This is a genomic window from Altererythrobacter sp. B11, assembly GCF_003569745.1.
Lineage (GTDB): Bacteria > Pseudomonadota > Alphaproteobacteria > Sphingomonadales > Sphingomonadaceae > Croceibacterium_C.
Genome location: NZ_AP018498.1, coordinates 677441 through 788559 on the forward strand (window position 1 = coordinate 677441; position 111119 = coordinate 788559).

A 111119-nucleotide genomic window follows, 5' to 3' on the forward strand; every position below is an offset into this window, starting at 1 on the left:
GCCCGGCTCTTCCCACGGGTGCGACAATATTCGGGGGACCAGCTGAGCGCGAGCGTGTAGCCGCTGATCGGCCTGGCGCGCGCGGGCCCATCCTGCGCCACGCGCGGAACCGGTACAGGCCCCTGCGGAACGTGGCATTGATAGGCCTGCGCATGCGCCACCGCCGGCGCTATCGCCAGCGCGGCGGCCAGCAGGCAGCGGCGCAGGCTCAGTCGAAAACCTCCGGATCCTGCGCCTCTCCCTTCAACCAGAGAATGGCGTCGGCGCGGAACAGGAAGACGAGCGCGGCCACTTCAAGCAGGTAGGTGAGCAGGCCCAGCGCCCTCGTGACGGTAAAATCCGCCGCGAAGATGCCCGGCAGGCTGAACAGGCCGATCGCCACGAAGAAGGTGAGCACCCATTTCGCGATATTGGATGCGCGCCGGGCGATGAAGAACCACAGCAGCAGGTAGATCGCAAAGCCGAAGGCGAAGGTGGCGATGACGAAGCCGGAGCCGAGGCCCAGCTCCTCCATGCCCGGTTGCCGCGCCAGCAGATCCACTGTGTCGCCATAGCCGATGAGGAAGCTCGCCGCACTGATCGCCAGCGACAGCAGGAACAGTCGTTCGAACATCAGGATGGATTGCGGTCGCATCAACAGGCCCCCTCTTTGTGCAGGGCGCATCCTGCATCCCACGGGGGCGGCTGGCAATCCTCACCAGCCAATCAGAGCGGCGTGAAATCCAGCCCTATATCCGCCGCCGGAGCGCTTTGCGTCAGGCGGCCGACGGACACATAGTCCACGCCGCTGGCGGCGATGGCGCCGATCGTCTCCAGCGTGACCCCGCCGGAGGCTTCGGTGGCGGCGCGGCCGCCGATCACTTCCACCGCGGCCCGCAGCTGCGCAGGGTCCATGTTGTCGAGCAGGATGTGGTTTGCCCCCGCCGCCAGCGCCGGTTCGATCTGCTCGATCCGGTCGACCTCGCAGATGATCCGCGACACCCCGGCCTCGCGTGCGCGGCGCACCGCCTCGCCTACGCTGCCGGCCACGAGGATGTGATTGTCCTTGATCATCGCTGCATCCCACAGCCCCATGCGGTGGTTCTGCGCGCCGCCCATGCGGGTGGCATATTTTTCCAGATGGCGCAGGCCGGGGATGGTCTTGCGCGTATCCAGCAGCGTGCAGCGTGCTTCACCCATCGCGCGGACATAGTCCCGGGTCAGCGTGGCGATGCCGGTCAGGTGCTGCACGATGTTGAGCGCGCTGCGCTCCGCCGTCAGCAGTGCGCGGGCATTGCCGGTGAGCCGCATCAGCGCAGTCCCGGGGCGCACGTCCTCACCCTCTTCCGCCAGAATCGCGATCTCCATGGCGGGATCGAGCAGGCGGAAGAACTCCGCCGCGATCGGCAGGCCGGCCACCACCGCGGCAACGCGGCTGTCCATCACGCCGGAGAAACGCGCCTCGGCCGGGATCACGCTTTCGGCGGTGACGTCATGCCCGCCGCCGGGAAGGCCGGTGCCGAGATCCTCGTCCAGCGTGGCGCGCAGGAACTGCGCGAGGTCGAACCCCTCAAGCGTGAAGGCGGTCATCCGGTCATCCTCCTGGCCCGAAGCGAATGCCCGGGCGGGCCGATGGCCCGCCTCGGCGCCTAGAGCCCCGCTCGCCCGGGTCAAGCCCGGCGCAGTCTCAATGCACGAAGCGGGCGACCACATCCCGATAGGAGCGGCTGACCTTCACCTCGGCGCCCGAATCGAGCACCAGGAAGCATTCGCCATTGGTATGCGGCTTCACCTGGCGCACCTGATCGAGATTGACGATGGTGGAGCGGTGGACGCGCTGAAACACGCGCGGATCGAGCCGGCGCTCGAGATCCTTCATCGTTTCGCGCAGGATCAGCGAATTGTCGCCGGTGTAGATGCACATGTAATCGCCGGCCGCCTCGATATGTTCGATCGTGGCGACATCGACACGGAAGATCTGGCCGCGATCCTTGACGTTGATCATCCGTTCGTAGCGGCTGGCGCCCTCTTCCTCGCCCGGCATGTTCTCCATCGCCTCGGGCGCCACTTCGGCCAGCACGTCCTTGAGCTTCTCGGCCTCTTCGGCGGAGCGTTTCTCGGTCAGGCGGGTGCGCACGCGGTCAAGCGTGTCGGCCAGCTTGCCCTCGTCCACCGGCTTCATCAGGTAATTGATCGCATTCGCCTCGAAGGCGCGGATCGCGTGTTCCTGATAGGCGGTGACGAAGACGAACAGCGGCGGATCGATCTCCATCACCCCGCTGACGACCGAAAAGCCGTCGAAGCCCGGCATCTGGATGTCGAGGAACACCAGATCGGGCTTTTCCGTCTTGATCGCGCGGATCGCCTCGCGCCCGTTGGCGCAGGTGCCGATGATCTCCACGTCCGGGAAGGCCTGGAGCCTCAGCTGAAGGCCCTGGATGGCCAGCTTCTCGTCATCAACGATGAGTGTGCGGATTGTCATGCAGTGGTTCCGATCGCGCTGTTCGCGCCTTGGGGTGCGTGGGGGGGATTGTGAGAGGGTTGGGCTGCTGCGGTGAATGGCGGCGGGGGCGGTGCCGAATCATCGTCCGCCTCCCCGCGCTCATACGGAATCTCGATGATCACGGTGAAACCGCCATCGGCCGGTGTCTGGATTTCGAAGCGGTGTTCCTCACCATAGGCTTGCTGCAGCCGATCGCGAATATTCGCGAGGCCAACGCCGGTGGAAACGGAACGATCCGGGAAAAGTTTCGCCTCGCCGCTGCGCCGATCAAGCGCCTGCTGCTGCAGGCCCGGGCCGGTGTCGGACACAGTCATCCGCAGGCGATTGGCGATCAGTTGCGCCGACAGGCTGATGCGCGCGCCTTCCTCCTGCGGGGAGACGGCATATTTGATCGCATTCTCCACCAGCGGTTGCAGCAGCAGTGAAGGAATGCAGGCATCTGCGGCGGCCGGATCCACCTTGAACACGGTGCGCAGCCGTTCCTCGAACCGCATCCGCTCGATATCGAGATAGAGCTTCAGCGTCTCCACTTCCTGCGCGACCGTCACCTTGCCGCCCGGCTGGGTGACGAGCGTGTGGCGCAGGAAGCTGGAAAGGCGGGTGAGCATCGCATTGGCCGGTTCGGTCTGCTTGAGAAGCACCAGCGTGCTGATGGAGTTCAAGGTGTTGAACAGGAAATGCGGGTTCAGCTGGTAGCGCAGCATGGCGAGCTGAGCGATCGTGGCCTGCGCCTCCAGCCGTTCCAGCCGGTCCGCCTGCTCTTCCACCTGGAGGAAATAGTTGATCGCGTAATAGAGCGCCGACCATGCGCCGAGCAACGTGAGGTCGATGTTGAAATAGATCAGGAAGCGCTGGGCCAGCGTTGCCTCGCGATCGGCATAGACCAGCCCGGCGAGCCAGCCGTCGATTAGCGCGTAGATGGTTACGAACAGGGCCAGCACCACCGCCGTGGTGCCCCAGGTGATCAAGGGCTGACGGTTGAACAGGGCGCGATAGATCACCGCCAGGATCAGGCTCAGCGAAAAGCCCGTGACGGTGGAAATCAGCACCAGGATCAGGAAGTTGCTGGCCTGCGCATTGGCGACGCCGGACATGGCCCGCAGCAGCGCGGCGCCGCCCCAGCCGATGAACTGCAGGTTCCAGAAGGCGCGGTTCTTGTCCTTGAAGAAGGGCGTGGGGCGGAAGGGCAGCATGCCTGCCGCGCCCCCGGGCCGCGCTTCCCGCGGCCGTGCGGAGCGCCTGCGCTGCGTCAGCCGCGACAAGGAGAGCCGCGTCGTCAGGACTCGCGCGCCTCCGCGATCGCCGCGCCGATGCGCTGCTTGCCCACCGCGCCGTTCAGCGCCTGGTCGCCGATGATCCAGCCGGGCGTGCCGGAGATGCCCAGTTCGTTAGCGAGCGCGGCATTGGTGCGCAGATGCGTGTCGAACGCGCCGCTGGCGATGGCCGCATTGGCCTTGGCGAGATCCAGCCCCGCCTCCTTTGCCGCCGCTTCGATGGCATCCGCGCTCGGTGGGCCGAGGCGGAACATGGCGTCGTGGAAGGCGGCATATTTGCCCTGTTGCGCAGCGGCCAGCGCCATGCGCGCGGCATCCACGCTTTCCGGCCGCAGGATCGGGAATTCCCGCACCACCACCCGCAGATCGGGATTGGCGGCGATCAGATCGGCCACGTCGCCCAGGCTTTGCCGGCAATAGGTGCAGGCATAATCGGTGAATTCGACCAGCGTCACCTTACCGTCCGGATTGCCCATCACGGCGCCGGGGAAGGGCGTCTCCAGCTCAGCCCGCAGGGGGGCGATGCGCGCCTGCTGGTCGCGCCGCTGCAATTCCTCCATCGCCTGGGGCAGCACTTCGGGATTGGCCAGCAGGTAATCCCGCGTGGCCTTGCCGCCGAAGCCGGCGGCATCCCACAGGGCGGCGCCGGCGAAGCCGGCACCAAGCGACAGGAGGAGAGTGAGAACCCAACGCATCGGCAAGGCCTACTTCCGGTCCTTCTGGCGTTCAAGCTGCGCCCGCGCCTGCAGCTCCACATCCTGCGCGCGAATCCAATCGGGCGAGCCTTCGGGCAGGCCACGCTCGGCCGCCTGTGCGCTGCGCAGCGCCTCGGCCGGATTGCCTGTCATCACCTGCTGTTCGGCGCTCGCCAGCCGGGCGCGGGGCATGTCGCCATTGGCGGCATAGACAACGCCCAGCTGATACCAGGCGAATGGTATCTCGCGGTCGCGCCCCACCGCGGCGCGCAGCACCTGCTCCGCTTCCGGATAATTGGCGGAATCTTCCGTGGCGATCAGTGCGTGGCCGAAGGTGGAAGCGATCAGCGGGGTGAAATGGGTCAGTTCGCTCGCCCGCCGCAGCGGCGCCAGCGCGTCCCCCGGCCTGCCCGATTCGAGCAGCACCTGCCCCTGCAGTTCGAGGAAATAGGGATTGTCCGGTTCCTCGGCGATCAGCGCTTCGGTCTCGGCCAGTGCCTTATCCATCCGCGCTTCCTTGTGATAGGCGTAGGCGCGAGCGTAGCGCGCAGGCACGCCGGTCATCGTCTCGGGATAGGCATTCAGCGTCTGCGCCGGCGTGGCGAGATAGCCATAGAGCTTGGCCTTGATCGCCAGGAAGCGGCGCTGCTGGTCGGCATCGGGCGGGGTGTTCCACGCCGGATCCTTCTCATACACCCCCTCCAGCCGCGAAATACGGTCCCCCGTCAGCGGGTGGGTGCGGGCGAAGCCGGCTTCGTCGCTCTGGCTGTAGCCGTAGCGGAATTCCTGATTCTGCAGCTTCTTGAAGAAGGCGAGCGAGCCCTTGCCGGTGATGCCCGCCTTGGAAAGATACTCGGCGCCCGCGGCATCGGCGCTGGCTTCCTGAGTGCGGCTGAACTGCAGGAAGCTGCCGATGGCGGCCTGCTGGCCCAGCGCCATGGCGCCCATGCCGGCTTCCGGCGCGCCGGCCAGTGCCGCCGCCAGCCCCACCAACATGGAAAGCGCGCTGATCTTGGTCGCCTTGCCGGCTCCCTGCGAATAGCCGATGATGTGGCCGCCGGTGATATGCCCCAGCTCGTGCGCCAGCACGCCCTGCACTTCATTGGCGCTTTCCGCCGCATTGATGAGGCCGGAATGGACATAGATCCGCTGCCCGCCCGCAACGAAGGCGTTGATCGATGGATCGTTGAGCAGCACCACGTCCACCGCGCCGGGCTGGAGCCCCGCGGCCGCGGCCAGCGGATCGATCATCTGCTGCAGCAGCGCCTCGGTTTCGGCGTCGCGCAGCACATCCTGCGCCGCAGCCGGCTGCGCCAGGGCGAAGGCGGACAATGCCAGAAGGGCCAGCAGGCGGGACAGCGGACGAAGGAGGGCGCGCATAGCCGCAGGGCTAGCGCATTTGCGCCTGAACGGGAACTGAAGTGGCGACAGCGTCCGCGCGCGGCGGGTTTCGGGCGGTCAGCCGAGCAGGCGGCGCGCGGCGCGCTCCACCAGCCCGTCATCCTCCGGCACTTCGCCCAGCACGACCACTTCGCCGTCCTGCTCGCGGCGGATCATCACCAGGCCGAATTCGCTGCCTTCCACCGGAATGGCGGCGAGGCCGGTGGGTTCGATCCGGCGCAGCTTGCTTTCCAGCGCCTTGCGCCGCGTGTTCGGCTTCGCCTCCCGGCCTTGTTCCTCGCGCCGCAGGCGGCGCTCTTCCTTGACCACACCCTTGAGGCCCCCTTCCGCATCGCGGAGGAAGCCGGCGAGCGTGCCGCGCGGCAGGTCCAGCCGGCGGGCGTGATTCAGCGCAGCGGCGTATTCGGCCAGCCGCGTCTTGTCGTAATCGGCGCCGAACACCAGCTTCGCCACCGGCGTCATCGGCGCGCGATCCTGCATGGCGAGGCCCGCGTCGGCCAGCAGTTCGGCGAATTCCTCCGCCTCCCCATCGGCCGCGAGGGAGAAATCATAGGCGTGGCCGATCGCGGCATAGAGCGCCGCACGGGTGCGATCCTCGCAGCTGAGCGCAATGCTCGCCATCTCGCGTGCGGCGGCCAGCCAGTCGCTGAGGCTGGCTTCGTCCGGCACAGCGGAGGACGCCACATCGGCGAAGGAATCGGGCGTGAGCTCCAGCGGTTCGTCTGCCGCGTCCCAACCCAGGGCCACGGCGAGTTCGTGCGGCGGTTCCGCCGTCGGATCGCCCACGCGGCTTGTATCGGGGCCGAAGGTCGGACGCGGCAGCCCGTCGTCGCCATCGGTGAGGGCGGGCGCTGCCTCCTCGCTGGGCAGTGCGGCCGGCCCGTCGGCCCAGTCGGTCAGCGGATCGCGCTTGCCACGCGGCGGCTCCAGCGCCTGGTCGATCTCCAGCAAGAGCTCGTCCGACCCCTGCTGGTCGGCCAGCTCCTTCCAGTTGATCACGCCGTAGATGAAATCGATCGTGTCGTCGTCGCTGGAATAGGGCAGCAGGATGCCGCGATACAGGATCGTCTGCCCCCGCTGGTTCACGAATTCCGCTTCGAAGCCGATCGGCGCCTGATTGGCGATGATCTGCATGTAATGATCGGTGATGCGGCTGAGCAGCGAACGGCCCGGCACATCCTGCAGCCGGTGCAGCGTTTCGCTCGCCACGCCGCACTCCGCGGCCAGCTGCCCGCCGAGATAGGCGATGCCCGGATTGTCCACCCCGGTGGAGAAATCCAGCAGCACGCTGTTGGGCGCGAAATCGGGCAGCGCCGCGGGGTCGAGATCCTCGATGGCGGGGAAATTGCGATCGCGCAGCAGGCTGGCCCAATGATTATAGGCGCGCACCTGCATGCGCCGTTCGTCCTGCCCGATCGCGGCAGGCGGCGGGGCGCTGACAATCTCGTCCTCGGCAAGCGCGTGGTCAGGCTCGTCACCTGCCAGATCATCGAATTTACCGCGCAACGTATCCATGAGGAGCGCCCCTGTAGTCATTCGCATGGCGGCCTTTGTGGCTGCTCGTGGTAAATTAACCGTAAAGTGTTCTCGAAAGGAGAGGGTCTCCGCCTCTTTACGATGACGCCAACCCGCGCTGACGTCAGAAGATGTAGCGCATGCGGATCGCCTGATGGACGGAGCGCGACCCGACCTCGAAGGCGGCATCGCTGAAGCGCGGCGGCCCCATGCGCAGCCGTGCGTCCCGGGAAAAGCCGAAGCCTTCGCGCGGCAGGGTGCCGAGCAGCCGGTCCGCCTTGCCATTGCCGTTCTCGTCATGCAGCACGGCGATCGCATATTCGCCGGGGACCACTGCCGGGAACACGATGGTCAGCGGCTCCCCGCTCGCCACGCTTGCGCTGTAGGCGCCGCTATCGTCGCTGCAGTCGGGAAAATGGCCCGCCAAGGACGTCATGCAGGCGCGCACGATCCCCTTGTCCGATCGCAGCCCGGTCACCTGCACCTCCACCCGCACGCGCAGCTGCTGCGCCGGTGGGGAGGCGGAGACCAGCAGCGGCGCTGCCAGCACCGCGCTCAGCGGGGCGCGGAGAGGCCGCGGTCGGTGCCGCACAGGCGATCCCAGAAACGGAAATAGAGGCCGTAATTGCATCGGTACTCGTCATGGTGGCGTTGATGGTGGCTCGCGGTGATCAGCCAGCCGCCGATCCGCGAATGGACGAGGGCGCGGGGAAACAGCTCCCAGCCCATGTGATTGGTCACGCCCATCACGGTCATGATGGTCAGCACCAGGCCGAGCATGGCGACATGGATGGGAACGATGAACACCAGCGCGGGGATGACGATGGCCCCGCTCAGCGCCTCGATCGGGTGGAAGCTCATTGCGGCCCATGCCGTGGGCGGGCGGCTGGCGTGGTGGACCGCATGGGCCACCCGAAACCAGCGCGGCTGGTGCAGCAGGCGGTGGGTCCAGTAGAACCAGCTGTCATGCGCGAACAAATACAGGAACAGCGACAGCGGCAGATACCATAGCGGATAATCGTGCCAGCCGCCGTAGATCCGCGTCCAGCCATGCTCCTGCCATCCCCAGGCGACCACGCCGGCGGGCACGCCATAGATGGCGGCGGAGGCAAGGGACCAGCCGATTTCCCGCCGGATCTGCGCATTCAGGCCGCGATAGAGCCCCGGCCGCACGCGGGCGGTGGCCAGCGCAAAGGCTCCGCTCGCCAGCAGATAGCGGAAGGCCACGATCGCGGTCATCGCGAGGGCGGAGAGAAGGATCGCCGCAAACATTGCGCGGCGGCTTATGCCCTGCGGCGGGCGGAATATACAGGGGCGTTCAGCCGCCGGCCGGCCAGCTGGAACATTCCGGGTCGTTCGCCACCAGCTGGCGGCGCAGCGCTGCGCGTGCCAGGCGCTCTACTTCCACCTTTCGCCGCGCCGCGGCCAGCGGATGGCTGGGGGCGGGCCGCACGATTTCGGCATCATAGCCATCGGCCACGATCACGCCGCAGCAATCGGGGCGGAAATCCTCCCCTTCCAGGCAGGCGCGGTCCAGCTCCGGCGGGAGGCCCCAATAGAAGCGGTCGCAGAAATCGAGATAATCCGGCCATTTGCCGTCGCCCAGCAGGTCCGATCGCGCCGTCTTGATCTCCACGATCACGATGCGGCCCTTTGGATCGATCCCCATCAGATCGGCCCTCCGGCCATTGCGCAGCGGCATTTCGGTGAGGCACCAGATGTCGTTGCGCGCGAACAGGCGGCAGATGCCGCGTGCCACGGCCGCGGCGCGGCGCTCCGCTTCGTCGGCAGGCACCTCTGCGATGCCGGCGCGGGCAGTGAGAATGGATGAATCGGCCATCACTCCTTGCTGGAACGAAAAAGGAACAGGGTCAAGATCATACCGCCCTTGCGCGAAACGCTTGCCAGCGGCGCCGGGCGGATTCATTTCACGGCAGCAAAGATGAAGGAGCACCGCATGTCCCGTAAAGCCATCGCCATCGCCCTCGCGGCGCTGTCGGTCACGATCCTGTCCGCCTGCAACACCGTGCAGGGCGTTGGGCGGGATATCGAATCGGTCGGCAAGGCGGGCGAGGACGCCCTCTGATCCAGCCCGCCTGACTGGCTTGCTCGCGTCAGTCGCTGCCGTGTTCCGCGCTCCGCCGCTCGGGCGGCAGCAGGGCCAGCAGCGCTGCGCGGGCGGCCAGGAATTCGTCCCACAGGGCGCCAGCGGCGGGCGCCGGGTCCACGCCGCGGGCGCTGATCGCCAACAGGGCGGCGATGCCGGGTTCCATCATCGCGCCAATATCGGCGATACCGCGTTCCGCGCGGACCCGCCGCCATGCTTCGCCGCGCCGGTGCAGGGCGGCAAAGCGGTCGGATTGGTCGCAGCCGGATACCGCCTCCGCCCCGGCGAGTGCGGCCACGACATTGGCGGCTTCGCACAGCGCCGCCCATTGCGCGCCGATCGCGGCCACAGGCGGCGCGATATTGGCGGGATGTTCGTTGCGCGGCGGATTGGCGTTCATCCGCACGAGCCTAGCGCCCGCCGCTTGCGATTCGGTTAGCGCCCGGCTTGCGGAACCACGCTACTCCTGCGGAAGATCGGCGAAGGGATCATCCTCCCCGTCCAGCCCCAGGTCGATATTTGCGGCCCCTTCCTCACCCGAAACCAGCCGGTTGTTCTCCGCGCAGACATATTCGCGGATTTCCCAGCCGGGCTTCTTCTTGAAGGTCAGGTTCTGGATGTAGGGCTCGGCGAGAACCTCGGGATCGGTGATCGTCAGCTGGAAGCGCATGGTTGCGGGATCTTCCAGCCAGATCCGCTCGTGAATGCGCATCTGGTCCGAATGGCTGACGCCCGGGGCGATGCTGACCTGCGGGCTGAAGCCGATCGTGTCGACCACCAGCGTGTCACCCTCCCAGTGACCCACGGAACTGCCATTGAACAGGAAGTCCGGGTCTTCCGGCAGGGGGCGGCCGTCGGTGTAGATGCGCCGTGCCTGGCTGTAGGTTTCGGTGAAAATCGTCACGCGGCCGGGGGTGAAGAGGAATTCGATCGGATAGGGCTGGCGCAGGATTCCCGGCATGCCGGGCGGCAGGCAATGGGCCTGCGCATATTGCGACACGCCTTCCTTCTCCTGCTTCGCCTTGAACGCGGCGAGCGCGGCCTTGGCGGACTCAGTCAACACCGGCTCTGCCTGCCGCGGTGCGCCGGGGGTGAACAGCACCGGGCTCCACACACCGCTGAAATCCGGCAGCTTCTCCAGCTCGGCATAGCCGTGTTGCGGCTTTTCCGCGCTTTGCTGCGCGGTGGCGCACACCGGCACTACCAGTGCGGCGGCGCCCGCTAGCAGCGGCGCCCAAATCGGCCAACCCTTCATCACACCCCTCCGTCATTATCGTTGCCGCCAGATTGCTGCGCGGCCCCGGACCGAGTCAAGAGGTGGGTTGATCAAGTCAAACAAATGCTGGCAAATGGTGCCGGTGACCCTGAGCGAAGATGGGCACAGGTGTGGGAGACGATACATGGCAGGTAGGATCGGGCTGGCGCTGGTGGCATTCGCGGGTGTGCTGATGGCGGCCACGCCGGGGGCGGCGCATCATTCCACCGCCATGTTCGAATGGGGCAAGCCGATCGAGATGAAGGGCCTGACGGTGGAGCGGTGGGAATGGACCAATCCGCACACCTTCCTTTACGCCCGCGATGCCGAGGGCAACCGCTGGGCCTTCGAGGGGATGAGCCCGAATCACCTGTCGCGCGCCGGATGGTCCAAGCGCACGCTGGCACCGGGCGAGAAGATCGACCTCAGCTATTACAAGCTGCGCGACGGGCGGCGCGGAGGCTTCAACGTTACCGTGACCAAGGCGGATGGAGCGACGCTGAAACAATTACCCAGCCGCGATTAAGCGGGCTGTCCTCGCACGGGAGTTCTTTTGCTGCGCAGCAGCAACAATTTGTTACACGCCCGGCGAGAACGCGAAACACTCGGCCCTCTATCTCGGTCTCCCCTCAATAAGTGGAGAACACACGTGCTCGCAGCAACGCTCATCCTTTCGCTGGGATCGCTCGGCGCCGCGCCGGCGGATGCCGAAGCGGCCTATCGCCGCGGTTGCCATCCCTATGCCAGCAAGACCCTGGCCTGCAGCCTGCAGAAGCAGGACAAGACCGCCGTCGCAGTCGCCAAGGCCGATACCGTCTGCCATCCGGATCCCACGAAGTCGCAGATTTGCGACGCCCGCGCTCGCAAGGCTGCGGCAAGGGAAGAGCGCCTGGCCATCGAGGATGAACAGCGCAGCGCACGCGAGGAGTGATCCCTTCCCCCCGTCGCAAATCCGCCCCCGCGCACCGCGCGGGCGGCGGTGTGCCCGCGGCCCGGGCATATCGGAGATTGCAGCCATGCATGGTGGTGCCTAAGTAGATGGCCACAAGCCGCGTCATTCCCCGGACATTCCTTGCACCCATGACCGCACAGACGATTCTCGTGGTAGAGGACGATCCGCAGCTGCGCCTGCTCATCGTCCGCTCGCTCAAGGAGCATGGCTACAACGTGCGCGCGGCCGCCACGGGTGCGGAAATGCTGGTGCACCTGGAAAACGGGCACACCGATCTGATCGTGCTCGACATCATGCTGCCCGGCACCAACGGGATCGAACTGCTGCGCCGGCTGCGCGCCCACAGCGATCTGCCGGTGATCTTCATCAGCGCCCGTGCGGACGAGGCCGACCGTGTGATCGGCCTCGAGCTCGGGGCAGACGATTATCTCGCCAAGCCCTTCGGTACGCGCGAGCTCATCGCGCGCATCGCCGCCGTGCTGCGCCGCCACGCCAATGGCGCCTCCAGTTCCTCCGAACGGCGGGACGAGGCGCATTTCGGCGACTGGCGGCTGTCCTTCTCGCGCCGCGAGTTGCGATCCCCCACCGATGCGCTGGTGGAGCTGACCACGGCAGAGTTCGATCTGCTTACCGTCTTCCTGCAGGAGCCGCAGCGGGCGATCAGCCGCGAAAGGCTGATCGAAATGTCGCGCTCGCGCGTTGGCGATTCCTCCGATCGTAGCGTCGACGTGCTGGTCAGCCGCTTGCGCCGCAAGCTGAGCCACGATGGCCAGGATGCACCGATCGCCACAGTGCGCGGCGTCGGATACATGTTCCGTGCAGATGTCGAGCTGAGGTGAGACGGATCGTCTCGATCGGCCTGCTCGGCCGCCTGCTGGCGATCCTCGTCTTCGTTGTCGCGCTGGATTTCATCGTCAACGCCATCGTGTTCGAGCGTGCCAATGAATTCTCGCTCGAGGGCGAGGACGCCTCGCGCATTTCCGACCAGCTGGTGGTCGCCTACCGCATTCTGGACCAAGCGGCGCGGGCGGAGCGCCGCGCAGTGGCGGAAGAGCTCGTCACCGAGCGGTTCTCGATCACCTGGGCCCCGCAGGCGCAGCGCCGCGCACCGAGCCTGGAGCTCGACCGGCTGCGGCGGCAGATCCTGGCCCGCGAGCCCGATCTTAAGCAGACCAGCCTGCGGCTGCATCTGGAATCGCTTGCTTCGAAAGGCGACATCGGGGGCAGCATGATCCTGTCGGACCAGTCGGTCGCCTCCTTCAAGGCGGATGTAAACGAGGCCTGGACCTTCAACGCCCAGCGCGGCCTTATCCTGATCCTTCCCAATATACTGCTGATGATCCTGGGAGCGCTGCTGGTGCGCGCGACGCTGCAGCCGCTGCGCAAGCTGATCGTCGCCACGCGCTCCGTCGGAAATGACGAACCGCAACCGATCCCCGCTTCCGGCTCCCCGGAGGTGCGGCAGCTGATCAGCGCCTTCAACGACATGCAGGATCGCATCCACCAGCTGATTCGCAACCGGCAGCTTACCGTTTCGGCAATCGCCCATGATCTGCGCACGCCGCTCACCCGTCTGCAGATGCGCCTGGAGCATGACACGGCCGAGGCCGACGATCGCGAGGCGATGGCTGCCGATATCGTCGAGATGCGCATGCTGTTGCAGTCGTTGCAGGCCTTCAACGAAGGGCTGGATCACAAGGAGCCGATCGAGCGGCTGGACATCGCCTCGCTCGCGGAAACGCTGATCGACGATTCGAAGGATCGCGGGTACGATGCGGCCTATGCCGGCCCCGCGCATCTCGAAATCCGCGGCCGCCGCCTGCCGTTGCGGCGCGTGCTTTCCAACCTGATCGAGAACGCGCTGCATTACGCTGGCAATGTCCGCCTTCGTCTGAGCCTTGCCGATGGCATGGTGGAGATCGTGGTGGAGGATGACGGGCCGGGAATCGACGAGGCGAACCTGGTTGAAGTGCTCCAGCCCTTTGTCCGGCTGGATGAAGCGCGCAGCCGCAACACGCCCGGCATGGGGCTGGGCCTTGCCATCGTGGACCGCATCGTGCGCGCTGAGGGCGGGAGCTTCGCGCTCTCCAACCGGGCGGAAGGCGGCCTGCGCGCGGTGATCCGCCTCCCATTGGACCCGGTTGCATAACGTCCTGCCCGTCTTCGCGGGTGCAGCAACAAAACCTTACAATGCGGAACGACGGCAGAGAAAATGCCGACGTACCTCTGTGGGCAATCGCAGCCGCATCCCCCCTTGCGGCGCCACAAAAGGATTGCCCCCGTGAACGAATTGATCGGACGCGTTTTCAGCTTCGAAAAGACCGTGTTCCCGAGCAGCAAGGATCTCTACGGATCGCTCGCTCGCGATGGTCAGAGCCCCAAGGCCCTGATGATCTCCTGCGCCGATTCGCGCGTCGTGCCGGAAGAGATCATGCAGGCGCGGCCGGGCGACCTGTTCGTGTGCCGCAATGCCGGCAACATCGTGCCCACCTTTGCCACCATGAATGGCGGCGTGTCCTCTACCGTCGAATATGCGGTGGCCGCGCTGAAAGTGCGCGACATCATCGTGTGCGGCCATTCGGACTGCGGGGCCATGAAGGCGCTCGCTCAGCCGGAGCTGCTCGCCAACATGCCCAATGTTGCGGCCTGGCTGCGCCACGGCGCGGCGGCGGAGCATGTCGTGAGCACCTGCACGCCGGACCTGCAGGGAACCGACCGGATCCGCGCCATCAGCCTCGAAAACGTGATCGCCCAGCTGGCGCATCTGCGCACCCACCCGTCCGTCGCCACGGCGCTCGCCGCCGGCGAAATGTCGCTGCACGGCTGGTTTGTGGACATCCACGCCGGCCAGGTGCTGGGGCTGGATGGCGAGACCGGTGAGTTCGTGCCCCTGCGCGAGAACGAGCCGCTGCCCGTGGCTGTGCCCGCCCATGCGCGCTATCCGCAGCGCCTGCGCCAGGAAGTGGCTGCATGAGCACGGCCATCGCTCCTGCCAAGGAAGGCATCTTCCAACATTTCTCGCGGGATTTCACGGCTTCGATCGTGGTGTTCCTCGTGGCGATGCCATTGTGCATGGGCATCGCCATCGCCTCTGGCGTGCCGGCCGAGAAAGGCCTCATAACCGGCATCATCGGAGGCATCGTCGTCGGGCTGTTTGCCGGATCCCCCCTCCAGGTAAGCGGCCCGGCGGCGGGTCTTGCTGTCATCGTGTTCGAATTTGTGACCGAGAACGGGCTCACCGCGCTCGGTCCGATGCTCGTGCTCGCGGGCGCACTGCAACTGGTCGCCGGCTGGATGAAGCTCGGCGCGTTCTTCCGTTCGATCTCGCCGGCAGTCGTTCACGGCATGCTGGCGGGCATCGGTGCGCTGATCGTAATCAGCCAGTTCCACATCCTGTTCGATGCGCAGCCGCTTTCCAGCGGTGTCGACAACCTTGCCGCAATGCCCGCGCGTCTGCTCGGCCTCTCGCCCTTCAACCTGCAGGCGACCGAGCTGGCGCTGATCGTCGGCCTCGTAACCATTGGCGTCATGCTGGTGTGGGAGAAGTTCCGCCCGGCGGGCTTCGGCCTGCTGCCGGGGGCCTTGCTCGGCGTGATGGCCGCGACGATCGTCGCCTATGCCTTCCAGCTGAATATCGCCCGGGTGGATGTGCCGGAATCGATCGTGGCCGCGGTGGAAGCGCCGGGCGACGGCTTCTTCGCCATGCTCGGCCAGCCGGCGATCATCATCGCCGCGCTTGCGGTGGCCTTCATCGCCAGCGCCGAGACATTGCTTTCGGCCGCTGCGGTGGATCGGATGCATGATGGCGTCCGCACGGATTACGACAAGGAACTGCGCGCGCAGGGCGTGGGCAATTTCCTGTGCGGCCTTGCCGGGGCCTTGCCGATGACCGGCGTGATCGTGCGCAGCTCGGCCAATGTGCAGGCGGGCGCCAAGACGCGCCTGTCCACGATCATCCACGGGCTCTGGATTCTCGGCTTCGTCTCGCTGCTGCCCTGGCTGCTGCAGGAGATCCCGATGGCGGCGCTTGGCGGTGTTCTCGTGGTCACCGGCTGGCGTCTCGTCAGCCTCACCCATGTGCGCCACCTCTACGCGTCCTACGGCATCCTTCCGGCGGTGATCTGGACGGCGACCTTCGTGCTTGTGGTGGCGGTCGACCTGCTCACCGGCGTGCTGGTCGGGCTCGCGCTCACCTTGTTCGAACTGCTGCCCCATCGCCGCAGCCTGAAGCTCAGGATCAAGGAAGACGAGCTGGGCGACGAGCGCAAGGTGAGCCTGGAAGGCAGCGCCACCTTCATCAGCCTGACCGGGCTCACCCGGCGGCTCGAAACCATTCCTCTCATTCAATCCGTTACGCTCGACCTGGCGAAGGTACGCGGCTTCGATCACACATCCGCAGAACAAATGCGGGAATGGATCGCGCGGCGCCGCAAGCTGGGAAGCACAGTGGAACTGGTTGGCCCGAGGCATCTGGTGGACCGGCTTACCTGAGCCGGTTCAGCAACCTGGCCGGGCGTGGCCCTCCACGCCCGGCCCTTTATTCCGCTTTCGTGCCCGTATGCGGATGCGCGCGGACCGCCTACTTTCCGTTGCCGTTCGCCGTTTCGGAATAGACGCCCTTCAGCACCGTCTCGAAATGCAGCGCGACCAGATGGTCGCAATGGCAGGATTTGCGGCGCAACTTCTCGGGCTCGTCGATCAGGATCGCTCCGCGCCGCGTGGTGATGAGCCCTTCCGCTTTCATCCGTTGAACCACCCGGCTGATATAGGTGCGTCCCACCCCCAGCAGAGAAGCGAGCTGGTCCTGCGTCATGGCGATTTCGCTGCGGCCGGTGCGGTTCATGGCCGCCACCAGCCATTTCGCGGCGCGCTGTTCGATCGTGTGCACGGCATTGCAGGCCACCGACTGGAAGATCTGCGCCAGCAGGCAATCGGCATAACGCGAAAGAAGATAGCGCAGGCGGATGCTCTCGCGCGCAACCTCTTCCAAATTCTGCACCGAAATGCGGTAGAAGCTCCCGCCGTGCATTACGCAGGAACGGGCAAAGGCAGGCACCCCGCCATGGCTCACGATCCCGCCCACGGCGCCTTCGCTTCCCACCAGCGCGGTCTGGACAGCGGCGCCATCGGCCATCAGGACATGGAAAGTGGTGATCGCTGATCCACGGGGGAAATAGGCGAAGCGCACGTCGTCACCGGGCTCGTAAAGGATATGGCCGGTCTTGAAGTCGACGGATTCGAGCGAGCGGGAGAGCAGATCCATGTCGGGGGGATGCAGCGCGCCGAGCAAATCGCTGCCATGGATTTCCGCCATACGTACTCCAATACGCAGAAATGTATACTTGTGCGCTTACGTGCCAGCGCCAGATGTGTAACTGTGTTCATATCGAGAACGTTCCCGCTTGACGCGGGCCTGCTGCTGGTATGTCGTCGCCGCCGGAGATCGTTTCCTCCGCTTCGGAGCGGGCTAATCAAGTTTGCGCTCCGCACGCCGGGAGTGTCTGACGGAAGCGATTACCGGCGTGGGTCGCGGAGTGACTTTGAATCCTGAAGATTTGCGCCCCTTCCTGCGGGGCGCCACACAGACACTGCATACCGAAACCGACGCGCTCTATTCGCGGTTCGAGGTCGGCGAAGGCGACGGCTATGCCCGCCTGCTGCTGGCGCATCTGCTGGCGGCACGGCAGTATCTGCCGTTGGTCTCCGAATTCTGCCTCAATGTGCTGGAAGCGCCCTTGCCTGATTACGTGTCCGCTCTGGAGGGGGATCTGGCCGATGCGCAGGTTTCGCCGCACGCTTCCCGGCTCGGGTGCGACCAGGCTCTTCCGGCGGGAAAGGCTGCTGCGGCGGGATTTGCATACGCCGTGCTTGGCTCCCGCATTGGCATCGCGAGCCTGATGAAGCTCTATCGCCGCACGCTGCCGGCGGATCACCCGGCGCAGCACTCGCGCTTCCTCGGCGATCGCGCCGGGCTGGCGGCCTGGTCGGCCTTCCTGGCCTGGTCGGGCGATCGCGCATTCGACGAGGATGAACGCGAAGAGGCGCATCGCGGGGCGGTGGCGGCTTTTGCCCTGTTCACCGAAGCGGCCGATGCCGCCGCACAGGCCAAGATCGCGGTCCCGGCCGGAGCCGCGGCATGAACGCGGAGCCGGTCACCCTCGACAATTGCGCCAGCGAGCCGATTCACCTGATCGGGCGGATCCAGAGCTTCGGCTTTCTCATCGCGCTGTCGCCGCAGTGGATCATCACCCATGTCTCGCGCAATGTGGCCGAGGAGGTCGGGCGCGAGGCGGAGGCGCTGCTGGAACTACCTGCCGCCGAGGTGCTGGCGGAGGATGCGATACACGCGCTGCGGGCGCGGCTGCAGATGCGCGGAACGCCGCAATCGGTGGAACGGATCTTCGGCCTCAAGCTGTTCGGCGACGATCGGCGCTTCGATGTCGCCCTCCACATCTCCGGCCGGGACGTGGTGCTCGAAGCGGAGCCGGCGGTGGCCGACGAGGCGGGACTGTACGAGACGCATGTCCGCCCCATGGCCGAGCGGACGAAGCGCGCCGGCTCGACCGAAGAACTCTGCGCCGTCGCGGCCCGGCAACTGCGCGGGCTGACCGGGTTCGACCGGGTGATGGTCTATCGCTTCTCCCCCGATGGATCGGGCGAAGTGGTGGCCGAAAGCCGCGGCAGCGGGATCGACACTTTCCTGGGCCTGCATTTCCCCGCCAATGACATACCCGCACAGGCGCGGCGGCTCTATTCGACCAATCTGCTGCGGATCATCACCGATGTGGATGATCCCACGGTGGAGATCGTCACGCGCGGCGGAAGCGACGCCGCCCCGCTGGACCTTGGCATGAGCACGCTTCGGGCCGTCTCGCCGATCCATATCGAATATCTGCGCAACATGGGGGTGGCGGCCTCGCTGTCCGTTTCGATCATGCGCGACGGGCAGCTGTGGGGGCTGTTCGCCTGTCACCATTATGCGCCCCTGCGCCTGTCCTACCCGATGCGCACGGCGGTGGAGCTGTTCGGCGAACTGTTCGCCTATATGGTGGACCAGTCCGAAAACACGCGCGCGCGCGAGCAGCGGGCGCGGGCGCGCCAGCTGCACGATACGCTGATGGCGCGGCTTGCCGAAGGGCGCAGCCTGCTGACCGATTTCGGCCGCGTGTCCGAGACCGTGGGCGAGGTGATCGCGCATGACGGGATGGTCGGCTGGATCGACGGGCAGTTCGTCTCGTCCGGGGAAGTGCCGGCCAAGGCGGAGTTCCTCGAACTCGCCGGCTTCCTCGACCGGGTAGCGGCAGGCAATCTATGGTCGACGGAAAACCTTTCGCAGGATTTCCCCCCCGCGGCGAATTTCGCTGCGCCGCTGGCCGGCGTGCTCGCAATCCCCGTGTCGCGCGCGCCGCGAGATTACATTGTGCTGTTCCGCAGCGAACTCTCCCGTTCGGTGCGGTGGGCGGGCAACCCCGAGAAGTCGGTCAAGCTCGGCCCCAATGGCCCCAGGCTCACCCCGCGGGAGAGCTTTGCCGAATGGCAGCAGGTCGTCACCGGCCGGTCTCAGCCGTGGGACGAGGAAGAGATGCTCTGCGCAGAGCAATTGCGTGCCACGCTGATGGAAGTGATCCTGCGCCTGACCGATGCTGCCCATCGCGAGCGGCGCGAACACGGGCGGCGGCAGGAAATCCTGATCGCGGAGCTAAACCATCGTGTCCGCAACATCCTCAATCTGATCCGCAGCCTGGTCAACCAGACGGGCTCCGCGGCGGCGACGATTCCGGAATATGCCGATGTGCTCGGCAGCAGGATCTATGCGCTCGCGCGCGCGCATGACCAGCTTACGCGCTCGCACTGGCGCGCCAGTTCGCTGCGGGAACTGATCGGCCTGGAGGCGCGCGCCTATCTCGGGGAGGCGGGACGGATCACGCTGGAAGGCAGCGACCCGATCGTGGAGGCTACCGCGCTCACCACGCTCTCGCTCGTCTTCCACGAACTCATTACCAACAGCGCGAAATATGGCGCGCTGTCCGTGCCGGAGGGGCAAGTCGTGCTCCGCCTCCTGCGCAGCGAAGGCGGGGCGCTCCGCATCGAATGGCAGGAAAGCGGCGGCCCGGCCGTATCGCCCCCCGTGCGCCGCGGCTTCGGTTCGGCGATCATCGAACTCTCCATCCCGCATGAACTTGGCGGCAAGGCGGAGATCACTTACGCGTCCATGGGCGTGGAGGCTTCGTTCTCCATTCCCGCCCAACACATACACCGTTTCGACGATTTTCAGGACAGGACAATGCCCATGGGCTCCGTTGACGCTGGCGGGGATCGCGCATCCCTGGAACTTCCCGAGCATGTGCTGGTGGTGGAAGACAACATCCTTATCGCCATGGAGGCCGAGGCGCTGCTGGGCGATCTCGGCGCCCGCAACATCCATATCGCCGCCAATGTGCAGGATGCCCTCGCGCTAATCGAGGCCCAGCCCATCGGCCTCGTGCTGCTGGACGTCAACCTGGGCAGCGAGAACAGCGTGCCCGTAGCGGAACGCCTGCGCGCGATGGGCGTGCCCTTCGTGCTGTCCACCGGCTATGGCGACGCCGTGGGGCAGAACGAAACCTTCGCGGATGCGCTGGTGCTGACCAAGCCCTATTCGAGCGACGACCTGCGGATCGGGCTGGGCAAGGTGCTGGCCTAGCCGTCTCGATCCCGCCGCACTGCCCGGTTGTAACGGCTGTAACCCCGCGCGATTACCGTAATTAACTTGTGGCCCCCGGGCCTGTTTCGCCAGCCCCTGCCCGACACGCCGCGTTCCGACGGCGAGGGAAGGAATGGGGAATATCATGCGGATCATGGGGTGGCTCCCGATGGGAGCCTCGGCGCTGGCGCTTGCTGTCATGGCTACGGCGCCTGCGCAGGCAGATGACGGTGCCGCCGCGGGCGAAGCTGCGGTGGACACGCCGATCATCGTCACTGGCGAGCGGGAGCAGGAGCTCGAACTCGTCACCGAAACGGGCAGTCGCCTGGGCCTGAGCGGGCTGGAGACCCCGGCAACCGTCAGCATCGTGGACGGGGACGATATTCGCGCCCGCGGCGATCTTTCGGTAATCGCTGCCGTCACCCGCGCCACGGGCGTGACCAATGCCGGCAGTCCCGGAAACGGCGGGACGGCGCTCGCCATGCGGGGCTTTTCGGGGCAGGGCTCGGTGCTGCAGCTTTACAATGGCATTCGCCTGTTTCCCGTCGCCGGCACGATCACCTTCCCGTCCGATCCGTGGAACGTGGAACGGATCGAAGTGCTGAGCGGCCCGGCCTCGGTGCTCTACGGGCAGGGGGCGCTGGGCGGCGCGATCAATGTGATTGCCAAGGCGCCCAATCCCGATCGCTTCGAATTCCAGGGCGAGGCTACCTATGGCTCGCAGGATACCTGGCACGTCGCCGGCGGGCTAGGCGGCCCGATCTCCGACATGCTCAGCTTCCGCGTCGACGCCAGCTATCGCGAGTCAGACGGCTATGTGGACCGGGGGGAGTCGGATAGTCTCGCCCTTTCGGCTGCGCTGCGCTTCCAGCCCAGCGAGGATTTCACCCTCACGCTGCGCGACGATTACGGCAAGTTCCATCCATCCCGCTATTTCGGCACGCCGCTGATCGATTCGCGGCTGGATGATTCCATCCGCCGGAGGAACTACAATGTCGGCGATTCCGCCATCCGCTACCGCGACAACCGGCTGGCGCTGGATGCCGAATGGGCCATTTCCGATGCGCTGGAGCTGCGCAACACGACCTATTACCTCACCACCAACCGGCTGTGGCGGAACCTGGAAACCTATTGCTGGATCGGCCCCGACGGGGAATGCCCCAATGGCATCGGTTACGGGACACCTGGCAACATCTATCGCGCCGACAATTACGGCATCGTCCACGATCAGAAGCAATATGGCGATCAGGTGACCTTGCGGCTGCAGTCCCCGCTGGGCGGCGCCATGGCGAATACGCTGCTGGTTGGCGCTGACATCAGCCGGGTGAAGCTGACCTATTCGCACGATTTCGGTTCCGACTATCAAGAAGACGAAGTCGATCCCTTCACCTTCGATCCCGGCCTGTTCCTGGACACGCAGGGCATCGCGCCGCGTTATCGAACCCGCACCGATACGATCGCCCTGTTCGCGGAGGATCGGCTGGCGATTACCGATCAGCTCTCGCTGGTGGGCGGTATCCGCTACGAGCACAACAAGGTCGGTCGGTGGGACTTCGTCTATGACGACGCGGACGAGACTATCGTTGGCGAAACGCCGGCGCTGAACGGCGGGACCGAGGCGTATAAGGTGCTGGAACATACCACCTGGCGCGTGGGTGCGGTGTATGAGCTGAATCCCAATGTCTCGCTTTATGCGCAATATGCGACGGCGGTGGACCCGCTCGGCACGCTGACGACCTATTCCACCAGCGGCAGCCAGTTCCAGCTGACCAATGCCGATGGGCGGCAGGTGGAAGCGGGCTTGAAGGCGCTGTTCCTGGATGGCGCCGGCTCCTTCACCTTTGCGGCATACCGGCTGGTGAAGCAGAACCTGTTCACCCAGACGCGGACCAACGGCGCTATCGACCAGATTGGCCAACGGTCCTCGCAAGGGCTGGAAGCGAGCCTCTCGCTCGATCTGCCGAGCGGCTTTGCCATCACCGCCAACGGCACGGTGCTGGATGCCAACTTTGACGAGTTCGAGGGCTTCGAGGACAATACGCCACCCGGCGTGCCGGAACAGGCGGCCAATCTCCAGCTATCCTGGACCGGGCTCGGCGGGCTGCAGCTACGCGGTGACTTGCGCTATGTCGGGCGCCGCTTTACCGACAACGCCAATGATTTCCGCGTCCCCGCCTATACGGTGGTGGATCTGAGCGCCACCTATGCGCTGACGCGCAATGTCGGGCTGGATCTGCGCGTGTTCAATCTGTTCGACAAGGATTATGCCGAATCCACCAATGGCGACGAACAGTGGATTCTTGGCCGGCCGCGATCGGTGGATGTGGCCATCCGGGCGAGCTTCTGACCGCGCATGGCGCACCGCCTGAAACGCTGGCTTTACCTCACCCATCGCTGGGTGGGGATCGCCACCTGCCTGCTGATCGCCATGTGGTTCGCCTCCGGCCTCGTGATGCTCTACGTGCCGTTTCCCGATCTCACGGCGGAGGAATGGCTCGAAGGGCAGCAGCCGATCGACTGGCAGGCGGTGGCCGTGGGGCCGGCGCAAGCGGCGCAGGCAGCCGGCGGTGGCGCCATGCGCTCGCAGGCGCTGGAGATGCAGGGCGATGTGCCGGTGTGGCGCATGGCCTATTGGGATCGCGACCCGACTACCCTTTCGGCTGTGGACGGCGCCCCTGTCACCCATGTGGGGCAGGAGGAGGCGAAACATATTGCCACGCTCTTCGGCGGCGCGGCGGTGGAGCGCGCAGTGCTGATCCGCACCGACCAGTGGACGGTACCCGGCGGCTATGATCCGCAGCGGCCGCTGTGGCGCGTGGAGCTGGCGGGGGAGGGCGGCCGCATCCTCTATGTCTCCGCGCGGACGGGAGACGTCGTGCTCGATACCAGCGCGCGGGAGCGCTTCTGGAACTGGCTCGGTTCCGTGCCGCACTGGCTCTATCCGCGTGCCCTGCGCGAAATGCCGGAGGCGTGGCGGCAGGTGGTCATGTGGGTTTCGGGGCCGTGCCTGATTGGCGCCGTCACCGGCCTGTGGATCGGCGTGCTGCGCATGCGGCTGGGGCGGCGGCGTTTCAGCGGCGGGCGGATCACGCCTTATCGGGGCTGGATGAAGTGGCACCATGTCGCCGGGCTTGGTGGCGGGCTGTTCCTGCTTACCTGGCTGTTCAGCGGCTGGCTGTCGGTTGATCCGGGGCGCTTCTTTGCCAGCGGCGGTGTGAGCGGGGATGCGCGGCAGGCCTATGCCGGCACGCTGGCGCCACCTGCCGTGGACCTGCGGCGGCTGGCCGGGGCGGCTGAGGGCGCACGGCGGGTGCAATTCGCCGCCGCCGCCGGTCAGCCCTTCATCCGCATCGAGGCGCCGGGCGCGGCGGAGCGCTATCTCGCGCCCTCCACGCTCGCTCCCTTCGTGGCGGACAAGGCCGCCGTGGACACGGCGCTCTCGCAGCTGGTGCCGGGCGCACGGCCCGTGGCGCGGGAATGGCTCGCCCGGTCCGATTCCTACTGGTATTCGGTCGATGGCCCGGTTCCGCTCCCGGTTGAGCGCGTGAAGTTCGACGATCCCGCCGCCACCTGGGTGCATGTGGACCCGGCTACGGGGGAATTGCTGCGCGCCATGGATGCGCGGGGCCGGGCTTATCGCTGGCTCTACACCGGCCTTCATCGCTGGGACATGGGGCCGCTGATGGACAATCCGCTGGCCCGCCAGCTCACGATCTGGCTGCTCTCGCTGGCAGGCCTGGTGATTTCGGTGACATCGGTGTGGATCGCCTGGCTGCGCCTGTTCGGCGGGCGCGGCGCCAAGGGTGCCCGGCGCCGGGCCTAGCCGGGCGCGGCGTTCAGGCCGGGGGAACCGGCATGTTGTCGATAAGCCGCGTCCCGCCGATCCGCGCCGCCACCAGCAGGCGCATGGGGCCGTCCTGCAGCGCGCCTAGCGGCACGAGCATGTCCGCGTCGGCCAGTTCCGCATAGTCTACGCTGGCGAACCCTCCCTCCAGCAGCGCGCGCTTCAGCGACGCGAGAGCGGCAGGCACCGGCTCGCCCGCGCGGATCGTGGCGATGGTCGCTTCCATGGCGCGCGGGAGGGCGGCGGCGCGGGCGCGATCCTCTGCAGAAAGGTAGGCGTTGCGGCTGCTCATCGCGAGGCCATCGCTTTCGCGCACCGTCGGCACACCGTGTATGCGCGTGGCATGCGGGCGGGTGAAGTCGAGATCGCGCGCCATGCGGCGGATCACCGCCAGCTGCTGCCAGTCCTTCTCCCCGAAGAAGGCGAGATCGGGGCGCACCTGATTGAACAGCTTGGCGACGACGGTGGCGACTCCCGCAAAATGGCCCGGGCGGAAGGCGCCGCACAACCCGTCGCTCACCCCTGCCACGCTGACGGAGGTGGCGAAGCCTGCCGGATAGACCTCCTCCACCGCAGGCGCCCACAACAGGTCCACACCCTCCGCCGCCAGCTTGCGGGCATCCGCTTCCAGCTGGCGGGGATAGGCGTCGAGATCCTCATTGGCGCCGAACTGGGTGGGATTGACGAAGATGGATACGGCGACACTGGCCGCCTGCCGTCGCGCTTCGCGCACCAGTGTCAGATGCCCGTCATGCAGCGCGCCCATGGTGGGGACGAGGGCGAGATCGCCCGCTTTTCTCAAGCCATCCACAGCTTCGCGCAGGGCAGGGAGGGTGTTCACGGTTTGCATGGGGCCGGGGCTCCGATAAAGCGTCATGATGCGGCAGGGGAGCCGCAGTACCACGGCACCTAGCCGCACCATGAAGCCAGAGAAAGAGCGCCGCCCGTGTCATCGCCCGCCGCACCGCATCGTATCGTCTTCGCCAATGAAAAGGGCGGCACCGGCAAGTCCACCACTGCCGTGCATGTGGCGGTGGCGCTGGCCAGCCAAGGCGCCAAAGTGGCGGCGATCGACCTCGATCCCCGCCAGCGCACGCTCTACCGCTATCTGGAAAATCGCACCGAGACGGAGCAGCGCCGCGGTGTCGAGCTGCCGGGTGCCACCTTCGACGTGTTCGAACAGGGCAGCGAGGAAGCGCTGGAGGAGCGCATCGCCAGCCTGGCCGAAGGGGCCGATTTCCTAATTTTCGACACGCCGGGCCGCGACGATCCGCTCGCCCGCTATGTCGCGACCCAGGCGGACACGCTGGTCACCCCGATGAACGACAGCTTCGTCGATTTTGACCTGATCGGGCAGGTGGACGCGGAAACGTTCAAGGTCCGCCGGCTCAGCTTCTATGCGGAACTGATCTGGGAAGCGCGCAAGAGCCGCGCGATGAAGCAGCTGCGCGAACAGCGCCGCGAGATGGATTGGGTGGTGGTGCGCAACCGCGTGCAGCATGTCGATGCGCGCAACCAGCGGCGCGTTGACCAGGCGCTGACGGAGCTTTCCCGGCGCGTCGGCTTCCGCGTGGCGCACGGCCTGTCGGAACGCGTGATCTACCGCGAACTGTTCCCCTCCGGCCTCACCCTGCTCGACCGGGGCCAGCTGGGCGAGCTCGGCACCAGCCATCTGGTGGCGCGGCAGGAATTGCGCGCGCTGGTGGCCAATCTCAATCTGCCGATGCCGGGCAAGCCCGCTGCCGGCCGCCAGCCGGCGGCCGCCTGACGGCATGGGCAAGCTGCTGGTCCTCGCGCTGGTAGCGGTCATCGCGTGGAAGATGATCATCGGCCGCTGGCCGTGGCAGCCCCGCATTTCGGCCGGCAAGCAGGCCCTGTTCAACGCCCGCAAGCTGCTGGGCGTGAGCTCCGGCGCCACGCGGCAGGAAATCCTCTCCGCCCACAGGCAGCTGGTCGCCGCGGTCCACCCCGATCGCGGCGGCAGCAACACGCAAATCCACGAGGCGAATGCCGCGCGCGACCTATTGCTCGCGGAATTGCCACATGATGCTGTTAAATAAGGTTTGAAGCGGGCTACAAGCAGGTCGGAAAGCACATACGGCCTGCCGGAAAACAATCAGGAGCCTTCATGACCCACCAGTTCCATCCCACAGTCCTGCGCGAATACGATATCCGTGGCATCATCGGCGAAACGCTGGGTGTAGACGATGCCCGCGCGATCGGCCGCAGCTTCGGCACTCTCCTGCGCCGTGCCGGCGGGAAGCTGGTCGCGGTGGGCTATGACGGGCGCGTCAGTTCCCCGCTGCTCGAGCATGCGCTGGTGGAGGGCCTGAACGCGAGCGGCTGCGACGTGCGGCGGATCGGCCTCGGCCCTACGCCGATGCTCTATTATGCCGAGGCGTCAGCGGATGAGGTCGATGGCGGCATTCAGATAACCGGCAGCCATAACCCCGCCAATTACAATGGCTTCAAGATGGTGTTTCAGGGGCGTCCGTTCTTCGGGAAGGACATTCTGAAAATCGGTGAAATGGCCGCCGCCGGCGATTGGGACGATGGCACCGGCACGGTCGAGCAGCTCGAGGTGATGGATGCCTATATCGAGCGGCTGCTGCAGGCCATCAGCGGCCTCGCGCCGGACAGCCTCGCCAGCCTCAAGGTGGGCTGGGATGCGGGCAATGGCGCTGCCGGCCCCGCGCTGGAACAGCTCGCCGCGCAGCTGCCGGGGGAGCACCACCTCCTCTATACCGAGGTCGACGGGAATTTTCCGAACCATCATCCTGACCCCACAGTCCCCGAAAACCTTGAAGATCTCGTCAAGCTTGTCGCGGAAAAGCAGCTCGATTTCGGAATCGCCTTCGACGGTGATGGTGACCGGATCGGCGCAATCGACGGGCAGGGCAGGGTGATCTGGGGCGATCAGCTGCTGATGATCTATGCCGAAGACCTGCTGTCGCGGCAGCCGGGCGCCATGATCATCGCCGATGTGAAGGCCAGCCGCGCCCTGTATGACCGGGTGGCCGAACTCGGCGGCGAACCGCTGATGTGGAAGACCGGGCACAGCCTGATCAAATCCAAAATGAAAGAAACGGGTTCGCCGCTCGCCGGCGAGATGAGCGGCCACGTATTCTTCGCCGATGAGTATTACGGTTATGACGATGCGCTCTATGCCGGGATGCGGTTGATCGCCGCCAGCGTCCGGCTGGGCAAGTCAGTCACCGAATTGCGCAGCGCCATGCCCGAAATGGTCAATACGCCGGAAATGCGCTTCCAGGTGGATGAGAGCCGGAAGTTCGCCGCGATCGACGAAGTGAAACAGCGGCTGCAGGGCACCGATGCGCAGGTGAACGACACCGATGGGGTTCGGGTGACCACCGATGACGGCTGGTGGCTGCTGCGTGCGTCCAACACGCAGGACGTGCTCGTCGCCCGCGCGGAGAGCTTCACCCACGAGGGGCTCGATCGCCTGATGGCGCAGATCGACGAGCAGCTGTCGCTTTCCGGCCTCGAGCGCGGGCCGCAGGCCGGCCACTAACCCGGCCTGCGCACGGCGTCAGCTCGGGTGCCCGCCCCCCGGTTGACGCCGCGCGGCTTCGCGGGCGTCAGGCTCGGAGGCACGGCTCCAGCCGATCCGGCGGAGCAATTTGCTGGCCGTGGCAGTTTCCGCCTGCCCGCGTTAAAAAACTCTGCTGCCGTTCGCGAAGTGTCGGCTGCCCCCGGCGGGCGATTTCGCTACCGCTTCGCCGACTTGATATTGGAGCCGAACACGCGGTCCCAGAAGATCGCCGAAATGGCGAAATTGCTGTCTTCGTCCAGATAGTGGTGCTGCATGTGATGCCGCTTCAGCGCCATGCCGATGCGGCTGCGCATGGGCCACTGGTGGCAGGCGAAATGCAGCGTGTCATACATGACATAGCCCGACATGAAGCCCAGGAAGACCCAGGTGCCCCCCGTTCCCATAAGCGCCAGCAGCACCAGCCATACCAGGCCACCCACGGCGACGCTGACGGGCAGCGGCATCAGGCCGCGCAGCGCATCTCCCGGCTGGTCGTGGTGGTTGCCATGCATCAGGAACACGAGCCAGCGCAGCACCGTGACATCGCTGTCCAGATGGAACAGGTAGCGGTGCATCGCATATTCGAACAGCGTCCACACTATCAGCCCAAGGGCGATCCAGCCCACTGTTTGGAAGGGCGCTTCCTGCGGAGGCGACCAGGTCCAGCCGGCAAAGGCGATGAGCGGCAGCAGGATAGCCCAGCTCAGCGCGAAGACGCGGGGGGAGATAAGCGTAAGCCGCTCCAGGCGCTCATTTTTGAACAACCTGACGCGCTGCGGACGGGATACGGGGGCGGGCATCGGCTACTATGCTGGACAATAGCTGCGATTAAGTGTCAAGACTAAAGGCCTCCAAACAGTGTTAACTCGCGACGAGAGGTTCGCGAATTGTGACGCCACACCTATGACGGAGTCGTTTACGCACAACCGTATTTTGGTGACTGGCGCATCCGGCGGCCTAGGTGGTGCGCTTGCGCAACACTATGCACGCAAAAATGTTACGCTCAGCCTGTGGGGGCGTGATCGGGCGCGGCTGGAGGCTGTGGCCGAGCGCTGCCGGTCCGTAGGTGCCCAGGTCGACATCCGTATGCTGGATTTGACCGATCTGCCCGCCGCGCTGGCCGCGCTGGAGGATGAGGACGCCAAGCAGCCGTTCGACTTGGCACTGCTCGTCGCTGGACGAGGGGACGTGAAGAGAGCGGATGAGCAGGTGGAGGACGCCGAAATCGTGGCACGACTGGCGGCCATCAATTTTGCGGCGCCGGCGGCAATGGCGGCATTGCTGGGCAGACGCATGGCGGCACGACGCCACGGCCGGATCGTGCTGATCGGCTCCGCGGCGGCCTTTCACTCCCTCCCCTTCGCGGCGGCCTATTCCGGGAGCAAGGCGGGCCTCGCTCGTTTCGCCGATGCGCTGCGGCTTGGCCTTCGTGAACATGGGGTACAGGTCACATTGGTGTCGCCCGGCTTCATCGACACCGCCACAGGGCGCAAGGTTCCCGGTCCCAAGCCGATGCTGATGGCGCCGGATGCTGTTGCCGCGCGGATCGCGCGCGCCGTCGCGGCGGGCACGGCGCATATCGTGCTGCCATGGCCATTCGTGGCGCTTCGCTGGCTCGACCGCCTGCTCCCGGCGCTGCTGCGCGATCGGTTGCTTCTGGCGCTTAGCCCGCCCTGACGGGTCGGCCGGCCGTCTCGGTTAGGGATCGAGGCGGCCCAGTGCCGCGGCCAAGATGGCATGATGCAGTTCGGCCGGGGTCAGGTCCGCGCGCCTGTTCGCTCCCGTTGCGATCTGGCCTGCCTCATCCAGGCGCAGCATCACATAAGGCGTGTGCCGCTCGCCCCCTGGCGCGGTGGCGCCCGGTATGCTGGGCCGGTGATCGCCGAAGAAGACCAGCAGCGCCGGGCGACGCAGCACCCTCAGACCGTCCAGCAGAGTGGCGAGCATGGCATCGCTGTTGCGCACCAGCCGCAGATAGCCCGGCACCAGCCCCGGCTCTCCGCCGGCCCCGGAGGCTGCCCAAGGGCCATGGTTCTCAATGGTGACGGCATAGAGCAGCGTGGGCTGCTGCGCCTCGGCCGCGCGGGCGAGGATCGTGTCGGCCATGGCTGCGTCGGTGACGTAGCGCCCCTCGCCGGGCTGCGGGGGGGCGAAGCAAGCCTCCCCTACCAGTTCGGCAAAGCCGCCCGCCGGCATGATCCGGTGCCGTCCGTAGAAGCGCATGTCATGCGGGTGGAGGAACAGGCTGCGCCAATTCGCGCCATGCAGCCGCGCCGGCAGGGCGTAGGAGCCTTCGCGCGTGGCGGTCAGATAGGGATCGAAGCGGCGGAAGCCGAGCGCCGGCTCACCACGCCCGAACAGCACCCCGTATTCGGTGCGCATCGTGTAGGCGCCGAAGCCGCTGACCGCCAGATCGCCCCATTGCCAGGCGGCGCCGCGGGCGAACTGCAGGGCGGGCAGGGCGAGCGCGGGATCGCCGAACAGCTCCGCCGGATCGGCAAAGCTCTCGCACTGGATGATGACAACGATCTCCGGCGCGCCCTCCGGCTCCTGTCCCTTTACCGGCGCGGCGGGCGGTGGATCGGGGCTTTCGCGCCAGCGCAGCCAGTAAAGCAGCAAGGTGGGGTAGAGCCCGAGCGCGCGCGTATCGGCCTCCGCATCGGGTTCGGTGGCGATGCGGCGCAAGGACGGAGCACGGAGCGAGAGGAACAGTGCGGCGAGGCTGGCCGCGCAGAGTGCTGCCCCGGCCAGCTGCGGCGCAGGATCGCCGTCGGAAAGCCATACCAGCACCGCCAGCAGTACCAGTGCCAGCATCGCCGCCACCGCCCGCTTCCAGGCGGCGACGGCGGAGAGATAAAACTGTGGATGGCGAAAAACCGCGCCCACCAGCGCGAGGTCGGAGAACAGCAGCGGCTCGCCCAGCATGGCGTATTTGGCATTGGATGCCACGAGCAGCAGGGCCTGCACGGCCAGTGCCAGCGCCAGCGCCACATGCAGGCTGCCCGAAGCCGCCAGGAACAGGCCGAAGATTGCGCTGGTCATGCAACCGAGCAGCCACAAGCCAGCGGCGCGGCGCAGTCCCCTTGGTCGCGCTAACAGGTCGAGCGCCACCGCAGCGCACAGCAATCCCGCGAATGTCAGTCCTGCTGCCGCCACTGTCCCAGTCTAATCGCGTCTCTCCGGGCAATCCGGAAAAGTGCGTGGTCTGATAGCGACACAGGCGGGCGTGGGAAAGTGCGCGCGGCCGGCGCGAGGCGGCAATCAAGGTCAATCAGCCCCGTCTCCGTCGGACCTTCTGAGGGGAGTGGCGCTCTTGCTGCGCACGGCCGGGGCGACTAACGCCTTACGTCCATGCGGAGAGCCGCCGGTCCGCCGGCAGATCTACCAGAAGCAAAACAGAGCAGTTTTTTACCGGATGCATGATCTTCCCGCCGCTGCCGCGAACAGTTCCTCCTCGTCGCGCCCGGGCACACAGCGCAGCGTGCTGCTCCTCCAGGGTTTGATGGGGCCGTTGTTCCGGCGGCTCGGCCAGGAACTGACCCGCACCGGCCACACCGTCCACAAGGTCAATTTCAACGGTGGCGATCGCATCTACTGGCGCCTGCCCAACGGCATTGAATATCGCGAGACGCTGGAGGAGTGGCCCGACCGCTTCGGGGAAATTTTGCGCGACAAGCAGGTGACGGACGTCGTGCTGTTCGGCGATTGCCGTCCCCATCACATGCCGGCGATCCGCATCTGCCGCGAACAGGATGTGCCGGTGCATGTGCTGGAAGAAGGCTACATCCGGCCCGACTGGGTGACGCTGGAACTGGGCGGCGTGAACGGGCATTCGTCCCTGCCGCGCGACCCGGAATGGTATCGCCAGACGGCGGCGGTGCTGCCGCCGGTGCCGCCGCACGCGCAGGTCCCTTCCTCCTTCCGGCGCCGGGCAATGGAAGGGATCATCTACAATTTCGCCGATGTGCTGACGCGCTGGCACTACCCGGGATGGAGCAACCACCGTCCCTGGCACCCGGTGGTGGAAGGCATCGGCTGGTGGCGCAAGCTTTCGCGGAAGAAAGAGCGGGAGGCGAACGCCGCGCAGTTGTTGGCACGGCTCGGCAGCGCGCCGGAACCCTATTTCCTGTTCCCGCTGCAGCTCGATTCCGATGCGCAGATACGGCTTCATTCCCCCTTCGCGGGCATTGCCGATGCGATGCGGCTGGTGATCGAATCCTTCGCGCGGCACGCGCCCGCCGATGCACGGCTTGTCCTCAAGGAGCATCCGCTCGACAACGGCGTGCGGGACTGGCAGCAGATCAGCGCCGACCTCGCCGATCTGTTCGGTGTGCGGGACAGGCTGGACTATCTTGTCGGCGGGGACATTGTCCCGATCGCGCGCGGGGCGCGCGGCGTCGTGACCATCAACAGCACCAGCGGCACGCTCGCGCTTGCGGAAGGTGTGCCTGTGGTGGCGCTGGGTCATGCGGTGTACGATATTCCGGATATCACCTTCCAGGGCGGGCTAGACGCCTTCTGGCGCAATCCGGTCGCGCCGGACCGGGAGACATTCGCCGCCTTTCGCCGGGTGCTGATCGAACGGTGCCTGATTCCCGGTGGCTTCTTCTCGGAAGAGGCGCTGGCCAAAGTGGTTCGCCACGCCGTCGCGCGGCTGGAAGGCCGCCCGATGCTTCCCGAATGAGGTTCCCCGCGCAGCGATCACGGACGGGTGGAACCCAGCGCGGTGGTTGCCGCACGGCCCGATGATCTGCGACCGCCCCCTCTTTTCCGGCGGCGGCACCTCTGCATGATGTATTTCGAGCATATGCTTCTCGCCCTTGCCGTCCAGGCGGCGGTGGGGCTGCTCACCCGCAATTGGTGGGCCGGCGCGGCGCTGGCTTCGGCCTATTTCATCGGACGGGAGGTGGCGCAGGCCGAATACCGCTGGATCGAGCTGTATGGCCATGGCCTGCGCGCCAACATGCCGTGGTGGGGGCCGTTCGACCTGCGCGTCTGGACCAAGCTGGACCAGTGGCTGGACTGGATCGGCCCGGTGCTGGCTACCTGCGGCACAGCCCGGTTCATGAGTCGAAACTAGCCCGTCTTATTCACCGGGTGCGGCCTGAAGGGTTGGCGGGAGTGGCATAAGCCTCTGATCTGTTTTAGGAACTGGGTGTCTACGCCGGCCCTGTCGCAGGGCAGAAAATGTCACAGGCCACACCCGCCATGAACGATGATATCGCAAGCCCATTCCGATTCCCAGCGGTGCATCGCAAGAAAGTCGCCGCAGCCTTCGACGGTGGCCGCCTCACTTCGGATGGCGGGGTTTTGCTGCTGGCACAGGCCGAACGCGCGATGGGGATTTGCCGGCGGCTTGCGGGCTGCATTGCCGACCGGCGCTCTCCTGCGCGGGTGATCCATCGCCTCGACGACATCCTGCGCGCCCGCGTGTTCGCGATCGCGTGCGGCTACGAGGATGCCGATGACCTTGACGCCCTGCGTGACGATCCAGGCTTCCGCCTGGCGCTGGGCAAGTTGCCGGGATCGGGCGCGGGTCTCGCCAGCCAACCGACGATGAGCCGCTGGGAGAATGCGCCGACCACACGCGAGTTGGCCAGGATGATGGCCGAGATGATCGGCATATACTGCGCCAGCTATCCCGTGCCGCCCAAGGCGGTGACGCTCGATATCGACGACACCTGCGATGTCGTCCACGGCTATCAGCAACTCTCGTTCTGGAATGGCCACCATGGCGAGCGCTGCTTCCTCCCGGTCCACGTCTATGACACCGCTACTGGCCGCCCGGTCGCCATGCTGCTGCGCACCGGCAAGACACCGTCGGGTGCCGAAGCGGCGGGTCACATCCGACGCCTCGTGCGCCACATCCGCCGGCACTGGCCCAATACCCACATCACCATCCGCGGCGACGGGCACTATGGCCGGCCCGAGGTCATGGCCTTCTGCGAGGCCCACGGCATCGACTACGTGCTCGGCCTGCCAACCAACGCCGCGCTGCGCACCGATCCGGTCATTGTCGCGGTCGCCGATGCCTGCGCGGTCAGGCGGGCTCAGCGCCAATGCCCGGTCCTGCGTAACTATGCCGAGACCCGCTACGGCGCAAAGACCTGGCAGTGCCAGCGCCGCGTCGTCGCCCGGATCGAGGCCAGCACGCTGGGCATGGACATCCGCTATGTCGTCACCTCGTTGGCAACAGGATCGGCCGAGCACATCTACGACACGCTCTACTGCGCGCGTGGTCAGGCCGAGAACCTGATCAAGCGCCACAAGTCCCAGCTCGCCAGCGACCGAACCTCGTGCCGCTCGGCCAATGCCAACCAGATGCGCCTCATCCTGCACACCGCCTCCTACTGGCTGATGTGGCGTATCCAGCAGGAAATCCCCAAAGCAGCGGCACTGGCTGCAGCCGAGTTCGCAACCCTGCGCATCCGGCTGCTCAAGGTCGCTGCCCGCGTCATCGAGAACGCCTCGCGCATCCGCTTGCGGCTAGCGTCAGCCTGCCCCGATGCCAGCGTGTTCAGAGCCATCGCCATCGGTCTCCGGCCTGCACCAACATAGCCAGCGCGGCAGTGCCGCTGACCCCCGCCCCGTCCATCAACCTCGAAAAGCCCATTGATCCTGCCGCGGTGAAAAATGCCGACGATGGCGCACGTCCAGGCCACGCCGCCAATGTCAGATCACCGCCGAACGAGCCCGGAGCGGCGGCCTCATGAATAAGACAGGCTAGCCGCCCGGGGTCGCCGCTACGTTCGCCTCCAGACGTGAGCAGCAGTATATATTCACAAGTGCTCCGGCGTTCGCCGCTCCCGCCCCCGCCCCCCGCCCCCCGCCCCCCGCTGCGCCGGTTGCCGCCGTTGAAAATGGCCGGTCAACCCGCGGGCGGGGCAGCACCGGTCTGCGCTTCAACGACACGGAGCGTCAGTTCCTCGCATTTGGCGAGCAGGATCGTGGGCAGAGAATAAAAGAAGAAGGCCGAATAAATGGCGTGTCGCACGGGATCTTGGAGGAAGGGCTCTGCTGCAAATCAGCCCATCTGTTGCCACCCTGCCACGGGTAAGTGCGCCTTCCTGGAGCATCCCTGAAACTGCTGGCAATAGTCCTGCCGTTCCAATAGCGCTTGTCCTTCACACTGCCTGCGGGCGGTAAACCAAAAGATTATCAGGGCGGTATGAAAAGAGAGATCTTCGAAACCACGCGATATTCCGCTTCTGCCCTGCAGACGCTCGCGATCGAGATGGAAGCGCTCGAAGCGCTTAAAGCGGCGCTGCAGATGCCGGAAATCAGCCGCGCAGTGGACCGCGCGATCCAGCTGCTGAGTGCCACCACAGGTCGTGTGATCGTAACAGGCATGGGCAAGAGCGGTCATATCGCACGCAAGATTGCCGCCACGATGCGATCCACCGGGACGTCGGCGCTTTACCTTCATCCTGGTGAGGCAAGTCACGGGGATCTGGGCGTAATCACCCAGCAGGACGTCGTTCTCGCCCTCACTTGGTCCGGCGAGACTGCGGAGCTAAGCGACATCCTGCATTACTGCCGCCACTACGGCGTGAAGCTGATCGTCGCCACGGCCTATCCGGACAGCATGGCGGGCCGCGCGGCCGATATCTGCCTTCCGATTCCCGTGGTGCGGGAAGCCTGTCCGAACGAGCTGGCGCCGACATCCTCCACGACGCTCCAGCTGGTGCTGGGCGACGCGCTGGCGGTGGCGCTGATCGAAGCGCGGGGCTTCACCTCGTCCGATTTCCGGATGTTCCATCCCGGCGGCAAGCTGGGGGCGCAGCTGAGCACCGTGGGTGCGCTGATGGGCACCGGCGACGCTGTCCCCCGGGTTCGCGGCGATGCTTCGCTGACCAGCGCCACGATCGAAATGAGCCGCAAGCGCTACGGCTGCACGGCCGTGGTAGACGAGTCCGATCGGCTAATCGGTGCCTTTACCGACGGCGATTTGCGGCGCTGCATCGCGACCTATGATCTGAACGATAGCATCGGCCTGCATATGTCACCCAATCCGCTGGCGGTGAACCCCGACACCCGCGCAAGCGACGCGCTGCGCATTCTGAACGAGAATGCCGTGTCGGTGCTGTTCGTGGAAGAAGGGGGCAAGCTGGTCGGGATAGTACACATCCACGACATCGTGCGCGCCGGGGTGGTGTGATCCGGGGCATCAGGCGTGACTGACGCTGCTCCAGCCCTGATCGTCGTCCCCGCCCGCTACGGCTCGACACGTCTTCCCGGAAAGCCTCTGCTGCCGATCAACGGCCGCACCTTGCTCGAACGGGTGACGGCGGTCGCCCGTGCTGCGGCGGAGGTTGCCGGCGCCTGCGAAGTGGTGGTGGCGACCGACGACGATCGCATCGCCGCCCATGCGCGCGCGATCGGCGCCGAGGTCGCGATGACCCCGGCGGAACTCGATTCCGGCTCCTCCCGCGCCTGCGCGGCGGCGCTGGATCGGCGCCACCGGCCGGACCTGGTCATCAACCTGCAAGGCGATGCGCCCTTCGTACCCCCTGCCGTGGTGGCGGCCTTGATCGCGGAGCTGCGCCGCGGCGCGGCCGATGTGGCAACCCCCGTCTTCCCGCTGGATTGGGCGCGGCTGGATCGCCTGCGCGAGCACAAGCGCGGCAACCCCTTCAGCGGCACCACCTGCATTCGCGGTGCTGACGGCCGGGCGTTGTGGTTCTCAAAGACCATTATCCCCGCCCTGCGCGACGAGGCGAAGCTGCGCGCCCGCGATCCCATCTCCCCGGTGTGGCAACATCTAGGCCTCTATGGCTATCGCATGGCAGCGCTCGAATGGTTCGCGGCGGCATCGGCCGGCACCTATGAGGTGCTGGAGGGGCTGGAGCAGCTGCGCTTTCTGGAAGGCGGCAAGACGATCGCGACCATTGCAGTGGATCCGCCAGCCCATGCGCTTTCCGGCATCGACACACCAGGCGACCTTGCCCTGGCGGAGGAAGTGATTGCCCGGCTAGGCGATCCGTTCCCGGGCTGATACCGCAGCCCGATGTTCATCATCGCGCGTCACGGCAATACGTTCGAGGCCGGGGAACGCCCCCGGCGGATCGGCGCGCGCACGGATCTGCCACTGACCGCGTCCGGCCATGTGCAGGCCGATGCACTGGGGGCGCATTTCGCCGCTCAGAACTGGCACTTTGCGCGCGTCCTCGCCGCGCCGCTGGCACGCACCCGCCAGACGGCGGAGGGCATTCTTGCGCATCTTCCGAATGCGCCCGCCATCGAAAGCTGCGATTGGCTGCGCGAGATCGACCACGGCCCGGATGAGAACCGCACGGAAGAGGAGGTCGTGGCCCGCATCGGCGCCGCGGCGCTGGCGGCTTGGGATGCGCGGGCCGAACCGCCGCCCGGCTGGTTGGTGGATGCCGAGTTGCGGCTCGCCGGCTGGCGGGAGCTGTTCGCGCAGGATAGAGGGCCGGCGCTCCTAGTCACCAGCAATGGCGCGGCCCGTTTTGCCCTGCTCGCTACATCGCTTGCTCCCGCAGATGGCGATCTCAAGCTGCCCACCGGCGGCTATGGCGTGATCCGCCGGGGCGAAGAGGGGGCGCTGGAAGTGCCGGTGTGGGGCCGCCGCCCGTGACAGCGGCCGAGGCTTTGCCTCCACCCCTGTTGCGCGCCCCCCCCTTTCCCTGGGCGGATGCCGCCGTGTCTCGCCCCGCCTCCGGAGGAGAGGCAGAGGCGGACTGCACCGCCGCATTCGACCTGATCCGCGCGGCGCAGGTGGGGGGGCGATTCTGGGCTGCTCCGGCGCGGCTTGTTGAGCCGGTCGGTGCGGTGCTGCTGCCGGGCGCCCCTGAGGATATACCGACGCTGCTTGGCCGGCTTGATCCGGCCGAGCGCCGGCGGGCGCTGTGGATCGCGCCGCCCGCCTCCGCTTCCGCCGCGCGGCGCTGGTCCAGCATTCTCGCGCGCCTCACCGCTGCGGAGGGCGGCGCGTGGCGTGGCGATGTGGACCCATGGTCCGTGCTAGGGGAGGCGGAGCGGGTGGTTGCCCATGGCAGCGACGAATGGGTGGCGCTCGGCCGCATTGCCGGCCTGCCGGTCGAGGTGCTGTCCCCGGGCCGTTTCGGCGCCCCGGGAGAGGACGGCTCCACGCTCGATCAACATGTGGCGCGCGCGCTCGCAGAGACTGCATGGCGTGATCCCTTCACCGATCGCGAATCCACGATTGAGGTCGCGGTGGAGCTGCTTGCGACCTGGCGCAGGATGCTGGAGGCCAACCGTCCGCTTGCCGCGGCCAGCGGCATGGCGTGGTGGAAGCGGACGGAAATCCGCCACCTGCTGTGGCATCCGCAGCGGAAGCTGCACCTCGTGCGCGGCGCCGGCCATGCGGTGCGCGTTGCAGCGCGCGGGGGCGGTGCGCTCGCGATCTGGCCCTCGCGCGTGTCTCCGGCACTGCTCCGGCAGGCGCGCGAGCAGGGGGTGCCGCTGGTGCGGGTGGAGGACGGCTTCGTCCGCTCGGTAGGGCTGGGCGTCGATCTGGTGCCGCCATCCTCGGTGGTGGTGGATTCCTCGGGCATTCATTTCGATCCCTCTGGCCCAAGCGATCTCGAGACTATTCTTGAAGGGACGGAGTTCAGCCCGGCCCTGCGGGATCGTGCGGCCGCCCTGCGAGATGCGATCGTGGCGGGCGGCATCAGCAAATATTCCGCAGGCGGTGCCGCGCCCCTGCCGCCACGCGAGCCCGGCCGCCGGCTGGTGCTCGTCCCTGGGCAGGTGGAGGATGATATGTCGGTGCTGGCAGGCGGCGGCGGGCTCACCTCCAATCTCGAGCTGCTGCGCCGCGCGCGGGCGCTGGAGCCGGCGGCGGAGATCTGGTTCCGCCCGCATCCCGATGTCGATGCCGGCCATCGCAAGGGCGCGGTGCCCGATGCGGCGATTCTCGAATATGCCGATCGCGTGGTGCGGGGCGGGGGCATGGCGCCGCTGCTGGATGCGGTGGACACGGTGCACGTACTCACCTCGCTCACCGGCTTCGAAGCGTTGATGCGGGGACGGGAGGTGACCTGCCACGGCACGCCCTTCTATGCCGGCTGGGGCCTGACCCGCGACCTGGGCGAAGTGCCCGCGCGGCGCAGTCGCAAGCTGGCGCTGGATGAACTGGTGGCCGGGGTATTGATCCTGTACCCCCGCTACCTCGATCCGGTTACCGGGCTGCCATGTCGGCCGGAGGTGCTGGTTCGCCGCATGGCTGATGCAGGTGCAGGCGTGCGCTATGCCAACCGCCTCGGCTGGATCGCTCCCCTGCGCCGCTGGCAGGGCCGTATCATGGCAGCGATCCGATGAAGGGCAGGCGATGAGCAGCGTCATCCTCGACATCTCGCGCCTGATCTCGCGCGTGCGATATTCCACCCCCTCGGGGGTGGATCGGGTGGAAATGGCCTATGCGCGCGGTCTCCACGCCCGTTATGGCGACGGCCTGGCCTTTGCCTCCGTTCACCCCTGCGGGATTTACGGTCGCCTGCCGCGCCGCGCGGTGCTTGCCTATCTCGATGAGCTGGAGCGCCGCTGGTCGAGCGAGCAGGCAGCGCCGCGCCAGCGTTCGCTGGTCTCGGTGCTACCGCAGCTGGCGGCGCTGCTGCCGACAGCCCCGGGCGTCGGCTCGGGCAGTGTATATGTGCAGGCATCTCCGCATCACCTGACCAATACCGCGAAGGTGCGCAAAATCATGGCGCGAGAGCGGGCTCGGTTCCTGTGCCTAGTGCATGATTTGATTCCGATCGAATTTTCCGAATACGCCCGTCCTGCCGGCGCGGCACTGCATCGTCGGCGGATGGAGACGGTCGGTGCGGTAACCGCCGAAACGGGCGGCGCGGCAATCGTCAACTCCGCCGCCACCGGGCGCGCGCTGCGGCCCTGGCTGCAGCCCAATACGGCGATCCACGTCGCGCTACTGGGGACGGAGCCCTTGCCACCGCCCGCGCCGGGCGCAGCTTCGCCCACTGATGACGGCCGGCCCTATTTCCTCTGCCTCGGCACCATAGAGCCCCGCAAGAACCACCTGCTGCTGCTCAATCTGTGGCGCCATCTTGCCGACACGCTGGAGCCTGCCCGCATCCCCCGCCTGCTCATCATCGGGCGGCGCGGCTGGGAGAACGAGCAGATCGTGGACATGCTGGAGCGCTGCCCGGGGCTGGTCGGCCATGTGGAGGAGCTGGGTGGTTGCTCCGATGCTCGCCTTTCCGCTTTGCTGCATGGTGCGCGGGCTCTTCTGATGCCCTCTTTCGCTGAGGGTTATGGCATGCCGGTTGCTGAGGCGCTGTCAGTGGGAACCCCCGTGATCTGCAGCGATCTTCCCGCACTGCGCGAGGTCGGGGGGGACGTGCCCGATTATCTCGACCCCCTCGATGGGCCGGCGTGGAAGGCAGCGATCCTGGAATATGCCGCCGACGGGCCTGCCCACGCAGCTCAGCTTGCCCGGCTGCCGCAGTGGCACAATCCCAGCTGGGCGGAACACATCGCCATCGTCACGGACGCGATCGAAGCGCTGCGCCGCTGACCTCCTGCGGGAGGCCGGCAAAATGCGGAACAAGTTCAGTCGGATGCGTGTTCTCCCCGGGCAAGAGGAGAGTCTGGCGAAATGCTGGTTGACGAAGATACCGCGCAAAAGCGCGAACAGGAATTGCGCGACAGGGTCGCCGAACGCGAATTCCCCTGCGTCGGCGCGAAATCGGCGATGGCGCGTGGCGCCCTGAAGGTGATGGTCGGCCACTCGCTGGTGAGCGCGTGGGATGATGTGAAGATCCATTCAGCCTTGCTGGACTGGGCCTCGGCCTATCGTGCCGACCCCTCAGGCCTGCGCAGCCTTGCCGTCATATACGACGGCCCCTGCGATCTGGACGAGGCGCAGTTCGAGCAGGCGATGTGGGAACGGCTGCAATCCTGCGCCGACAAGGACGAATGGCGCGGCCAGCCCTATGACACACGTGTGAGCGCCGATCCGAGCGATCCGCATTTCTCGCTCAGCTTCGGCGGAGAGGCATTCTTCGTTGTCGGGCTGCACCCTCATGCATCCCGGCCCGCACGCCGATTCCCCCGGCCCACGCTGGTGTTCAATCTGCACGATCAGTTCGAGAGGCTCCGGGCGGAAGGCCGCTATGAACGCATGCGGGAAGCGATCCTGGAGCGCGACCGGGCTCTCGCAGGGACCCTCAACCCCATGCTCGCCCTCCACGGCACCGTCAGCGAAGCGCGGCAATATAGCGGCCGGGCGGTCGAGGCGGATTGGCAATGCCCCTTTCACGACAAGCGGGCGCCGGCCTGATGGCAGTAGTGGAGATTGCGCCACGCAGCGGCACCGCCTTCGAACTCCGCAAGGGGCAGACCCTCAAGGTGATCGACCCGGAGGGCGTGCAGGTGGGCGATCTGCTTGCCTACAGCCGCGCTGATGTGCGCGAGGTGCTCTCGAACGGCCGCACCTTCGATTATGAGGAGCGGATCGCGCTCACCACCGGGCACCGGTTATGGTCCAATCGTTCGCAGCCCATGCTTACGATTGTCGAGGACACAGCCGGACGGCATGATTTCCTGCTCACTCCCTGCAGCGAAGCGACCTTCCGTCACTTCTACCCCGATCAGCCCGTGCATCGGGGATGCTTCGGCAATCTGGCGGAAGCGCTGGCGCCCTATGGCGTGGAACCGGATATGATCCCGACCGCCTTCAATGTGTTCATGAACGTGCCGGTGAACGAGGACGGTGTGCTGCGGGTCGATCCGCCCACCAGTGGGCCGGGTGACTACATCCGCCTGCGGGCAGAGATGGATCTAGTGATCGGCCTCACCGCCTGCTCCGCCTATGCCTCCAACGGAGGCAGCTTCAAGCCGATCCACTATGAGATCGAGGATTGATCACCGATGAAAAAGGGCCCGCGTGGCGGGCCCCTTTCCTTGCGGCTGCGTGGCCGGTCAGCTGAGGGTTCCGGTGGTCCGCTCGCCATCCGCATTTCGGTTCTTCACACGCAGATTGTTCTGCACATGGCTGACACCGGAGATGCTGTCGACGCAATCTTCCGCGCGGCGCTTCTGGTGGCGAGTGGAAACCGTGCCGTCCAGCGTCACTTCCCCGCCCTGCACCGAAACCCGCATATCGCTGGCGTCGACTGCCCAATCGTCGGTCAGGCGATCGCAGGCGTCTTCCAGGATGCGCTCGTCGGAGCGAGTGTAGTCGGTGGGGCCACGACCGCGATGATTGTCCCGCCCGTCGTCGCTGTCGCCGCTGAACCAGTTAGATACGGCATCGCCGGCGCGCTCGAAGAAACCGCGATCGTCACCGCCGCCATAGTCGCGCCGCGGGGCCGCGCCGTAACTTCCGGCACCATAGCCGCCAGCACCATATGGGCCATAGGGCGTGTCGGGATTGCGACCATAACCGTTGTTCGTCCGCGGCGCGGCGAAATCCCGCCCGCCGAAGTCGTTGCTGGTAAAGTCGCTGAAGCCGCGCCCTTCACGATTGGTGACATGCGCGGGGCCATAGCCGCCGCTCGGCTCCGTTTCCCCGATCACGCTGTAACGACCTCGGCCCCCTCCCCGCGGTCCGCTGCCGTAGGCACGATCCTGCCCGTAATCGTGTCGGCGAGCGCTCTCGCTGGCATGGGCGTCATAATCATGGTCGGCTTGGCCGTAATCATCGCGGCCGTAGTCCTCGCCCATCTGCTGATTGCCGCGGTCGCTGCCATAGCTGTGGGGCTCAAACTGCTGGGGCTGGCGATAATCGCCGTTGCGTTGCTGGCCTTGATAGGGTTGCCGATAATTTCTGTTCCGGTCGGCCATGATCCTTCTCCTCTCGATGCTGTCCAGAGTTCGACATCGCGCAGGACGACAGCAGCCCGGCGATGCCGCGCATCTTTTGGCGATGCGTCTGCCGGTGAAACGAAGGGCGGCGGTTCGAAGTTGCGCCGCTCGGCGCATGTGCGCTGCACTTCAGCGCATGACAAGTTTATGAAAACACGCTGCTTCTTCTTGCCCGACAAGACAATGTGCGTGCTGCTTGGCCTTTTACGGATGATATCGCAGGAATATGTCGCGTGGCCGGGCTTCCCTGTGGTGACCCGGCACGGCTAACTGCGCGCATGGAGAGCCCCATCACTCCCCTGCCCGATGAGATAGAGCGCTGGTTCGCGGGGCGCGGCTGGCGGATCCGGCGGCATCAGCGCGAAATGCAGGCCGCCCATGCCGCGGGGCGGCACGCGCTGCTGGTGGCGGATACAGGCGCGGGAAAGACGCTGGCTGGCTTTCTGCCGACGCTGGTGGATTTCTGCCCGTCTGCCGGCCAATTGCCGCCGGACGGCCTCCATACGCTCTACGTCTCACCGCTGAAGGCCCTGGCCTTCGATGTGCAGCGCAACCTCGTGGCGCCGGTGGAGGAGATGGGCCTGCCGATCCGGATCGAGACGCGCAGCGGCGATACCCCCTCCGACCGCAAGAAGCGGCAGGTGGGCCGCCCGCCGCATATCCTGCTGACCACACCCGAATCGCTGTCGCTGCTGCTCTCCTATCCCGACAGCTTCGCGCTGTTCGCCGGCCTGAAGCGCGTGGTGGTGGACGAGGTCCACGCCTTCGCCACCGGCAAGCGCGGCGATCTGCTCGCCCTCGCACTGGCGCGGCTGCAGAACATCGCGCCGGGGATGCAGCGCGCGGCTCTGTCCGCGACGCTCGCCAATCCGGAAGGCTTTCGCGAGTGGCTGGCGCCGTGGGGGGATATCGATAGCGTCGCGCTGGTGGAGGGCGAGGCGGGGGCGCCGCCAGAGGTCGAGATCCTGCTCCCCCGCGAAGAGCGCGTGCCCTGGGGCGGCCACGCGGCCATCTGGGCGATTCCCCAGCTCTACGAGGAAATCGGCCGCAACCGCACCACGCTCATCTTCACCAACACGCGCTTCCTGGCCGAATATATCTTCCGCAAGCTGTGGGACGCCAATGACGACAACCTCCCCATCGGCATTCACCACGGCTCTTTGAGCAAGGAAGCCCGCCGCAAGGTGGAAGGAGCCATGGCGCGGGGCGAGTTGCGCGCGCTGGTCGCCACCGCCAGCCTCGATCTCGGTGTGGACTGGGGGGATGTGGATCTGGTGGTGCAAATGGGCGCACCCAAGGGGTCGAGCCGCCTGCTGCAGCGTATCGGGCGCGCCAATCACCGGCTCGACCAGCCAAGCCGTGCGATCCTGGTGCCGGGCAACCGCTTTGAGTTCCTTGAGGCGATGGCGGCGAAGCAGGCGGTGGACGAAGGGCGGCGCGATGGCGAGGATTTCCGGCCGGGCGGGCTAGACGTGCTCGCGCAGCATGTGATGGGCTGCGCCTGCGCTGCACCCTTCGCGGAGGATGAGCTGCTGGCGGAAATCCGATCGAGCCTCTCCTACGCCTGGCTTGAGCCCGATCTGTGGCAGCGGGTGCTGAACTTCGTCGCCACCGGAGGATATGCGCTCAAGGCTTACGACCGCTTCCGCCGCATCACGCGCGAGGCGGAAGGCATATGGCGGCTGACTCACCCGGAACAGGCGCAGCGGCACCGCATGAATGCCGGCATCATCGTTGATTCGGAAATGATCGAGGTGCGGTTCCGCAACGGCCGCTCGCTGGGCAAGGTGGAGGAGCGCTTCGCCGCTTCTCTGAAGCCGGGTGACAGCTTCCAGTTTGCCGGGCTGGACCTGGAGGTGGAGCAGCTGCGCGACCTCGAACTGGTGGTGCGGGCCTCGAAGCAGGGGGCGGTCATCCCGTCCTACAGCGGACTGCGCCTGCCGCTCACCACGCATCTCGCCGGTCGGGTGCAGGAGATGCTCACCGACCAGGCGGGTTGGGCGCGGTTTCCCGACGATGTGCGCGAATGGCTGGAGGTACAGGCCTGGCGCTCTCACTTGCCGGCGCCGGGGCGGCTGCTGGTGGAAAGCTTCCCGCATGGAGGGCGGCACTACACCACCTACTACACCTTCACCGGATGGAACGCGAACCAGTCGCTGGGCATGCTTATCACCCAGCGAATGGAACACCGCGGGCTGATGCCGGGCGGCTTCGTGGCGAATGATTACTCGCTCGCCGTTTGGGGGTTGAAGCCGGTGGAGGATCCCGCTCCACTGCTGTCGCCCGACATACTGGCGCATGAATTCGTGGATTGGGTGCAGGAATCCTACCTGCTCCGCCGCGCGTTCCGCGAGGTTGCGGTCATTTCAGGACTGGTCGAACGCCAGCATCCGGGCAAGCGCAAGAGCGGACGGCAGGTCACTTTCTCCACCGACCTCATCTACGACGTGCTGCGCAAGTACGAACCGGACCACGTGCTGATCCAGGCGGCCTGGGCCGATGCGCGCTCGCGCATGACGGATGTGGGCCGGCTCGGCGACCTGCTCGATCGAGCGGTCGGGCAGATCGACCACGTGACGCTCGAGCGGGTCAGCCCGCTGGCAGTGCCGGTGATGGTGATGATCGGGCGGGAAAGCCTGCCCCAGGGGGCGGTGGACGACGAACTGCTGCTGGAGGCGGAAACGCTCGCCGGCGCGGCGATGCGTGTCGACCCGCCGAGCGAGGCTGAGGAAGCAGACTGACCTCGTGGGATGCGGCGCTTCCCTGCGCCTCATCGGCTTTCAGTCGGCGCGTCAAAGGCGGGCAAAGAAAAAGGGGCGGAAAGCCCGCCCCTTTCTGAATGTGTTCCGGTTTGCGCGGCTTACTTGCCGAACACCCGATATTTCTCGTTGCCCACGAAGCCGAACTTGGTGACGCCTGAAGCCTTGATGATATTCAGCACCTTGGCCGAAAGATCATAGCTTGCATTGGCTTCCGGTTCGAACTGCAGTTCCGGCTCGACCGCATAGGTCAGCGAGGTCTGCAGATTGGCCACCAGTGTGCCCTGGTCGATCGGCTGCGCATTCCACAGGATCTCGCCGTTCGGGGTGAGCACGATCTTGTTCTTGATCGGGTCCACCATATCCGGCGGCGGGTTGGGATTGGGAACCGGCAGGTCGATGTTGACCGAGTGGGTCGCAACGGGGATGGTGATGATGAACATGATGAGGAGCACGAGCATGACGTCGATCAACGGCGTCGTGTTCATCTCCATCATCGGCTCGCCATCGTCCTTGCCGCCTGACATTGCCATGGAAGTTTACTCCTGAATTCTCGCGCCGGATCCGAACGGCTTAGCCGTTCGGATCGACCGGGTTCGAAATGAAGCCGACAGTCGGGTAACCGGCCGCCTGCACATTGTAGATCACGCCGGCCACGCAGCGCCACGGGGCATTCACGTCACCACGGATATGCACCTGCGGGATCAGGTCGGGATCGGCCATGATGGCTTCCGGGCCGCCTGCGCGCTGGACGATGTCGTCGAGCCGCTGGAAGGCACGGTCGTAAAGCTCGCTGGAATCCACCGGCGTGGTGTTGTTGAAGTAGATCCGGCATTCGCCGTCGCGCGTGGCGCCGCCGAAGCCCGTACGCTGCATGCCGGCGGTGCGGCCCTGCGGGTCCGTGGTCGAGACCGTGATCAGAAGGTTTTCAACCTTGTCTTTCGATTCCGTGGATTCGAAAATCGGAATCTCGAGCTTCTCAATCGTCTGGATGGCGACCGGGACGGCGATCAGGAAGATGATCAGCAACACCAGCATCACGTCCACGAGGGGCGTGGTGTTGATGTCGGACATCGGCTTCTCGGCGCCGCCTCCGCCTGTCGATATGGCCATGTCTCTTTATCCTATCTCAGAGTTTCGCCGGAGGGGCGGGCGGCCCGCATGCCTTGTCCCGCCCCTCGCTTTAGCGAAACCGCCTCAGGCCTTGGTGGCCGCAGCGGGCTTGGCAGCAGCCGGAGCGGCGGTCTTCACCGGAGCGGTGGTGACCGCGGGCTTCACTGCGCCCTTGGACGTGATGTTGGCCAGCACGTCGGTAGAGAAGCCGCTGAGCAGTTCGGCGATCTTCTTGTTGCGGCTCTGCAGCCAGTTGTAGGCGAGCACGGCCGGAACGGCCACGAGCAGACCGATGGCGGTCATGATCAGCGCTTCACCGACCGGACCGGCAACCTTGTCGATCGAGGCCGAACCGGCGAGGCCGATGTTGATGAGCGCGCGGTAGATGCCGATAACCGTGCCGAGCAGACCGACGAACGGAGCCGTCGCACCCACCGTGGCGAGGAAGGAAAGACCGCCGGCCAGCTTGGAGTTGATCGCGGCTTCCGAACGAGCCAGCGAACCGTGCATCCAGTCATGCGCTTCGAGGCTGTCGGTCATCTTCATGTGCTGCTCTTCGGCGGCGAGACCATCGTCCACCAGCTGGCGCCATGCGCTGTTCTTGTCGAGCTTTGACACGCCCTCACGCAGCGTCGGAGCGCGCCAGAAGCCGCCGCGGATCGCACGGTACTGCTTGAAGATCTTGTTCTGCTCGAGGAGCTTGGTGATCAGGATGTAGAACGATCCGACCGACATGATCACGAGCACGCCGAAGATCGTCCAGGCGATGATGCCGCCCTGTTCGAGAGCCTCGACGAAGCCGAACTTGTTCTGGGGAGCCGCTTCGCCGGCGGCGGCGGCCAGGATGTCAATAAGCATGCGGGTTGTCCTCTTCTGGAAGTCTGTTGATCAGATGATCAAATCTATCTGCTGAGCTGGTACACGATCGTCGTGGAGAAGCTGCCGGTCGTGGGATTGCCGGCCGCGTCCAGCGCGGGATCGAAGCGGGCATATCTCTGCATGCCTTCGCAGGCTGCATCGTCGAGAATGCTCGATCCGCTTGAATTCGAGACGGTGCACGAAGATACGCGTCCACGCTCGTCGATCGCCACACGCACACCCACGCGCCCTTCAGTCTCATCGCGGATAGCGCGAGACGGATAGTTCTCCTGGATGCGGGCTGCCCAGCGATTCTGGCCATCGGGCCTTGCACCACGGGCCTTGGACGGCGCCGGAGGCGCAGGAGGCGGCGCGGGGGGCGCAGCTGGCGGCACGATCCGTGCCGGCGGAGCTGGCGGCGGAATGTTCACCTGGGTTACGATCGGCGGCGGAGCCGGCGCGATGCTGATGGGCGGCGGCGGTGCGACCGGCGGCGGCGGAGCCGTATCAGGCTCAGGCGGCGGCGGCGGCGGTTCCTCCTCCGGGGGCGGCGGTTCCTCGATATCCACCGTCGTCACCCGCTCCACCACCTTCTGGACGGCCGAATAGGCCAGGCCGGTGATGAGCGCGTACCCGATTGCAAGGTGGATCAGGACAACGATGGCAATCGCCACTATGCGACTGCCGCTCATTTGTTGGTCAGCGTAAGCCATCCAGTCCCTTCACTCCGTGTTTGCACAAGCCAGACGAATATCCGGCACAAGCGACCACTGTCAGATTGGCATCTGGCAGCAGCCGCGAAGTTTTGTCCACCTGCAAGACTTGCCCAATCCGCTTATGAAACAATATTAGGCAGCCTACAGGCAGGGTCGCGGAACCTGGTTCGTATTTGGCTTTTGGGTCCCAATCGAAGAGGGTCTTAACCGGCTGGAAACGGTTCGGCAAACCCTTTGTCGGTTAAGCGGCGATTCACCTGCCCGCCGCTGCAATTCGCTTTTGCGCAGCGCGCATCACCTGCGCTTCGGCAATGGTTCCAAGGAGAAATCAATGTTCCGCCCCCACCTCTACATTGCCGGCACTGGCGCAAGAGTTGCGGGCGCCTTGCTGCTCGCTTCCGCAACAGTCGCCGCCACCCCCTTGTTCGCGCAGGATTCCGTCGTTTCGGCGCCCGCCGCCAGCGGCCCCTCCTATGCCGATCTGGTGCGCCTGTCCGAAGCGGCGCGGATCGTCGCGATCGCGGAAGTGGCGGACCAGGCGCAGCTCAAGCCGGAGCGGGCGCCCGGTCTCGCGCCGGGCATGGTGCGGCTGTATGTGGAAGCGCGAACCCAGGCGCTGCTGACCGCGCGGGCGCCGCTGGGCGAATCGCTCGCCTATCTCGTGGACGTGCCGGTGACGGAAAAAGGCAAGGCGCCCAAGCTGAAGAAGCAGCGGTTCATCCTGTTCGCCTCCCCCGTGCCCAGTCAGCCCGGCTTCCTCCAGCTCGTGTCCCCGCAAGCACAATTGCCTGCGACGTCCGAACTGGAAGCGCGGGTGCGGGCCGTGATCGCGGAACTCGCCGCACCCGATGCCCCGCCGCATGTCACCGGTGTGCGCGACGTGATTTCGGTGGCGGGCAATCTGGCGGGGGAATCCGAGACCCAGATGTTCTTCGACACCGATAGTGGCGATCCGATTTCGGTCAGCGTACTCCGCCGCCCGGGGATGGAGCCGAGCTGGGGTATTTCCTGGAGCGAGATCGTCGATCAGGCCGCCCGCCCGCCGGAGCACCACACACTGGCCTGGTATCGCCTCGCCTGCGGCCTGCCGCGCCAGTTGCCGGAGGACGCCTATCTCCAGCGCGATCGCGCGTCCCGCCTGCGGGCGGAGGAGGATTATGCCTTCATCCTGCGCGATCTCGGCCCCTGCGGCCTGCAGGAAGGGTGATCCTGGCGCCAACCCCCTAGCCAATGAGGCGCGGGCCGCCTAACGCCGCGCGCTTGGAAATGGGGAAACAGATGGCCGCACCGCTTCGCATCGCCCTCGCCGGGCTGGGGACCGTTGGCGCCGGAGTCATCCGGTTGCTCGATACGAATGGCGAGTTGATCGCCCTGCGCGCCGGCCGGCCGATCGAGATCGTGGCGGTCTGCGCGCGCGACCGCAGCAAGGACCGCGGCGTCGATCTCACCCGCTTCGAGTGGGAGGACGACATGACCGCGCTGGCCGAGCGCGGTGATGTGGACGTGGTGGTGGAACTGGTCGGTGGAGCCGATGGGCCGGCACTCGCGCTTGCACGGCGAACGCTGCAGGCGGGCAAGGGGCTGGTCACCGCCAACAAGGCGATGATCGCCCATCACGGCATGGAACTGGCCGAGATGGCCGAGGGTGGCGCGCTGCCGCTGAAATACGAAGCGGCGGTGGCCGGCGGCATCCCGGTAATCAAGGGCCTGCGCGAAGGCGCGTCCGCCAATGCGATCGAGCGCATCTACGGCATCCTCAACGGCACCTGCAATTACATCCTCTCCACCATGGAGGACACCGGACGCGACTTCGGCGAGGTGCTGAAGGAAGCGCAGGAACTGGGCTATGCGGAGGCCGATCCGACCTTCGACATTGAGGGGATCGATGCAGCGCACAAGCTGGCGATCCTGGCCGCCATCGCTTTCGGCGCGCGGCTGGATTTCCCGGCGGTGAAAGTGGCGGGCATCAGCCGCATCATGGCGGCCGACATCGCCCAAGCGGCGGCGCTGGGTTATGTGATCCGCCTGATCGGCGTGGCCGATTGCGAGACCGGGGCCGACGGCCGCCGCTGCCTTTATCAGCGCGTGCAGCCCTATCTCGTGTCGCGCGATCATCCGCTGGCAACAGTGGATGGGCCGACCAATGCCGTCGTGGCCGAAGGCAATTTCGCCGGCCGGCTGCTGTTCGAAGGCGCCGGCGCGGGCGATGGGCCAACCGCCAGCGCGGTGGTCGCAGACCTGATCGACATCGCGCGGCGCCAGGCCGGGCCACCCTTCTCCGTGCCCACCGCCGCGCTGGAGCCGCTCGATCCGGCCGATTCGAGCCACCGCCGCAATCGCACCTATCTGCGCTTCACCGTGGCTGACCGGCCGGGCGTACTGGCCGAGATCACCGCCGCCATGCGCGATGCCGGCGTGTCTATCGAAAGCCTGATCCAGCAGGGCAGCCCAGAAGAAGGTGGCGAGGTGCTGGTGGCGATGGTGACGCATGAGGGGCCGGAAGGCGCAGTCTCCCGGGCGCTGGAACTGCTCGACGGCTCGCCCAGCCTCACCGACGCACCGCTGGTGATGCGCCTGCTCGGCTAGCTAGGGCGCTTCCGTCGGCGCCGCCTTCACCTTGGCCGCCTCCTCGGGTGTCAGTGGTTCGGGCAGAGTGCTGAAGTCGATAAAATAGGCCGGCGGGGGCGGGCAAGGCGGGATGAAGCAGCCGCGCACGACGACGGTGCCGCCCTTGGGCAGCCCGTCCACATCGGGTGCGTCGGGAATGTCGCCGGCCGGTCGCTCGCCCCTGCGGACCGCTTCGTCGAGAGAGGATTCCGTGCGGAACTGCGATGGGTCTGCGGCGCAGACCACGATCTCGTTCCCATGCGGCGCCTTGCAGGGGCGCCGTGTGCCGGGCGCGCGATAGAGTTCGCGGGCCTTCGCCAGCATCTCCTCCGCTGTCGGCGCCGGCGCATCCGTCTGGTCCTGCGCCTGCGCCCGTGCCGGGCTGGCCATCATGGCCAGCAGCGCCAGCAGACCGGCGATCGCAAATGGACGCTGCACCCCCGCTCCCCCACCGAACGTGGCCAGACACCCTGGTGCCGATGTATGCTGCGTGAATAGGCCCGGTTCGCTGCACCGCCTGCCGTCCAGAACCGACGCATGGTCCGACCATTGCTCGACAAATGTCACAAAGGCGGCTTAATCGGGCGATACCCACCATCATCGGAGCCGATCCTTCATGCCCACTCGCAAAGTGCCGCCGCCCAGCAAGGTTCTGGATCGTGTCCTCGTCATGGAAATGGTCCGCGTCACGGAAGCGGCGGCGATCGCGGCTTCCTCGCTGATCGGCCGAGGGGACGAGAAGGCTGCCGATGCCGCCGCGGTGGAAGCCATGCGCCGCGCCTTCGATACGCTGTACATGGATGGCACCGTCGTAATCGGGGAGGGCGAGCGGGACGAGGCGCCCATGCTCTATATCGGCGAGAAGGTGGGCGGCGCGCCCGGCAAGGGGCCGAAGATCGACATCGCGCTCGATCCGCTGGAAGGCACGACCATCACCGCCAAGGCCGGACCCAATGCGCTGGCCGTGCTCGCGGCAGCGGAGGAAGGCTGCCTGCTCAACGCGCCCGACGTCTATATGCAGAAGATCGCTGTTGGCCCGGGCTATTGCCAGGGCATCATCAGTCTCGAAAAAAGCGTGGCGGAAAATGTCGCGGCCGTGGCGGCGGAAAAGGGTGTGGACCCCTCGGAGATCAATGTGTGCGTGCTCGACCGCCCGCGCCATGCGGAACTGATCGCCGAATTGCGCGAGATCGGCTGCGGAATCCATCTCATCCCGGACGGGGATGTCGCCGGGGTGATCGCCACCACCGACGAGGACACCACCATCGATCTCTACATGGGATCGGGGGGCGCGCCGGAGGGCGTGCTGGCGGCTGCCGCGCTGCGCTGCGTGGGCGGGCAATTCAACGGCAAGCTGCTGTTCCGCAACGATGACGAGCGCGAACGTGCCTACAAATGGGGCATCACCGATCTCGACCGGATCTATACGCTGGACGATCTGGCCAAGGGCGATTGCATCTTTGCCGCCACCGGCGTGACGGATGGTTCGCTGCTCGGCGGCGTGAAGCGGCTGCGCGGCGGGCGGATGACGACCGAAAGCGTGGTGATGCGTGCCAGCACCGGCACGGTGCGCTGGGTCAAGGCCGAACACCGGGTGAAGTGACGGCACCGGGGGAGGCGATTCTCCCCCGCTCACGCCATCGCGCAGGTTGCATTCATGTGACGCTGGGCTAGAGCCGGCGCATCCGAATCCGTGCGCCGAAGAGGTCTCCTGCTGCAATGAAACTCATGGCCGGCAACTCCAATCTGCCGCTCGCCCGGGCGATCGCCGGCTATCTGGAAATCCCGCTCACCGATGCCAGCGTCCGCCGTTTCGCGGACGAGGAAATCTTCATCGAGATCCACGAGAACGTGCGCGGTGAAGATGTCTTCCTCATGCAGTCCACCAGCTATCCGGCGAACGACAATCTGATGGAGCTGCTGATCGGGATCGATGCGCTGCGCCGCGCTTCGGCCCGGCGGATCACCGCGGTGATCCCCTATTTCGGCTATGCCCGGCAGGATCGCAAGCCGGGCCCGCGCACGCCCATCTCCGCCAAGCTGGTGTCCAACCTCATCACCGAGGCAGGGGCCAACCGCGTGCTGTCGGTCGATCTCCATGCCGGGCAGATCCAGGGCTTTTTCGATATCCCGACGGACAATCTCTACGCCGCGCCGGTAATGGCGGCCGATATCCTCGCCCGTTATGGCGACAAGGATCTGATGGTCGTCTCGCCCGACGTCGGCGGTGTGGTTCGCGCCCGCGCGCTCGCCAAGCGGCTCGACAACGCCCCGCTGGCCATCGTCGACAAGCGGCGCGAGCGGCCCGGCGAATCGGAAGTCATGAACATCATCGGCGATGTGAAGGGCCGCGCCTGTGTGCTCATCGACGACATCGTCGATTCGGGCGGCACCCTGTGCAACGCCGCTCAGGCGCTGATGGATGCGGGAGCCCGCAGCGTGGCTGCTTATATCACCCATGGCGTGCTTTCCGGCGGCGCGGTCGCGCGGGTCAACAAATCCGCACTGACGGAGCTGGTGATCACCGACACGATCCTGCCCACCGACGCGGCGCAGGAATCGCCGCGCATCCGTGTGCTCACCGTGGCGCCGCTGATCGGCGAAGCGGTGCGGCGCATCGCGGATGAAAGCAGCGTGTCGAGCCTGTTCGATTGATCGGGCGGTGGCGCGGGCCGGGGTATCGCGGCGCGCGTGCCGCCACCTTGCTGCTGGTCTTCGCCGCCGTAGCGGCCAATGCGCAGCAGGCGGAAGCGCCGCCCATTCCCACTCCCCCGGCGGGCGCCAATCCGGTCTTCCACGTTCCGCTTTCGGCGGCGCCCGGGAGTGAGCTGATCGCCACCGATCTGGTGCTGGGGCCGGACGCGCAGGGGCAGGCGCATTACCATCCGTGGGAAGAATATCTCTATGTCCTGGGCGGCAGCGCCATCGTGGAGCTGGACGGCGCCGCCCCGCAAATGGTGCGCGCGGGCGAGACCTTCACCATTCCCGCGCGCGCGGTCCACACCCCCCGCGCCGGGCCACAGGGCCTTCGCGCGATCATCCTGCGCGTGCATAGGGCGGGCGATCCCGAATCGGTGCCGGTGGAGCGGAAAGGGCCAGACCAGTGAATCTCGATAAGGAAGTCGCGCTCGCCCACCGCCTGGCTGATGCCGCGCGCGAGGCGATCCGGCCGCATTACCGCAGCGGGTTGAGCGCGGAGCGCAAGGGCGATGCCTCGCCCGTCACCGTGGCGGACCGGGCGGCGGAGGAGGCCATGCGCCGTATCCTGACGGCGGAGGTGCCGCAGGACGGGGTGCATGGCGAGGAATTCGGCGCGAGCGAGGGCCGTTCCGGTCGGCAATGGGTACTCGATCCGATTGATGGGACCACCGCCTTTCTCGCCGGCCGGCCGACCTTCGGCACGCTGATCGCGCTGCTGGTGGATAGCTTCCCGGTGCTGGGGGTGATCGACCAGGCGATCGCCGGCGAGCGATGGCTGGGCATTTCCGGCAAGCCCACCAGCTTCAACGGCCGCGCGGTCAGCACCCGTGCCTGTCGCGAACTGGCCGATGCGGCGATCGCCACCACCGGCCCGCATTACTTCTCGCAGGATGAAGGCGACGTGTTCATGGCGCTGGCGGCCAAGACCGACCACAAGCGCATGATCATGGGCGGCGATTGCTACAATTACGCCCTGCTCGCCAGCGGCTTCCTTGATGTGGTGTGCGAGGCGGGGCTCAAGCTGCATGACTATGCCGCGCTCGTGCCGGTGGTGGAGGGTGCGGGCGGCCTGATGTGCGACTGGAACGGCGATCCGCTGCACCGCGGTTCTGCCGGCCACGTCCTTGCGCTGGGCGATCCTGCGCGGCTGGAAGACGTGCTGGAGGCGATGGGCGGCCATGCGCATCATGGGGCGCACGATGGGCACGGTCACTGATGCAGCTGTTCGTTTACGGTGTGCTGATCCGCGAACTGGCGCGGGGGCGCGCGGCAGAACTGATCGCGGCGCTGGATGACGGTGTTCCCGCCACGGTGCGCGGTACGCTCTATGCGCTGAACTCCCCCGACGGGGGCTGGTATCCGATCCTCCTGCCCGATCCCCACGGCGCGCCGGTGCATGGCATCGTCCATGAAGCGGGGCGGGTGGACTGGCTCGCGATGGACGAGTTCGAGGATGCGCACGGCGGCCCGGATGCCGAATATGAGCGGCGCGACCTGCCGGTGACGCTGGGCAACGGCTTCACCACCTCCGCCTTCGCCTATTGCTACGTCCGCGATCTGCCGGCCGATGCGATGCCGATCCCGCATGGCGATTTCGGCCGCTGGCTGCGCGAAACGGGGCACACCGCTATTGAGGCGCGCTAGGGAAGGCGCGGTTGCCTACAGGGTTGGCGGCGGGGCAGGCCGGCGGCGGCTCTTTCGCATCGTCGGCTGTCCGTAAAACACCCTCTGCGCGCGGGTCCGGTTTCTGGTACTGAACCCTGTTCCAGCGTGTTCCAGCCGCCCGCGCGACAGGGCGCGGAGCGCTTGCATTTATACGCGAAATCGCTATTGGCGCCCGCTTCACTGACACGTGATTCATCCGCCGGTCTGGCCACAAGGGCTGCCAGGGCTGGTTGGACGTGTCCCTGACGAAGGAGACGAAAATGCCCAAGATGAAGACCAAGAGCGGTGTGAAGAAGCGCTTCAAGATCACCGCCACCGGCAAGGTCAAGCACGGCGTGGCCGGCAAGCGCCACCGCCTGATCAGCCACAATGCCAAGTACATCCGCCAGAACCGCGGCACCGAAGTGATCTCCGACGCCGATGCGAAGGTGATCAAGAAGTGGGCGCCCTACGGGCTGAACTGAGGAGTACTGAAGCATGTCCCGTATCAAACGCGGCGTCACCACGCGCGCCAAGCACAAGCGGATTCTGGAAGCGGCCAAGGGCTATCGCGGCCGCCGCAAGAACACGATTCGCGTCGCCCGTCAGGCCGTCGAAAAGGCCGGCCAGTACGCCTATCGCGACCGCAAGGTTAAGAAGCGGAACTTCCGCGCGCTGTGGATCCAGCGCATCAACGCGGCGGTCCGCGCCGAAGGCCTCACCTATTCGCAGTTCATGCACGGCGCCAAGCTCGCCGGCATCGAACTGGACCGCAAGGTGATGGCCGATCTCGCCATGAATGAAGGTGCCGCTTTCGGCGCGATCATCCAGCAGGCGAAGGCCGCGCTCCCGGCCTGAGCCGGCAACAGCGTTTCGCACCAACAGAAGGGCGCGGGTGGCATGGGCCATCCGCGCCTTTTTTGTTGCGCGCGGCATTTGGCGCGGGAAGCCCGGAAATCCGCCGCCCAGCGAGAGGGCGGGTCCCTGATACCGTCAGCAGACCGCTCCGTTCCGGAGCCAATAATGCGATTTTTCGTGGACATTGCGGGATTTATGCAATTGAAGGAATGACGTCGCCCATACAGGGGGTGGCTTCAGGGGGGGACAGGAACCTGGCGTGGCAGCGCCGGGGGCCGTGGGCAGATTGTGGTCGCACACGCAATGTCAGCCGATTTTCACGTCGACGTGCGGTTTTACCGCCTGTCGCAAGAGCTGGAGCCCTATTTCACGGCGCTCTACCTCTTCGACATCGACTGCCGCGACGGGGGGCGAGTGCGCGATTGCCTCCATCCCGAATGGGCGGCCATGCGCTTTTCGGAAGCCGTGCCGCCCTTCGGCGCCGTAGGGGCCGGCCCGCTGGCGGCGCAGCCGCCCTTCGTGGTCAGCGGCGTCACCAGCAAGCCGATCCACTTTGAACTCGTCACCTCGCGCACCTGGGGGCTGGGCCTGCAACCGGCCGGCTGGGCCAAATTCGTGCCCGCGCCGGCGCGCGATTTCGCCAACCGCGTCGTGGATGGCCAACGGGAAGCTCCCTTCGCCCTCTTCGCTCCCATCCTCGACATGGTGCGCGGATCGCCCCTGCCGCCGGATGAAGCCGCGGTGCGGATCAACGACTATCTGATGCGCCACGTGTTGCGCCCGGTGCCCAACGAAGTGCTGATCCGCGCCTGTCACGATGCCGTTTGTGACCCGGAGGTGACCAGCGTGGCCGAACTGGGCGAGCGCACGGGGTTGAGCGCCCGATCGCTGGAGCGGCTTTGCGCGCGCTATTTCGGCTTCCCGCCCAAGCTGCTGCTGCGCCGCCAGCGCCTGCTGCGTAGCCTGGCGCAGTTCATGCTCAATCCCGGCCGCAGCTGGAGCCAGGCGCTGGACCGGCAATATCATGATCAGTCGCAATTCGTGCGCGATTTCCACGATTTCATGGGCATGACGCCGAGCGAATATGCCGAAAGGCCGCACCCCATCCTCGATCGGATCGCGGCGCAGCGCATGGCCGATCAGGGGGCTGCACCACGGACGGACTTGCCCACGATCCTGCGCTACGGCCCGCAGGGGCAGGGCGAATAGCGTCACCAGCCCGTCAGCGCGGCAATTAGGGGTTGGGAGACGCAGCGGCGCCCGCTACACGCCCGCGACACCCTGAGACCGATTGATCCCGATGAGTGACCTAGACCAGATCCAAGCCGAAGCCCTCGCGCGCCTGGGCGCTGCCACCAGCCTTGCCGATGTGGAGGCGCTGCGCATCGAACTCCTCGGCAAACAGGGCAGCATCTCCGCCCTGCTGAAGACGCTCGGCAAGATGAGCCCCGAGGAACGGCAGGAGAAAGCGCCGAAGATCCAGGCGCTGCGCGAAGCCGTGGCCGATGCGCTGGCGGCGCGGAAGGACGCGATGGAAGCGGCCGCGCTGGAACAGCGGCTGGCTGCCGAAACGCTCGATCTTTCGCTGCCGGCGCCCGCCACGCCGCAGGGTTCCGTCCACCCCGTCAGCCAGGTGTTGGACGAGCTGGCGGAAATCTTCGCCGATCTCGGTTTCTCCGTCGCCACCGGGCCGGAGATCGAGGACGACTGGTACAATTTCACCGCGCTCAACATGCCCGAGAGCCATCCGGCGCGGGCGATGCACGACACCTTCTATTTTCCCGACGAAGCGCCCCGCGGCGGGCGGATGCTGCTGCGCACACACACCAGCCCGGTGCAGGTGCGGACCATGCTGGCGGACGGCGCGCCGCTGCGGATCATTGCGCCGGGCCGCGTCTATCGCAGCGACAGCGACGCCACGCACACGCCCATGTTCCACCAGGTGGAGGGGCTGGTGATCGACCGTGATATCCACCTCGGCCATCTGAAGTGGACGCTGGAGACCTTCCTCAAGGCCTTCTTCGAGCGCGACGACATCGTGCTGCGTCTGCGCCCGTCCTACTTCCCCTTCACCGAACCTTCGGTGGAAGTCGATGTCGGCTATGCGGTGGAGAAGGGGCGGCGGGTTGTCGGCGGATCGGGCGATGCGCCGGGCCATGCGTGGATGGAGCTGCTGGGCAGCGGCATGGTGAACCGCAAGGTGATCGAATTCTCTGGCCTCGATCCGGACGAGTGGCAGGGCTTCGCCTTCGGCGTGGGCGTCGACCGGCTGGCGATGCTCAAATACGGGATGGACGATCTGCGGGCCTTCTTCGACGGCGACGTGCGATGGCTGCGGCATTTCGGCTTCAGCGCCTTCGATCAGCCGACACTGTCCGGCGGGGTGGGAGCACGCGCATGAAGTTCTCGCTCGACTGGCTCAGGCAGTTTCTCGAAACCGGCGCCTCGGCAGAGGAAATCGCGGCGAAGCTCAATGCCATCGGCATCGAGGTGGAAGGGGTCGAGGATCCGGCGGAGAAGCTCTCCGGCTTCCGCATCGCCCATGTGCTTACCGCCGCGCCACATCCTGATGCGGACAAGCTGCAGGTGCTCACGGTGGATACCGGCGAAGGCGATCCGCTGCAGGTCGTCTGCGGTGCGCCCAATGCGCGTGCGGGGATGAAGGGCGTGCTCGGCCTGCCGGGCGCGGTCGTGCCGGCCAATGGCATGCAATTGCGCAAGAGCGCCATTCGCGGCGTCGAATCCAACGGCATGATGTGCTCGGTGCGAGAGCTCGAGCTGGGTGAAGAGCATGACGGCATCATCGAATTGCCGACCGATGCGCCCATCGGCCTGCCCTTTGCCGACTATCGCGGCGTCAGCCCGATCTTCGACGTATCCATCACGCCCAACCGGCCGGATTGCATGGGGGTTTACGGGATCGCGCGCGATCTGGCGGCGGCGGGCTTGGGCACGCTGCGGCCCATTTCCCTGCAGGACGTGCCGGCGAGCTTCCCGTGTCCGGTGGAAATCCGCACCGACGATCCCCCGGGTTGTCCGGCGTTTTACGGCCGCGTGATCCGCGGCGTGAAGAACGGCGCGTCTCCGGAGTGGATGCAGGCCGCCCTGCGCGACGCCGGCCAGCGCCCGATCAGCGCGTTGGTGGACATCACCAACTACCTGATGCTCGGTTATGGCCGCCCGGCGCATGTCTATGATCTTGCCAGGCTGCGCGGCGCCGTGGTTGCGCGCCGCGCGCGTGACGGGGAGGAAGTGCTCGCCCTCAACGAGAAGACCTATCGTCTCGACGGCGAAATGACCGTGATCGCCGATGAGGCGGGCGTGCACGACATCGCCGGCATCATGGGCGGCGAGGAATCGGGCGTGTCCGAAGGCACGACGGATGTGCTGCTGGAGATCGCCTATTTCGATCCGGAGCGGATCGGCGTCACCGGCCGCCGCCTCGGCCTCGCCTCGGATGCGCGCACGCGGTTCGAACGGGGCGTGGATCCGGGCTTCATGGATGATGGGCTTCACCTGCTGACCCAGCTCGTGCTGGAGATCTGCGGGGGCGAGGCGAGCGAGGTGGTGCGGGCCGGGAGTCCGCCGATGGAGACCGCCGCCGTAGCCTATGATCCGGCGCTGGCGGCGCGGCTGGGCGGGGTGGATATTCCCGCCACTGAGCAGCAGGCCATCCTGGAAAGGCTGGGCTTTTCCGTGGGTTCGGACTGGCTGGTGCAGGCCCCGACCTGGCGGCCCGATGTGGCGGGTGCGGCCGATCTGGTGGAGGAGGTGGTGCGTATCCACGGCCTCGATAAGGTCGAAAGCGTCGCTCTGCCGCGCGCGCAAGGGGTGGCGAAGCCCACTGCGACGCCTGTGCAATTGATTGATCGTAAACTTCGCCGCGCCGCCGCCGGGCGGGGGCTGAACGAAGCGGTGACCTGGTCCTTCCTGCCGGAGTGGGAGGCGGAGCATTTCGCCACCGGCAATGGCGGCCTGTGGCTGCTGGACAATCCGATCAGCGAAGACATGAAGGCGATGCGCCCGTCGCTGCTGCCCGGCCTGCTGGCGGCGGCGAAGCGCAATCTCGATCGCGGCGCTTCCGGGCTGCGGCTGTTCGAGATCGGCCGCGCCTATCTGCGCGGCGAGGGCGGGATGAGCGACGAGCGCCATGTGCTGGCGGTGGTGCTGGCGGGCGAGAAGGCCCCGCGGGGCTGGGCCAGCGGCAAGGCGACCTATTTCGATGCCTTCGATGCCAAGGCCGAGGCCGAAGCGCTGCTGGGCGCAGCGGGCGTGGCGGTGGACAAGCTGCAGGTGATGGCGCCGGATCAGGCCGGGCCCGGGCCGCAGTTCCACCCGGGCCAGTCCGCCACCTTGCGGCTCGGCCCCAAGACCGTGCTCGCCCGCTTCGGCGCCTTCCACCCGCGCACCCTGGAGGCCTTCGACGTGGAAGGCCCGGTGGTCGGGCTGGAGCTGTTCCTCGATGCGATTCCGGCGCGCAAGGGCGCGGCGGGCTTCGCCCGGGCGGCCTATAGCCCGCCGGCGCTGCAGCCGGTCGCGCGCGATTTCGCCTTCCTGGTGGATGCCGCGCTTCCGGCGGGCGATCTGCTGCGGATGGTGAAGGGCGCGGACAAGGCTAACATCGTGGACGCGCGCATCTTCGACGATTTCCGCGGCGCGGGCGTGCCCGAAGGCCGCAAGTCGCTGGCGGTGGAAATCACCCTGCAGCCGGGCGAGAAGAGCTTCACCGAGGACGAGATCCGCGCGATTTCCGACCGGGTGGTGGCCGCCGCCGCGAAGCTGGGTGCGGAGCTGCGTGGATGACATCCAACCGCCGGACCTTCGCGATCATTTCCCATCCCGACGCGGGCAAGACCACACTGACCGAGAAGCTGCTGCTGCAGGGCGGCGCGATCCATCTTGCCGGCGAGGTGAAGGCGCGCGGCCAGGCGCGGCGTGCCCGCTCCGACTGGATGAAGATCGAGCAGCAGCGCGGCATCTCGGTGACGTCCAGCGTGATGACCTTCGAGCGCGATGGCGTGACCTTCAACCTCCTGGACACGCCGGGCCACGAGGATTTCTCGGAAGACACCTATCGCACGCTCACCGCGGTCGATTCCGCCATCATGGTGATCGACGCGGCCAAGGGTATCGAGCCGCAGACCCGCAAGCTGTTCGAAGTCTGCCGCCTGCGCAGCGTGCCGATCATCACCTTCATCAACAAGGTGGACCGCGAAGGCCGCAGCGGGTTCGAGCTGCTGGACGAAGTGGCCGACATGCTGGCGCTGGATGTTTCGCCGCAGAGCTGGCCCGTGGGCATGGGCGGCCTGTTCCAGGGCGTGCTCGATTTCGCCAGCGGCGCGGTCAGCCGGCCCGAGGGCGACAGCAAGGAATTCCTCGGCAAGCGCGACGTCGATGCGGCGCTGCCTCCCGAAGTGGCCGAAGAGGTGGAGCTGGCGCAGGCCGGCTATGCCGAATTCGATCTGGACGCCTATCGCAATGGCGATCTGACGCCGGTCTATTTCGGCTCCGCGCTCAAGAACTTCGGCGTGACCGAACTGATCGAGGCGATCGCCGGCTTCGCCCCGCCGCCGCGCCCGCAGCCGTCCGAAACCGGGCCGGTAACGCCCGATCGCGACGAGGTGACCGGCTTCATCTTCAAGGTGCAGGCCAATATGGACCCGCAGCACCGTGACCGGATCGCCTTCATGCGCATGGTCTCCGGCACCTTCCGCCGCGGCATGAAGCTGACGCCTTCCGGCCTGGGCAAGCCGATCGCGGTGCATTCCCCCATCCTCTTCTTCGCGCAGGATCGCGAAATCGCCGACACGGCCGAGGCAGGGGACATCATCGGCATCCCCAACCACGGCACGCTGCGCGTGGGTGACACGCTGAGCGAGAAGAACGACGTGCGCTTCACCGGCCTGCCCAATTTCGCACCGGAAATCCTCCGCCGGGTGCAATTGCGCGATCCCACCAAGACTAAGCAATTGCGCAAGGCGCTGGACGATCTGAGCGAAGAAGGCGTGATCCAGGTGTTCTACCCGGAGATTGGCGCCCAGTGGATCGTCGGCGTGGTCGGCCAGCTGCAGCTGGAAGTGCTCGTTTCGCGGCTGGAGGCGGAATACAAGGTGGAAGCGGTGCTGGAACCTTCCCCCTTCGCCACGGCGCGCTGGCTGAAGGGCAGCGATGCCGCGATGAAGAACTTCGAGGATTTCAACCGCGCCAATCTGGCGCGCGACCGCGATGGCGATCTGGTGTTCATGGCCAGATCGCCATGGGATGTCGGCTATCAGCAGGAAAAGAACCCCGATCTCACCTTCTCCGCCACCAAGGAGCGGTGACAAGGTGCCGGCCGGCGGTTAGTCTGGATCGATGGCCGAATTCTTCGATGCACTGACTGACAAGCATGTGGCGATGATCAGCCGGCAGCCGGTGTTCTTCGTCGCGACCGCTGCCGAAGGCGCGCGGATTAATCTCAGCCCCAAGGGCTATGATTGCCTGCGTGTGCTGTCCCCCCAAAGGGTGGCCTATCTCGACCTTGGCGGCTCGGGGAATGAAACCAATGCCCACCTGATCGCCGACGGCCGGATCACGCTGATGTTCTGCAATTTCGAACAGCCGGCGCTGATCCTGCGGATCTATGGCCGGGGCACGCCGGTGCTGCCGTGGGAATCCGGCTGGGACGAACTGGCGGGCCATTTCACCATGCTGCCCGGCACGCGGCAGATCTTCGATGTGGCGGTGGAAAGCGTGCAGACCAGCTGCGGCTGGGGCGTGCCGCTGATGCAACTGGAAGCGGAACGCCCGACGCTGGTCAAATACCATGCCCAGGCCGATCCGCGGGAATGGGCCGGCAAGTTCAAGCGCCGACGCGAGAGCATCGACGGGCTGCCCGCGCGGCCGACCGATCGCTATATCGCCGGAGCCGAGGGGACCGTGCCTGACTGACCTGCGCCTCACCTTCGCCAGCTACAACATCCACAAGGCCGTGGGCACGGATCGCCAGCGCAATCCGGAGCGGATCCTGGCAGTGCTGCATGAGCTTGGCGCCGATGTGATTGCCCTGCAGGAGGTGGATCGCCGCTTTGGCCGGCGCGAAACCGTGCTGCCGCGCGAACTGGTGGAGGAACGCCACTGGCGCGTGGCCGCGCTGAAGATGCGCCCGGCCAGCATGGGCTGGCACGGCAACGCCATTCTGGTGGCGCCGCATGTCGACGTGCTGGGGGCGGAGCCGATCGACCTGCCCGCGATCGAGCCGCGCGGGGCGGTTTGCGCGCATCTGTCCGCCGGCGGGCGCGAATTCTGCGTGGTCGGCATGCATCTCGACCTGTCGGGCCTGCTTCGCCGCAAGCAGGTGGATGCGGTGTGCGGCCATATCGCCGCGCTGGGCAAGCCGGCGGTGATGCTGGGCGATCTCAACGAATGGTCGCAACGGGGCGGGGCGCTGCGCGGCTTCGCCGGGGCGTGGTCCGTGCTCCAGCCGGGCCGTAGCTTCCCGAGCACGCGCCCGCTGGCGCAGCTCGACCGCATCGTCCATTCGGAACATTGGGATTGCGAGGATGCCGCCGTCCACCACAGCGCCCTGTCGGCCATGGCATCCGACCACCTGCCGGTGAAGGCGAGTCTCTCCCTCACTGCCTAATTATTGAGCAGCTGCACAAGATTCGAGCGCCAGTGGCGCTCTCAGCATAACCCTCCTTGCCCTAACACCCGGTAAATCGCTGCATTGCGGCATTTGGCACGCTTGTTGCTGATAGTCCTCTCGGCCGGGGATCGTCCGGTAAGCAAGAGGGGTCAGTGATGAAGTTCATCATCGCCATCATCAAACCATTCAAGCTCGACGAGGTTCGCGAAGCGCTGAGCGCCATCGGGATCGCCGGCATGACCGTGTCCGAAGTAAAAGGCTTCGGGCGCCAGAAGGGGCAGACCGAGATCTACCGCGGGGCGGAATATTCCACGAATATGCTTCCCAAGGTGAAGATCGAAATCGCCGCCAGCGACGCGCTGGCAGCCCAGATCGTCGAGACCATCCAGCAGACCGCCAGCACGGACAGCATCGGGGACGGCAAGATCTTCGTGCTCGATCTCGCGTCCACCACGCGGATCCGCACGGGTGAAACCGGGGACAACGCGCTCTGAGCGGCGCCAACGAGGGGTAACGAGATGATCCGCAAAATGCTTTGTGGCGCCGGTGTGCTGGGAGGGTCGATTCTGGCCGCTTCCGCCGCCTGGGCCGCCGAAACGGCAGCTGCCGTAACCGAAACCGTCAGCGACGCGGCCGGGACGCCGATCGCCGCGGCGACGGAAGTGGCCGAGACGGTCGCTGTGGCCAATCCCGGCAACAACGCCTGGATGATGACCTCCACCGTGCTGGTGCTGATGATGATCCTGCCGGGCCTGGCGCTGTTCTACGGCGGCCTTACCCGGTCCAAGAACATGCTCTCCACCATGACGCAGATCGGCGCCACCGCGGCGCTCGCCATGCTGGTATGGGTGATGTGGGGCTATTCGACCGCCTTCGGCCCGGAAGGCAATGCCTTCTTCAGCTGGGGCAACCTGTTCCTCTCCAACACCACGTCGGACAGCACGGCGGCGACCTTCTCCGATGAAGTGATCAGCGAATATGTCTTCGCCTGCTTCCAGATGACCTTCGCGGCCATCACTGCGGCGCTGATCCTGGGCGCCACGGCGGAGCGGATGAAGTTCTCGGCAACGATGCTGTTCGTCATCATCTGGCTCACGATCGTGTATTTCCCGATCGCGCATATGGTGTGGGCCGGCGGCGGACTGCTGTTCGACATGGGCGCGCTGGACTTCGCCGGCGGCACGGTGGTGCATATCAACGCCGGTGTCTCGGGCCTCGTGCTCGCCTTCCTGCTGGGCAAGCGCAAGGGCTATCCCTCTGAACCGATGCCGCCGCACTCGCTGACGCTGACCATGGTCGGCACCGGCCTGCTGTGGGTGGGCTGGTTCGGCTTCAATGCCGGCTCCGAGCTGGAGGCAGACGGCACCGCTGGTCTCGCCATGATCAACACCTTCGTCGCCACGGCGGCGGCGGGCCTCACCTGGATGGTGGTGGAGCGTCTGGCGGGCCACAAGGGTTCCGCGCTGGGCTTCTGCTCGGGCATCATCGCCGGCCTGGTGGCGGTGACTCCGGCTGCCGGCAACTCCGGCCCGTTCGGCGCCATCGTCCTCGGCATCGTGGCTTCGGTGGTTTGCTACATCATGGTCGCCAAGGTGAAGCCGGCGCTCGGTTATGACGACTCGCTGGACGCCTTCGGCATCCACGGCGTGGGCGGCATCATCGGCGCCATCGGCACCGGCATCGTCTATTCCCCGGCGCTTGGTGGCCCCGGCGGCGACGATTTCTCCATGGGCGCTCAGGTCGTGACCCAGATCATCGCGGTTGCGGTGGCGATCGTGTGGGCCGGTGTCGGCACGCTGATCGCGGGCTTCATCACCAAGGCGCTGACGGGCCTGCGGGTTTCGCCGGAAGTCGAGACCGAGGGCCTCGATATCGCCGAACATGGCGAGCGCGCCTACAACTGATCACAAGCTTGGCGGGATCGGGCCTTCCTCCTCTCCTCCCGATCCCGCCTCACAATGTTCCTCCTGCGAACATAAACTGAAAGGGCCGGAGCCAGCCGCTCCGGCCCTCTTTTCTTGCCCCCGTAAGGGCTGAGGGCGGCCGTGCGGCGCGGCCACAGAATGTTGCAAGTACGCAACAAACCCGGGACAATCGCGCCCCAAAACGCCCGCGTTAACCCTGAAACTGCCTGCGCAGCGGAACCCGATCCGGCGCAAATGCTTGCATGGATGCGGCTCGCGGCCTTAACGCCGGGGCCGCGCTGGTGCGTCGGCTTCCGCCGGCCCATCGTGCGCAGAAAAGCAACGACTTGCTGCCCTGCAGCAGGTTGGAGGGGAGTTGTTATGAGAAAGATTGCGCTTGGCGCTGCGGCTATTGCCGTGGCCTCTGCTTCGCCCGCCATGGCCCGTGACGGCGCCGGCTACGTCGAAATCGACGTGGGTGCGCTGTGGGCAGAGAACACCGACATCGATGTGGGCACCACGCCGGATGGCGCCACGATCGACAACCATCGCGGCTGGGATCTCGGCGGCATCGTCGGTTATGACTTCGGGCCGGTGCGCGCCGAAGGCGAGATGACCTTCAAGGAATTCGGCGCCGATTCCATCACCACTTCGGCCGGCGTGCCCGATGGGGCCGGCGGTCTAGTCACCGGCACTCTTGCGCCGCTCGACGGCACGCAGCAGGTGGTCACCGCCATGGCGAACGTGCTGCTCGACCTCGGCGGCCAGGGCGGCCCCGGCTTTTCCGTGGGCGTCGGTGCGGGCCATGCGTGGATCGACACCGGCTATTCGGTGAACGGCGCGGACTACATGACCAACCGCGATCATGACTGGGCATGGCAGGCGCTGGCCCAGGCCCGCGTGCCGCTGAACGACACGTTCGAGCTGGGCCTCAAGTATCGCTATCTCAACACCAAGGATGTCGAGATCCGCGATCTGGCCGGGCGCGAGAACCGCTTCGGAGCGGCGACGCATTCGGCGCTGGTGAGCCTGATCGCCAACTTCGGCGGTGCGTCGGCTCCGCCGCCGCCTCCCCCGCCGCCGCCGCCTCCCCCGCCGCCGCCTCCCCCGCCGCCTCCGCCCCCGCCGCCTCCGCCGCCGCAGGTGGTCTGCAACAAGGGCCCCTACATCGTGTTCTTCGACTGGGATAAGTCGGACATCACGCCCGAGGCTGCGACCATCCTCGACAGCGCCGTGACGGCCTATGGCAACTGCAGCAACGTGCCGATCATGCTGGCGGGTTACACCGACCGTTCGGGCACCACGCAGTACAACCTCGGCCTGGCCGCACGCCGCAACACCAGCGTGCAGAGCTATCTGACCGGCAAGGGCATCCCCGCTGGTTCGATCACCAGCGAGGCCTTCGGCGAAGCCAACCCGCGCGTTCCCACCGCCGACGGTGTGCGCGAGCTGCAGAACCGCCGCGTCGAAATCACTTACGGGCCGGGCTCCGGCAACTAAGCGATCACGGCGTCAGCCAACAAAAGGGGCCGGAGGAGCAATCCTCCGGCCCCTTTTCTTGCCGTCAGCAGAGTAGGGTTGGGGCGGTGCCCGGCTCAGCCGCGCGCGGCGGCGGCAAAGGCGTCGAGCGTGGGTCGGATCGGGCCGAGGTCATAGCCTGCGTGTGCCGCGCTGGCAGCCAGCCCCTCGGGATCGGTGCCCGCGCGTGCCTCCGCCAGGGCCCACAGCAGCGTGGACCTTGTGCCGGAGCGACAATAGGCGAGCACCGGCCCCGCCGCCTCCTCCAGCGCCTCCGCCATGGCCACCACCTGCGCTTCGCTGAAGCCGGCGTGGCTGATGGGAATTTCGCGATAGGCCAGCCCGGCGGCCTCCGCCGCGGCGGCGATCTCTGCCGCCGGCGTCTGGTCCGGCGCTTCGCCTTCGGGCCGATTGTTGACGATCATGGCAAAGCCGCGCGCCGCGGCCTCCCCCACGTCCGCAACCGTGATCTGCGGGCTCGCCGAGACCGCCGGCGACAACTGGCGGAAATCGCTCATGCCAGTTCCTCCGCCGGGGGTGTGGCGCGCCTTTCACGCCGGTTGCGCTTGACCATGTTGAGCACTTCCACCCCGACGGAGAAGCCCATGGCCGCATAGATATAGCCCTTGGGCACATGGAAGCCGAAGCCATCGGCGATCAGCACCAGCCCGATCATCACCAGGAAGGCGAGTGCCAGCATGACCAGCGTGGGATTGTGTTCGATGAAGCGCGCCAGCGGATCGGCGGCGAACAGCATGATGGTGACGGTGATGATGACGGCGGTCACCATGATCGGCACTTCGTCCGTCATGCCCACGGCGGTCAGGATCGAATCGATCGAGAAGACCAGATCGAGCGCGATGATCTGGGCGATCGCCGCACTGAAGGTGAGCTGCACCGGCCCCGCCTTGCGGTCCAGCATCTCGCCCGAATCGCCATGCGAATCCATGTTGTGATGGATTTCCTTGGTCGCCTTCCACAGCAGGAACAGCCCGCCGGCGAGCAGGATCAGGTCACGCCCGGAAAACGCGGTCTCGAAGGTCGGCGCACCATGGGGGCCGGTCGCACCGCGCAGGCCGAGGTCGAACAGGGGGGTCTGCAAAGTGACCAGCCAGCCGATCAGCAGCAGCAGGCAGATGCGCATGCCGAGCGCAAGCAACAGCCCGATGCGGCGCGCCTTCGACTGCTGTTCGGGCGGCAGCTTGTTGGACAAGATCGCGATGAACACGAGGTTGTCGATGCCAAGGACGACCTCGAGCACGATGAGTGTCAGCAACGCGGCCCAGGCCGCAGGGTCGGTCAGTAGAGCAAGTATGTCCATCGCCGCGCCTTCTCGCCCAAGCGTCGCGGCGAGGCAATAGGTCTGCGCAGACTGTCGGACACTTCACGCGGCTTCGTGAACGCGATCTTAAATTGTTCGCCTCATGCACGAAGATGGGTTATATAGTGCCATTGAAGTGAGGGGATTTACCATCGCTTCGATCCGGAGGCGTTGTCGCGGCCGGATGAGAGCTAGGCCAATTACGAAGTGAAGGTACGTTCGGTTCATGGGTTACGATAGAGGTCGTCGCGGCCGGGGACGCGACAAGCGGGACAGTTTCGGTGAAGAGGGATTCGATCCCTTCATGGATTCGGGTCCGGCCAGGTTCGGCGGGGACGACTGGCGCGGTGGCGGCGGTGACCGTTTCGGCGGTGGCGATAATCGCGGCGGCGGTGGTGGTTTCGGCGGCGGTCCGCGGGGCGGCTTCGGCGGCGGTCCCCGCGGCGGTGGCGGCGGCGGTGCTCCGCGCGGCGGCGGCATGCCCGCGCAGGTGGTCGGTACTGGCCAGGGCAAGGTGAAATTCTTCAACTCGCAGAAGGGCTTCGGCTTCATCCAGCGGGATGAGGGCGGCGATGATGTGTTCGTTCACATCAGCCAGGTCGAACGCGCCGGCCTGGAAGGGCTGGCCGAGGGCCAGGAGCTGCAGTTCAATCTGGTGGACCGGGGCGGCAAGATTTCCGCCGCCGACCTGCAGGTTGTGGGCGACGTGATTCCGGTGGAGCAGCAGGGTCAGGCGCGGCCTGCCCCCGGCGCCGCCGGCGGTGCGGGTGGCCCCCAGCGGCAGCTGACCGGCGAGAAGGCTTCCGGCACAGTGAAGTTCTTCAACGCCATGAAGGGCTTCGGCTTCATCACGCGGGACGATGGCAAGGAAGATGCCTTCGTCCACATCAGCGCGGTGGAGCGGTCCGGTCTGCCGGGCATCAATGAAGGTGATCGATTCGAATTCGATCTCGAGGTCGACCGACGAGGGAAGTTCTCCGCGGTCAACCTTGTGCCCGTTCAGGGCTGACACGCGGGCGGGCCGACCCCCAAATCGGCCGGGTTGATGGGCGACGCAGCGGCGGTTTGACCGCGCGTCGCCAAACCCATAGACGCAAACCACATGAACGGATGCAGCCGGCGGTCCTGATGGGCCGCCATTTGTCTTTGTGCGTCTGGCCCATATGGCGGGCGCCAACGAGGAAGTCCGAAGAATGTCGATCACGCCGCTAATGCCCGTCTACCCCCGGTGCGATGTCCGCCCGGTGCGGGGGGACCACTGCCATCTCGTGTCGGAAGACGGCACGCGCTATCTTGATTTCGCTGCGGGAATCGCGGTGAACCTGCTGGGTCATTCGCACCCCGGCCTGATCGGCGCGATCCAGCGCCAGGCCGAAACGCTGATGCATGTCAGCAACCTCTATGGCAGCCCGCAGGGAGAGCGGCTGGCGCAGCGGCTGGTGGACAACACCTTTGCCGACACGGTGTTTTTCACCAACTCCGGGGCGGAAGCGGTGGAGGCGGCGATCAAGACGGCGCGCGCCTATCACCAGTATCAGGGGAACGAGGATCGCTTCGAGCTGATCACCTTCAACAACGCCTTCCACGGGCGCACGATGGGCACGATCAGCGCCTCCAACCAGGAGAAGATGCACAAGGGCTTCGCCCCGCTGCTGCCCGGCTTCCGCTATGTGGAGTTCGGCGATCTGGACGGCGTGAAGGCGGCGATCGGGCCGCACACCGCCGGCTTCCTGGTGGAGCCGATCCAGGGCGAGGGCGGGGTGCGCGTCGGCACCGAGGCCTTCATCAAGGGCCTGCGCGAACTGGCGGACGAGCACGATCTGATGCTGGTGCTGGACGAGGTGCAGACCGGCGTCGCGCGCACCGGCACCTTCTTCGCCTATGAACAATACGGCATCGAGCCCGACATCATGGCGATCGCCAAGGGCATCGGCGGCGGCTTCCCGCTGGGCGCCTGCCTCGCCACCGAAAGGGCGGCGCGGGGGATGACCTTCGGCACCCATGGCTCCACCTATGGCGGCAATCCGCTGGCGATGGCCGCGGGCGAAGCGGTGCTGGACGTGGTGCTGGGCGAAGGCTTCCTCGAGAGCGTGCGCGACAAGGGCGAGCGGATCCGCACCCGGATGGAACAGTTCATCGGCAATTATCCGGAGCTGTTCGAGACCGTGCGCGGCAAGGGCCTGATGCTGGGGCTGCGGATGAAGGTGGAGCCGCGGCCGTTCATGCAGCACCTGCGTGACCGGCACCAGCTGCTGACCGTGGCAGCCGGCGACCAGACTTTGCGCATCCTGCCGCCGCTGGTGATCGGCGATGCCGAGATCGACGAGTTCTTCGAAAAGCTGTCTGCCGGCGCTGCCGACTATCAGCCGCAGGAGGCTGCGTGATGGGCACGCGGCATTTCGTCGATCTGGGCGATGCCGGCGGCGATGCGATCGCCGCGATGATCAACGATGCGCAGGATCGCAAGGCGGCACGGTCTGGCTGGCCCAAGGGCCGGGCGGATGCGGATGCACCGCTGGCGGGCCGGGTGCTGGCCATGATCTTCGAGAAGAGCTCCACGCGCACCCGCGTGAGCTTCGACATGGCGATTCGCCAGCTGGGCGGGACGGCGCTGATCCTCGATTCGGGCACCACTCAGCTGGGCCGGGGCGAGAGCATTGCCGATACCGCCCGCGTGCTCAGCCGCATGTGCGATGCGATCATGATCCGGACCGACGATCATGCCAAGATCGAGGAAATGGCCCGTCACGCCACCGTGCCGGTGATCAATGGGCTGACCGATCTTTCTCACCCGTGCCAGATCGTGGCCGATCTCCTCACCATTGTGGAACAGGGCAAGGCGCTGCCCGGGCTGGAGCTCGCCTGGCTGGGAGACGGCAACAATGTGCTGCATTCCATCCTCGAAGCTGCCGGGCTGATGAAGTTCAATGTCCGCGTAGCCACGCCCGCCGGCTATCATCCGCAGGCGGAGTTCGTGGAGCTGGCGCGGCGCGGCGGCGCCGGGGTGCTGCTGACCGAGGATGCGGCCGAAGCGGCGGCCGGCGCGGATGTGGTCGTCACCGACACCTGGATTTCCATGGGCCAGGCGCATGCGCAGGAAAAGCTCGTGGCGATGGCGCCCTACCGCGTGGACACGGCGCTGATGGCGCGCGCGAAGCCGGACGCCATCTTCCTTCACTGCCTGCCCGCTCATGTCGGTGAGGAAGTGACCGAAGAGGTGTTCGAAGGGCCGCAATCGCGTGTGTTTGATGAAGCGGAAAACCGCATTCACGCGCAGAAATCGGTGCTGCTGTGGTGCTTTGGCCTGCTGCGATGAGGCGCCGGGCTTAATTTCGGCGCCTTCGCTTCCCATATTCCGGGCATGACCGAACACATGGAGCCGATCCAGGGCGGCCTTGACCGTGTCCTGGGCTTTACCATCCCCGATCGCAACGTGCGCGGCCGCTTTGTGCGGCTGGGCCCGGTGCTCGACGAGATTCTGGCCGCGCATGAATATCCGCCGGTGCTCAAGCAGCTGCTGGCGGAGGCGCTGGTGCTGTGCGCGCTGATGGGCGGATTGCTCAAGCGCGAAGGCAGCCAGCTGACGATCCAGGCGCAGGCGCAGGGCGGCGTGGTGGAGCTGCTGGTGTGCGACTATCGCGAAGGGGAGCTGCGCGGCTATCTCAAGCACGATCCCGAGCGCTTCGACGAGCTTGGCGCCGCTACCGATCTGCAATCGCTGTTCGGCGCAGGCCATCTGGCGATCACCTTCGACCTGCCGGAAACGGGCGAGCGCTATCAGGGCGTGGTGCCGCTGGAGGGCGAATCGCTGTCCGCTGCGATGGAGGAATATTTTGCGCGCAGCGAGCAGGTGCCCACGCGCATCCGCGCCGCCGTGCAGGCAGGGCCCAACGGCAGCGTGGCCGGCGGCCTGCTGGTGCAGCATCTGGCCGATGGCGAGGAAGGGCGCGAGCGGCTCCATGTGCGCATGGACCATCCCGAGTGGGAGCATGTGAGCATCCTTGCCGGCTCGCTCCGCGCCGAGGAACTCGTCGATCCGGAACTGACGCCGGAAGAAATCCTCTGGCGCCTGTTCCACGAGGAGCGCGAGGTCCGCATCTCGGAAACCATGCCGCTTACGCGCGGCTGCCGCTGCTCGGTGGTGCATTTCGAGGAAGTGCTCGCCCGCTTCCCGAAGGAGGATCGCCGCGACATGCAGGACGAGAACGGGATCATTCTGGTCGACTGCGCCTTTTGTTCACGCGAGTTCCCAATCCAGGACTGAACGCTTCGTCGCATACACGGGGCATTTTGTCGTAGTAGCGGATGTGCTATCCAGCGCGCTGCGTGAAGTGAGGAGTATTGAATGCAGACCTTGTCGTGTTCGACCGTTGCTTTGCGGGCGGGCATTGTGCTGGCCGGGCTGGCCATGGCGACGGCGCCCGTGGCCGCGCAGGCGCCGGAGATCGGCATGTTCAACACGCTGAAGAAGGGCGGCTGGCTGCTGCGCATCCGTGACGACGGTTCGGAGCGGCGCATCTGCGTGCGCGATGGGCGCGAGTTCATCCAGCTGCGCCACCAGCAGCCGGGCTGCAGCCAGTTCGTGGTGAAGGACGAGCCGCGCGAAGTGGTGGTGCAATACACCTGCCGCGGCAATGGCTACGGCCGCACCTCCATCCGCCGCGAAGGGCCGGCGCTGGTGCAGATCCAGACGCAGGGCATCGCCAATGGCGTGCCCTTCTCCTTCGGCGGCGAAGCGCGCCACACCGGCGCGTGCTGATCGCACAGGCTCCGGCGCAGGGGCTTGCCGCAACGGGCCGCGCCGCCTAGCTGCCGCAGATGGCCAACACTGCTGATGATGCCGCGCCCAAGGCCGTGGTCCTGCTGTCGGGCGGGCTCGACTCCATGGTTGCCGGGGCGCTTGCGCGCGAAAGCGGCTTTGCCGTCAACGCGCTTACCATCGATTACAACCAGCGACACCGGCGGGAACTTTCCGCCGCGAAGGATATCGCCGCCCACCTCGGCGCGGCGCGCCACGTCGTCCTGCCGCTCGACCTGCGGCAGTTCGGCGGTTCGGCGCTGACCGACGATATCGACGTGCCGAAGGACGGCGTGGGGGAGGAAATCCCGGTCACCTATGTGCCGGCGCGCAACCTCATTTTCCTTTCGCTCACGCTCGGCTGGGCGGAGGCGATCGGGGCGCGCGATATCTTCATCGGGGTGAATGCGCTGGATTATTCGGGCTATCCCGATTGTCGCCCGGAATTCATCGCCAGCTTCACTGAAACCGCCCGCCTCGCGACGCGAGACGGTGCGGAAGGGGGCGGCTTCACCATCCACACGCCGCTGCAATATTGGGGCAAGGCGCGCATCGCCCAGGAAGCCGCACGGCTCGGCCTCGATCCGGCGATGAGCTGGTCCTGCTATGATCCGACGCCGGAAGGGCTCGCCTGCGGCCTGTGCGACAGCTGCCGCCTGCGCCGCAAGGGCATGGCGGAAGCCGGGGTGGAAGATCGCACGCGCTACGCCGCGGACCCGGTCGACTGACATGGCCGAGCCCGGGCAGGATCGCCCCGTTCCGGCCTACAGCTGGTACGCGCTGGGGGTGCTGAGCCTGGTCTATCTGGTCAATTTCGTCGACCGGCAGATCCTTTCGATCCTCGCCAACGACATCAAGGCCGATCTCGGGCTCGACGATGCGCAGCTCGGCTTCCTCTACGGCACGGCCTTCGCGATCTTCTATGCGCTGTTCGGCATTCCGCTGGGTCGGCTGGCCGATGGGTGGAGCCGCACGCGGCTGCTCGCAATCGGTCTCGCGCTGTGGTCCTGCATGACCATGCTGTCCGGCTTCGCGCGCAATGGCGCCACGCTGGCGCTGGCGCGCATCGGCGTGGGGGTGGGGGAAGCGACCGCGAGCCCCTGCGCCTATTCGCTGATCGGGGACTGGTTCCCGCCGCGCCGCCGGGCGACCGCGCTGGCGATCTATTCCGCCGGCCTGTTCCTGGGTAGCGGCCTGTCGCTGGTGCTGGGCGGGGCCATCGTCGAAAGCTGGAATGCGGCTTGGCCTGCCGGCGCGCCGCTCGGCCTCGCCGGCTGGCAGGCTGCCTTCCTTGCGGTGGGATTGCCCGGCCTGCCCCTGGCAATCTGGGTGCTGTCGCTGCGCGAGCCGGAGCGTGGCGCGCAGGAGGGAGAGGTGGCGACGCAGCGGCCCGGCGGATGGGGCGCCTTCGGCCGGCAAGTGCTCGGCATTCTGCCGCCGCTGACCTTCATCGCTGCGGCGCGCAGGGGCAAGCGCGCTCTGCTGCCGAACCTGACCGTCGCTGGCCTGCTGGCGATCGCCGCATGGCTGGCGGGGCATGCCACGGGTAATGCGGCGCAATTCTGGTTCGTCGCGGTCGGCGCCTACGCCGTGTTCAGCTGGTCGATGGGCCTGAAGGAGGAGGATCCGGCGACCTATCGGCTGACCTGGGGTACGCCGGCCTTCGTGGCGATCGTCCTTGTCTATGGCGCGGAATCCTTCGTGGGCTACACCGTCACCTATTGGGCGGCCCCCTATGCGGAGCGGGTGTTCGCCATCGACAAGGGGGCACTCGGCTGGCTGCTGGGCGCACCGGCTGCAGTGGGCGGTTTCCTCGGCGTGATCGGCGGCGGCTGGCTGGCGGACTGGCTGAGCCTGCGGATGGCCAGCGGCAGGCTGGTGGTGGTGGCGGCGGCGTTCGTGCTGATCGTCCCGCTGGTCCTGCTCGGCTATACCACCGCCGATGCCACCACTTTCCTGACATGCGCCTTCCTGCTGCAGATGGTCACTTCGGCCACGCTGGGCGCCTCGGCGGCGGCCAGCCAGGCACTCGTCCTCCCGCATATGCGCGGCACGGCCACGGCGATTTTCTTCCTCGGCAGCACGCTGGTGGGGCTCGCTTTCGGCCCCTTCACCGCCGGTTTCGTTTCGGAGGCCACGGGCAGCCTTGCGACGGGGGTGATCGCCACGCTGGTCGCGGTCCCCTTCGGCCTCCTGATGCTGTGGGTGGCGATGCGCCACGGGCCGCGAAGCGAGGCCACGCGGCATCTCCGGGCGGAGGAGGCGCAAGCCTGAGCCGGCATCGCCGGCTTACGCCGGTCCCGCCGGCAATATGCCGCTCGTCACCAGCGCGTCGATCAATTGGCCGATCGCGATGCGCGCCTGTGAGTCCACGATCAGGCCGCCAACGGGCGCCGGCACCGCGGCCGCGGCCTGCCAGCCCGCCAGATAGCGCATGTCCCGCCCGGCGCCGCGATCGTGCACACGCAGCCCCTCGCGCGGGGTGGCGAAGATCCAATTGCCCGCCTGATGGCAGGCCAATTCCCCAGCATGGTCGGTCCAGCTCCCACTCGGTGCGGCGCCGATTAGCCAGCATTCGCCCTCGGCCGGGGACTCCGGCGGATCATCCGCCTCCCCCTCTACCACCGGGTGCAGCAGCATGTCGGCCAGGGCGTGAGCCTCGTTGACAGTGAATTCCTTCTGCGACTGGCCGGCGAACAGGAAGGGCAGGCCATAGCGCGCGCTGGCCGACGTAAAGGTGACGGGATCGGACATGGATTCCTCCGGAAGTTGCGGTTCAGGTGACCACGGTGAGCTGCAAGGGATCGGAGACCGCGAAGCTGCCGATCTGCCGTACCCACAGGCTGTGCCCGGCATGGCTGGCGGCGAGTTCGGCCCAGGCCTCCGGCGTGAACTCCAGCACTGGTTCGCCGATTTCCCAGCGGAGCACGGGCGCGCCGGTGTCGCCGAGGCCCACCAGATAACGCTCCGCCTCTTCGCCCAGCGGCACGTCCACCCCGTCGTTCCAGCCCCACGCCCCGCGCGCGCGGCGGGTCCAGCGCAGCGTGACATGGCCGTTCTCGGTTCGGCGGAGCGAGGGATGCACCGGGGTGAGCGGACGGAGGAAGAGGCCTGCGTTGACGGTTTCGGACAGCACCGGCTCGGCGTCGGCCAGGCCGATCGCCGCCAGCACGGGTTGGCTGGAGGTGCTAAGCATGGCCGGGTCGATTACCACCGGGGCGCCGTCCAGCAGGATGAAGGCCGCGCCCGGCGCATGGCCGGCCGCGGCCTGCGCTTCCGTCCCGCCCCGCCCGCGCAGGAGGCCGCGCAGTTCCCAGCGCCCGCCGCCCAGCGGTAGGGCGGAGGCGAATTGCAGCACCTCGCCGCCGATCAGGGCACGGTTGGCGCCATTGGCCAGCATCTCCGGCGAGGCACTCGCCAGTACGAAATCGCCGGAGAGCAATTGCACTTCGCAGCGTGCCGCGCGGTCGAGCATCATTGCGGCGGAGCCCGCCAGCGGCGTGACCAGCGTGCCGACAAGGCTTCGCGCCGGTCCGCTGACGCCGACCGGCACCAGGTCCGCCCCGCTCCGCTCATAGAGCGCCGCCCCGGCCCATCCGACGGAGCTGGAGGAGAGGGCAGCGTGGATCGGGCGAGCCTGCCCGTTCCCCTGCCCGTCCCACGGGAGCTCGAACGCCTGGAGCGCGGTGGGCGTGGCGAGCAGATCGGGTGGCGAGAGGTTCTGCCCCGGGTCTGCCGGGCTGGCGCGGGCCGGCCCCCGCGGCAGGCGCAGCAGCGCCAGTTCGATGAAGCCGCTGCGCCATTCCCAGCTTTCGATGCGCCAGTGCCCCGCGCGGCCGGGCACGCGCACGACGGCCCCGGGCCGGAGGGCGGGATCAATCTCCGCCATCCGCCAGGACAGCGTCTCCACACTGCGCCGGGCCCGCTCGGCGGCCGCATTGGCGAGGCGGCGGGCATCGGCGGCGGCCAGCGCGCCGGGAAATTCGATGAGGCCGGAGCGGCCGGGAAGCGTACGTCCTTCCGCCCGCTGGAGCCCCGCCTGATAATCGCGCGCAATGTCGTAATAGCGTAGCGCCGCAGGCGCGGTCCGCTCCCCCGCGCGCCGCAGCAGCTGGCCCGAAGCGGCGCCGAAGCTCTCGCCGCCAGGATCGGTGACGGCGGCGGGCAGCAGCGGCGGCGGCGCGGCAGGCACCGTATCGCCCGCACCGATGGCAAGCGAACCCCCACTGATGCCGCAGGTCAGCGGATAGAGTTGGTCCAATGTCGCCAGCATGCCGGAGAGCGGCCCGCCTTCGTCGCAGAAACCGGCAAGGCCGCTTAGCGGTCGATCCGCCTTGGGCGGCTGCGGCAGGGCGGCCAGCATATCCACCAGCGTGGTCTCGCCCTCGTCGGCGACCACCTCGAAAGTCAGCGCCGGGATGCGGTTGCCGAAGCCGGCGAGCTGCAGCGATTCGAACACGCAATAGGCCGTGCCGCGAAAGGCGGGGCAGCCGCTGCCGATGGCGGAGGCGATGAGCGGGTCGGGCGCCTGATCGCCATGGCCGGCGTGGACCCGCAGCCCTCCCCCGACCTTGAGGTCGCCCGCCGCGCCGCGCAGCAAATTGCCGTCGGCCCAGATGCGCCCCAGCCGAAGGATCGGCCGCGCCGCCAGCGCCACGGCGAAGGATACGGAATAGGAATAGGTGGTGACGGTGGGCTGCCCCTTCCCCCCGCCGCTCTTCTCGCGGCTTTCCACCAGATCGGTCGCCCAGATGATCGTCCCCGGCGTGCGCATGGTGCCGAAGATGCGGGGAATCGGGCTGCCATAGCTGGAGGTGGTGACGGCCAGTTCCTTGAGCCGCGGGCCTTCGCGCTGCCCCGAACCGATCACCGCGTGATCGATCTGATTGCCGATCAGCGAGCCGATCGCGCCGCCGAGCGGCCCGCCCAGAACCGTGCCGAGGGCGGTAAGTGCCAAAGTTGCCATTGTGGTTAATCCTCGGAAGAGAGGCGCCAGAGCCGCAGCAGCGGCCGGGCAAGCGGCGCGGGGCTCGCCACCACGCGGCGGAGCCCGGCATGCGCATGAATGAAGCCGCCTTCGCGGCCGGCGATCAGCAGATGGAATTGCGCCGGGCCGGGTCGTGCGAGAAGGACGTCGCCGGGCTGCGGCGGCCCCGCGCTCTCCACCAGCCCGACCGCCGGTGCGAGCGGGAGGAAGTCCGCTATGCCGAGCCTGCGCAGCCGATAATCGGGCGTGGGCGGGGGAGTGCGGCCGATGTGGCGCAGCGCGGTGTCCACCACACCGATGCAGTCGAGCCCCGTCTCCGGATGGCGGCCATGGAGGCGGAAGGGGGCACCGATCAACTGCGCCGCCGCGTCGGCCAGCGCCAGCCCCGGCGCGCTCATGCGCCGGCCGTGGGATAGCGGGCCAGCAGATCATTGCCGGGCAGGAAGGGCTCGCCCTGAAAATTCACCGAATTGGCAAAACGGCTGCGGCAGGTGGCGAAGGTGTGGTCGCAGCCTTCGCGCAGCAGGGCGCGCGTGCCCGCAGGAATGATCGCATCCGCCCCGCCCTCGACCCCGAGCCGGTCCCCCGCCGCTCCGGCAATGTCCAGCGTCAGCCCCGGCAGCGGCCCATCCAGCCAGCGGAGGGTTCCGCCGTCGAACGCCGCGGTGGCCCCGGCGCCGATGCCGGCAAAGCACAGCTCGCCGCTCTCGGCGTCCATTTCCGCGAGCGTAGCCTCATGCGTGAAGCGCGCGACGCTGAGATGGCAGCCGGGGCCGCAGAACTCCGCTCGGCAGGTGGGCGAGGTGCGTGGCACCACATCCCGTTCCAGCTCCGCCTTGGCGGAGCGCAGCTCGGCATCGAAGCGCCCTGCGTCCTCGGTCACCTCGCCCACCGTGCCGCGATAGAGCGCGGCGCGCTCGAGGCTCTCCCAGTCCACCAGCCCGATCTCCACGCCGGCCCCGTCGAAGCGACCGGCCGCGAGATCGGGGGCGGAGATGGACTCATGCGTCAGCGCCCCGCTCACCTCCGCGCTGTCCAGCTCCAGTCCGGCGGTCAGGCGGATCGCCGAAGGCAGCATGCCCGGCGCGGCACGGTGCAGCACGCCGTCGAACCACAGGTCGCGGTCATGGGCGGTGAAGCCGAGCGTCACCCCGTCGCGCCGCATCACGCGCCACCAGGTGGTGACGGTCTCCAGTTCCGTGGCGAAAAAGGTCCGGCTCATACCGCCTCGCGCAATTCGATCAGGGGGACAGACGGCGCCTCGCCCGCGGCGAAGGCGGCGGCGGTGATGTCCAGCCGGTCCTCCTCGAACCGCACGGGCACGTCGAACAGAAAGCCGGCGGTGATCGCTGCCCCGGCGGGGGGCGCGGCGGAGAAGGTGATCCAGCCGCCGTCATGCAGCGTCCAGGCGAGCGCCGGCTGGCCGCCCACGGCGATGCGGATCGTGCCCGGCCGGGGGCGCGTGATGATCCGCTGCTGCGCCTCCTCCCCTTCGCCATAGAGCTTCACCAGCCGGAAACTGGCGGTCAGCCCGTCGCCCGTGCCGATGCGCTGGTCCAGCATGGTGGACGCGCCGATCATGCCGTTGGAGCTGAAGTCGAACGGATCGGACAGGCGGAAGCCGCGTGCCGCCCCCCGCCGGGCGCGGAAGAAGGCGATCAGCACCGCCAGTTCCTCTTCGGAGCGGATGCCGGGGCCGACATCGAAGCGCAGCCGCGCATCGGCCCACAGGCTGTTGCGCCGTTCGTGCCCGGATGCCGTGACGGCGATCGTGGTGGAAAATTCCGGGCTCACCCCGGTCTCGCGGCCCAGCGCGAGCGGGTAGGGCACATCGTCGAAGGCTTGCATGGTCTCATCATCCTGCGTGGGGGCGAGGCGGGTGTATCCGTCGCGGCAGACCTGCGGCAGCGCCCAGAGGAACAGGCGGCCGACGCCGCGCGCCGCCGCTTCCTCCAGCCCCGCGTCGATCCGCCGCCAGAACGGATCCGCATCGGCGGCATTCAGCACGAAGCCGGCGAGGTAATCCTGCGCCTCCAGCGGATAGGAAAGCCGATCCTGCACGAAGCGATAGGCTGCGCGCCGCGCCGCCTCCGCGCCCGCCGTGAGCCAGTCGTAATCCTCCAGCTGCAGCCGGTCGAAGGCCGGCCAGGCCCAGCCGGGCGGCAGGTTGGCGCGGTGGAGTTCGGGCATGTCCGCCGCCAGAATGGTGGGCGTGAAGGTCAGCAGGTGCAGCCGGGCGGGGCCACCCGCTTCGGCGCGCACGGCGGCGGCCAGTGCGGCGGTGGATTGAGCCAGACAGTCGCCCGCGCGGTCGAGCAGCGCGATCTGCGCACTATCCAGCAGCCCGCGCATATCGGTGATGGCCGGCGCATCGGGGCCCAGCGCGGCGCGCGCCGCCGCGTCATACAGGCAGATCCGGCCGTCGCCCGTCACCCACCACCACGGCTCGCCAATCTGGAAGTGCACCGGCAGGCCCGCCTCGCGCAGCAGGGCGGTGAACCGCCGCGCCACCGCCTGCAGCCATGCCATGGCGCCGGCATTGGCGGGCGAGAGCAGGGCGGAGGGCGGATCCCAGCCGGTGCGCGCGGCTTCCCCGTCATGCGTGCGCTGCTGCCAGTCCTCGGGGCAATGCTCGGCGAACAGTTCGTAGGAGAGCGAGCAGATCACCTCCATCCCGGCATCCCGCGCGGCGGTGAAGAAGCTGCGGTGCCATTCCTCGGCCGGGCGGCACAGCGTGCCCGCGCCTTCCGCCAGCAGCGCCGCGCCTTGTGGGGCGAGGCGGAAGAAATGGCTCATGCCCACATAGTGCAGGATGCTGCCGCGATAGCCGAGCCAGCGCAGTGTGCGCAGCAGGCGGGCGGGTGTCTGATTGTAACAATCGTCATAGGCGGTCGCCATGCCCACATCGTGCGGCGGCAGGAGCGCATCGCCGATGGTCAGCAGCGGCCGGTCGCCCTCGCAGGCGATTTCGCTCAGTTCCACCCAGCCGTTGACGCGCGCGGCCAGCAGGGCCGTGCTGCCGCGCACATGGCCCGGCGGCGTGAGCGAGATGAACATGCGGTCGATATCCGCCGGGTGGACCGGATCGCCGTCTCCCTCCCAGCCGTCGGCGAGGGCGGAGAAGGGCAGCGCGATCCTTGCATCCTCGGGGCTGCCCGTCGCGTAGTTCCACAGGCGGACATACCAGGCGCGCGGCTGCCCCGCGGCATCGCGGCCTTCCACCGTCAGCGTCGGCCCGTTCACGGCATCGAGCGGCAGCACGCCGGCGCACCGCCAGCGGAAGCGCAGCGTCGTCCGCGCGTAATCGCGATCGGTGTCATAGGCGAGCAGCGGGTGGCTCCACCGGTCCGCGCTGTCCCAGATCAGCCCGGCGAGCGCGCCCTGCCGGTGGAACTCCACCTCCACGCGCAGCGAATCCGCGCCCGTGGTGACGACGCTGGCCATTTCCGGGCGGGGGAAATCCACCGTCCAGAAACGGGGATCGAACCGTTGGATGAAATCGGTCTGCTGTCCGTCGCGCCTCTGCGCCAGCCAGAATGCCATGGTGCTGCTCCCTAGAAATCGCGCAGCGCGCGGCGGACGGAACTCGCCACCTGCCGGGCGCTGCGCTGCAGGGCCGCCGGGGCGGCGGTGCCTTTCGGCGCGGCGAGGCGGATGGAAACCTGCACGTCGCGCCCACGCGCCGCTGGCGCCTCCACCCGGCCGGCGGAGGTGGGCACGAACAGTTCCGGCCCCCGCTCGCCCACCACATAGGCGCTCCCGGGTGATACCGGCCCGCCCGTGGCACGGCCCGGCAGCCCCAGCAGCGCGCCCAGCGCACCGCTCAGCACCGCGCCCGCGCCGCCGCCGCCGGTGGGTGAGAACAGCCCGCCCAGCCCGGCCTTCAGCGCCTCTGCCGCGATCTGGTCCATGGTCTGGATGGCGGTGCGCTTCAGCTCGTCAAAGCCCAGCCCGCCGCGCCGGATGGCGGAAAGCAGCCCGGATTCCAGCACATTGCCCGCACGGGCGAAGCCATCCACCAGCGTGCTGTCCAGCGCGCCGCGCATGGTTTCCATGTCGGCGCGGAAGCCATCGGTGGTGGCGCGCACGTCCACCAGCAGGGTCTCGATCTCGTCATCCATCGCTTTCGCGCTCCATCAGGCGGTGCATCTCGCCGCGGGTCAGCGGGTCGGCTGGGGAAGCCGGCGGGGCCAGCACGGCGGCGATTTCCGCCGGGGTGGCGGCCCAGAAATCCGCCACCCGCCAGCCCAGCGTGCGCGGCACGATACCGGCCAGCCGCAGCTGCCCCGCCCCGGCGCGCTCCACCAGCGCGAACAGCGGCCCCAGCTCTTCCTCCGCCGCGACCAGGGCAGTGAAGCTGGGGCGCAGCAGGCGTTCGGTTCCGGCGAGCATGATCGCCGCTTCGCCCCGCAGGGGGTTCGCCCCGCTCATGCCGGGGCCACCGCGCCGGAGCTTTCCAGCTGCAGCGTATAATTGCGCTCGCCGTTGAAATCGCCGGCATAGTCCAGTCGCTGCACCAGAAAGCGGCCGCGCAGCTTCTCGCCATCCTCGAAGGACAGTTCGTAATCGTCCAGCGTGCCGGCCAGCGCATGGCCGCGCAGTGCGCCCTCGGCCTCGCTGCCCAGAAAGATGCCCGCCGCGCTGACCGAGACGGAGCGCGTGCCGGCGCCCGAAAGCAGTTCGCGCCAGCCGCCCGATTGCTTGTGGGTGACGACCACCGGATCGCCATTGATGGACATCTGCGTGGTCCGCAGCCCGGCCACGGTGCGATAGACGGGCGGTGCGCCGCCATCGCCGATCTTGAGGAGGAAGGCAGAGCCCTTCTGCGCGGTCATCGGATCATCTCCACAGTATCAAGGGGGGATCAGGGGTGGGAAAGCAGGCGGAAGCGATATTCGATCAGCACCGCGCGGATATTGCCCGGCCGCCGTTCGGCCCGGCCGCGCAGGAAGGTGCAGCTGGCGATGGCGAAGCCGGGCTGGATTGGCGGCATGGCCTCGATCCGCATCTCGATGGCGTGCACGGCCTCGGCACAGGCGGCGGGGTCGTCGCCCCGGCAGTGCAGTTCCAGCGCCAGACGCACTTCGCGCCCGCAGCGGTCCTTGGTGCCCCAGTCGGTGCTCGCGCTGGCGGCGATGCCCAGCCAGGGCGCGGCGGCGCGCAGGGGTGCCTCCTCTTCTACCGTATTCACGCGGGCGGAGAGGGCGGGGTCGGCGCGCAGCCATTCGATCAGCGCGGTGCGCAGGTCAGTTTCCATCGCGGGGGCTCCTTGCGGGCAGCGGCCACAGCAGGCGGGCCATGCGCCAGCGGGCGGGATCGGCGCGGCGGGCGCGCAGCGCGGCTTCGGCATGCGCTGCGGCCAGAGTGCGGGCGCGGGCGGCGATCCGGGCGGCGAAGCCTGCCCGATCGGGCGGGCGGGCGGTGATCGTCATGCCAGACGCAGCGCGCGCCAGGGCCGCCACAGCGCCGCCACGGTGGTGGGCGGCAGGGCTGCCGGATCGTCGCTCTCCCGCGCGGCGAAGAGATGCGCGGCCAGCCGTAGCATGCCGTGGCGCAACCCCTCCGGCAGGGCAGTCCAGCCGGCGGCCAGCCCGGCGGTGAAGCGCACCGCCAGCAGCGGGGCGGTAGGGGCGCGCAGCAGGCGCACCAGCCCACCGCCTTCGGCATCGAGGTCGATCTCGTAATCCGCAGGCGGCAGGGGCGTGCGCGTGCCGTCGGCGGCGCAGGCCTCCACCGCCTCGATCGCCTGCACCGGGCGGGTGCGCAGGCGCTGCCAGCGGGCGGCGGCGGGGATCAGCTCCTCGCAGCGCGCCTGCAGCGGCATGGCGCCGGTATAGGCCTCGCACACCTCCAGCGTGGTGGCGAGCAGCGCGGCCAGCGCCGCATCTTCATGCGCGGTGGTAATGGCGAGCCACGCCTTCAGCTCGTCGAGCGCCACGCCGGCCAGCGCGGGGGGCTCCAGGATTGCCCGCTTCATCGCGGCCTCCGTAGCAAGGGGAAAGGGGCGCACCCGCGCCGCGCCCCGGAGGGGGGACGGGGCAGCGGCGCGGGCACGCGGGGTGGTGCGGCGATCAGGCCTCGATGCGCAGCAGCTTGATCGCCGCGCTGTCGAGCACCTGCCCGCCCACCCGCTTGGTGGCGTAGAAGTGGACGAAGGGCTTGTTGGTGAAGGGATCGCGCAGGATCGTGGTCGCGCTGCGTTCGGCGATCAGATAGCCGGCGCGGAAATTGCCGAAGGCGATCGGGCACTGGCCTGCGGCAATATCGGGCATGTCCTCCGCTTCGGTCACCGGATAACCCAGCAGCCGGTCCGGCTGGCCTTCCGCCAGGCCGGGCTGCCACAGGAAGGCGCCGTCGCTGGTCTTCATCTTGCGCACTTCGGCCAGCGTGGCGGAATTCATCACCCAGCACGCCCCCTGGCGATAGCCGGCCTTCAGCGCATGGACGAGGTCGATCAGCCGGCCTTCCGGCTCTTCGTCGAAGCCCGTCGCCTCGCCGGAGCCGAGATATTGCAGCGTGCCGAAGGGCCGCACCGCATCCCCGGCGTGGGATACGGGGGCGGCGAGGAAGCCGCGCGGGCGGTTGGCGCCGGTGCCGGACACGAAGGCGGCGCCTTCGGCCCGGGCGAATTCGGCCGCGATCTCCGCCGCCAGCCAGCCTTCCAGATCGAAAGCCGCATCGTCCAGCATCGCCTGGCTCGCCGCCGGATTGGCATAGAGCTCGCCCGTGGGCGGGGCGATCTCGGCGAATTCGGGCGTGTCCGTTTCGGGCCGGGGCGCCGTCTCGCTCACCCAGCCGCTGGCCGTGCCGCCGGTGGACACGAGCTTGCGATAGCCCGCCGTCCCCGTCTGCACCACCTGGGCGATCTGCCGGATCGGGCTCACCTCCTTCAGCTGGCTGGCGATCAGCGCGTCGATTTCGCGCGGCACGGCATAGCCGCCGTCCTGCGGCTGCGCCCCGCTGATCGACTTAACCTCCGCCTCGCGGCCCTGCCGCAGGTAGAGGTCGACGAAGCCCTTCACTTCGGGCGAGGGCTCGCCGGTGGAGAGGGCAGGGCGGGCGGCGGCGCGGCCGATGCGCTCGATCCGCGCCTTCACCTCGTCCACATCGCTGCGCAGCAGGCCGATCGCCTCGTCGGCGGCATCCTGCCGGGCGACGATGTCGAAGCTCGCGGCGAGCTGGTCGGTATCGCGTTCAGTATCCATGGGGGCATTCACCTTCGCTAGAGAACAAAAAGCCGCCCGAAGGCGGCCGTGGGGACAGGGGTCGAGAGAGGGGCGACGGATCACCCCACCAGATGCACGCGGGCGCCATGCTGCAGCGGATGGGTGACGAGGCTGACCTCGATCAGCTCCACCTCCTCCAGCACCCGCCCCGCCGGGGTGCGGCGGAAGGCGCGGGCACGGTAGCCGAAGCTGAGCCCGTCCACCGCGCGCGCCAGCAGCGCCGCCGCCGCGCGGCAGTGATCATTGTCGATCCGGCCGATCACCCGCAGGCCGCGCGCATCCTCCTCCGCCCGCTCCACCGCCCCGATCCGCTGGCCGGGGCGATGCTGCCACAGCAGCGGGATCGCCCGCGCCAGGGCCAGCGTGCGGGCGAAGGCGCCGGGGCGGATCGTGTCGCGCGCGCCGTCCGCCCGGTCGAACAGCGCGGCATAGCCGGCGAAGCGGATCACTTGAGCAGCCCCGCCGCGCCCAGCCGCAGCGCCATGCCGATCAGCAGCAGCGCCAGCAGCCCGCGCACCAGCCAGTCCACCGCCGCCCGCCAGGCGCTGGCCTTGGCCGCGCGCCAGGCGGCGAGCAGCTCGCGCAGCTCGTCGATATCGTCCTCCGCGCCCTCGTCGGCGAGGCCGATGCGCACCAGCACGCGGTCCGCGCCCAGCTCGCTCGCTTCCTCCACGATGGCGCGCAGCGTCACCATGTCGCCGCCTTCCTCGGCCGCCTGGGCGATCAGCCCGGCCAGAATGCCTTCGCGCCTCATCGCGCATCTCCTTGTGTTGCAAGGCCGAGCAGCGCGCGCTTTTCGGCCGGATCGAGGAAATCGGCGCCGCTCACCTGCGCCCACAGCCGTTCGCGGTCTTCCGCCAGCGCTGGCACGCGATCGAGATCGACCGCCAGTTCGAGCCCGGGGAACCACGCCCGCAGCCCGTCCTGCAGGCCGGAGAGCATCTTGCCCGCCAGCGGCAGCAGGGTGAGCCGCCACAGCGCGCGATTGGCCTCGCGGTAATTGGCATAGGTGTTGTCGCCCGGCAGGCCGAGCAGCATGGGCGGCACGCCGAAGGCCAGCGCGATGTCGCGCGCGGCGGAGGCCTTCAGTTCGGCGAAATCCATTTCCGCCGGGCTCAGCGAAAGGCTCTGCCATTTCAGCCCGCCTTCCAGCAGCATCGGCCGCCCGGCATTGGCACTGCCGGAAAAGGCCCCCGCCAGCTCGTCGCGCAGCCGCTCGAACTGCTCGCCCGTCAGCGCGGCATTCTCGCCCCCGTCATAGACCAGCGCGCCCGAAGGCCGCGCCGCATTTTCCAGCAGCGCGCGGTTCCAGCCGGCGGCGGCATTGTGGATCGCCACCGCCTGTTCGGCGGCGGAGAGGCAGCCGGCGCCATAGTGATCGTCCGCCGGGTGGAAGGCCTTGAGGTGGATCAGGCAGGGCCAGCCCTCCTCATCCTCCACCGGCAGGGTCAGCACCGCATCCCCCACCTTGTAGCGCCAGGCGGTGGGCCAGCCATCCGCCCCGGCGATCACCGAGACGCGCTCGGGCCGCAGCGCGAACAGCTCCACCGGCTTGCCGTCGCCGCCGCGGATCACCTGCACATAGCCATTGCCATGCAGCAGCAGATGGGCGGCCAGCGTTTCCAGCAGGGATTGTCCGGCGCTGGCGGCGCGCACCAGCTCCAGCGCCGTAGGCTCCCCGCCGGCCAGCGGCGCGCTGCCCACGCCCTCGGCCACAATCCGCACCGCGCGCTGCGCCACCGGATTGTCCAGGAAGGCGCGGCGCACCGCATGGCGATATTCGAAGGGCGGGCGCGTGCCCGCCGGCTCATGGCTCCACGCCCAGGGCGAAATGAAGCTGCGCGCCAAAGGCACGCGCGGCCCCCCGCCACCCTTGAAGGCGGCGCGGAGCGTGTCGAGGAAAGACATGGCTGGTTCCTGTTCGGCTGGTGTGAGGTGCGTTTCGCCCGGAGGCGGGGCGGGGCGGGGCGGGGCGGGGCGGGGCGCGCATCCTTCGACAGGCTCAGGATGAGCGGGGTGGGTCAAGGATGAGCGGGTGGGCTCGGGATCTGGATGAAGCCTCTTTCCTTCGTCATTCCCGCGCAGGCGGGAATCCCGCGCGACACCCGCCTGCGCGCATCCTTCGACGGGCTCAGGATGAGCGGGATTGGCTCAGGATGAGCGGAGTTGGGGGCGGATGACCGGATCAACGACCCGTCACGCCGCGGATTCCGCAAAAACCCGCTCGTCCTGAGCCTGTCGAAGGACGCGCGCCAACCGCAGCGGGTCAGAGCCCGCGCACCCGCGGCCTGCCGCGCCGCCCCAGCATCAGTTCGGTCAGCGCCCAGACCAGCGCATCCGCCCGGTCGGGCGAGCGGCCGGGGCCTTCGTAGCTGCCGCCGGCCATCAGGCCGCACAGCTGGTCCTCCAGCCGCGCGAACAGGCCGGCGTGGCGCACCTTGCCCGCTTCATACAGCGCGGCCACGGGCTCGGCGCGGGCGGATTTGCCGCGCGTGGCGTGGACCAGACGGATGGGCATCTGGCAATCGGCGGCGCGCAGCACGCTTTCCACCATGCGCCCGCCCTGATTGGCTTCCGCCACCACGCGGTCCGCCTGCCAGTGCTGCGCCGTGGCGGCCACCGCGCGCGCCCAGCGTTCCGGCCCGGCAAGGGCGAGCGAGCAATCCGCCAGCACCACCGCACCACCGGCGCGCGTGACGGCGGCCACCACGATGCCGCATTCGTCGCCGCGCGCTCCGGCGGGCGGATCGACGCCCACCACCACGCGCGCCAGCGGCTCGCGCGGCAGGCGATCGCGGCAGGATTTCAGCAGGGCGCGGCTCCACAGCGCGCCCACCCCGGCGGGTCAGAGCTCGCGCACCCGCGGTCGCCCCCGCCGCCCCAGCATCAGTTCGGTCAGGGCCCAGACCAGCGCATCCGCCCGGTCGGGCGAGCGGCCGGGGCCTTCGTAGCTGCCACCGGCCATGAGGCCGCACAGCTGGTCCTCCAGCCGCGCGAACAGGCCGGCGTGGCGCACCTTGCCCGCTTCATACAGCGCGGCCACGGGCTCGGCGCGGGCGGTCTTGCCGCGCGTTGCGTGGACCAGGTGGATGGGCATCTGGCAATCGGCGGCGCGCAGCACGCTTTCCACCATGCGCCCGCCCTGATTGGCCTCCGCCACCACGCGGTCCGCCTGCCAGTGCTGCGCCGTGGCGGCCACCGCGCGCGCCCAGCGTTCGGGCCCGGCGCGGGCCAGCGAGCAATCCGCCAGCACCACCGCACCGCCGGCGCGCGTGACGGCAGCCACCACGATGCCGCATTCATCGCCGCGCGCCCCGGCCGGCGGATCGACGCCCACCACCACGCGCGCCAGCGGCTCGCGCGGCAGGCGGTCGCGGCAGGATTCCAGCAGGGCGCGGCTCCACAGCGCGCCTTCCACCTCGGTCAGCAATTCGCCGTCCAGCTCCTGCCGCGCCAGTGTCGTGCCGCCGAACTGCTGCTGCATGGCGGCAAGGAAGGCGGCGGGCAGGTTCTCGGCATTGTCCAGCGTGCGGCCGCGGGTGATGACCACGTCGCCGCCGCCTTCCTCCTCACCCGTGCCCGGCGCCATCAGCCGCCGCATCAGCGGCACGGCGCGCGGGGTGGTGGTGGCGACCACGCGGGGCCGCTCGCCCAGCCGCAGGCCCAGCTGCAGATTGTCCCACGCGGCCATGGCCCGGCCGGAGGCATTGTCCCACTTGGCGATCTCGTCGCACCAGGCATGGCTGTGCTGGGGGCCGCGCAGGGATTCGGGCTCGGCGGCGGAATAGAGGAAGGCCTGTGCCCCATTGTCCCATTGTAGCCGCCGCAGCGAGGGCTCGAACTCCGGGCGGCAGGCACCGGGCGAGGCGGCGAGCAACCCGCTTTCCCCTTCCACCATCACCGCGCGGGCTTCGGCCAGCGATGCGCCGACCAGTGCGATGCGCGCGCTGCCATCAGTGCGGGCGATGTGCCGCACCCATTCGGCGCCCGCGCGGGTCTTGCCGAAGCCGCGCCCGGCGCAGATCAGCCACACCCGCCAGTCGACCGGCGGGGGCAGCTGTTCGGGGCGGCCCCATAATTCCCAGTGCCAATTGCCCGCGGCGTCCTTCTCCGCGGCGTCCATCTCGTCCCACAGGCGGATGCGGCGTTCCACCTCGGTTTCGCGGAACCATTCGCCGCGGTTCCGGGGCGCGTCAGACGCCATCGGTCGTGTCGCCTTCAGCGGCATCCGGCGTATCCTGCTCCCGCGCCCGTGACCGCGCGATCAGCCGGCGGGATTCCTCCTCCCGCGCACGCATCGCGTCGATCTTGGCGTTGACCGAAGCGATGGTGGCGGCTTCGCTATCCAGCGTGCGCCGCCCCTTCTCTCGCGCCACCGTTTCGCGATGGGCGAACAGGCAGCGGAAGGCGGTGCCGAGGTCGTATTTGCGCCGGTTGCCGGCCTCGTCCACTTCCTCGGTCTGGCCGCTGCGCAGGCGACACAGCAATTCCATCTCCAGATTGTCATAGCCTTCGCTCAGCGCCTCGAACCAGCGGCGGGCGAAATGCGGATCGTCGCGCCGGCTCTTGTAGACGTGGCTCAGGCTGATGTCGGCGGCCTGTGCCGCGGCGCTGACATTGGAGGTCTCGCCCAGAGCGGCGATGAAGGTGTCGCGCCAGTTCTTGGGGGCGCCATATCTGCGGCGCGAAGGCTTCGCGCCCTTGGATGCGGGCATGGAACGGATCCTTGTGCGGGGGGATGCCGGCGGGCCGGCTGCAGTCGCTCTATCGCGATGTTCCGTTTCTCTAACCAATCAGCGTCGCAATGTCAATAGAAAAGTGCCATATAGGTTATCAAATCTGTGTTGCGCTGCATGATGCGCTCGCCTAGGCGCGCCGGATCACGAAGGGGGCTCCGCCGATGCTGCGCCGGCTGTACGATTGGACGATGGAGAAGGCGGCGCATCGCCACGCGCCGGGCTGGCTGGCGCTGTTCAGCTTTGCCGAATCGAGCTTCTTTCCGATTCCGCCGCATCCGCTGCTCGGCCTGATGTGCCTGGCGGAGCCGCAGAAGGCGCTGCGCTTTGCGCTCATCACCACCATCGCATCGGTGGTGGGCGGCATGTTCGGCTATCTGATCGGCTATTTCCTGTACGAATCCGTGGGATCGGTGGTGATTGTCTCGCTCGGCCTCAGCGAGGCCTTTCCGAAGGCGGCCTGCTATCTGAACGAGAATGCCAGTTGGGTGATCTTCACCGCCGCGGTGACGCCGATCCCCTTCAAGCTGCTGACGATCACCGCCGGCGTGGTGAAGATGCCCTTCGCGCAGTTCCTCATCGCCAGCATCGCCGGCAGGGCGCTGATCTTTATGGTGGTGGGGGTGCTGTTCCGCCTGTTCGGCGCGCCGATCAAGCAGGTGATCGATCGCTATTTCGGGCTGGTGACGGGGGCGTTCCTCGTCCTGCTGGTCGGCGGCTTCCTCGCCATCGCCCTGCTGGGCGGCGGCGAGAAGGCCCAGGCCGCGCAGGACCGCTGCGAACAGGCGACCACGCTGTAGCGCGCCGCCTGCTGGCGGCTGGCTAGATGATGCCCACCGCCTTGCCGGCGCGTTCGAACATGCCGAGGATGGTTTCCACCTCCTCCGCGCTGTGTTCGGCGCAGAGCGAGCAGCGCAGCAGCGTCATATTGGCGGGGGTTGCCGGGGGGCGGGCCAGGTTCACATAGAGCCCCTCCTTCAGCAGCGCTTCCCACATGGTGGCGCCGCGCTGCAGGTCGGGCATGATGACCGCCACGATGGCGCTCTGTGGCTCTTCGGTGCCGAGGGTGAAGCCGAGATCCTTGAGGCCGCCGTGCAGCCGCTTCGAATTCTCCCACAGATGCGCCCGCTTGTTGCCGCCGTGGATCAGCTTGCGGATGCTGGTGGCCGCCGTGGCGACCACGCTGGGCGGCAGGGAGGCGGTGAAGACATAGGGGCGGCAGACCAGCCGCATGATCTCGAACTTCGGGTGGTTGGACACGCAGAAGCCGCCCACCGTGCCCACGCTCTTGGAAAAGGTGCCGATGATGAAGTCCACATCGTCGATCACGCCCTGCGCTTCGGCCACGCCGCGCCCATGCTCGCCGATGAAGCCCATGGAATGCGCTTCGTCCACCAGCACCATGGCCCCGTGCTTCTTGGCGACGGCGACCATCTCCTTCAGCGGGGCGATGTCGCCCAGCATGGAATAGACGCCTTCCAGCACCACCAGCTTGCCGGCGCCTTCGGGAATCCGGCGCAGGCGCTTCTCCATCGCCTCGATGTCGTTGTGCTTGAAGGGCACCACCTGCGCATTGCCCAGCGAACAGCCGTCCCAGATGCTGGCATGGCTGTCGATATCGAGGACGATGTAGTCCTCCTTGCCGGCAATGGTGGAGATGATGCCGAGATTGGCCTGATAGCCGGTGGAGAACACCATGGCGTGATCCATGGCGTAGAATTCGCGCAGCGCGGCCTCCACTTCCCTGTGGCCCTGATATGTCCCGTTGAGGACACGGCTGCCGGTGGTGCCGGAGCCGAAATTGTCGAGCGCATCCTTGCCGGCCGCGATCACATCGGGGTCGAAGGTCATGCCCATATAATTGTAGGTGCCGAGCAGGATGGTATCGCGCCCGTTGCAAATCGCCCTGGTGGGGGAGAGCACCCGCTCCATCACCAGGCCGAAGGGATCCTCCAGCCCGCTCGCCAGCAATTGCTCGCGGGTGCGGATCACATCGTCGAACTTGGAGAACAGGTCGCGGTCGCCGCCCTGTTCCAGCACCGGCTGATCGGCCTGGTTCACACCTTCGCTCATGCCGCTCTCACTTGCCCTGGAGGTCGTTCACCGCGCTGACCAGCTGGCCGAAGGTCTCGATCTCCGCCTGCTGGTTCATGCTGATGATGATGTCGAACTCGTCCTCGATCGCGGCGACGAAATCCATCACCGTCAGGCTGTCGAATTCGAGATCGCCGGCGAAGGTCGTATCGTCCTCGACCGCCACGTTCTTCTTGTTGAAGGGTTCGATCAGAGTGCGGATGCGGCTGTCGATCTCGGCGCGATCCATGGTCCATTCCTATCATTGGTGCCGGCAGGCGGGGCGCCTGCCATGCGATTGCGGCGCAAAAGGAGTATCGCCGGTGCTTGTCAAGCGAAGGGGCGCTTGGCAAGCGCGCCGCCGCGCCCTTCCACCCTTTCGGAAGGGGAGCCGTGCAGGAGCAGCGACGGGGCCGCGACTGCCCTCGCCAAGGCAGGCGTGGCTAGGGGCCGACGAGTTCCTTCACCGCCGCCATGAACGGGCCGATCGACACCGGCTTGGACAGATAGCCTTCCGCTCCGGTGCTGCGGATCCGCTCCTCGTCCCCCTTGCCCGCATAGGCTGTCACCGCCAACACCGGCACATCGGCCAGCGCGGCGTCGCTCTTCAGGCTGGCGATGAGATCGAGTCCTGAGACATCCTGCAGCTGGATATCCATCACCACGAGATTGGGGATAAAGCTGCGCGCGCGTTCGATCGCGCTGCCTCCATCCGCTACGGGTTCGACGGCGAAACCACTCGCCACAAGAACGTCGCAGAAAAGTTTCCGGTTCAGATCGTTGTCCTCGACAACCAGGATTCGCTTCGTCATGGAGCCCCCAAAAACTCGCGCTTCCGTTCCCCTACGGAAATACACGTAGTACCTTAGTGGACATCGGACAATTATCAACAGGCATGAAGATCCGATCAACCAGCCATCGGACGTGGCCCTGGCCGCGCTTGCCTGGCTGCTGGCGGAGGATCGCCGCGCGCAGCGCTTCCTCGATCTTACCGGCCTGACGCCTGATGGCCTCCGCGCGGCCATTGGCGAGGATCACACCCATCTGGCGGTGCTGGACTTCCTCTGCGGGTACGAGCCCGATCTGGTGGGCGCGGCCGAGGCGCTGGGCCTCGACCCTGCTGCCATCGCTGCCGCCCGGCTGCGCCTGGTGCGGGGGGAGGGCGGCTGATGGCGCGGCCGCTGGTGGTGACGGATTGCGACGAGGTGCTGCTCCACATGGTGCGGCACTTCCGCGACTGGCTGGATGAAGAGCATGGCATCGACTTCGCGCTGAAGGGCGATCCGTTCATCCAGTCGCTGAGCCGGCGCAACAGCCCGGACCCGCTGAAAGACGAGGAGGTGTGGAGCCTGCTCGAGCAGTTCTTCGTCGGGGAAATGGCGCGGCAGACGGCGATCGAAGGTTCGGTGGAGGCGATTCGCGAATTGCAGCGGGAAGCGGATGTGGTCGTGCTGACCAATCTCGGCGATCACTTTGCGGAAAGCCGCCAGCGGCAATTGCAGGCCCATGGCATCGACCTGCGCGTCTATACCAATCAGGGGCCGAAGGGCGCCGCGCTGCGCCGCATCTTCGACGAATATGCGCCGGCGCGCGCCGTGTTCATTGATGACATCGCCAAGCACCACGCGTCCGCGGCGGAGGAGGTGCCGGAGATCGGCCGCCTGCATTTCTGCGGAGAGCCGGCCATCGCTGGTCATGTACCCTGCGCCTTCAGCGGCGGCCATGCCCATGCGCGGATCGACAATTGGCAAGAGGCCTTGCCCTGGCTGCTCGAAAGATTGCATGGAGTGCGGCCATGAACATTCAGCATCGTCTCGCCGAGCTCGGCATCACCCTTCCTGCCGCCGCCGCTCCGCTCGCCGCTTATGTGCCGGTGGTGGTTGCCGGCGGTCTCGCCCATGTCTCCGGCCAGTTGCCTTTCATCGATGGCAAGCTGGTGACCGGGCGGCTGGGTGAGGACGTGACCACGGAAAGCGGTGCCGCCGCGGCGCGGGCCTGCGGCCTGATGATCCTGGCCCAGCTGCAAGCAGCAGGTTTGCTCGACCGGGTGGAGCGGATCGTGAAGCTTGGCGCCTTCGTCAATTCGACCGCGGATTTCACCGATCAGCCCAAGGTCGCCAATGGCGCCTCTGAGCTGATGGTGGAGGTTTGCGGCGAGGCTGGGCGCCATGCCCGCAGCGCCGTGGGTGTGGCTGCGCTGCCCCTGGGTGCGGCGGTCGAGGTCGATGCGATCATTGCCCTTTCGCCTGCTTGATCGCTGGCTGGCACCGGCACCGGCGCGTGTAGGCTGGCTGCGCGATCACTGCTACGCCCATCGCGGTCTGCATGGCGCAGGCCCGGAAGGGGCACGGGTAGAGAACTCCCCCGCCGCCTTCGCGGCAGCGATCGCGGCTGGCCTGGGAATCGAATGCGACGTGCGCCGGAGCCATGACGGCCGCGCGATCATCTTCCATGATGCCGATCTCGGACGGCTGACTGCGGCCTGCGGACCGCTCGCCGAGCGCAGCGTGGGCGAACTCACCGCAATTCCGCTGTCCGGCAGCACCGAGTGCATTCCCACGCTGCGCGACCTGCTTGATATGGCGCACGGGCAGGTGCCGCTGCTGATCGAACTCAAATCCTCCCGCGAAGAGCCCGTGGGGCCGCTGTGCAGCGCCGTGCGGCGCGATCTGGAAGGATATCGCGGGAGGGTGGCTGTCATGTCTTTCGACCCCCGCGTCGCGCGGTGGTTTGCGGCCAATGCGCCCGCGATCCTGCGCGGGCTGGTGGTGAGCGAGGAGGGCCGGCGTGGTCTCCGCGGCTGGCTGGGCCGCCACGCCGCCCTGGGGCACGCCCGGCCGGACTTTCTCGCCTATGACGTGCGCGATCTGCCGAGCAGCTTTGCCGCCGCGCAGCGCCGCCGTGGCCTGCCCGTCCTGAGCTGGACGGTGCGCAGCGCCGAATTGCAGGGGCGGGCAGAAAAGCACGCCGACGCGCCGATCGCGGAGGGGGAGGGGGTCGCATAAGGCCGCCGACGGTCCTATCTAGGGCCGCGATGGCGGATGGCGATCTGACGGCGCGAGTCGCCCCTTCAATCGGCTCCTTGCCGGCCGCGCAATGGGATGCGCTGGCCGGACCGGGCAATCCGTTCATGAGCCATGCCTTCCTCAGCGCACTGGAGGATTCGGGCAGCGTAGGGCCCGGCACTGGCTGGGCGCCTGTGCCGCTGGTGATCGAGGACGCGCGCGGGACGATGCTCGCCGCGGCGCCGTGCTATGCCAAGGGGCACAGCCAGGGCGAATATGTGTTTGACCACGCCTGGGCCGATGCCTGGGAGCGGGCGGGTGGCAGCTATTACCCCAAGCTGCAGATTGCGGCCCCCTTCACCCCCGCCACCGGGCCCCGCCTGCTGCTGGCGGACGACGCTTATGCCGCACCGCTGCTGCGTGCGGTGGAGCTGCTGTGCCGCCAGCAGGATTTCTCTTCCGCCCATGCCACCTTCGTGGAGCCGGCTCAGCGTGCGCTGTTCGAACGGGCGGGCTGGCTGGCGCGCAGCGACATTCAGTTTCACTGGGAGAACCGCGGTTACGCGGAGTTCGAGGATTTCCTGGCTGCCCTCGCTTCCCGCAAGCGAAAAGCGGTGCGCAAGGAGCGCGCGGCAGCGCAGGAGGGCGTGACCATTCGGGCGCTGCGCGGCGCGGAGCTGCGCGAGGAGCATTGGGATGCCTTCTGGCTGTTCTACCAGGACACTGGCGCGCGCAAATGGGGGACGCCCTATCTGACGCGCGAAGCCTTCACCCTGCTGGGTGAGCGCATGGCGGAGCGGATCCTGCTCGTGCTGGCCTATGAGGACGGGCAGCCGATTGCCGGCGCGCTGAACTTCATCGGCGATGAAGCGCTCTATGGGCGGTATTGGGGCTGTCTGGTGGACAAGCCCTTCCTGCATTTCGAGCTATGTTATTACCAGGCGATCGATCACGCCATCGCCCTGGGGTTGCAACGCGTGGAAGCGGGCGCGCAAGGGGGGCACAAGCTGGCCCGTGGCTATGAACCGGTGCAGACTTGGTCGATGCACTATATCGCCGATGCCGGCTTTCGCGCGGCGGTGGCCGATTTTCTCGAGCGCGAGCGCGAGGGCGTCGCGATGGACCGCCTGTATCTGGGCGGGAAGACGCCGTTCAGACGCGGCGACTAGGCGGCGCGGCGGTCTTCCAGCACCAGCCACTGGCGGGCGCGGCGCTGCGCTTCGGCGATTTCCCGTGCGGTCATTTCGTCTGCCACGTCGGCGCGGCACCAGCTGGCTTCCTCATGCCCGCGCGAGGCGGCGATGTTGAACCATTTGTGTGCTTCCACCAGATCGCAATCCACGCCATGGCTGGCGGTGGAGAAGACGACGCCGAGATCGTAACACGCCTCGATATCCCCCGCGGCAGCGGCGGCAAGGTGGCGTGCAAGGATCAGATCGTCGCAATTTTCGTCCGCGGGGCGGATCTTGGCGAATTCGTCGATCTTGGTCCATTCCATGATCGGGAGCCTCAGTTTGCCTCCGGGCCTTCCGGGGGCTTCACTGTGCAGTGTTGCCCCGGTCGCTCTCAAGAAATGGTTAACGCCGCGGCGCCCACAGCGATCGGCCGCTTTTGTGCGGTTGGCCCCCAACTGTAGCGGGCGCGGATTGCCGCTTGTGCGCGATTCACGCTGCCACTATAGGCCGCGCCAATCTTGCCGGAACAAGCAAGCAAATTGCCGATGCCGGCGGTGCATTATTCCTGCACGCACAAGCAGGCGGAGTTCTTGAATGGCCTCGATGCCCGGTGACGACATAGACATTCTCGCCAAGGCCAAGCGGGCACTGGATCGGGACTACACGCCGTCGGACGACGAAGAATATATGTCCGAAAAGCAGCTGAATTATTTCCGTGTGCTGCTGCTTGAATGGAAGAAATCGATCCTCAGCGCTTCGGAAGGCACGCTGCAATCGCTGCAGGATGGGCCGATTCGCGAACCCGATCTCAACGACCGGGCGTCGAGCGAAACCGACTGGGGCATCGAACTGCGCACGCGCGATCGCCAGCGCAAGCTCATTGCCAAGATCGATGCGGCGCTGCGCCGAATCGAGGATGGGGAGTATGGCTGGTGCGAAGCGACCGGTGAGCCGATCGGCATCAAGCGCCTGATCGCCCGCCCCATCGCCACGATGACGGTGGAAGCCCAGCAAGCGCATGAACGGCGTGAGAAGATTTCGCGGGACGACTGACCCATTGCGGCACAAGGTCGACGCAAGCCGGCCCGCTTTAACTTTGCATTAGGCAAAAGCGGCAAAAATTGTCGTATAGCATGTCGCAAATCCATCTCGCCGTGGTGCAGGCCCGGCGGCGAAGCAGAGGCCACCCGCAAGTACAATGAGCAATGTCGATACCCGCCAGGTCAATCGTGACAGCCTGTTCCTGCTGGCTCAGCTGCGGGTGGACGGGCAGGATGGGCTGCACCGCGTGAAGGTGCGCAATCTCTCCTCCGGCGGCATGATGGCCGAAGGCGATGCGCGGGTGATGCGCGGATCGCTGGTGGCGGTGGAATTGCGCAACATCGGCTGGGTCGAAGGTACGGTGGCGTGGAAGCAGGACAACCGCTTCGGAATCGCCTTCGTGGAGGAAATCGATCCCAAGCTGGCGCGCGCTTCCGCGCCGGCAGAAGGCAAGGGCTACGAAAGCCCGCGCTTCACCCGCAACCATCAGGCGACCAAGGCGGACAGCTCGCGCCTGCGCAAGATCTGACCGTGCTCGCGCCCGGTTGATGCGCCTCGCACGCGCGCCTAGTGCTTAGGGCATGGCGCGGCTCCGCACTCCCTTGCTCGCCCTGATCGGGGCGCTTTCGCTCGTGGGCTGCGGTCAGCGTCGCGACGGCGCGCTCGACATCGCCTTCATCGCCACGCCGGAAGAGCTGTTTGCCAGCGGAGCGCGCCTGGGCCCGGCCGCGCAGACGCTGCGCGCGGCCACTGCATCGGGGCTGGTCGCCTTCGACGAGAATGGCGAAGTGATGCCGGCACTGGCCGATCGCTGGATCGTCACCGACGACGGGCTGAGCTTCATCTTCCGCCTGCGCGACGGAACATGGCCCGACGGCCGGGAAATGACCGCGGAGAGCGTGCGCGGTGCCATGCGCGCCGCGCTGCGCCGGCTGCGGGGCACTGCGCTGGGCGTCGATCTGGAGCCGATCGATCAGGTGCGCGCCATGGCCGGGCGAGTGGTGGAAATCCGCCTTTCCAGTCCCGTGCCCAACTTGCTGCAATTGCTGGCCCAGCCGGAACTCGCGCTGGCGAACGGAGAAGGCGGGGCCGGGCCGATGCTGCTCACCCGGCAGGATTCGCTGGCCGTCCTTTCGTTGAAGGCGCCGGCGGATCGCGGCCTTCCGGCGGAGGAAGACTGGGAAGAGCATATCCGCTCCGTCCGCGTTCACGCGGCCGACGCGCGCCGCGCAATCGCCATGTTCGACGATGGGCTGGTGGAAGTGGTCCTGGGCGGCACGATCGGTTCGCTGCCGCTGGCGCCCGCCGGCCCCCTCTCGCGCGGCACGGTGCGGATGGACCCGGCGATGGGCCTGTTCGGGCTGCAGGTGCGCCGGGCGGAGGGCGTCCTGGCGACGCCCGAGGGGCGCGAAAGCATCGCCATGGCGCTCGATCGCAATGAACTGCTCGCCCCGTTCAGCATCGGCGGCTGGAGCCCGACCACGCGCATCGTGGCCCCCAATTTGCCGGGCGATCCGGGGCTGGTCACGGAACGCTGGGCGGAGCGGGGCCTGGATGAACTCCGTGCATCGGCCGCGATGCGCGTGGCCCGTCTGCGCAGCGGCGACGCGAATGGCCCGGTGCGGCTCACCCTCGCCATCGGTGACGATCCGGGGCTGCAGACGCTGTTCCGCCAGCTTTCGACCCAGTTGGCCACAATCGGTATCGCGCTCGAGCGAGAGCCGGACGAGCGCAAGGCCGATCTGGTGCTGGTCGACAAGGTGGCGCGCTATGACGGACCGCGCTGGTTTCTGGATCAGTTCAACTGCGCGCTGAAGCGCGGCTTGTGCGATGCGGATGCAGATTTCCTTGTCGAACAGTCGCTTACAGCCGCCGATGCGCAGGAACGCGCTTCGCTGCTGGCCGAGGCCGAGGCTTCGATGACGCTCTCCAACATCTTCATTCCGTTCGGCCCCCCGCTGCGGTGGTCGCTGGTGCGCGGGAATGTTGAAGGCTTTGCCGCCAACCGATGGGCGTTCCATCCCTTGCCCCCCATGGCCCTGCTCCCCAGATAGGGGGCGATGGCGAAGAATCTCGATCATGCGGAAGAAGTGGTGCGGCCCCGGGCCATGGGCCGTGAACTGCCGCTCGGGCGCGATGCCCATTCCGTGCGCCAACGCGTGGAAGCAATGGAGCGGCTGCTCGAACGCAGTATCGCGATTCCCGGCACCGGCCGCGCCATCGGCTTGGACGCGGTGCTAGGTCTCGTCCCCGTGGCGGGCGACCTGCTTGCGGCCGCGCTGGGCTCCTATCTCATCTGGGAAGGTCGCAATCTCGGCATGTCACGTTGGCAGCTGGGCCGCATGGCGGGCAACCTCGCCTTCGATACGGCGGTGGGCGCGGTGCCGCTGGCCGGCGATCTGTTCGACTTCCTGTTCCGCTCGAACACGCGCAACCTGCGGATCATCAAGCGCCACCTCGACAAGCATCATCCTGTCATCGACGGCACCCCTTCGGGCAGCGGGCGCCGCTAGGCGGGCTTTCCGCAGCTTATCCGGGGCGACCCGATGACCTTAGCGGCATAAGCCGCTAATCGGCTTCGGCTCATGGCCGATGCTTCCCACGCCCCGACCCCGATGATGGCGCAATATCTCGCTCTGAAGCGCGAGGCCGGCGATTGCCTGCTGTTCTACCGCATGGGCGACTTCTTCGAATTGTTCTTCGATGATGCGAAGACGGCCAGCGCCGTGCTCGACATCGCGCTCACCAGCAGGGGTGAGCATGGGGGCGCGCCGGTGCCGATGTGCGGTGTGCCTGTCCATTCGGCGGAAGGCTATCTCGCCCGGCTGATTCGCGCGGGCTGCCGGGTCGCCATTGCCGAACAGGTCGAAAGTCCTGAAGAGGCGAAGAAGCGCGGCGGGTCCAAGGCGCTGGTGCGCCGGGACATCGTGCGCTTCGTCACCGCTGGCACGCTGACCGAAGAGGCGCTGCTGGAACCGCGCCGGGCCAATATGCTCGCGGCGCTGTGCGAAGTGCGCGGGCAATGCGGGCTGGCCGCCTGCGACATCTCCACCGGGCGGATGGAACTGGCGGAAGCCACGCCGGAGACGGTCGGGGCGGCGCTGGCGCGTTTCGGAGCCAGCGAGCTTGTGGCGCCGGAGGGGTGGGCCGATGCGCCGGCCCATGCCATCGGCCGGCCCGCCCGCGATTTCGCCAGCGAGGAGGGTGAAGCACGGCTCAAGGCCCTCCACGGCGTTGCGACGCTGGACGGCTTCGGTAGCTTCTCGCGCCCGATGTTGGCGGCCGCAGCGGGCCTCATTGCCTATCTCGACCACGTAGGCCGTGGCCGCCTGCCGCTGCTGCTGCCGCCGGAAGCAGGCGCTGACGGCGGCGTGCTCGCCATGGATGAGGCGACGCGGGCCAGCCTGGAGATCACCGAGGCGCAGGGCGGTGGCCGCAAGGGTAGCCTGCTGGCCGAGGTGGATCGTTGCGTTACCGGCGCGGGTGCGCGGCAACTGGCGGAAGACCTCGCGGCGCCGCTCGCCAGCGCAGCACCGATCGCGGCGCGGCACGATCTGGTGCAGTTTTTCCATGCCGACCCGCTGCTGCGCGCCGATCTGCGCGATGTGCTGCGCGCCCTGCCGGACATCGGCCGCGCGCTCGGCCGAGTGGTCGCGGGGCGCGGCAGCCCGCGCGACCTGGGGCAATTGCGCGATGGCCTGCGCGAGGCGCGGCGGATCGCCGATCATCTTCAGCCTCTGGGCGACAAGCCGGCGCTGCTGGAAGAGCTGCTGCCCCGCCTCGGCGGCCATGGGGCGCTGACCGATCTGCTGCAGCGGGCGCTGGTGCCGTCTCCTCCCACCGAGCGCGGTTCGGGCGGCTTCATCGCCGAAGGCTATGACGCCGCGCTGGACGAGCTGCGCGGGGTCTCTGGCAACGCCCGCCGCGCCATTGCGGCGCTGGAAGCGCGCTATCGGCAGGACACCGGGATCGCCGCGCTCAAGATCCGCCACAACGGAGTGCTGGGCTATTTCATCGAAGTGCCTGCGCGCTCGGCAGACCGGCTCATGGCGCCCGACAGCGGCTTCACCCACCGCCAGACCATGGCCAATGCCGTGCGCTTCAACTCCTTGCAATTGCACGAGGAAGCGAGCCGCATCGCGGAAGCTGGCGGTCATGCGCTGGCGGCGGAGGAGGCCCATTTCGAGGAACTGACCGCCGAGGTTGTGGCGGGGCGCGAACGGATCGCTGCGACCGCCGCGGCGCTGGCGCGGATCGACGTAGCCGCCGGCCAGGCCGAGCGCGCGGCGGAGGGCGACTGGTGTCGCCCGGAAATCCGCGAGGATTCCTGCCTGGAGATCGAAGGCGGCCGGCATCCGGTGGTCGAAGCCGCGCTGGCACGGGCGGGGGAGCGCTTCGTCGCCAATGACTGCCGGCTGGCGGCGGACGACCGGCTATGGCTGGTGGGCGGCCCGAACATGGGCGGTAAGTCCACTTTCCTCCGGCAGAACGCGCTGATCGTATTGCTGGCGCAAGCGGGCTGCTTCGTGCCCGCAAAACGAGTGCAATTGGGGCTTGTTGATCGGCTGTTCAGCCGCGTGGGTGCGGCCGACAATCTCGCCCGCGGCCGCTCCACCTTCATGGTCGAGATGGTGGAGACCGCCGCCATTCTCGCGCAGGCGAGCGAACGGAGCTTCGTGATCCTGGACGAGGTCGGTCGCGGCACCTCCACCTACGACGGGCTGGCGCTGGCGTGGGCGGTGGCGGAGGCGATTCACGAGAACAATCGCTGCCGCTGCCTGTTCGCCACGCATTATCACGAACTGGCGCGGCTGGCGGAGACCTGCCCCGCGCTGTCGCTGCATCATGTGCGGGCGCGGGAGTGGAAGGGCGAGCTGGTGCTGCTGCACGAGCTGGCGGAAGGGCCGGCCGACCGCAGCTATGGCCTCGCCGTGGCGCGGCTGGCGGGCGTGCCGAAGGAAGTGGTCGCCCGCGCCAAGGCCGTGCTGGACCGGCTGGAGAAGGGCCGGGCACAGACGGGCGGGCTCGCCGCCGGGCTGGGCGAGCTGCCGCTGTTCGCTGCTGCGGCCGAGGCGCAGGAGGAACGCTGCGATGCGCTGCGCGAGCGGTTGCAGGTGCTCGATGTCGATTCGCTCAGCCCGCGAGAGGCGCTCGACCTGCTCTACGATCTCAAGCGGACCGCCGGCGAAGGCTGACGCCTTGCCTTTCGCGCGCTTCAGCCTAGCCTTGGCGCATGGCCGAAGGGGATGAGGATCACACCGGAAAGTGGGCGGAAGCCCGCACCGACTGGGCTGAGGACCGCACCGTGCTGGCCGTGGAGCGCACCTTCGCCGGCTGGCTGCGCACCGCCCTCGCCTCCGTCGGGATAGGGTTGGGCTTCCGCGCCCTGTTCAGCGCGTGGGAGCCGGCCTGGGCGGCCAAGGCCATCGCCACGCTGTTCATCATGCTGGGCGCACTGCTGGCGATCGGGGCCGAGCGCCGCGCCTGCCGTTCCTTCAAGCGGTTGCAGACGCATGAGGTGAAGCCGGCCAAGGGCGCGAACCTGCGTTGGGCCGCTTGGGCCCTGGTAATCGGCGCCCTCGTCCTCGTGGCCGGCCTGTGGTTGCTCGGCGCCTCGCCGCCGGGCGACTAGCTGCCGTCAGACGGCAGATCGTCCACCCGATTGCCTTTGCCGTATTTATCCTCGTTGTCGTCGAGATTGTCCTCGCCGCGATAGGCATCCATGTCGATCCGGCCGGACTGTTCCATGTCCTTTATGTGATCGACGAGGTCCTGCTCCGAGCTGTCGAGGATGTTCTCGTCATGCGCCTTGCGGCTTTCGGTGGGACGATCCTCGTCGGGCTGGCGCTTGCGGGCCTGCTCGGCCAGCGTCTGGGCCTGCGTGCCCTCGTCTTCCTGCTCGTCATTATAGGTTTCGGGCGCGACGGCATCGTCACGCTCGTTGCGCGGATCGTCCTTGGGCTGGTCCATCATCACGATATGCTCCTTCTTGCGATAAAAGCGATCGGCCGGGCGCGCCGTTCCCGCCATCATGCTGAAGAAGGGGGCGCTACCGCGTGGGCACCGGCTCCCCGCCCGAATAGTCATAGAAGCCCTTGCCGGACTTGCGGCCAAGCCAGCCTGCTTCGACATATTTCACCAGCAGCGGCGCCGGGCGGTATTTGGAATCGCCCGTGCCTTCGAACAGCACCCGCACGATTTCCAGGCAGGTGTCGAGGCCGATGAAATCGGCCAGCTCCAGCGGCCCCATCGGATGGTTGAGGCCAAGGCGGCAGCCCTTGTCGATATCGGCCACGCCCGCCGTGCCGCTGCCCAGCACGAACACCGCTTCGTTGATCATGGGCAGGAGGATGCGGTTGACCACGAAGCCGGGCTCGTCCTCGCTCAGCACCACTTCCTTGCCCAGGCTCTCGGCAAAGGCGCGGGTGCGGGAGGTGGTCTCCGCTGCGGTGGCGAGGCCGGGGATCACCTCCACCAGCTTCATCACCGGCACCGGGTTGAAGAAATGCAGGCCGATGAAGCTGGCCGGATCGGGCACGCCCGCCGCCATGCGCGTGATGGGAATCGAGCTGGTGTTGCTGGCGAGGATCGCCCCGGCGCCGAGCACCTTGCCCGCCGCATCGAAGATGGCGCGCTTGATCTGCTCGTCTTCCGTCGCCGCTTCGATGATGAAGCCGCAGGTGCCCAGCGGGGCATACTCCGCGGTGGGTGTGATCCGGCCGAGCGCCGCATCGGCATCCGCCTGCGACAGCTTTTCCTTCTCGACCAGCCGCTGCAGGCGCTTGCCGACGCCCGCCTTGGCCTTCTCGGCAATGGTCGCATCGCGATCGAGGAGGAACACCTCATGCCCCGCCGCAGCCACCGCCTGCGCGATGCCAGAGCCCATCTGCCCGGCGCCAATGATCCCGATACTTTCCATGAGGCCGCTCCTTCGCAGTTGCGGCAGGGCATTTAACCCAAGCCGAGCAGGGGCGCTACCGGTTGGCGCCGGGGCGCCACAGAACGTCCCCCGGCCCGGCGGCATTCACGGCGCGGGCCAGCACGAACAGGTAATCCGACAGGCGATTGATGAAGGACAGGGCGGCGGGGTTCACCGGCTCGAACTCCGCCAGTGCCGTCATCGCCCGTTCTGCGCGCCGCACGGCGGCGCGGGCGATATGCAGCCGCGCCGCGCCCTCGCTGCCACCCGGCAGGATGAAGCTGCGCAGCGGCTCCAGCCCTTCGTTCGATGCGTCGATTTGTGCCTCGAGCCGTTCGGTCTGGGCGGGCACCATGCGCAGCACCATGTCGGACGGCGCGAAATCGTCACCGGGCGTGGCGAGATCGGCGCCGAGATCGAACAAATCGTTCTGGATTCGCTCCACATCCGCGGCAGCATCGCCTCCCAGCGCGAGCAGAGCGAGGCCGAGCGCGGAATTCGCCTCGTCCACCGCGCCCACGGCTTCCATGCGGGCGGCATGCTTGGGAATGCGCGATCCATCCACCAGCCCGGTGGTGCCATCATCGCCCGTGCGGGTGTAGATCTTGGTCAGCCGCACCATGCCGGCGTAACGCTTAGCGGCTGATGGCCAGCAGCACGGCCACGACGGCGATCGCCAGCGCCTGATATTTGATGCGGGCGAACATCATCTTGTTCTGCTTGAGCTGCAGTTCCGTCACCCGATCCGAATCTTCTTCAAGGTCGAGTCGGCTGGCCTGCAGGAAAGCGATGATGCCCCGCACCAGCGCGACGACCACGGCGATCATGATCGCGATGAGCAGCGGGATCAGAATATAGTTCATGGCTCGCTATGTAATCCTTCGCCCAGCACAATTCCAGCGGGCAGAATCCCCGCGCGCAGGGCAGCCGCGAGCGCCCGGCCGTCTTCCCCCGCGCGGCGCCGCTCCGCCAGCGAGGGGGAGCCGCGCCGCTTGGCGAGCTTGCGCCCTTCCGCATCCAGCAGCAGCGGGTGGTGGTGCCAGCGCGGCACCGGCAGGCCGAGCAGTTCCTGCAGCAGGCGGTGGATATGCGTGGCGCCGAACAAATCCATCCCGCGCGTGACCAGAGTCACGCCGTCCGCGGCATCGTCCAGCGTGGCGGCGAGGTGATAGCTCGCCGGAGTGTCTGCATCCTTGCGCAGCAGGATCACATCGCCGGCAAGGTCCGGCCGCGCCTGCTGCCGTCCGGCGCGCTCATCCTCCCAGAACAGCGGCCCGGTATGCGCCAGCGCAGCCTCCATGTCGATGCGCCAGGCCACCGGCGTGCCCGGCTCGATCGCGGCGTGGCGGCAGGTGCGGGGATAGACCGGGCCTTCCGGCCCGTGGCTTTGTGCCGCCGCTGCCACCTCGGCCCGGCTGCAGCGGCAGGGATAGAGTAGGCCCATCTCGCGCAGCCGCCCCGCGGCGGCCAGATAGCTGGCAGTGCGGCTGGACTGGGGCGGCACCTCGTCCCATTGCAGGCCCAGCCAGGCGAGATCGGCGCGGAATTCCGCCGCCAGTTCCGGCCGGCTGCGTGCGCCGTCGATATCCTCCACCCGCAGCAGGAAGCGGCCGCCGTGCCGCTGCGCCAGATCATGCGCGGTGATCGCCGAAAAGGCATGCCCCAGGTGCAGCGAGCCGTTGGGGCTGGGGGCGAAACGGGTCACGATCATGTCACGCTGTCCCGCTGGCTTGCCGTGCGACTCGTGGAAAATGCTGTGGATTGGCTTTCTGTAACAGGCTTGACGCTTTTCCGCGCAAATGCTCCTTTCGCACGTATCAGGGAGGACACGCAGTGTTCAAAGCCGAACTGATCGAACGGGCCGCGACGTTCCGCAGCGCGGAAGAGGATCCGACGCGGAAGCTGGAAAGCTGCCCGGCGTTGGTGCTCAACGCCGATTACACCCCGCTTTCCTATTACCCGCTCAGCCTCTGGCCGTGGCAGACCGCGATCAAGGCGGTGTTCCTGGAACGGGTCGATATCGTCGCCTCCTATGACCGGGAAGTGCATTCGCCCTCGCTCGACATGAAGATCCCCAGCGTGATCGCGCTGCGGCAATTCGTGAAGCCCAGCGAATTTCCAGCCTTCACCCGGTTCAACCTGTTCCTGCGCGATCGCTTCGCCTGCCAATATTGCGGCAGCCCGCAGCATCTCACCTTCGATCACGTCCGCCCTCGCCGGCTGGGTGGGAAGACGACGTGGGAAAATATCGTCACCGCCTGTGCGCCGTGCAACATGAAGAAGGGCGGGCGCACGCCGGCGCAGGCGGGAATGCGGCTGGTGGTCGATCCGATCCGGCCGACCAGCTGGCAATTGCAGCAGCATGGCAAGTGCTTCCCGCCGAACTACCTGCATGAAACCTGGCGGGACTGGCTCTACTGGGATATCGAACTGGAAGCCTGAGCGCGGCCCTGCGGGCGGTTTTTCCTGCTTTTCGCTTGCCGCCCTGCCATGGGCCGCTAGTGCGATTGCACGCGAAACCACAAACGCAGAGGACGGCCTTGGCGGACCCCACCGACAGCTTCACCGCACGGGAAGCGCTTTTCTACCACGAGACCATTCGGCCCGGTAAGATCGAGATCGTCGCCAGCAAGCCGATGGCGACGCAGCGCGATCTCAGCCTTGCCTATTCCCCCGGTGTCGCGGTGCCGGTGCAGGCCATCGCCGACGATCCCGCTAATGCGGCGAAATACACCGCCCGGTCCAATCTGGTGGCGGTCATCTCCAACGGCACGGCCATCCTGGGCATGGGCAATCTGGGGGCGCTGGCGGCCAAGCCGGTGATGGAAGGCAAGGCGGTGCTGTTCAAGCGCTTCGCCGATGTCGATGCGATCGACCTCGAACTGGCGACGGAAGATCCGCAGGCCTTTATCGACGCGGTGAGCCTGATGGAGCCGAGCTTCGGCGGCATCAATCTGGAAGATATCAAGGCGCCGGAATGCTTCATCATCGAGCAGGCGCTGCGCGAAAAGCTCAAGATCCCGGTGATGCATGACGATCAGCACGGCACCGCGATCATCTCCGCCGCGGGCCTGCTCAACGCCTGCCATATCACCGGCCGCGAGCTGAAGGATGTGCGGGTGGTGGTGAACGGCGCCGGCGCCGCGGCGATCGCCTGCACCGAACTGATCAAGGCGATGGGCGTGCCGCACGATCATGTGCTGATGTGCGACCGCTCCGGCGTGATCTATCCGGGGCGGGACAATATGGACCAGTGGAAGAGCGCCCATGCCGTGGTGACGGAGCGGCGCACGCTGGAAGAGGCGCTGGTCGGGGCGGATATCTTCCTCGGCCTCTCGGTCGGCGGGGCGCTGAAGCCCGAATGGGTCGCGCGGATGGCCGATCAGCCGATCATCTTCGCCATGGCCAATCCCGATCCCGAGATCACGCCCGATGCCGCCAAGCAGGTGCGGCCCGACGCGATCGTGGCCACAGGCCGATCGGATTATCCGAACCAGGTCAACAATGTGCTCGGCTTCCCCTTCATCTTTCGCGGTGCGCTGGATGTGGGGGCCACGGCGATCAATGAAGAGATGAAGATCGCCGCGGCCGAAGCCATCGCCGAACTGGCGCGCGGGCCGGTGCCGGAAGAGGTCTCCGCGGCCTATGGCAAGAATCACCAGTTCGGGCGGGACTATATCATTCCCGTCCCCTTCGATCCGCGGCTGATGGAGGTCGTGTCGGCCGCCGTGGCCCGCGCCGCGATGGACAGCGGCGTGGCGCAGATGCCGATCGAGGATTTCGACGCCTATCGCCACAAGCTGAAGAGCAGGCTCAATCCCACCACTTCGGCGCTGACCAATGTCTATGCCGAAGTGCGCAACAATCCCAAGCGCGTGATCTTTGCCGAAGCCGAAGAGGAAGTGGTGCTGCGCGCCGCGATCCAGTTCCGCGATTTCGGCTATGGCACGCCGGTGCTGGTCGGCCGCACGCAGGCGGTGCGGGAGAAGCTGGCCGAGCTGAACGTCGGCGACGTCGATGCCTTCGAAGTCCAGAACTCGGCGGATTCCGAGCTGGTGCCCAGCATGGTGGACTATCTCTACGCCCGGCTCCAGCGGCGCGGCCATACGGAACGTGACGTGCGCCGCATGGTGAACCAGGAACGCAACACCTTCGCATCGCTGCTGCTTGCGCTGGGCCACGGGGATGCAATGATCTCCGGCCTCACGCGCACCTTCGCGCAGACGATGCGCGAAGTGCGCCAGGTGCTCGATCCCAAGCCGGGGCAGGTGCCCTTCGGCGTGCACACGATGGTGGGGAAGAACTTCACCGTGTTCCTCGCCGATACCACCATCAATGAACGGCCCACCGCGCCCGAACTGGCGCATATCGCCAAGGAAACCGCCGCGGTGGCCCGACGGCTGGGGCACGAACCGCGGGTGGCCTTCCTCTCCTATTCCACCTTCGGCAATCCGCCGGGCAAGTGGCTGGAGAACATTCGCGAGGCGGTGCATATCCTGGATGAGGAGCAGCCGGGCTTCGAATATGAAGGCGAAATGGCGCCCGATGCCGCGCTGAACCCCAAGGTGATGAAGCTCTATCCCTTCTGCCGCCTGTCGGCGCCGGCGAATGTGCTGGTGATGCCGGGGCTGCAATCGGCCAATCTCTCGGCCAAGCTGCTGCGCGAGCTGGGCGGGAACGCCACGATCGGGCCGATGCTGATCGGCATGGAAAAGCCGGTGCAGATCGCCCCGGTCACCTCCAGCGCACCCGATGTGCTGACGCTGGCGGTGCTCGCGGCGGCGGGGGTAGTAGGCTGAAAGCACACGCCCTGCATTGAGCAGGGTCAAGGAATCGCCATCGATTTCGCGCCATTCCCCGGCGGGACTGCGGCCAGACGGGCCGCGATATGCCGGGAGAGATGGTGATGAAGCTGCGTTCTGTTCTGCCCCTGATAGCACTGGCCCCGCTGGGCCTGCTGGCCGCCTGCGGCGGTGCCGTCGCGGACCCCGAAGCAACGCTGCAGACGGTGAAGGACACCGAAACAGCACAGCTGCAATCGCTGGCGGCAAAGGATATCGACGGCGTGATGCGCTATTACCGCGATGATGCAGTGATGGTGACGCCGGGCGCTGCCCCGGCCAGCGGAACGGCTGCGATTCGCGGTACCCTGCAGCCCCTGATCGCGGACCCGAACCTGGCGGTGAAGCTGGACCAGGGGCCGGGCTGGGCGGCGCAAAGCGGCGACCTTGCGGTCACCACCGCCAGCGGAACGCTGACGATGACCGGCCCCGGCGGCGCGCCTACAACGGTGCCCATGCGCAGCCAGACGGTGTGGCACAAGGCGACCGGCGACACCTGGAAGATCGTGTCGGAATATACGGTGGAACTGCCGGCCGCGGGCGCAGCGGCAGAAGCCCAGCCAGCGGGCTAACCGCCCGCCGCTACCGGCGGCGGAAGCGGAAGTACCAGATTTTGTCGTCCGAAAGCTCTATCATATTGAGTTCGTTCCATAATCTGGCATTTTTGGGGTTCCAATTTCTGTTCTGGCAATCACCGGGTAATCACCAAAGAGCAGATGCGCTTTTTTTGCGACGGGCAGAAGCGCAAGAGAGCTGTCATCAAGCATCTGTCATCGCGAGGCGGAAGCACGTTGCAAAGCGCTTGCGATCGGCGCTGCTGACACCGGCCTCGGCGAAGAGTGCCTCCCACCTCGCGCTCACGATTTGCTTTACTTCGTCGACAATCGCCGCGGCTTCTTCGACCCCCAGATCGAACACGGCAGCCCCGGCAAGGGCGTTCTCGAGCGTGGCATTGCGACCCTCCGGCCCCACTCCGAGAACGAGCCGGCGCTCGAGACCAACCTGGGGCTTCGGAACGACGTCGTAGAGTGGCGACAGTCGCCAACCCGTCCCATCAAACAGGAAGCCATGGTTGCGCAGGTGATCATCGTCGTTCGTGACGAGGATGTTGAACACCATGCGGCGAAACAACTCGTGGAGATCCTTGCGCACCTGAGTGCCGAACTGCCGGATTGATCCTGCCAGATCGGCATAGCTGTAGCGGCTGACCTCGCTCTCGTGCGCCCCAAGAATGGTCAGGCCCGAAGCGAACGGCAGGCGCTCAAGCCGATTGCCATGGGGAATGCGATCGAACCTCTCGATCAGGTAGATGTCGCGGTCGAGAACCCTGCGAAAATCGAGCGACGGCACATCGAGACCGCATTCCGCGGCAAGACGCATTGTCGCGAATTCGACCCGGCACTCGGGGAAGCTGTCACCGCGCATCTGGAACTTAGCGATCCAAGGTTGCAGGCCGATCGTGGTAGCGGCCTTGGGTCGCGCTCCGCCCAGCGAGGAGCCGACCGACAGGAGCGCGCGCAGGTTATCGTCCAACTCGTCTACGTGCTGCGCGCGCTCGGCGGCTTCAGCGAGTTCGGCAAGCGTGAACTCTTCCCCTGGAGCTGGCCCGTCTCCCCACGGGGTGATGCGCTCCGGTCGCTCTGGAGTGGGCCCGAAGGCCAGCGCGCCCACCCGGTGATCGCCCGAAGCAAGAATGAGATCGGCATCGCCTGGCAGGCGATCGCCCATCGCCTTATACATGAGGTACTGGCCCCAGCCGTCGGGTGCTGCATCCCGGATTCCGTTGAAGACGGCAAAGCCCTCCTCCGTCTGGTAGGTGCGCGCCGTTCCCGCGTCGTGAAGGGGGAGGGCTACCGGATCGACGGCAACCTTGTCGGATCGCTCAAGATAGCGGCGGCCATAGGCAAAGGTCGCGTACTTGTTGCGCGGTTCGTCGGTCATCGTGAGAAGCCCGGCGGGGACCGGACCTTCTGAAAGATGCACGAACACATAGGTGCGGACGGTCGGCATGGCTGGCTAGAAGTCCAATTCGTCGTCGCTGGCTGCGTGGGTCGTCTTGGGCAGACGCGAAAGATCCTCGCTGATCCCGGTCCGGTCGCTGTCGGGGGCGACCAGTGCGGCAAG

General features: G+C 67.2%; 119 protein-coding genes and 1 pseudogene (2 of these 120 running past the window's edge). 66 read left to right on the top strand and 54 right to left on the bottom strand.

Annotated features, from left to right (window positions below; genetic code table 11):
• From AEB_RS03210 to AEB_RS03260, 11 genes are all read right to left on the bottom strand, one after another.
• On the bottom strand, positions 1-161 hold the 5' portion of the coding sequence (locus tag AEB_RS03210; RefSeq protein ID WP_231958876.1) for a ribonuclease T2 family protein. 499 nt of this gene lie to the left of the window's left edge; only the first 161 of its 660 coding nucleotides appear in the window; its start codon is at positions 159-161; the stop codon falls past the left edge of the window.
• A 47-nt stretch (positions 162-208) separates the two neighbouring features.
• Entirely contained in the window at positions 209-634 is a 426-nt protein-coding gene (locus AEB_RS03215; protein ID WP_119081906.1) for a hypothetical protein, read from the bottom strand.
• A 71-nt stretch (positions 635-705) separates the two neighbouring features.
• A complete protein-coding gene (gene nadC, locus AEB_RS03220; RefSeq protein WP_119081907.1) occupies positions 706-1569 on the bottom strand; it encodes a carboxylating nicotinate-nucleotide diphosphorylase in 864 nt (287 codons plus the stop codon).
• A gap of 97 nt (positions 1570-1666) precedes the next feature.
• Entirely contained in the window at positions 1667-2461 is a 795-nt protein-coding gene (locus AEB_RS03225; protein WP_119081908.1) for a LytR/AlgR family response regulator transcription factor, read from the bottom strand.
• Positions 2458-3675 carry a sensor histidine kinase gene (locus AEB_RS03230; RefSeq protein ID WP_119081909.1) on the bottom strand — a complete coding sequence of 406 codons (1218 nt, stop codon included), beginning with the start codon at positions 3673-3675 and terminating at the stop codon, positions 2458-2460. The genes AEB_RS03225 and AEB_RS03230 overlap by 4 nt, the downstream gene beginning before the upstream one ends.
• A gap of 83 nt (positions 3676-3758) precedes the next feature.
• The gene (locus AEB_RS03235; RefSeq protein WP_119081910.1) at positions 3759-4451 is read right to left on the bottom strand and encodes a DsbA family protein; all 693 of its coding nucleotides are present in this window, start codon (positions 4449-4451) and stop codon (positions 3759-3761) included.
• A 9-nt stretch (positions 4452-4460) separates the two neighbouring features.
• Entirely contained in the window at positions 4461-5831 is a 1371-nt protein-coding gene (locus AEB_RS03240; RefSeq protein ID WP_119081911.1) for a M48 family metalloprotease, read from the bottom strand.
• A 78-nt stretch (positions 5832-5909) separates the two neighbouring features.
• Positions 5910-7367: a PAS domain-containing protein gene (locus AEB_RS03245; RefSeq protein WP_119081912.1), complete on the bottom strand. Its 1458-nt coding sequence runs from the start codon at positions 7365-7367 to the stop codon at positions 5910-5912.
• A 124-nt stretch (positions 7368-7491) separates the two neighbouring features.
• On the bottom strand, positions 7492-7959 hold the full coding sequence (locus AEB_RS03250; protein ID WP_231958877.1) for a DUF2141 domain-containing protein: 468 nt from the start codon (positions 7957-7959) through the stop codon (positions 7492-7494).
• Positions 7923-8639, bottom strand: coding sequence for a sterol desaturase family protein (locus AEB_RS03255; RefSeq protein ID WP_119081914.1), 717 nt, complete (start codon positions 8637-8639; stop codon positions 7923-7925). Before AEB_RS03255 ends, AEB_RS03250 begins: the two co-directional genes overlap by 37 nt.
• A gap of 46 nt (positions 8640-8685) precedes the next feature.
• Entirely contained in the window at positions 8686-9207 is a 522-nt protein-coding gene (locus AEB_RS03260) for an MmcB family DNA repair protein (protein ID WP_119081915.1), read from the bottom strand.
• Between the two features lie 117 nt (positions 9208-9324).
• Between AEB_RS03260 and AEB_RS03265 the strand changes: the two genes are divergently transcribed.
• Positions 9325-9453 (top strand): entericidin A/B family lipoprotein, encoded by a 129-nt coding sequence (locus AEB_RS03265; protein ID WP_119084423.1) that lies wholly within the window; start codon positions 9325-9327, stop codon positions 9451-9453.
• A gap of 28 nt (positions 9454-9481) precedes the next feature.
• Here the strand turns inward: AEB_RS03265 and AEB_RS03270 are convergent, their stop codons facing one another.
• Both AEB_RS03270 and AEB_RS03275 read right to left on the bottom strand, forming a co-directional pair.
• Positions 9482-9874 carry a hypothetical protein gene (locus AEB_RS03270; RefSeq protein ID WP_119081916.1) on the bottom strand — a complete coding sequence of 131 codons (393 nt, stop codon included), beginning with the start codon at positions 9872-9874 and terminating at the stop codon, positions 9482-9484.
• 60 nt (positions 9875-9934) lie between these two features.
• Positions 9935-10729: a hypothetical protein gene (locus tag AEB_RS03275; RefSeq protein ID WP_119081917.1), complete on the bottom strand. Its 795-nt coding sequence runs from the start codon at positions 10727-10729 to the stop codon at positions 9935-9937.
• Positions 10730-10874: 145 nt separating this feature from the next.
• Between AEB_RS03275 and AEB_RS03280 the strand changes: the two genes are divergently transcribed.
• The 6 genes from AEB_RS03280 (at position 10875) to AEB_RS03305 (ending at position 16172) form a co-directional block, all read left to right on the top strand.
• Positions 10875-11255 (top strand): DUF6152 family protein, encoded by a 381-nt coding sequence (locus AEB_RS03280; protein WP_119081918.1) that lies wholly within the window; start codon positions 10875-10877, stop codon positions 11253-11255.
• A 123-nt stretch (positions 11256-11378) separates the two neighbouring features.
• Positions 11379-11660 (top strand): hypothetical protein, encoded by a 282-nt coding sequence (locus AEB_RS03285; RefSeq protein ID WP_119081919.1) that lies wholly within the window; start codon positions 11379-11381, stop codon positions 11658-11660.
• A gap of 149 nt (positions 11661-11809) precedes the next feature.
• Positions 11810-12520, top strand: a complete 711-nt coding sequence (locus tag AEB_RS03290) for a response regulator (protein WP_119081920.1) — start codon at positions 11810-11812, stop codon at positions 12518-12520.
• Positions 12517-13830, top strand: a complete 1314-nt coding sequence (locus AEB_RS03295) for an ATP-binding protein (protein ID WP_119081921.1) — start codon at positions 12517-12519, stop codon at positions 13828-13830. The genes AEB_RS03290 and AEB_RS03295 overlap by 4 nt, the downstream gene beginning before the upstream one ends.
• Positions 13831-13962: 132 nt before the next feature.
• Positions 13963-14655, top strand: coding sequence for a carbonic anhydrase (locus AEB_RS03300; protein ID WP_119081922.1), 693 nt, complete (start codon positions 13963-13965; stop codon positions 14653-14655).
• Positions 14652-16172: a SulP family inorganic anion transporter gene (locus tag AEB_RS03305; RefSeq protein WP_119081923.1), complete on the top strand. Its 1521-nt coding sequence runs from the start codon at positions 14652-14654 to the stop codon at positions 16170-16172. Before AEB_RS03300 ends, AEB_RS03305 begins: the two co-directional genes overlap by 4 nt.
• Before the next feature lie 88 nt (positions 16173-16260).
• Here AEB_RS03305 and AEB_RS03310 read toward each other — a convergent pair whose 3' ends face one another.
• On the bottom strand, positions 16261-16995 hold the full coding sequence (locus AEB_RS03310) for a Crp/Fnr family transcriptional regulator (protein WP_119081924.1): 735 nt from the start codon (positions 16993-16995) through the stop codon (positions 16261-16263).
• 226 nt (positions 16996-17221) lie between these two features.
• On the opposite strand from AEB_RS03310, the gene AEB_RS03315 reads away from it, so the two are divergent.
• The 4 genes from AEB_RS03315 (at position 17222) to AEB_RS03330 (ending at position 24187) form a co-directional block, all read left to right on the top strand.
• Positions 17222-17821 carry a hypothetical protein gene (locus AEB_RS03315; RefSeq protein ID WP_119081925.1) on the top strand — a complete coding sequence of 200 codons (600 nt, stop codon included), beginning with the start codon at positions 17222-17224 and terminating at the stop codon, positions 17819-17821.
• Complete coding sequence (locus AEB_RS03320; RefSeq protein ID WP_119081926.1) at positions 17818-20364, top strand: HWE histidine kinase domain-containing protein; 2547 nt, start codon at positions 17818-17820, stop codon at positions 20362-20364. The genes AEB_RS03315 and AEB_RS03320 overlap by 4 nt, the downstream gene beginning before the upstream one ends.
• Before the next feature lie 199 nt (positions 20365-20563).
• The gene (locus AEB_RS03325; RefSeq protein WP_231958878.1) at positions 20564-22711 is read left to right on the top strand and encodes a TonB-dependent receptor; all 2148 of its coding nucleotides are present in this window, start codon (positions 20564-20566) and stop codon (positions 22709-22711) included.
• Between the two features lie 6 nt (positions 22712-22717).
• Positions 22718-24187 (top strand): PepSY domain-containing protein, encoded by a 1470-nt coding sequence (locus AEB_RS03330; RefSeq protein ID WP_119081927.1) that lies wholly within the window; start codon positions 22718-22720, stop codon positions 24185-24187.
• Positions 24188-24200: 13 nt separating this feature from the next.
• On the opposite strand, the gene panC is transcribed toward AEB_RS03330, so the two are convergent.
• Entirely contained in the window at positions 24201-25058 is an 858-nt protein-coding gene (panC, locus tag AEB_RS03335; protein ID WP_119084425.1) for a pantoate--beta-alanine ligase, read from the bottom strand.
• Positions 25059-25154: 96 nt separating this feature from the next.
• Between panC and AEB_RS03340 the strand changes: the two genes are divergently transcribed.
• The 3 genes from AEB_RS03340 (at position 25155) to pgmG (ending at position 27740) form a co-directional block, all read left to right on the top strand.
• Positions 25155-25976 (top strand): division plane positioning ATPase MipZ, encoded by an 822-nt coding sequence (locus AEB_RS03340; RefSeq protein ID WP_119081928.1) that lies wholly within the window; start codon positions 25155-25157, stop codon positions 25974-25976.
• Between the two features lie 4 nt (positions 25977-25980).
• Positions 25981-26268, top strand: coding sequence for a DnaJ domain-containing protein (locus tag AEB_RS03345; RefSeq protein ID WP_119081929.1), 288 nt, complete (start codon positions 25981-25983; stop codon positions 26266-26268).
• A gap of 68 nt (positions 26269-26336) precedes the next feature.
• On the top strand, positions 26337-27740 hold the full coding sequence (gene pgmG / locus AEB_RS03350; RefSeq protein WP_119081930.1) for a phosphoglucomutase/phosphomannomutase PgmG: 1404 nt from the start codon (positions 26337-26339) through the stop codon (positions 27738-27740).
• A gap of 197 nt (positions 27741-27937) precedes the next feature.
• Here pgmG and AEB_RS03355 read toward each other — a convergent pair whose 3' ends face one another.
• Positions 27938-28525, bottom strand: a complete 588-nt coding sequence (locus AEB_RS03355) for a sterol desaturase family protein (protein ID WP_231958879.1) — start codon at positions 28523-28525, stop codon at positions 27938-27940.
• A 139-nt stretch (positions 28526-28664) separates the two neighbouring features.
• On the opposite strand from AEB_RS03355, the gene AEB_RS03360 reads away from it, so the two are divergent.
• On the top strand, positions 28665-29438 hold the full coding sequence (locus AEB_RS03360; protein ID WP_119081932.1) for an SDR family NAD(P)-dependent oxidoreductase: 774 nt from the start codon (positions 28665-28667) through the stop codon (positions 29436-29438).
• 21 nt (positions 29439-29459) lie between these two features.
• On the opposite strand, the gene AEB_RS03365 is transcribed toward AEB_RS03360, so the two are convergent.
• Complete coding sequence (locus AEB_RS03365; protein ID WP_231958880.1) at positions 29460-30803, bottom strand: LTA synthase family protein; 1344 nt, start codon at positions 30801-30803, stop codon at positions 29460-29462.
• A 373-nt stretch (positions 30804-31176) separates the two neighbouring features.
• On the opposite strand from AEB_RS03365, the gene AEB_RS03370 reads away from it, so the two are divergent.
• From AEB_RS03370 to AEB_RS03415, 10 genes are all read left to right on the top strand, one after another.
• Positions 31177-32445 (top strand): capsule biosynthesis protein, encoded by a 1269-nt coding sequence (locus AEB_RS03370; protein ID WP_172592988.1) that lies wholly within the window; start codon positions 31177-31179, stop codon positions 32443-32445.
• A gap of 105 nt (positions 32446-32550) precedes the next feature.
• Positions 32551-32841 (top strand): hypothetical protein, encoded by a 291-nt coding sequence (locus AEB_RS03375; RefSeq protein ID WP_119081934.1) that lies wholly within the window; start codon positions 32551-32553, stop codon positions 32839-32841.
• Positions 32842-32969: 128 nt separating this feature from the next.
• The gene (locus tag AEB_RS03380) at positions 32970-34319 is read left to right on the top strand and encodes an IS1380 family transposase (protein ID WP_172592942.1); all 1350 of its coding nucleotides are present in this window, start codon (positions 32970-32972) and stop codon (positions 34317-34319) included.
• Positions 34320-34929: 610 nt separating this feature from the next.
• Positions 34930-35919 carry a KpsF/GutQ family sugar-phosphate isomerase gene (locus AEB_RS03385; RefSeq protein WP_119081935.1) on the top strand — a complete coding sequence of 330 codons (990 nt, stop codon included), beginning with the start codon at positions 34930-34932 and terminating at the stop codon, positions 35917-35919.
• A 15-nt stretch (positions 35920-35934) separates the two neighbouring features.
• A complete protein-coding gene (locus AEB_RS03390; RefSeq protein ID WP_231958881.1) occupies positions 35935-36756 on the top strand; it encodes a 3-deoxy-manno-octulosonate cytidylyltransferase in 822 nt (273 codons plus the stop codon).
• 12 nt (positions 36757-36768) lie between these two features.
• Positions 36769-37359, top strand: a complete 591-nt coding sequence (locus AEB_RS03395) for a histidine phosphatase family protein (protein ID WP_119081936.1) — start codon at positions 36769-36771, stop codon at positions 37357-37359.
• A 65-nt stretch (positions 37360-37424) separates the two neighbouring features.
• Positions 37425-39065, top strand: a complete 1641-nt coding sequence (locus AEB_RS03400; protein WP_231958882.1) for a capsular polysaccharide export protein, LipB/KpsS family — start codon at positions 37425-37427, stop codon at positions 39063-39065.
• 10 nt (positions 39066-39075) lie between these two features.
• Complete coding sequence (locus AEB_RS03405) at positions 39076-40278, top strand: glycosyltransferase family 4 protein (protein ID WP_119081937.1); 1203 nt, start codon at positions 39076-39078, stop codon at positions 40276-40278.
• An 81-nt stretch (positions 40279-40359) separates the two neighbouring features.
• Complete coding sequence (gene gntA, locus AEB_RS03410; RefSeq protein ID WP_119081938.1) at positions 40360-41043, top strand: guanitoxin biosynthesis heme-dependent pre-guanitoxin N-hydroxylase GntA; 684 nt, start codon at positions 40360-40362, stop codon at positions 41041-41043.
• Positions 41043-41627, top strand: a complete 585-nt coding sequence (locus AEB_RS03415) for a DUF1989 domain-containing protein (RefSeq protein ID WP_231958883.1) — start codon at positions 41043-41045, stop codon at positions 41625-41627. The genes gntA and AEB_RS03415 overlap by 1 nt, the downstream gene beginning before the upstream one ends.
• Positions 41628-41684: 57 nt before the next feature.
• On the opposite strand, the gene AEB_RS03420 is transcribed toward AEB_RS03415, so the two are convergent.
• Complete coding sequence (locus AEB_RS03420; RefSeq protein ID WP_231958884.1) at positions 41685-42548, bottom strand: BON domain-containing protein; 864 nt, start codon at positions 42546-42548, stop codon at positions 41685-41687.
• Positions 42549-42847: 299 nt separating this feature from the next.
• On the opposite strand from AEB_RS03420, the gene AEB_RS03425 reads away from it, so the two are divergent.
• Positions 42848-45310, top strand: coding sequence for a ligase-associated DNA damage response DEXH box helicase (locus AEB_RS03425; protein WP_119081940.1), 2463 nt, complete (start codon positions 42848-42850; stop codon positions 45308-45310).
• Between the two features lie 119 nt (positions 45311-45429).
• Here AEB_RS03425 and AEB_RS03430 read toward each other — a convergent pair whose 3' ends face one another.
• The 4 genes from AEB_RS03430 to AEB_RS03445 all read right to left on the bottom strand — a co-directional run bounded on the left by AEB_RS03430 (position 45430) and on the right by AEB_RS03445 (position 48012).
• The gene (locus AEB_RS03430; RefSeq protein WP_119081941.1) at positions 45430-45861 is read right to left on the bottom strand and encodes an ExbD/TolR family protein; all 432 of its coding nucleotides are present in this window, start codon (positions 45859-45861) and stop codon (positions 45430-45432) included.
• Between the two features lie 40 nt (positions 45862-45901).
• The gene (locus tag AEB_RS03435) at positions 45902-46441 is read right to left on the bottom strand and encodes an ExbD/TolR family protein (protein ID WP_172592989.1); all 540 of its coding nucleotides are present in this window, start codon (positions 46439-46441) and stop codon (positions 45902-45904) included.
• Positions 46442-46525: 84 nt separating this feature from the next.
• A complete protein-coding gene (locus AEB_RS03440) occupies positions 46526-47299 on the bottom strand; it encodes a MotA/TolQ/ExbB proton channel family protein (RefSeq protein WP_119081942.1) in 774 nt (257 codons plus the stop codon).
• A 44-nt stretch (positions 47300-47343) separates the two neighbouring features.
• Entirely contained in the window at positions 47344-48012 is a 669-nt protein-coding gene (locus tag AEB_RS03445; RefSeq protein ID WP_119081943.1) for an energy transducer TonB, read from the bottom strand.
• A 334-nt stretch (positions 48013-48346) separates the two neighbouring features.
• Here AEB_RS03445 and AEB_RS03450 point away from each other — a divergent pair, with 334 nt between their 5' ends.
• Entirely contained in the window at positions 48347-49222 is an 876-nt protein-coding gene (locus AEB_RS03450) for a hypothetical protein (RefSeq protein WP_231958885.1), read from the top strand.
• 71 nt (positions 49223-49293) lie between these two features.
• Positions 49294-50601 (top strand): homoserine dehydrogenase, encoded by a 1308-nt coding sequence (locus tag AEB_RS03455; RefSeq protein WP_119081944.1) that lies wholly within the window; start codon positions 49294-49296, stop codon positions 50599-50601.
• Here the strand turns inward: AEB_RS03455 and AEB_RS03460 are convergent, their stop codons facing one another.
• Positions 50602-51060 (bottom strand): hypothetical protein, encoded by a 459-nt coding sequence (locus tag AEB_RS03460; RefSeq protein ID WP_119081945.1) that lies wholly within the window; start codon positions 51058-51060, stop codon positions 50602-50604.
• Positions 51061-51238: 178 nt separating this feature from the next.
• Between AEB_RS03460 and glpX the strand changes: the two genes are divergently transcribed.
• The 16 genes from glpX to AEB_RS03540 all read left to right on the top strand — a co-directional run bounded on the left by glpX (position 51239) and on the right by AEB_RS03540 (position 66855).
• Positions 51239-52225, top strand: a complete 987-nt coding sequence (gene glpX, locus AEB_RS03465) for a class II fructose-bisphosphatase (RefSeq protein ID WP_119081946.1) — start codon at positions 51239-51241, stop codon at positions 52223-52225.
• 116 nt (positions 52226-52341) lie between these two features.
• Complete coding sequence (locus tag AEB_RS03470; protein ID WP_119081947.1) at positions 52342-53277, top strand: ribose-phosphate pyrophosphokinase; 936 nt, start codon at positions 52342-52344, stop codon at positions 53275-53277.
• On the top strand, positions 53274-53729 hold the full coding sequence (locus tag AEB_RS03475; RefSeq protein WP_119081948.1) for a cupin domain-containing protein: 456 nt from the start codon (positions 53274-53276) through the stop codon (positions 53727-53729). The genes AEB_RS03470 and AEB_RS03475 overlap by 4 nt, the downstream gene beginning before the upstream one ends.
• On the top strand, positions 53726-54538 hold the full coding sequence (locus tag AEB_RS03480; RefSeq protein WP_119081949.1) for an inositol monophosphatase family protein: 813 nt from the start codon (positions 53726-53728) through the stop codon (positions 54536-54538). The genes AEB_RS03475 and AEB_RS03480 overlap by 4 nt, the downstream gene beginning before the upstream one ends.
• On the top strand, positions 54538-54966 hold the full coding sequence (locus AEB_RS03485; protein ID WP_119081950.1) for a gamma-glutamylcyclotransferase family protein: 429 nt from the start codon (positions 54538-54540) through the stop codon (positions 54964-54966). The genes AEB_RS03480 and AEB_RS03485 overlap by 1 nt, the downstream gene beginning before the upstream one ends.
• A 281-nt stretch (positions 54967-55247) precedes the next feature.
• Complete coding sequence (gene rpmI / locus AEB_RS03490) at positions 55248-55451, top strand: 50S ribosomal protein L35 (RefSeq protein ID WP_119081951.1); 204 nt, start codon at positions 55248-55250, stop codon at positions 55449-55451.
• A gap of 13 nt (positions 55452-55464) precedes the next feature.
• Complete coding sequence (gene rplT / locus AEB_RS03495) at positions 55465-55824, top strand: 50S ribosomal protein L20 (RefSeq protein WP_119081952.1); 360 nt, start codon at positions 55465-55467, stop codon at positions 55822-55824.
• A gap of 303 nt (positions 55825-56127) precedes the next feature.
• A complete protein-coding gene (locus AEB_RS03500) occupies positions 56128-57033 on the top strand; it encodes a helix-turn-helix domain-containing protein (RefSeq protein WP_119081953.1) in 906 nt (301 codons plus the stop codon).
• Positions 57034-57124: 91 nt separating this feature from the next.
• The gene (gene pheS / locus AEB_RS03505; RefSeq protein ID WP_119081954.1) at positions 57125-58225 is read left to right on the top strand and encodes a phenylalanine--tRNA ligase subunit alpha; all 1101 of its coding nucleotides are present in this window, start codon (positions 57125-57127) and stop codon (positions 58223-58225) included.
• Positions 58222-60627 carry a phenylalanine--tRNA ligase subunit beta gene (pheT, locus tag AEB_RS03510; protein ID WP_119081955.1) on the top strand — a complete coding sequence of 802 codons (2406 nt, stop codon included), beginning with the start codon at positions 58222-58224 and terminating at the stop codon, positions 60625-60627. The genes pheS and pheT overlap by 4 nt, the downstream gene beginning before the upstream one ends.
• Positions 60624-62147 (top strand): peptide chain release factor 3, encoded by a 1524-nt coding sequence (locus tag AEB_RS03515; protein WP_119081956.1) that lies wholly within the window; start codon positions 60624-60626, stop codon positions 62145-62147. The genes pheT and AEB_RS03515 overlap by 4 nt, the downstream gene beginning before the upstream one ends.
• 31 nt (positions 62148-62178) lie before the next feature.
• Positions 62179-62754, top strand: coding sequence for a pyridoxamine 5'-phosphate oxidase family protein (locus tag AEB_RS03520; protein WP_119081957.1), 576 nt, complete (start codon positions 62179-62181; stop codon positions 62752-62754).
• 40 nt (positions 62755-62794) lie between these two features.
• Positions 62795-63448 carry an endonuclease/exonuclease/phosphatase family protein gene (locus tag AEB_RS03525; protein ID WP_231958886.1) on the top strand — a complete coding sequence of 218 codons (654 nt, stop codon included), beginning with the start codon at positions 62795-62797 and terminating at the stop codon, positions 63446-63448.
• Between the two features lie 158 nt (positions 63449-63606).
• Positions 63607-63945, top strand: coding sequence for a P-II family nitrogen regulator (locus AEB_RS03530; RefSeq protein ID WP_119081958.1), 339 nt, complete (start codon positions 63607-63609; stop codon positions 63943-63945).
• A 24-nt stretch (positions 63946-63969) separates the two neighbouring features.
• The gene (locus AEB_RS03535; RefSeq protein WP_119081959.1) at positions 63970-65355 is read left to right on the top strand and encodes an ammonium transporter; all 1386 of its coding nucleotides are present in this window, start codon (positions 63970-63972) and stop codon (positions 65353-65355) included.
• 381 nt (positions 65356-65736) lie between these two features.
• Positions 65737-66855 carry an OmpA family protein gene (locus AEB_RS03540; RefSeq protein ID WP_119081960.1) on the top strand — a complete coding sequence of 373 codons (1119 nt, stop codon included), beginning with the start codon at positions 65737-65739 and terminating at the stop codon, positions 66853-66855.
• A gap of 95 nt (positions 66856-66950) precedes the next feature.
• On the opposite strand, the gene AEB_RS03545 is transcribed toward AEB_RS03540, so the two are convergent.
• Positions 66951-67391, bottom strand: coding sequence for a TIGR01244 family sulfur transferase (locus tag AEB_RS03545; protein WP_119081961.1), 441 nt, complete (start codon positions 67389-67391; stop codon positions 66951-66953).
• Positions 67388-68194 carry a TerC family protein gene (locus AEB_RS03550; RefSeq protein ID WP_119081962.1) on the bottom strand — a complete coding sequence of 269 codons (807 nt, stop codon included), beginning with the start codon at positions 68192-68194 and terminating at the stop codon, positions 67388-67390. The genes AEB_RS03545 and AEB_RS03550 overlap by 4 nt, the downstream gene beginning before the upstream one ends.
• 226 nt (positions 68195-68420) lie before the next feature.
• Between AEB_RS03550 and AEB_RS18505 the strand changes: the two genes are divergently transcribed.
• The 7 genes from AEB_RS18505 (at position 68421) to AEB_RS03585 (ending at position 75266) form a co-directional block, all read left to right on the top strand.
• Entirely contained in the window at positions 68421-69203 is a 783-nt protein-coding gene (locus AEB_RS18505; protein ID WP_119081963.1) for a cold-shock protein, read from the top strand.
• Between the two features lie 184 nt (positions 69204-69387).
• Positions 69388-70578, top strand: coding sequence for an aspartate aminotransferase family protein (locus AEB_RS03560; protein ID WP_119081964.1), 1191 nt, complete (start codon positions 69388-69390; stop codon positions 70576-70578).
• Positions 70578-71510 carry an ornithine carbamoyltransferase gene (gene argF, locus AEB_RS03565; protein WP_119081965.1) on the top strand — a complete coding sequence of 311 codons (933 nt, stop codon included), beginning with the start codon at positions 70578-70580 and terminating at the stop codon, positions 71508-71510. Before AEB_RS03560 ends, argF begins: the two co-directional genes overlap by 1 nt.
• Positions 71511-71555: 45 nt before the next feature.
• Positions 71556-72458, top strand: a complete 903-nt coding sequence (gene hslO, locus AEB_RS03570; RefSeq protein WP_119081966.1) for an Hsp33 family molecular chaperone HslO — start codon at positions 71556-71558, stop codon at positions 72456-72458.
• An 81-nt stretch (positions 72459-72539) separates the two neighbouring features.
• The gene (locus AEB_RS03575; protein ID WP_231958887.1) at positions 72540-72953 is read left to right on the top strand and encodes a hypothetical protein; all 414 of its coding nucleotides are present in this window, start codon (positions 72540-72542) and stop codon (positions 72951-72953) included.
• A gap of 59 nt (positions 72954-73012) precedes the next feature.
• Positions 73013-73720, top strand: a complete 708-nt coding sequence (gene queC, locus AEB_RS03580; protein ID WP_119081967.1) for a 7-cyano-7-deazaguanine synthase QueC — start codon at positions 73013-73015, stop codon at positions 73718-73720.
• 1 nt (position 73721) lies between these two features.
• Positions 73722-75266, top strand: coding sequence for a spinster family MFS transporter (locus tag AEB_RS03585; protein WP_119081968.1), 1545 nt, complete (start codon positions 73722-73724; stop codon positions 75264-75266).
• 15 nt (positions 75267-75281) lie between these two features.
• Here the strand turns inward: AEB_RS03585 and AEB_RS03590 are convergent, their stop codons facing one another.
• The 18 genes and pseudogenes from AEB_RS03590 to AEB_RS03670 form a co-directional block, all read right to left on the bottom strand.
• On the bottom strand, positions 75282-75746 hold the full coding sequence (locus tag AEB_RS03590) for a DUF2793 domain-containing protein (RefSeq protein WP_119081969.1): 465 nt from the start codon (positions 75744-75746) through the stop codon (positions 75282-75284).
• A gap of 22 nt (positions 75747-75768) precedes the next feature.
• Complete coding sequence (locus AEB_RS03595) at positions 75769-77958, bottom strand: GTA baseplate fiber-binding domain-containing protein (RefSeq protein ID WP_119081970.1); 2190 nt, start codon at positions 77956-77958, stop codon at positions 75769-75771.
• 5 nt (positions 77959-77963) lie between these two features.
• On the bottom strand, positions 77964-78377 hold the full coding sequence (locus AEB_RS03600; RefSeq protein ID WP_119081971.1) for a hypothetical protein: 414 nt from the start codon (positions 78375-78377) through the stop codon (positions 77964-77966).
• Positions 78374-79201 (bottom strand): DUF2163 domain-containing protein, encoded by an 828-nt coding sequence (locus tag AEB_RS03605; RefSeq protein WP_119081972.1) that lies wholly within the window; start codon positions 79199-79201, stop codon positions 78374-78376. The genes AEB_RS03600 and AEB_RS03605 overlap by 4 nt, the downstream gene beginning before the upstream one ends.
• The gene (locus AEB_RS03610; RefSeq protein ID WP_119081973.1) at positions 79198-81522 is read right to left on the bottom strand and encodes a DUF2460 domain-containing protein; all 2325 of its coding nucleotides are present in this window, start codon (positions 81520-81522) and stop codon (positions 79198-79200) included. The genes AEB_RS03605 and AEB_RS03610 overlap by 4 nt, the downstream gene beginning before the upstream one ends.
• An 11-nt stretch (positions 81523-81533) precedes the next feature.
• Positions 81534-82100: a tail tape measure protein gene (locus tag AEB_RS03615; RefSeq protein ID WP_119081974.1), complete on the bottom strand. Its 567-nt coding sequence runs from the start codon at positions 82098-82100 to the stop codon at positions 81534-81536.
• On the bottom strand, positions 82093-82410 hold the full coding sequence (locus AEB_RS03620; protein WP_172592990.1) for a phage tail assembly chaperone: 318 nt from the start codon (positions 82408-82410) through the stop codon (positions 82093-82095). The genes AEB_RS03615 and AEB_RS03620 overlap by 8 nt, the downstream gene beginning before the upstream one ends.
• Positions 82407-82814 (bottom strand): phage tail tube protein, encoded by a 408-nt coding sequence (locus AEB_RS03625; RefSeq protein ID WP_119081975.1) that lies wholly within the window; start codon positions 82812-82814, stop codon positions 82407-82409. The genes AEB_RS03620 and AEB_RS03625 overlap by 4 nt, the downstream gene beginning before the upstream one ends.
• Positions 82815-82843: 29 nt before the next feature.
• On the bottom strand, positions 82844-83236 hold the full coding sequence (locus tag AEB_RS03630) for a DUF3168 domain-containing protein (RefSeq protein ID WP_119081976.1): 393 nt from the start codon (positions 83234-83236) through the stop codon (positions 82844-82846).
• Positions 83226-83411: a hypothetical protein gene (locus AEB_RS03635; RefSeq protein ID WP_119081977.1), complete on the bottom strand. Its 186-nt coding sequence runs from the start codon at positions 83409-83411 to the stop codon at positions 83226-83228. The genes AEB_RS03630 and AEB_RS03635 overlap by 11 nt, the downstream gene beginning before the upstream one ends.
• Positions 83408-83956, bottom strand: a complete 549-nt coding sequence (locus AEB_RS03640; protein WP_119081978.1) for a head-tail connector protein — start codon at positions 83954-83956, stop codon at positions 83408-83410. Before AEB_RS03640 ends, AEB_RS03635 begins: the two co-directional genes overlap by 4 nt.
• A gap of 94 nt (positions 83957-84050) precedes the next feature.
• On the bottom strand, positions 84051-85184 hold the full coding sequence (locus tag AEB_RS03645) for a phage major capsid protein (RefSeq protein ID WP_119081979.1): 1134 nt from the start codon (positions 85182-85184) through the stop codon (positions 84051-84053).
• Positions 85185-85264: 80 nt separating this feature from the next.
• Positions 85265-85651, bottom strand: a complete 387-nt coding sequence (locus tag AEB_RS18340; protein WP_231959013.1) for an HK97 family phage prohead protease — start codon at positions 85649-85651, stop codon at positions 85265-85267.
• Positions 85651-85959: a DUF6127 family protein gene (locus tag AEB_RS18345; protein ID WP_231958888.1), complete on the bottom strand. Its 309-nt coding sequence runs from the start codon at positions 85957-85959 to the stop codon at positions 85651-85653. Before AEB_RS18345 ends, AEB_RS18340 begins: the two co-directional genes overlap by 1 nt.
• A complete protein-coding gene (locus AEB_RS03655) occupies positions 85956-87113 on the bottom strand; it encodes a phage portal protein (RefSeq protein ID WP_119081981.1) in 1158 nt (385 codons plus the stop codon). Before AEB_RS03655 ends, AEB_RS18345 begins: the two co-directional genes overlap by 4 nt.
• A 358-nt stretch (positions 87114-87471) precedes the next feature.
• Positions 87472-88038 (bottom strand): annotated as a pseudogene (locus tag AEB_RS03660) (phage terminase large subunit family protein); the annotation flags it as partial.
• A 12-nt stretch (positions 88039-88050) separates the two neighbouring features.
• The gene (locus tag AEB_RS03665; RefSeq protein WP_119081983.1) at positions 88051-89409 is read right to left on the bottom strand and encodes a phage terminase large subunit family protein; all 1359 of its coding nucleotides are present in this window, start codon (positions 89407-89409) and stop codon (positions 88051-88053) included.
• Positions 89399-89920, bottom strand: a complete 522-nt coding sequence (locus AEB_RS03670; RefSeq protein WP_119081984.1) for a hypothetical protein — start codon at positions 89918-89920, stop codon at positions 89399-89401. The genes AEB_RS03665 and AEB_RS03670 overlap by 11 nt, the downstream gene beginning before the upstream one ends.
• Before the next feature lie 185 nt (positions 89921-90105).
• Between AEB_RS03670 and AEB_RS03675 the strand changes: the two genes are divergently transcribed.
• A complete protein-coding gene (locus tag AEB_RS03675; RefSeq protein ID WP_119081985.1) occupies positions 90106-90741 on the top strand; it encodes a YqaA family protein in 636 nt (211 codons plus the stop codon).
• A gap of 22 nt (positions 90742-90763) precedes the next feature.
• Here AEB_RS03675 and spt read toward each other — a convergent pair whose 3' ends face one another.
• From spt to AEB_RS03690, 3 genes are all read right to left on the bottom strand, one after another.
• Complete coding sequence (spt, locus tag AEB_RS03680) at positions 90764-92014, bottom strand: serine palmitoyltransferase (RefSeq protein WP_119081986.1); 1251 nt, start codon at positions 92012-92014, stop codon at positions 90764-90766.
• A gap of 7 nt (positions 92015-92021) precedes the next feature.
• Positions 92022-92264 carry an acyl carrier protein gene (locus AEB_RS03685; RefSeq protein ID WP_119081987.1) on the bottom strand — a complete coding sequence of 81 codons (243 nt, stop codon included), beginning with the start codon at positions 92262-92264 and terminating at the stop codon, positions 92022-92024.
• A 193-nt stretch (positions 92265-92457) separates the two neighbouring features.
• Entirely contained in the window at positions 92458-92826 is a 369-nt protein-coding gene (locus AEB_RS03690) for a response regulator (RefSeq protein WP_119081988.1), read from the bottom strand.
• 112 nt (positions 92827-92938) lie between these two features.
• On the opposite strand from AEB_RS03690, the gene AEB_RS03695 reads away from it, so the two are divergent.
• The 5 genes from AEB_RS03695 to AEB_RS03715 are packed head-to-tail and all read left to right on the top strand — an operon-like array spanning position 92939 to position 96188.
• The gene (locus AEB_RS03695) at positions 92939-93184 is read left to right on the top strand and encodes a DUF3572 family protein (protein WP_119081989.1); all 246 of its coding nucleotides are present in this window, start codon (positions 92939-92941) and stop codon (positions 93182-93184) included.
• Positions 93184-93813 carry an HAD family hydrolase gene (locus AEB_RS03700; protein WP_119081990.1) on the top strand — a complete coding sequence of 210 codons (630 nt, stop codon included), beginning with the start codon at positions 93184-93186 and terminating at the stop codon, positions 93811-93813. Before AEB_RS03695 ends, AEB_RS03700 begins: the two co-directional genes overlap by 1 nt.
• Positions 93810-94268, top strand: coding sequence for a RidA family protein (locus tag AEB_RS03705; protein WP_119081991.1), 459 nt, complete (start codon positions 93810-93812; stop codon positions 94266-94268). Before AEB_RS03700 ends, AEB_RS03705 begins: the two co-directional genes overlap by 4 nt.
• Positions 94240-95019 carry a glycerophosphodiester phosphodiesterase family protein gene (locus AEB_RS03710; RefSeq protein WP_119081992.1) on the top strand — a complete coding sequence of 260 codons (780 nt, stop codon included), beginning with the start codon at positions 94240-94242 and terminating at the stop codon, positions 95017-95019. Before AEB_RS03705 ends, AEB_RS03710 begins: the two co-directional genes overlap by 29 nt.
• Positions 95020-95048: 29 nt before the next feature.
• Complete coding sequence (locus AEB_RS03715; protein WP_119081993.1) at positions 95049-96188, top strand: GNAT family N-acetyltransferase; 1140 nt, start codon at positions 95049-95051, stop codon at positions 96186-96188.
• On the opposite strand, the gene AEB_RS03720 is transcribed toward AEB_RS03715, so the two are convergent.
• A complete protein-coding gene (locus tag AEB_RS03720; RefSeq protein WP_119081994.1) occupies positions 96185-96517 on the bottom strand; it encodes a sel1 repeat family protein in 333 nt (110 codons plus the stop codon). The genes AEB_RS03715 and AEB_RS03720 overlap by 4 nt on opposite strands.
• Positions 96518-96788: 271 nt before the next feature.
• Between AEB_RS03720 and dksA the strand changes: the two genes are divergently transcribed.
• The 6 genes from dksA to AEB_RS03750 all read left to right on the top strand — a co-directional run bounded on the left by dksA (position 96789) and on the right by AEB_RS03750 (position 102867).
• On the top strand, positions 96789-97247 hold the full coding sequence (gene dksA, locus AEB_RS03725; RefSeq protein ID WP_119081995.1) for an RNA polymerase-binding protein DksA: 459 nt from the start codon (positions 96789-96791) through the stop codon (positions 97245-97247).
• 145 nt (positions 97248-97392) lie between these two features.
• Positions 97393-97764, top strand: a complete 372-nt coding sequence (locus tag AEB_RS03730) for a PilZ domain-containing protein (RefSeq protein ID WP_119081996.1) — start codon at positions 97393-97395, stop codon at positions 97762-97764.
• A gap of 52 nt (positions 97765-97816) precedes the next feature.
• On the top strand, positions 97817-99289 hold the full coding sequence (locus tag AEB_RS03735) for an ABC transporter substrate-binding protein (protein WP_119081997.1): 1473 nt from the start codon (positions 97817-97819) through the stop codon (positions 99287-99289).
• A 6-nt stretch (positions 99290-99295) separates the two neighbouring features.
• Positions 99296-99748: a DUF4112 domain-containing protein gene (locus AEB_RS03740; protein WP_231958889.1), complete on the top strand. Its 453-nt coding sequence runs from the start codon at positions 99296-99298 to the stop codon at positions 99746-99748.
• 102 nt (positions 99749-99850) lie between these two features.
• A complete protein-coding gene (gene mutS / locus AEB_RS03745; protein ID WP_119081998.1) occupies positions 99851-102430 on the top strand; it encodes a DNA mismatch repair protein MutS in 2580 nt (859 codons plus the stop codon).
• 38 nt (positions 102431-102468) lie between these two features.
• Positions 102469-102867, top strand: coding sequence for a YidH family protein (locus tag AEB_RS03750; RefSeq protein ID WP_119081999.1), 399 nt, complete (start codon positions 102469-102471; stop codon positions 102865-102867).
• On the opposite strand, the gene AEB_RS03755 is transcribed toward AEB_RS03750, so the two are convergent.
• The 5 genes from AEB_RS03755 to gluQRS are packed head-to-tail and all read right to left on the bottom strand — an operon-like array spanning position 102864 to position 105865.
• The gene (locus tag AEB_RS03755) at positions 102864-103268 is read right to left on the bottom strand and encodes a hypothetical protein (RefSeq protein WP_231958890.1); all 405 of its coding nucleotides are present in this window, start codon (positions 103266-103268) and stop codon (positions 102864-102866) included. The two genes, AEB_RS03750 and AEB_RS03755, sit on opposite strands and share 4 nt — an antisense overlap.
• Positions 103269-103284: 16 nt before the next feature.
• A complete protein-coding gene (locus tag AEB_RS03760) occupies positions 103285-104154 on the bottom strand; it encodes a 3-hydroxyacyl-CoA dehydrogenase NAD-binding domain-containing protein (RefSeq protein ID WP_119082000.1) in 870 nt (289 codons plus the stop codon).
• Positions 104155-104209: 55 nt separating this feature from the next.
• Positions 104210-104776, bottom strand: coding sequence for a cob(I)yrinic acid a,c-diamide adenosyltransferase (locus AEB_RS03765; RefSeq protein WP_119082001.1), 567 nt, complete (start codon positions 104774-104776; stop codon positions 104210-104212).
• 13 nt (positions 104777-104789) lie between these two features.
• Positions 104790-105017, bottom strand: coding sequence for an HIG1 domain-containing protein (locus AEB_RS03770; protein WP_119082002.1), 228 nt, complete (start codon positions 105015-105017; stop codon positions 104790-104792).
• The gene (gluQRS, locus tag AEB_RS03775) at positions 105014-105865 is read right to left on the bottom strand and encodes a tRNA glutamyl-Q(34) synthetase GluQRS (protein WP_119082003.1); all 852 of its coding nucleotides are present in this window, start codon (positions 105863-105865) and stop codon (positions 105014-105016) included. Before gluQRS ends, AEB_RS03770 begins: the two co-directional genes overlap by 4 nt.
• A 122-nt stretch (positions 105866-105987) precedes the next feature.
• On the opposite strand from gluQRS, the gene AEB_RS03780 reads away from it, so the two are divergent.
• The 3 genes from AEB_RS03780 (at position 105988) to AEB_RS03790 (ending at position 109567) form a co-directional block, all read left to right on the top strand.
• Entirely contained in the window at positions 105988-106596 is a 609-nt protein-coding gene (locus tag AEB_RS03780; protein ID WP_119082004.1) for an HNH endonuclease, read from the top strand.
• 98 nt (positions 106597-106694) lie between these two features.
• The gene (locus tag AEB_RS03785; RefSeq protein ID WP_119082005.1) at positions 106695-108953 is read left to right on the top strand and encodes an NADP-dependent malic enzyme; all 2259 of its coding nucleotides are present in this window, start codon (positions 106695-106697) and stop codon (positions 108951-108953) included.
• A gap of 107 nt (positions 108954-109060) precedes the next feature.
• Positions 109061-109567 (top strand): YybH family protein, encoded by a 507-nt coding sequence (locus tag AEB_RS03790; protein WP_172592991.1) that lies wholly within the window; start codon positions 109061-109063, stop codon positions 109565-109567.
• A gap of 187 nt (positions 109568-109754) precedes the next feature.
• On the opposite strand, the gene AEB_RS03795 is transcribed toward AEB_RS03790, so the two are convergent.
• Together AEB_RS03795 and AEB_RS03800 are read right to left on the bottom strand one after the other, a co-directional pair.
• Entirely contained in the window at positions 109755-111005 is a 1251-nt protein-coding gene (locus AEB_RS03795; protein WP_119082007.1) for a type II toxin-antitoxin system HipA family toxin, read from the bottom strand.
• 6 nt (positions 111006-111011) lie between these two features.
• Positions 111012-111119: the 3' end of an XRE family transcriptional regulator gene (locus AEB_RS03800; protein WP_231958891.1), read on the bottom strand. It continues 117 nt past the right edge of the window; 108 of the gene's 225 nt are visible here — the last part of the coding sequence; its start codon lies beyond the right edge, outside the window; the stop codon is at positions 111012-111014.

Bases quoted from the DNA above. Each gene is read 5' to 3' on its own strand.
- AEB_RS03740 (WP_231958889.1), top strand. From the start codon at position 99,296: ATGGCGAAGAATCTCGATCATGCGGAAGAAGTGGTGCGGCCCCGGGCC.
- AEB_RS03310 (WP_119081924.1), bottom strand. From the start codon at position 16,995: ATGGCGGAAATCCATGGCAGCGATTTGCTCGGCGCGCTGCATCCCCCC.
- mutS (WP_119081998.1), top strand. From the start codon at position 99,851: ATGATGGCGCAATATCTCGCTCTGAAGCGCGAGGCCGGCGATTGCCTG.
- AEB_RS03540 (WP_119081960.1), top strand. From the start codon at position 65,737: ATGAGAAAGATTGCGCTTGGCGCTGCGGCTATTGCCGTGGCCTCTGCT.
- AEB_RS03395 (WP_119081936.1), top strand. From the start codon at position 36,769: ATGTTCATCATCGCGCGTCACGGCAATACGTTCGAGGCCGGGGAACGC.
- AEB_RS03270 (WP_119081916.1), bottom strand. From the start codon at position 9,874: ATGAACGCCAATCCGCCGCGCAACGAACATCCCGCCAATATCGCGCCG.
- AEB_RS03420 (WP_231958884.1), bottom strand. From the start codon at position 42,548: ATGGCCGACCGGAACAGAAATTATCGGCAACCCTATCAAGGCCAGCAA.
- AEB_RS03370 (WP_172592988.1), top strand. From the start codon at position 31,177: ATGCATGATCTTCCCGCCGCTGCCGCGAACAGTTCCTCCTCGTCGCGC.
- AEB_RS03585 (WP_119081968.1), top strand. From the start codon at position 73,722: ATGGCCGAGCCCGGGCAGGATCGCCCCGTTCCGGCCTACAGCTGGTAC.
- AEB_RS03645 (WP_119081979.1), bottom strand. From the start codon at position 85,184: ATGGATACTGAACGCGATACCGACCAGCTCGCCGCGAGCTTCGACATC.
- nadC (WP_119081907.1), bottom strand. From the start codon at position 1,569: ATGACCGCCTTCACGCTTGAGGGGTTCGACCTCGCGCAGTTCCTGCGC.
- AEB_RS03500 (WP_119081953.1), top strand. From the start codon at position 56,128: ATGTCAGCCGATTTTCACGTCGACGTGCGGTTTTACCGCCTGTCGCAA.
- AEB_RS03635 (WP_119081977.1), bottom strand. From the start codon at position 83,411: ATGACGATCACCGCCCGCCCGCCCGATCGGGCAGGCTTCGCCGCCCGG.
- AEB_RS03380 (WP_172592942.1), top strand. From the start codon at position 32,970: ATGAACGATGATATCGCAAGCCCATTCCGATTCCCAGCGGTGCATCGC.
- AEB_RS03675 (WP_119081985.1), top strand. From the start codon at position 90,106: ATGCTGCGCCGGCTGTACGATTGGACGATGGAGAAGGCGGCGCATCGC.
- AEB_RS03670 (WP_119081984.1), bottom strand. From the start codon at position 89,920: ATGCCCGCATCCAAGGGCGCGAAGCCTTCGCGCCGCAGATATGGCGCC.
- AEB_RS03430 (WP_119081941.1), bottom strand. From the start codon at position 45,861: ATGGCAATGTCAGGCGGCAAGGACGATGGCGAGCCGATGATGGAGATG.
- AEB_RS03225 (WP_119081908.1), bottom strand. From the start codon at position 2,461: ATGACAATCCGCACACTCATCGTTGATGACGAGAAGCTGGCCATCCAG.
- AEB_RS03720 (WP_119081994.1), bottom strand. From the start codon at position 96,517: ATGGAATGGACCAAGATCGACGAATTCGCCAAGATCCGCCCCGCGGAC.
- AEB_RS03470 (WP_119081947.1), top strand. From the start codon at position 52,342: ATGAAACTCATGGCCGGCAACTCCAATCTGCCGCTCGCCCGGGCGATC.
- AEB_RS03690 (WP_119081988.1), bottom strand. From the start codon at position 92,826: ATGACGAAGCGAATCCTGGTTGTCGAGGACAACGATCTGAACCGGAAA.
- AEB_RS03405 (WP_119081937.1), top strand. From the start codon at position 39,076: ATGAGCAGCGTCATCCTCGACATCTCGCGCCTGATCTCGCGCGTGCGA.
- AEB_RS03625 (WP_119081975.1), bottom strand. From the start codon at position 82,814: ATGACCGCGCAGAAGGGCTCTGCCTTCCTCCTCAAGATCGGCGATGGC.
- AEB_RS03230 (WP_119081909.1), bottom strand. From the start codon at position 3,675: ATGCTGCCCTTCCGCCCCACGCCCTTCTTCAAGGACAAGAACCGCGCC.
- AEB_RS03590 (WP_119081969.1), bottom strand. From the start codon at position 75,746: ATGTCCGATCCCGTCACCTTTACGTCGGCCAGCGCGCGCTATGGCCTG.
- AEB_RS03795 (WP_119082007.1), bottom strand. From the start codon at position 111,005: ATGCCGACCGTCCGCACCTATGTGTTCGTGCATCTTTCAGAAGGTCCG.
- AEB_RS18345 (WP_231958888.1), bottom strand. From the start codon at position 85,959: ATGAGGCGCGAAGGCATTCTGGCCGGGCTGATCGCCCAGGCGGCCGAG.
- pheS (WP_119081954.1), top strand. From the start codon at position 57,125: ATGAGTGACCTAGACCAGATCCAAGCCGAAGCCCTCGCGCGCCTGGGC.
- AEB_RS03685 (WP_119081987.1), bottom strand. From the start codon at position 92,264: ATGGATCGCGCCGAGATCGACAGCCGCATCCGCACTCTGATCGAACCC.
- AEB_RS03290 (WP_119081920.1), top strand. From the start codon at position 11,810: ATGACCGCACAGACGATTCTCGTGGTAGAGGACGATCCGCAGCTGCGC.
- AEB_RS03360 (WP_119081932.1), top strand. From the start codon at position 28,665: ATGACGGAGTCGTTTACGCACAACCGTATTTTGGTGACTGGCGCATCC.
- gluQRS (WP_119082003.1), bottom strand. From the start codon at position 105,865: ATGATCGTGACCCGTTTCGCCCCCAGCCCCAACGGCTCGCTGCACCTG.
- AEB_RS03705 (WP_119081991.1), top strand. From the start codon at position 93,810: ATGAACATTCAGCATCGTCTCGCCGAGCTCGGCATCACCCTTCCTGCC.
- AEB_RS03735 (WP_119081997.1), top strand. From the start codon at position 97,817: ATGGCGCGGCTCCGCACTCCCTTGCTCGCCCTGATCGGGGCGCTTTCG.
- AEB_RS03375 (WP_119081934.1), top strand. From the start codon at position 32,551: ATGATGTATTTCGAGCATATGCTTCTCGCCCTTGCCGTCCAGGCGGCG.
- AEB_RS03600 (WP_119081971.1), bottom strand. From the start codon at position 78,377: ATGAGCGCGCCGGGGCTGGCGCTGGCCGACGCGGCGGCGCAGTTGATC.
- AEB_RS03415 (WP_231958883.1), top strand. From the start codon at position 41,043: ATGGCAGTAGTGGAGATTGCGCCACGCAGCGGCACCGCCTTCGAACTC.
- AEB_RS03520 (WP_119081957.1), top strand. From the start codon at position 62,179: ATGGCCGAATTCTTCGATGCACTGACTGACAAGCATGTGGCGATGATC.
- AEB_RS03260 (WP_119081915.1), bottom strand. From the start codon at position 9,207: ATGGCCGATTCATCCATTCTCACTGCCCGCGCCGGCATCGCAGAGGTG.
- AEB_RS03535 (WP_119081959.1), top strand. From the start codon at position 63,970: ATGATCCGCAAAATGCTTTGTGGCGCCGGTGTGCTGGGAGGGTCGATT.
- AEB_RS03550 (WP_119081962.1), bottom strand. From the start codon at position 68,194: ATGGACATACTTGCTCTACTGACCGACCCTGCGGCCTGGGCCGCGTTG.
- AEB_RS03700 (WP_119081990.1), top strand. From the start codon at position 93,184: ATGGCGCGGCCGCTGGTGGTGACGGATTGCGACGAGGTGCTGCTCCAC.
- AEB_RS03605 (WP_119081972.1), bottom strand. From the start codon at position 79,201: ATGAGCCGGACCTTTTTCGCCACGGAACTGGAGACCGTCACCACCTGG.
- AEB_RS03235 (WP_119081910.1), bottom strand. From the start codon at position 4,451: ATGCGTTGGGTTCTCACTCTCCTCCTGTCGCTTGGTGCCGGCTTCGCC.
- AEB_RS03730 (WP_119081996.1), top strand. From the start codon at position 97,393: ATGAGCAATGTCGATACCCGCCAGGTCAATCGTGACAGCCTGTTCCTG.
- AEB_RS03575 (WP_231958887.1), top strand. From the start codon at position 72,540: ATGCAGACCTTGTCGTGTTCGACCGTTGCTTTGCGGGCGGGCATTGTG.
- AEB_RS03325 (WP_231958878.1), top strand. From the start codon at position 20,564: ATGGCTACGGCGCCTGCGCAGGCAGATGACGGTGCCGCCGCGGGCGAA.
- AEB_RS03320 (WP_119081926.1), top strand. From the start codon at position 17,818: ATGAACGCGGAGCCGGTCACCCTCGACAATTGCGCCAGCGAGCCGATT.
- AEB_RS03715 (WP_119081993.1), top strand. From the start codon at position 95,049: ATGGCGGATGGCGATCTGACGGCGCGAGTCGCCCCTTCAATCGGCTCC.
- AEB_RS03435 (WP_172592989.1), bottom strand. From the start codon at position 46,441: ATGGCCATATCGACAGGCGGAGGCGGCGCCGAGAAGCCGATGTCCGAC.
- AEB_RS03275 (WP_119081917.1), bottom strand. From the start codon at position 10,729: ATGAAGGGTTGGCCGATTTGGGCGCCGCTGCTAGCGGGCGCCGCCGCA.
- AEB_RS03450 (WP_231958885.1), top strand. From the start codon at position 48,347: ATGTTCCGCCCCCACCTCTACATTGCCGGCACTGGCGCAAGAGTTGCG.
- AEB_RS18505 (WP_119081963.1), top strand. From the start codon at position 68,421: ATGGGTTACGATAGAGGTCGTCGCGGCCGGGGACGCGACAAGCGGGAC.
- AEB_RS03330 (WP_119081927.1), top strand. From the start codon at position 22,718: ATGGCGCACCGCCTGAAACGCTGGCTTTACCTCACCCATCGCTGGGTG.
- AEB_RS03485 (WP_119081950.1), top strand. From the start codon at position 54,538: ATGCAGCTGTTCGTTTACGGTGTGCTGATCCGCGAACTGGCGCGGGGG.
- queC (WP_119081967.1), top strand. From the start codon at position 73,013: ATGGCCAACACTGCTGATGATGCCGCGCCCAAGGCCGTGGTCCTGCTG.
- AEB_RS03630 (WP_119081976.1), bottom strand. From the start codon at position 83,236: ATGGAAACTGACCTGCGCACCGCGCTGATCGAATGGCTGCGCGCCGAC.
- AEB_RS03215 (WP_119081906.1), bottom strand. From the start codon at position 634: ATGCGACCGCAATCCATCCTGATGTTCGAACGACTGTTCCTGCTGTCG.
- AEB_RS03385 (WP_119081935.1), top strand. From the start codon at position 34,930: ATGAAAAGAGAGATCTTCGAAACCACGCGATATTCCGCTTCTGCCCTG.
- AEB_RS03545 (WP_119081961.1), bottom strand. From the start codon at position 67,391: ATGAGCGATTTCCGCCAGTTGTCGCCGGCGGTCTCGGCGAGCCCGCAG.
- spt (WP_119081986.1), bottom strand. From the start codon at position 92,014: ATGAGCGAAGGTGTGAACCAGGCCGATCAGCCGGTGCTGGAACAGGGC.
- dksA (WP_119081995.1), top strand. From the start codon at position 96,789: ATGGCCTCGATGCCCGGTGACGACATAGACATTCTCGCCAAGGCCAAG.
- AEB_RS03790 (WP_172592991.1), top strand. From the start codon at position 109,061: ATGAAGCTGCGTTCTGTTCTGCCCCTGATAGCACTGGCCCCGCTGGGC.
- AEB_RS03280 (WP_119081918.1), top strand. From the start codon at position 10,875: ATGGCAGGTAGGATCGGGCTGGCGCTGGTGGCATTCGCGGGTGTGCTG.
- AEB_RS03530 (WP_119081958.1), top strand. From the start codon at position 63,607: ATGAAGTTCATCATCGCCATCATCAAACCATTCAAGCTCGACGAGGTT.
- AEB_RS03345 (WP_119081929.1), top strand. From the start codon at position 25,981: ATGGGCAAGCTGCTGGTCCTCGCGCTGGTAGCGGTCATCGCGTGGAAG.
- rpmI (WP_119081951.1), top strand. From the start codon at position 55,248: ATGCCCAAGATGAAGACCAAGAGCGGTGTGAAGAAGCGCTTCAAGATC.
- AEB_RS03455 (WP_119081944.1), top strand. From the start codon at position 49,294: ATGGCCGCACCGCTTCGCATCGCCCTCGCCGGGCTGGGGACCGTTGGC.
- AEB_RS03445 (WP_119081943.1), bottom strand. From the start codon at position 48,012: ATGGCTTACGCTGACCAACAAATGAGCGGCAGTCGCATAGTGGCGATT.
- rplT (WP_119081952.1), top strand. From the start codon at position 55,465: ATGTCCCGTATCAAACGCGGCGTCACCACGCGCGCCAAGCACAAGCGG.
- gntA (WP_119081938.1), top strand. From the start codon at position 40,360: ATGCTGGTTGACGAAGATACCGCGCAAAAGCGCGAACAGGAATTGCGC.
- AEB_RS03620 (WP_172592990.1), bottom strand. From the start codon at position 82,410: ATGAGCGGGGCGAACCCCCTGCGGGGCGAAGCGGCGATCATGCTCGCC.
- AEB_RS03365 (WP_231958880.1), bottom strand. From the start codon at position 30,803: ATGACCAGCGCAATCTTCGGCCTGTTCCTGGCGGCTTCGGGCAGCCTG.
- AEB_RS03440 (WP_119081942.1), bottom strand. From the start codon at position 47,299: ATGCTTATTGACATCCTGGCCGCCGCCGCCGGCGAAGCGGCTCCCCAG.
- pgmG (WP_119081930.1), top strand. From the start codon at position 26,337: ATGACCCACCAGTTCCATCCCACAGTCCTGCGCGAATACGATATCCGT.
- AEB_RS03515 (WP_119081956.1), top strand. From the start codon at position 60,624: ATGACATCCAACCGCCGGACCTTCGCGATCATTTCCCATCCCGACGCG.
- AEB_RS03770 (WP_119082002.1), bottom strand. From the start codon at position 105,017: ATGAACTATATTCTGATCCCGCTGCTCATCGCGATCATGATCGCCGTG.
- hslO (WP_119081966.1), top strand. From the start codon at position 71,556: ATGACCGAACACATGGAGCCGATCCAGGGCGGCCTTGACCGTGTCCTG.
- glpX (WP_119081946.1), top strand. From the start codon at position 51,239: ATGCCCACTCGCAAAGTGCCGCCGCCCAGCAAGGTTCTGGATCGTGTC.
- pheT (WP_119081955.1), top strand. From the start codon at position 58,222: ATGAAGTTCTCGCTCGACTGGCTCAGGCAGTTTCTCGAAACCGGCGCC.
- AEB_RS03615 (WP_119081974.1), bottom strand. From the start codon at position 82,100: ATGGATGACGAGATCGAGACCCTGCTGGTGGACGTGCGCGCCACCACC.
- AEB_RS03610 (WP_119081973.1), bottom strand. From the start codon at position 81,522: ATGGCATTCTGGCTGGCGCAGAGGCGCGACGGACAGCAGACCGATTTC.
- argF (WP_119081965.1), top strand. From the start codon at position 70,578: ATGGGCACGCGGCATTTCGTCGATCTGGGCGATGCCGGCGGCGATGCG.
- AEB_RS03640 (WP_119081978.1), bottom strand. From the start codon at position 83,956: ATGAAGCGGGCAATCCTGGAGCCCCCCGCGCTGGCCGGCGTGGCGCTC.
- AEB_RS03765 (WP_119082001.1), bottom strand. From the start codon at position 104,776: ATGGTGCGGCTGACCAAGATCTACACCCGCACGGGCGATGATGGCACC.
- AEB_RS03755 (WP_231958890.1), bottom strand. From the start codon at position 103,268: ATGATGGCGGGAACGGCGCGCCCGGCCGATCGCTTTTATCGCAAGAAG.
- AEB_RS03265 (WP_119084423.1), top strand. From the start codon at position 9,325: ATGTCCCGTAAAGCCATCGCCATCGCCCTCGCGGCGCTGTCGGTCACG.
- AEB_RS03665 (WP_119081983.1), bottom strand. From the start codon at position 89,409: ATGGCGTCTGACGCGCCCCGGAACCGCGGCGAATGGTTCCGCGAAACC.
- AEB_RS03245 (WP_119081912.1), bottom strand. From the start codon at position 7,367: ATGGATACGTTGCGCGGTAAATTCGATGATCTGGCAGGTGACGAGCCT.
- AEB_RS03240 (WP_119081911.1), bottom strand. From the start codon at position 5,831: ATGCGCGCCCTCCTTCGTCCGCTGTCCCGCCTGCTGGCCCTTCTGGCA.
- AEB_RS03760 (WP_119082000.1), bottom strand. From the start codon at position 104,154: ATGGAAAGTATCGGGATCATTGGCGCCGGGCAGATGGGCTCTGGCATC.
- AEB_RS03595 (WP_119081970.1), bottom strand. From the start codon at position 77,958: ATGGCAACTTTGGCACTTACCGCCCTCGGCACGGTTCTGGGCGGGCCG.
- AEB_RS03255 (WP_119081914.1), bottom strand. From the start codon at position 8,639: ATGTTTGCGGCGATCCTTCTCTCCGCCCTCGCGATGACCGCGATCGTG.
- AEB_RS03425 (WP_119081940.1), top strand. From the start codon at position 42,848: ATGGAGAGCCCCATCACTCCCCTGCCCGATGAGATAGAGCGCTGGTTC.
- AEB_RS03560 (WP_119081964.1), top strand. From the start codon at position 69,388: ATGTCGATCACGCCGCTAATGCCCGTCTACCCCCGGTGCGATGTCCGC.
- panC (WP_119084425.1), bottom strand. From the start codon at position 25,058: ATGCAAACCGTGAACACCCTCCCTGCCCTGCGCGAAGCTGTGGATGGC.
- AEB_RS03710 (WP_119081992.1), top strand. From the start codon at position 94,240: ATGCGATCATTGCCCTTTCGCCTGCTTGATCGCTGGCTGGCACCGGCA.
- AEB_RS03750 (WP_119081999.1), top strand. From the start codon at position 102,469: ATGGCCGAAGGGGATGAGGATCACACCGGAAAGTGGGCGGAAGCCCGC.
- AEB_RS03655 (WP_119081981.1), bottom strand. From the start codon at position 87,113: ATGTCTTTCCTCGACACGCTCCGCGCCGCCTTCAAGGGTGGCGGGGGG.
- AEB_RS03305 (WP_119081923.1), top strand. From the start codon at position 14,652: ATGAGCACGGCCATCGCTCCTGCCAAGGAAGGCATCTTCCAACATTTC.